At 67.5% G+C, this 87,304-nt stretch carries 84 protein-coding genes, 1 tRNA gene, 1 pseudogene and 1 riboswitch (1 of these 87 only partly in view); of the genes and pseudogenes, 54 read left to right on the forward strand and 32 right to left on the reverse strand.

The window, feature by feature from the left end:
* The 3 genes in view from nirD to cobA are tightly spaced (at most 10 nt apart) and all read left to right on the forward strand, a layout consistent with a single transcriptional unit that may run on beyond the window.
* Positions 1-6 carry the final stretch of a nitrite reductase small subunit NirD gene (gene nirD, locus BM397_RS20170; protein ID WP_092427660.1) on the forward strand. It extends 327 nt beyond the left edge of the window, so the window shows 6 of its 333 coding nt (coding positions 328-333); the start codon falls outside the window, past its left edge; the stop codon is at positions 4-6.
* On the forward strand, positions 6-2,657 hold the full coding sequence (locus BM397_RS20175) for a nitrate reductase (RefSeq protein WP_092427658.1): 2,652 nt from the start codon (positions 6-8) through the stop codon (positions 2,655-2,657). The genes nirD and BM397_RS20175 overlap by 1 nt, the downstream gene beginning before the upstream one ends.
* A 10-nt stretch (positions 2,658-2,667) precedes the next feature.
* A complete protein-coding gene (gene cobA / locus BM397_RS20180; RefSeq protein ID WP_092427656.1) occupies positions 2,668-3,471 on the forward strand; it encodes a uroporphyrinogen-III C-methyltransferase in 804 nt (267 codons plus the stop codon).
* Positions 3,472-3,537: 66 nt separating this feature from the next.
* On the opposite strand, the gene BM397_RS20185 is transcribed toward cobA, so the two are convergent.
* From BM397_RS20185 to BM397_RS20205, 5 genes are all read right to left on the reverse strand, one after another.
* Positions 3,538-4,176, reverse strand: a complete 639-nt coding sequence (locus tag BM397_RS20185; protein WP_092427654.1) for an aspartate/glutamate racemase family protein — start codon at positions 4,174-4,176, stop codon at positions 3,538-3,540.
* On the reverse strand, positions 4,176-5,015 hold the full coding sequence (locus tag BM397_RS20190; protein WP_092427652.1) for an ABC transporter permease: 840 nt from the start codon (positions 5,013-5,015) through the stop codon (positions 4,176-4,178). The genes BM397_RS20185 and BM397_RS20190 overlap by 1 nt, the downstream gene beginning before the upstream one ends.
* Positions 5,016-5,018: 3 nt before the next feature.
* Positions 5,019-5,882, reverse strand: a complete 864-nt coding sequence (locus tag BM397_RS20195) for an ABC transporter permease (RefSeq protein ID WP_092427650.1) — start codon at positions 5,880-5,882, stop codon at positions 5,019-5,021.
* Positions 5,883-6,003: 121 nt separating this feature from the next.
* Positions 6,004-7,269, reverse strand: a complete 1,266-nt coding sequence (locus BM397_RS20200) for an ABC transporter substrate-binding protein (protein ID WP_092427648.1) — start codon at positions 7,267-7,269, stop codon at positions 6,004-6,006.
* 67 nt (positions 7,270-7,336) lie between these two features.
* A complete protein-coding gene (locus BM397_RS20205; RefSeq protein WP_092427646.1) occupies positions 7,337-8,320 on the reverse strand; it encodes an ABC transporter ATP-binding protein in 984 nt (327 codons plus the stop codon).
* A 255-nt stretch (positions 8,321-8,575) separates the two neighbouring features.
* Here BM397_RS20205 and BM397_RS20210 point away from each other — a divergent pair, with 255 nt between their 5' ends.
* From BM397_RS20210 to BM397_RS20225, 4 genes are read left to right on the forward strand one after another with little or no spacing between them, the layout of a single operon-like run.
* Positions 8,576-9,295: a GntR family transcriptional regulator gene (locus tag BM397_RS20210; RefSeq protein WP_092427644.1), complete on the forward strand. Its 720-nt coding sequence runs from the start codon at positions 8,576-8,578 to the stop codon at positions 9,293-9,295.
* An 11-nt stretch (positions 9,296-9,306) separates the two neighbouring features.
* Entirely contained in the window at positions 9,307-10,119 is an 813-nt protein-coding gene (locus BM397_RS20215) for a GNAT family N-acetyltransferase (protein ID WP_245696144.1), read from the forward strand.
* A 42-nt stretch (positions 10,120-10,161) separates the two neighbouring features.
* Positions 10,162-10,839, forward strand: a complete 678-nt coding sequence (locus tag BM397_RS20220) for an SDR family NAD(P)-dependent oxidoreductase (protein WP_092427642.1) — start codon at positions 10,162-10,164, stop codon at positions 10,837-10,839.
* A complete protein-coding gene (locus BM397_RS20225; RefSeq protein ID WP_176806757.1) occupies positions 10,836-12,362 on the forward strand; it encodes a cryptochrome/photolyase family protein in 1,527 nt (508 codons plus the stop codon). The genes BM397_RS20220 and BM397_RS20225 overlap by 4 nt, the downstream gene beginning before the upstream one ends.
* A gap of 164 nt (positions 12,363-12,526) precedes the next feature.
* On the opposite strand, the gene BM397_RS20230 is transcribed toward BM397_RS20225, so the two are convergent.
* Positions 12,527-12,742 (reverse strand): hypervirulence associated TUDOR domain-containing protein, encoded by a 216-nt coding sequence (locus BM397_RS20230; protein WP_092427640.1) that lies wholly within the window; start codon positions 12,740-12,742, stop codon positions 12,527-12,529.
* A gap of 61 nt (positions 12,743-12,803) precedes the next feature.
* Entirely contained in the window at positions 12,804-14,324 is a 1,521-nt protein-coding gene (locus BM397_RS20235) for an MORN repeat-containing protein (RefSeq protein ID WP_092427638.1), read from the reverse strand.
* A gap of 191 nt (positions 14,325-14,515) precedes the next feature.
* On the opposite strand from BM397_RS20235, the gene BM397_RS20240 reads away from it, so the two are divergent.
* Positions 14,516-16,174 carry an NAD+ synthase gene (locus tag BM397_RS20240; RefSeq protein ID WP_092427636.1) on the forward strand — a complete coding sequence of 553 codons (1,659 nt, stop codon included), beginning with the start codon at positions 14,516-14,518 and terminating at the stop codon, positions 16,172-16,174.
* Between the two features lie 5 nt (positions 16,175-16,179).
* The gene (locus BM397_RS20245; RefSeq protein WP_092567413.1) at positions 16,180-17,223 is read left to right on the forward strand and encodes a glycosyltransferase family 4 protein; all 1,044 of its coding nucleotides are present in this window, start codon (positions 16,180-16,182) and stop codon (positions 17,221-17,223) included.
* A gap of 6 nt (positions 17,224-17,229) precedes the next feature.
* Here BM397_RS20245 and BM397_RS20250 read toward each other — a convergent pair whose 3' ends face one another.
* Positions 17,230-17,619, reverse strand: coding sequence for a metallopeptidase family protein (locus BM397_RS20250; protein ID WP_092427634.1), 390 nt, complete (start codon positions 17,617-17,619; stop codon positions 17,230-17,232).
* Between the two features lie 182 nt (positions 17,620-17,801).
* Here BM397_RS20250 and BM397_RS20255 point away from each other — a divergent pair, with 182 nt between their 5' ends.
* A complete protein-coding gene (locus BM397_RS20255; RefSeq protein ID WP_092427632.1) occupies positions 17,802-18,353 on the forward strand; it encodes a 2OG-Fe(II) oxygenase in 552 nt (183 codons plus the stop codon).
* A gap of 55 nt (positions 18,354-18,408) precedes the next feature.
* Here the strand turns inward: BM397_RS20255 and BM397_RS20260 are convergent, their stop codons facing one another.
* Positions 18,409-19,338, reverse strand: coding sequence for an MBL fold metallo-hydrolase (locus BM397_RS20260; protein ID WP_092427630.1), 930 nt, complete (start codon positions 19,336-19,338; stop codon positions 18,409-18,411).
* Between the two features lie 195 nt (positions 19,339-19,533).
* Between BM397_RS20260 and BM397_RS30085 the strand changes: the two genes are divergently transcribed.
* Positions 19,534-19,767: a DUF6976 family protein gene (locus BM397_RS30085; RefSeq protein WP_439895878.1), complete on the forward strand. Its 234-nt coding sequence runs from the start codon at positions 19,534-19,536 to the stop codon at positions 19,765-19,767.
* A gap of 28 nt (positions 19,768-19,795) precedes the next feature.
* Here BM397_RS30085 and BM397_RS20265 read toward each other — a convergent pair whose 3' ends face one another.
* A complete protein-coding gene (locus BM397_RS20265) occupies positions 19,796-20,749 on the reverse strand; it encodes a 1-phosphofructokinase family hexose kinase (protein WP_092427628.1) in 954 nt (317 codons plus the stop codon).
* 99 nt (positions 20,750-20,848) lie between these two features.
* Between BM397_RS20265 and gltX the strand changes: the two genes are divergently transcribed.
* Positions 20,849-22,183 carry a glutamate--tRNA ligase gene (gltX, locus tag BM397_RS20270; protein WP_092427626.1) on the forward strand — a complete coding sequence of 445 codons (1,335 nt, stop codon included), beginning with the start codon at positions 20,849-20,851 and terminating at the stop codon, positions 22,181-22,183.
* A gap of 101 nt (positions 22,184-22,284) precedes the next feature.
* On the opposite strand, the gene BM397_RS20275 is transcribed toward gltX, so the two are convergent.
* On the reverse strand, positions 22,285-23,514 hold the full coding sequence (locus BM397_RS20275) for a DUF2254 domain-containing protein (protein ID WP_092427624.1): 1,230 nt from the start codon (positions 23,512-23,514) through the stop codon (positions 22,285-22,287).
* The gene (locus tag BM397_RS20280) at positions 23,511-24,077 is read right to left on the reverse strand and encodes a gamma-glutamylcyclotransferase family protein (protein ID WP_092427622.1); all 567 of its coding nucleotides are present in this window, start codon (positions 24,075-24,077) and stop codon (positions 23,511-23,513) included. Before BM397_RS20280 ends, BM397_RS20275 begins: the two co-directional genes overlap by 4 nt.
* Before the next feature lie 98 nt (positions 24,078-24,175).
* On the opposite strand from BM397_RS20280, the gene BM397_RS20285 reads away from it, so the two are divergent.
* The 4 genes from BM397_RS20285 (at position 24,176) to gcvP (ending at position 29,394) form a co-directional block, all read left to right on the forward strand.
* Positions 24,176-24,664, forward strand: a complete 489-nt coding sequence (locus BM397_RS20285; protein WP_176806755.1) for an RrF2 family transcriptional regulator — start codon at positions 24,176-24,178, stop codon at positions 24,662-24,664.
* A 10-nt stretch (positions 24,665-24,674) separates the two neighbouring features.
* Positions 24,675-24,760, forward strand: a riboswitch (glycine riboswitch).
* Between the two features lie 152 nt (positions 24,761-24,912).
* Complete coding sequence (gene gcvT, locus BM397_RS20290) at positions 24,913-26,040, forward strand: glycine cleavage system aminomethyltransferase GcvT (RefSeq protein ID WP_092427620.1); 1,128 nt, start codon at positions 24,913-24,915, stop codon at positions 26,038-26,040.
* Between the two features lie 19 nt (positions 26,041-26,059).
* Positions 26,060-26,419 (forward strand): glycine cleavage system protein GcvH, encoded by a 360-nt coding sequence (gcvH, locus tag BM397_RS20295; protein WP_092427618.1) that lies wholly within the window; start codon positions 26,060-26,062, stop codon positions 26,417-26,419.
* A gap of 125 nt (positions 26,420-26,544) precedes the next feature.
* On the forward strand, positions 26,545-29,394 hold the full coding sequence (gene gcvP / locus BM397_RS20300; RefSeq protein WP_092427616.1) for an aminomethyl-transferring glycine dehydrogenase: 2,850 nt from the start codon (positions 26,545-26,547) through the stop codon (positions 29,392-29,394).
* Positions 29,395-29,559: 165 nt separating this feature from the next.
* Here gcvP and BM397_RS20305 read toward each other — a convergent pair whose 3' ends face one another.
* From BM397_RS20305 to BM397_RS20315, 3 genes are all read right to left on the reverse strand, one after another.
* Positions 29,560-30,441, reverse strand: a complete 882-nt coding sequence (locus BM397_RS20305) for an inositol monophosphatase family protein (protein ID WP_092427614.1) — start codon at positions 30,439-30,441, stop codon at positions 29,560-29,562.
* 71 nt (positions 30,442-30,512) lie between these two features.
* Entirely contained in the window at positions 30,513-33,038 is a 2,526-nt protein-coding gene (locus BM397_RS20310) for an ABC transporter permease (protein WP_092427612.1), read from the reverse strand.
* Positions 33,035-33,733: an ABC transporter ATP-binding protein gene (locus tag BM397_RS20315; protein WP_092427610.1), complete on the reverse strand. Its 699-nt coding sequence runs from the start codon at positions 33,731-33,733 to the stop codon at positions 33,035-33,037. The genes BM397_RS20310 and BM397_RS20315 overlap by 4 nt, the downstream gene beginning before the upstream one ends.
* A gap of 20 nt (positions 33,734-33,753) precedes the next feature.
* Between BM397_RS20315 and BM397_RS20320 the strand changes: the two genes are divergently transcribed.
* Positions 33,754-34,425 (forward strand): arylesterase, encoded by a 672-nt coding sequence (locus tag BM397_RS20320; RefSeq protein ID WP_092427608.1) that lies wholly within the window; start codon positions 33,754-33,756, stop codon positions 34,423-34,425.
* A 176-nt stretch (positions 34,426-34,601) separates the two neighbouring features.
* Here the strand turns inward: BM397_RS20320 and BM397_RS20325 are convergent, their stop codons facing one another.
* A complete protein-coding gene (locus BM397_RS20325) occupies positions 34,602-34,805 on the reverse strand; it encodes a hypothetical protein (protein WP_092427606.1) in 204 nt (67 codons plus the stop codon).
* 240 nt (positions 34,806-35,045) lie between these two features.
* Positions 35,046-35,606 (reverse strand): L,D-transpeptidase, encoded by a 561-nt coding sequence (locus BM397_RS20330; protein WP_092427604.1) that lies wholly within the window; start codon positions 35,604-35,606, stop codon positions 35,046-35,048.
* A gap of 139 nt (positions 35,607-35,745) precedes the next feature.
* Here BM397_RS20330 and trxC point away from each other — a divergent pair, with 139 nt between their 5' ends.
* Positions 35,746-36,180, forward strand: coding sequence for a thioredoxin TrxC (gene trxC / locus BM397_RS20335; RefSeq protein WP_092427602.1), 435 nt, complete (start codon positions 35,746-35,748; stop codon positions 36,178-36,180).
* 18 nt (positions 36,181-36,198) lie between these two features.
* Here trxC and BM397_RS20340 read toward each other — a convergent pair whose 3' ends face one another.
* From BM397_RS20340 to BM397_RS20350, 3 genes are read right to left on the reverse strand one after another with little or no spacing between them, the layout of a single operon-like run.
* Positions 36,199-36,816, reverse strand: coding sequence for a MotE family protein (locus BM397_RS20340; RefSeq protein WP_092427600.1), 618 nt, complete (start codon positions 36,814-36,816; stop codon positions 36,199-36,201).
* Positions 36,816-37,238, reverse strand: a complete 423-nt coding sequence (locus tag BM397_RS20345) for a hypothetical protein (RefSeq protein WP_092427598.1) — start codon at positions 37,236-37,238, stop codon at positions 36,816-36,818. Before BM397_RS20345 ends, BM397_RS20340 begins: the two co-directional genes overlap by 1 nt.
* 10 nt (positions 37,239-37,248) lie before the next feature.
* Positions 37,249-37,812: a flagellar basal body-associated FliL family protein gene (locus BM397_RS20350; protein WP_092427596.1), complete on the reverse strand. Its 564-nt coding sequence runs from the start codon at positions 37,810-37,812 to the stop codon at positions 37,249-37,251.
* Between the two features lie 208 nt (positions 37,813-38,020).
* Between BM397_RS20350 and fliF the strand changes: the two genes are divergently transcribed.
* From fliF to fliP, 4 genes are all read left to right on the forward strand, one after another.
* Complete coding sequence (gene fliF / locus BM397_RS20355; protein ID WP_092427594.1) at positions 38,021-39,625, forward strand: flagellar basal-body MS-ring/collar protein FliF; 1,605 nt, start codon at positions 38,021-38,023, stop codon at positions 39,623-39,625.
* Positions 39,622-40,227, forward strand: a complete 606-nt coding sequence (locus BM397_RS20360; RefSeq protein WP_092427592.1) for a FliH/SctL family protein — start codon at positions 39,622-39,624, stop codon at positions 40,225-40,227. The genes fliF and BM397_RS20360 overlap by 4 nt, the downstream gene beginning before the upstream one ends.
* 5 nt (positions 40,228-40,232) lie before the next feature.
* Entirely contained in the window at positions 40,233-40,538 is a 306-nt protein-coding gene (locus BM397_RS20365) for a FliM/FliN family flagellar motor switch protein (protein WP_092427983.1), read from the forward strand.
* 110 nt (positions 40,539-40,648) lie between these two features.
* Positions 40,649-41,320, forward strand: a complete 672-nt coding sequence (gene fliP / locus BM397_RS20370; RefSeq protein ID WP_245696154.1) for a flagellar type III secretion system pore protein FliP — start codon at positions 40,649-40,651, stop codon at positions 41,318-41,320.
* 259 nt (positions 41,321-41,579) lie between these two features.
* Here fliP and trhO read toward each other — a convergent pair whose 3' ends face one another.
* Positions 41,580-42,503 carry an oxygen-dependent tRNA uridine(34) hydroxylase TrhO gene (trhO, locus tag BM397_RS20375; protein ID WP_092427588.1) on the reverse strand — a complete coding sequence of 308 codons (924 nt, stop codon included), beginning with the start codon at positions 42,501-42,503 and terminating at the stop codon, positions 41,580-41,582.
* A 114-nt stretch (positions 42,504-42,617) separates the two neighbouring features.
* Here trhO and pncA point away from each other — a divergent pair, with 114 nt between their 5' ends.
* The 6 genes from pncA (at position 42,618) to BM397_RS20405 (ending at position 48,425) form a co-directional block, all read left to right on the forward strand.
* The gene (gene pncA, locus BM397_RS20380; RefSeq protein WP_092427586.1) at positions 42,618-43,220 is read left to right on the forward strand and encodes a bifunctional nicotinamidase/pyrazinamidase; all 603 of its coding nucleotides are present in this window, start codon (positions 42,618-42,620) and stop codon (positions 43,218-43,220) included.
* Positions 43,221-43,338: 118 nt separating this feature from the next.
* Positions 43,339-44,628: a nicotinate phosphoribosyltransferase gene (pncB, locus tag BM397_RS20385; protein ID WP_092427584.1), complete on the forward strand. Its 1,290-nt coding sequence runs from the start codon at positions 43,339-43,341 to the stop codon at positions 44,626-44,628.
* Between the two features lie 111 nt (positions 44,629-44,739).
* Positions 44,740-45,825, forward strand: a complete 1,086-nt coding sequence (gene hisC, locus BM397_RS20390; protein WP_092427582.1) for a histidinol-phosphate transaminase — start codon at positions 44,740-44,742, stop codon at positions 45,823-45,825.
* Positions 45,822-46,751: a prephenate/arogenate dehydrogenase family protein gene (locus BM397_RS20395; protein ID WP_092427580.1), complete on the forward strand. Its 930-nt coding sequence runs from the start codon at positions 45,822-45,824 to the stop codon at positions 46,749-46,751. The genes hisC and BM397_RS20395 overlap by 4 nt, the downstream gene beginning before the upstream one ends.
* On the forward strand, positions 46,748-47,665 hold the full coding sequence (locus BM397_RS20400; RefSeq protein ID WP_092427578.1) for an extensin-like domain-containing protein: 918 nt from the start codon (positions 46,748-46,750) through the stop codon (positions 47,663-47,665). Before BM397_RS20395 ends, BM397_RS20400 begins: the two co-directional genes overlap by 4 nt.
* A gap of 217 nt (positions 47,666-47,882) precedes the next feature.
* The gene (locus BM397_RS20405; protein ID WP_092427576.1) at positions 47,883-48,425 is read left to right on the forward strand and encodes a hypothetical protein; all 543 of its coding nucleotides are present in this window, start codon (positions 47,883-47,885) and stop codon (positions 48,423-48,425) included.
* Positions 48,426-48,616: 191 nt separating this feature from the next.
* Here the strand turns inward: BM397_RS20405 and BM397_RS20410 are convergent, their stop codons facing one another.
* Positions 48,617-49,177 (reverse strand): TlpA family protein disulfide reductase, encoded by a 561-nt coding sequence (locus tag BM397_RS20410; RefSeq protein WP_092427574.1) that lies wholly within the window; start codon positions 49,175-49,177, stop codon positions 48,617-48,619.
* 22 nt (positions 49,178-49,199) lie between these two features.
* Here BM397_RS20410 and argH point away from each other — a divergent pair, with 22 nt between their 5' ends.
* From argH to BM397_RS20440, 6 genes are all read left to right on the forward strand, one after another.
* The gene (argH, locus tag BM397_RS20415) at positions 49,200-50,591 is read left to right on the forward strand and encodes an argininosuccinate lyase (RefSeq protein WP_092427572.1); all 1,392 of its coding nucleotides are present in this window, start codon (positions 49,200-49,202) and stop codon (positions 50,589-50,591) included.
* A complete protein-coding gene (locus tag BM397_RS20420) occupies positions 50,588-50,767 on the forward strand; it encodes a hypothetical protein (RefSeq protein WP_092427570.1) in 180 nt (59 codons plus the stop codon). The genes argH and BM397_RS20420 overlap by 4 nt, the downstream gene beginning before the upstream one ends.
* Positions 50,768-50,844: 77 nt before the next feature.
* On the forward strand, positions 50,845-51,000 hold the full coding sequence (locus BM397_RS20425) for an argininosuccinate lyase (RefSeq protein WP_092427568.1): 156 nt from the start codon (positions 50,845-50,847) through the stop codon (positions 50,998-51,000).
* Positions 50,997-51,308: a DUF2834 domain-containing protein gene (locus tag BM397_RS20430; protein ID WP_092427566.1), complete on the forward strand. Its 312-nt coding sequence runs from the start codon at positions 50,997-50,999 to the stop codon at positions 51,306-51,308. Before BM397_RS20425 ends, BM397_RS20430 begins: the two co-directional genes overlap by 4 nt.
* A gap of 121 nt (positions 51,309-51,429) precedes the next feature.
* Positions 51,430-52,695, forward strand: a complete 1,266-nt coding sequence (gene lysA / locus BM397_RS20435) for a diaminopimelate decarboxylase (RefSeq protein WP_092427564.1) — start codon at positions 51,430-51,432, stop codon at positions 52,693-52,695.
* A 63-nt stretch (positions 52,696-52,758) separates the two neighbouring features.
* Complete coding sequence (locus tag BM397_RS20440; protein WP_092427562.1) at positions 52,759-55,359, forward strand: TIGR02302 family protein; 2,601 nt, start codon at positions 52,759-52,761, stop codon at positions 55,357-55,359.
* 76 nt (positions 55,360-55,435) lie between these two features.
* Here the strand turns inward: BM397_RS20440 and BM397_RS20445 are convergent, their stop codons facing one another.
* Both BM397_RS20445 and BM397_RS20450 read right to left on the reverse strand, forming a co-directional pair.
* Positions 55,436-56,557 carry a CaiB/BaiF CoA transferase family protein gene (locus BM397_RS20445; RefSeq protein ID WP_092427560.1) on the reverse strand — a complete coding sequence of 374 codons (1,122 nt, stop codon included), beginning with the start codon at positions 56,555-56,557 and terminating at the stop codon, positions 55,436-55,438.
* Positions 56,557-57,777, reverse strand: coding sequence for an acyl-CoA dehydrogenase (locus BM397_RS20450; RefSeq protein ID WP_092427558.1), 1,221 nt, complete (start codon positions 57,775-57,777; stop codon positions 56,557-56,559). The genes BM397_RS20445 and BM397_RS20450 overlap by 1 nt, the downstream gene beginning before the upstream one ends.
* 128 nt (positions 57,778-57,905) lie before the next feature.
* On the opposite strand from BM397_RS20450, the gene BM397_RS20455 reads away from it, so the two are divergent.
* From BM397_RS20455 to BM397_RS20465, 3 genes are all read left to right on the forward strand, one after another.
* The gene (locus BM397_RS20455; protein ID WP_092427556.1) at positions 57,906-58,796 is read left to right on the forward strand and encodes a LysR substrate-binding domain-containing protein; all 891 of its coding nucleotides are present in this window, start codon (positions 57,906-57,908) and stop codon (positions 58,794-58,796) included.
* Positions 58,797-58,945: 149 nt separating this feature from the next.
* The gene (locus tag BM397_RS20460) at positions 58,946-60,175 is read left to right on the forward strand and encodes a diaminopropionate ammonia-lyase (RefSeq protein WP_092427554.1); all 1,230 of its coding nucleotides are present in this window, start codon (positions 58,946-58,948) and stop codon (positions 60,173-60,175) included.
* A 13-nt stretch (positions 60,176-60,188) separates the two neighbouring features.
* Positions 60,189-61,118: an N-carbamoyl-D-amino-acid hydrolase gene (locus BM397_RS20465; RefSeq protein WP_092427552.1), complete on the forward strand. Its 930-nt coding sequence runs from the start codon at positions 60,189-60,191 to the stop codon at positions 61,116-61,118.
* A gap of 143 nt (positions 61,119-61,261) precedes the next feature.
* Here BM397_RS20465 and BM397_RS20470 read toward each other — a convergent pair whose 3' ends face one another.
* A complete protein-coding gene (locus tag BM397_RS20470; RefSeq protein ID WP_092427550.1) occupies positions 61,262-61,555 on the reverse strand; it encodes a YggT family protein in 294 nt (97 codons plus the stop codon).
* Between the two features lie 130 nt (positions 61,556-61,685).
* On the opposite strand from BM397_RS20470, the gene BM397_RS20475 reads away from it, so the two are divergent.
* The 8 genes from BM397_RS20475 (at position 61,686) to yaaA (ending at position 70,312) form a co-directional block, all read left to right on the forward strand.
* Positions 61,686-62,288 (forward strand): acyl-CoA thioesterase, encoded by a 603-nt coding sequence (locus tag BM397_RS20475; protein ID WP_092427548.1) that lies wholly within the window; start codon positions 61,686-61,688, stop codon positions 62,286-62,288.
* Between the two features lie 97 nt (positions 62,289-62,385).
* The gene (locus BM397_RS20480; RefSeq protein ID WP_092427546.1) at positions 62,386-63,723 is read left to right on the forward strand and encodes an MFS transporter; all 1,338 of its coding nucleotides are present in this window, start codon (positions 62,386-62,388) and stop codon (positions 63,721-63,723) included.
* Complete coding sequence (mepA, locus tag BM397_RS20485; protein WP_092427544.1) at positions 63,720-64,652, forward strand: penicillin-insensitive murein endopeptidase; 933 nt, start codon at positions 63,720-63,722, stop codon at positions 64,650-64,652. Before BM397_RS20480 ends, mepA begins: the two co-directional genes overlap by 4 nt.
* Positions 64,625-65,563, forward strand: coding sequence for an esterase-like activity of phytase family protein (locus tag BM397_RS20490; RefSeq protein WP_092427542.1), 939 nt, complete (start codon positions 64,625-64,627; stop codon positions 65,561-65,563). The genes mepA and BM397_RS20490 overlap by 28 nt, the downstream gene beginning before the upstream one ends.
* A 65-nt stretch (positions 65,564-65,628) precedes the next feature.
* Complete coding sequence (locus BM397_RS20495; RefSeq protein WP_092427540.1) at positions 65,629-66,270, forward strand: queuosine precursor transporter; 642 nt, start codon at positions 65,629-65,631, stop codon at positions 66,268-66,270.
* 382 nt (positions 66,271-66,652) lie between these two features.
* Entirely contained in the window at positions 66,653-67,072 is a 420-nt protein-coding gene (arfB, locus tag BM397_RS20500; protein WP_092427538.1) for an alternative ribosome rescue aminoacyl-tRNA hydrolase ArfB, read from the forward strand.
* Positions 67,073-67,436: 364 nt separating this feature from the next.
* On the forward strand, positions 67,437-69,494 hold the full coding sequence (recQ, locus tag BM397_RS20505; protein WP_092427536.1) for a DNA helicase RecQ: 2,058 nt from the start codon (positions 67,437-67,439) through the stop codon (positions 69,492-69,494).
* Positions 69,495-69,535: 41 nt separating this feature from the next.
* Positions 69,536-70,312 carry a peroxide stress protein YaaA gene (gene yaaA, locus BM397_RS20510; RefSeq protein ID WP_092427534.1) on the forward strand — a complete coding sequence of 259 codons (777 nt, stop codon included), beginning with the start codon at positions 69,536-69,538 and terminating at the stop codon, positions 70,310-70,312.
* Here yaaA and BM397_RS20515 read toward each other — a convergent pair.
* The gene (locus BM397_RS20515; RefSeq protein WP_092427532.1) at positions 70,294-72,456 is read right to left on the reverse strand and encodes a hybrid sensor histidine kinase/response regulator; all 2,163 of its coding nucleotides are present in this window, start codon (positions 72,454-72,456) and stop codon (positions 70,294-70,296) included. The genes yaaA and BM397_RS20515 overlap by 19 nt on opposite strands.
* A 261-nt stretch (positions 72,457-72,717) precedes the next feature.
* Between BM397_RS20515 and BM397_RS20520 the strand changes: the two genes are divergently transcribed.
* Complete coding sequence (locus BM397_RS20520; protein ID WP_092427530.1) at positions 72,718-73,272, forward strand: putative glycolipid-binding domain-containing protein; 555 nt, start codon at positions 72,718-72,720, stop codon at positions 73,270-73,272.
* Between the two features lie 156 nt (positions 73,273-73,428).
* Positions 73,429-74,349: a PLP-dependent cysteine synthase family protein gene (locus tag BM397_RS20525; RefSeq protein ID WP_092427528.1), complete on the forward strand. Its 921-nt coding sequence runs from the start codon at positions 73,429-73,431 to the stop codon at positions 74,347-74,349.
* A gap of 179 nt (positions 74,350-74,528) precedes the next feature.
* Here BM397_RS20525 and BM397_RS20530 read toward each other — a convergent pair whose 3' ends face one another.
* A complete protein-coding gene (locus BM397_RS20530) occupies positions 74,529-75,719 on the reverse strand; it encodes an acetyl-CoA C-acyltransferase family protein (RefSeq protein WP_092427526.1) in 1,191 nt (396 codons plus the stop codon).
* Positions 75,720-75,783: 64 nt separating this feature from the next.
* A complete protein-coding gene (locus BM397_RS20535) occupies positions 75,784-77,163 on the reverse strand; it encodes a mechanosensitive ion channel family protein (RefSeq protein WP_092427524.1) in 1,380 nt (459 codons plus the stop codon).
* 503 nt (positions 77,164-77,666) lie between these two features.
* On the opposite strand from BM397_RS20535, the gene leuC reads away from it, so the two are divergent.
* Both leuC and leuD read left to right on the forward strand, forming a co-directional pair.
* A complete protein-coding gene (gene leuC / locus BM397_RS20540) occupies positions 77,667-79,088 on the forward strand; it encodes a 3-isopropylmalate dehydratase large subunit (RefSeq protein ID WP_092427522.1) in 1,422 nt (473 codons plus the stop codon).
* Positions 79,089-79,216: 128 nt separating this feature from the next.
* Positions 79,217-79,822 carry a 3-isopropylmalate dehydratase small subunit gene (leuD, locus tag BM397_RS20545; protein WP_092427520.1) on the forward strand — a complete coding sequence of 202 codons (606 nt, stop codon included), beginning with the start codon at positions 79,217-79,219 and terminating at the stop codon, positions 79,820-79,822.
* A 274-nt stretch (positions 79,823-80,096) separates the two neighbouring features.
* On the opposite strand, the gene BM397_RS20550 is transcribed toward leuD, so the two are convergent.
* Entirely contained in the window at positions 80,097-80,780 is a 684-nt protein-coding gene (locus BM397_RS20550; protein ID WP_281241965.1) for a 3-oxoacid CoA-transferase subunit B, read from the reverse strand.
* Positions 80,777-81,430: a CoA transferase subunit A gene (locus BM397_RS20555; RefSeq protein WP_092427518.1), complete on the reverse strand. Its 654-nt coding sequence runs from the start codon at positions 81,428-81,430 to the stop codon at positions 80,777-80,779. Before BM397_RS20555 ends, BM397_RS20550 begins: the two co-directional genes overlap by 4 nt.
* Positions 81,431-81,953: 523 nt before the next feature.
* Between BM397_RS20555 and BM397_RS20560 the strand changes: the two genes are divergently transcribed.
* The 5 genes from BM397_RS20560 (at position 81,954) to BM397_RS20580 (ending at position 86,173) form a co-directional block, all read left to right on the forward strand.
* A complete protein-coding gene (locus BM397_RS20560; RefSeq protein WP_245696143.1) occupies positions 81,954-82,787 on the forward strand; it encodes a hypothetical protein in 834 nt (277 codons plus the stop codon).
* Positions 82,788-82,870: 83 nt separating this feature from the next.
* On the forward strand, positions 82,871-83,752 hold the full coding sequence (locus tag BM397_RS20565) for an endonuclease/exonuclease/phosphatase family protein (protein WP_218124902.1): 882 nt from the start codon (positions 82,871-82,873) through the stop codon (positions 83,750-83,752).
* Positions 83,753-83,835: 83 nt separating this feature from the next.
* A complete protein-coding gene (gene leuB / locus BM397_RS20570; protein ID WP_092427516.1) occupies positions 83,836-84,939 on the forward strand; it encodes a 3-isopropylmalate dehydrogenase in 1,104 nt (367 codons plus the stop codon).
* Positions 84,940-85,086: 147 nt separating this feature from the next.
* On the forward strand, positions 85,087-86,076 hold the full coding sequence (locus BM397_RS20575) for a DMT family transporter (RefSeq protein ID WP_092427514.1): 990 nt from the start codon (positions 85,087-85,089) through the stop codon (positions 86,074-86,076).
* A 20-nt stretch (positions 86,077-86,096) separates the two neighbouring features.
* Positions 86,097-86,173, forward strand: a tRNA-Pro gene (locus BM397_RS20580).
* A 510-nt stretch (positions 86,174-86,683) separates the two neighbouring features.
* Here BM397_RS20580 and BM397_RS20585 read toward each other — a convergent pair.
* Both BM397_RS20585 and BM397_RS20590 read right to left on the reverse strand, forming a co-directional pair.
* Complete coding sequence (locus BM397_RS20585; RefSeq protein WP_092427512.1) at positions 86,684-86,995, reverse strand: head-tail connector protein; 312 nt, start codon at positions 86,993-86,995, stop codon at positions 86,684-86,686.
* A pseudogene (locus BM397_RS20590) lies at positions 86,982-87,304 on the reverse strand (IS3 family transposase); the annotation flags it as partial. The pseudogene BM397_RS20590 and the gene BM397_RS20585, both read right to left, overlap by 14 nt.

The raw sequence follows: 87,304 nt of genomic DNA on the forward strand, positions 1-87,304 counted from the left end.
GCGTGATGGACGGGTCGGGCCTGCCTGAGATTCGCTCGACCTGCGCCTATTGCGGCGTTGGCTGCGGCGTACTGCTGCGCCCCGACGGGGCGGGCGGGCTCGATGTGCGCGGCGACCCCGCGCACCCTGCAAACAAGGGGCGTCTCTGCTCCAAGGGCTCGCAGCTGGGCGAGACGCTGGGGCTGGCGGGTCGCCTGCTGGCCCCGCGGGTCAACGGGATCGAGACGGGTTGGGACGCCGCGCTCGATCTCGTTGCCCTGCGCTTCCGCGAGACCATCGCCGAGCACGGGCCGGACAGCGTGGCCTTCTACGTCTCGGGCCAGATGCTGACTGAGGATTACTACGTCGCCAACAAGCTGATGAAGGGCTTCATCGGCTCGGCCAATATCGACACCAATTCGCGGCTTTGCATGGCCTCGACCGTGGCGGGCCACAAGCGCGCCTTCGGCACCGACACCGTGCCCGGCACCTACGAGGACCTCGAAGAGGCCGACCTCGTGGTGCTGGTGGGCAGCAACCTCGCCTGGTGCCACCCGGTGCTGTTCCAGCGCGTCGTTGCCGCCAAGAAAGCCCGCCCGAACCTAAAGGTCGTGGTCGTTGATCCGCGCCGTACCGCCACCTGCGACGCCGCCGACCTGCACCTGCCGCTGAAGGCCGGAACCGATGTGGCGCTGTTCAACGGGCTGCTGACCGAGATCGCCGTGCAGGGCGCGGCGGACGAGGCGTTCATGGCGCATGTCGAAGGGTTCGACGCGACGCTGGAGTCCGCTTCCGACGACGATCCGGCCCGCACCGGGCTCGACGCCGCCACGCTGCAGCAGTTCTACGACCTCTTCGTGCGGACCGAGAAGGTGGTCACGGTCTTCAGCCAAGGCGTCAACCAATCCTCCTCGGGCACCGATAAGGTCAATTCGATCCTCAACTGCCACCTCGCCACGGGCCGTATCGGCAAGCCGGGCATGGGTCCGCTCTCGGTCACCGGCCAGCCCAATGCCATGGGCGGGCGCGAGGTCGGCGGTCTGGCCAACATGCTGGCCTGCCATCTCGATATCGAGAATATTTCCCATCGGTCAGCGGTCCGCGAGTTCTGGTCCTCGCCGACGATCCCCGACAAGCCCGGTCTGAAGGCGGTGGACCTCTTCCAGGCGGTGGGCGAAGGCCGGATCAAGGCGCTCTGGGTGATCCACACCAACCCCGCCGTGACCATGCCCGACGCCGACTGCGTGCGTGACGCGATCAAGGACTGCCCCTTCGTCGTGGTCAGCGACATCACAGCGGCCACCGACACCGCCCGGCTCGCCCACGTGCTGCTGCCCGCCACCGCCTGGGGCGAGAAGGAGGGCACCGTCACCAACTCAGACCGCACCATCTCGCGCCAGCGCGCCGCGCTGCCCGCGCCGGGCGCGGCGAAACCGGACTGGGAAATCCTCTCGGAAGTGGGAAGGCGCATGGGCTGGCCCTCGGCTTTCGACTACGCCTCCCCCGCCGAGATCTTCCGCGAATACGCCGCGCTCTCGGGCATCGCGGGCGGCTTCGGCAAGGATTTCGACATCTCGGGACACGCGGGTCTTACCGATGGCGAATATGGCGCGCTCGCGCCCTTCCGCTGGCCCTATGCCGGGGCACGCAAGGGCGGGCGGTTCTTCGGCGACGGAGCCTTCTACACCGAGAGCGGCCGCGCCCGCATGGTGCCGGTGAAGTGGAAGGACTTCGCCAACAAGACCGCGCCGCGCTTCCCCTTCCGCTTCAACACCGGCCGCATCCGCGACCAGTGGCACACGATGACCCGCACCGCACGTTCGCCGCGGCTCTCGGCCCACCTCGCCGAGCCTTTCGTCGAGATCCACCCTGCGGACGCCGCAGAGCTGGCCATTGCGCCTGCGAGCCTCGTGCGGGTCTCTTCGAACCGCGGCAGCGCCCTGCTCCGGGCCCTGATCACCGACAAGGTGCAGCCGGGCGAGGTCTTTGCCCCCATGCATTGGACCGGCGAGACCGCGCCCGCGGCCCGGGTGGACGCGCTTGTGCCCCCCGTCACAGACCCGATCTCCGGCCAGCCCGAGAGCAAGGGCGCAGTGGTCGCGCTCGCGCCCTTCGAGGCCAAGTGGTACGGCTTTGCCGTCTCCTGCACCGAGATGGCCCCGGAAAGCGACTACTGGGCCGTCGCCCGCACCCATAGCGGCTGGCAGGTGGAAATGGCGGGCAGCACCGCCCCCGCCGATTGGGAAGCCGAGGCGCGCCGCCTGTTCGATCTGCCCCGCGCCGAGGCGCAGGTGGTTCACGATCCGCGCCGGGGCAGCGTCCGCATCGCCTTCCATGCCGAGGGCCGGCTGCTCGCCGCGCTCTTCGTCTCGCCTGAGCCGGTCGTGGTCATGCGCAGCCATGTCGCGACGCTGCCCGGCGATGAGGCCCCGCACGTGCTCACCGGCCGCGCGCCCGCCGACCAGCCCGATCCGGGCCCGGTGGTCTGCGCCTGCTTTAATGTCGGTGTGAACACCATTCTCGATGGGATCGAGACGCAGGGGCTGATGAGCGTCGACGCCATTGGCGCGGCGCTTCAGGCCGGCACCAACTGCGGCTCCTGCCGCCCCGAACTGGCCGCCCTGCTGGCCCGCGCGAAGGCACCCTCCCCCGAAGTCTCTCCCGAAGCCGCAGAATGAGGACCCCGAGATGAGCGTTCTTCCCAGCTTTCCCATCGCCGCGCCGGACGAGATGCCGGCCAAGGGAACCATTGCCCTCGTCGGTGCCGGTCCGGGCGCGGCGGATCTGCTGACCCTGCGCGCGGTTTCGCGGCTGCAATCGGCGGACGTGATCTTCTACGATCGGCTCGTCGACCCCGAGGTACTGGCGCTGGCCGGGCCACGGGCCGAGCTGGTCTTCGTCGGCAAGGAGGTCGGGGCGCATTCCTGGCCGCAGGAGCAGATCAACGCGGTGATCGTCGCCGCCGCCCTGCAGGGCCGCAATGTCGTGCGCCTGAAGTCCGGCGATCCCGGCATCTTCGGCCGCGCCGCCGAGGAGCTCGAGGCCGCGCGGATGCATGGCATCGAGACCGAGATCGTGCCCGGGGTGACCGCCGCCATGGCCGCCGCCGCCCGCGCCGGCATCCCGCTGACCACCCGCGGCGAGACCGATGCACTGGTGCTGGCCACCGGACACGCCCGCGCCGGCGACCCCATGCCCGATTGCGCCCGCCACGCCCGTCCCGGTGTCGCGCTGGCGCTCTACATGGCGGTGAGCCAGTCGGAGCGGATCACCCGTTCCCTGCTGGAGACGGGCATGCCCGAGGACGCGCCGCTGACCATCGCGGTGGAGGTCTCGAAACCCGGCGAGCGGATCATCACCGGGCGTCTGGCGGAGCTGCCGGAGCTGCTGGCGCGGCACGAGGTGACCGGCTGCGCGGCGATCATCGCGAGTTGGCCGAAGATGGCAAAAGCCGGGGTGGCGCTGGACGCGGCGGCGAAAGCCCTCGCTTGAGGCACCCCGGCTGACAGTGGCCGGGCAAATGAGCCCTTTTCCGAAACGTCGAAGTATCTGGGGCTGTCAGAGCGCCGTGATCAGCCGCGCCGCGCTTTCCACGCCGTCGATCACCGGCTTGTCGAACCGCGCCCGCAGATGCGCCGTCAGCTTCGCCATGCCGGCGCAGCCGAGGATCACGCAATCCACCCCGTCGCCAGCCATGGCGCGGGCGGTCTCGGCGGCCACCGCCTCGGTCGCCGCCTCGGGGTCCTCCTCGAGGGCCAGCACCGGCACGTCGGAGGCGCGCACCTTGCCCAGCAGGTGCTCGAAACCGTAGCGGATGATGTTCTCCTCGAGGATCGGCACCGAGATGGGCAGCGTCGTCACCACGGAAAAGCTCCAGCCGCGCAGCGCCGCCGCGTGATAGGCCGCCTGTCCGATGCCGATCACCGGTACCGCCGCACGCGCCTGCGCCTGCTCCAGCGCGGTATCGTCGAAACAGGCAATGATGATGCCCTCGAACCCCTCGGCACCGGCCTTGTCGATCAGCTCCAGCAGCGGCGGCGCGGCTTTCAGCCCGTCCGCGTGGCCCTGGATGGCGGGAGGACCGCCTGCGCTGGTCCAGCCCTCCAGCGTCACGCCGGGCACGGCGGCCCGCGCCACCTCCAGCATCGCCTCGGTCATCGCGGCGGTGCTGTTGGGATTGATGATGAGATAGGCCATCAGACCATACCCTTGCCCGCGTCAGAGCCCTGCTTCGCCCGACGCTTGTTCATCGACCAGACCGTCAGCAGGAACACCCCGATGATCACCAGCGAGAAGGCGGTGGTCAGCGTGCCGAGCGCGAAGATCACCGGCGTGGTGACATTGGTGGTCATGCCGTAGATCTCCAGCGGCAGCGTGTTGTAGCTGCCCGCGGTCAGCAGGGTGCGGGCGAACTCGTCGTAGCTGAGGGTGAAGCCGAAGAGCGCGACGCCGATGAGCGAGGGCGCGATGATCGGCAGCACCACGTGGCGCAGCGCCTGCCAGTTGCTCGCGCCCTGGTCGCGGGCGGCCTCCTCGAAGGATTTGTCGAAGCGGTTGAAAACGGCGAACATGATCAGCAGGCCGAAGGGCAGCGTCCATGTGAGCTGCGAGCCAAAGCCCGAGCTGGCCCAGTGGATCGGCAATCCGGCCTGGCTGAAGATCAGGCCGACGCCCAGTGAGACGAGGATCGAGGGGATCACCAGCGCGGTGATCACCAGGTAGAACAGCACCGCGTTGCCGGCGAAGCGCTTGCGGAACGCCAGACCGCCCATCACCGAGACGACGACGGTGGTGACCATGACCATCAGCCCCAGCGCGAAACTGCGGCGGAAGCTGCCCCAGATGTCGCCCACTGCCTGCTCCTGGAAGAGGTCAAAGAACCAGTGCAGCGACACGCCGCGCATCGGGAAGGTGAGCCCGCCCTGCGGCCCCTGGAAGCTGAGGATCGCGATGGTGAAGGTGGGGCCGTAGAGAAAAAGCAGGAACAGCACGAAGAAAGCGCCGAGCACGTAGAAGGAGCGGGAGCGGGTTGCCATGGATCAGAGCTCCTTGCGGATGTCGACGAAGCGAAGAAGGATGCCGATGACCATCAGCACGGTGATCAACAGCACCACCGCCGTGGCCGAGGCCGACGGATATTGCAGCAGCGCGATGTCGTTCTGGATGAGGCGGCCGACGTTGGCCGATTGCGAGCCTGACATGAAGCGTACCGTAACGAAATCGCCCATCACCAATGTGACAACGAAGATCGTGCCGATCATGATGCCCGGCTTGCACAGCGGGATGATCACGTTGGTCAGCGTCTGGAAGCCCGAGGCGCCGCCGTCATAGGCCGCCTCGATCAGCGATTTATCGATGCGCATCATGGTATTGAAGATCGGCACCACCATGAACAGCGTGTAAAGATGCACGAAGGCGAGGATCACCGAGAAATCGGAATAGAGCAGCCATTCCACCGGCTCGTCGACGATGCCCGCCGAGATCAGCGCCGAGTTGGCCAGCCCGTTGCGCCCGAGAAAGGGAATCCACGAAATCATCCGGATGATGTTCGAGGTCCAGAACGGGATGGTGCAGAGCAGGAACAGCGCGATCTGCCAGGTCTGGGTGCGCACGTGGAAGGCGAGGAAATAGGCCACGGTGAAGCCGATCCCCAGCGTGAAGGCCCAGACGATCAGCGCGTATTTGATGGTGTTGCCGAACACCCGGTAGGTCACCGGCGAGCCGAAGAGGAAATCGTAGTTCTCCCAGCTGAAGGCCGGGATGATCGAGAATTCCGTCGCCTGCCAGAAGCTGACGACGACGATCATCGCGATGGGCAGCACCAGGAAGAGGATCAGGACCAGCGTCAGGGGCGAGGCCAGCAGCCAGCCGGAGAGATGTCGGTTCGTTTCGCCAGCGCGCATGGGGCCTCCGGAAGATGGGTCTCGTGATGCAGGCAGGGCCCGCATGGGTGCCGCGCCCCGGGCACATCCGGGGCGCGGCGATCTCGGTCAGGACCAAGGTGACAAGGTCAGACCCGAGGGATCAGGCGGCGATGAACTCGTTCCACTTGCGGACCATGTACTGGTTCTCGTCCATGACGGCGTTCCAGCAGGCGACGGAGCCCATGCGCTCCTCGAAGGAGCCGCCGTCGCGCACTTCACCGGCCTGCGCCATGGCGTCGCCGAACGGGTTGGTGATGACGTCGGTGGCTTCCTTGCCCTCGAACCAGTAGCCCCACTCGTTCTCGGACATGTAGTTCTTCGAGGTTTCCGGAACCGCCGAGTAGTAGCCCTGGCGCATCAGGAAGCCGCCGACCCAGCCGTCGAGGTACCAGTTGATGTACTCGTAGGCCGCATCCAGCTCGAGCCCCGAGAGGTTCTTCGACAGGCCGATGCCGCCGCCCCAGGAGCGGTAGCCCTCTTTCAGCGGCTGGTAGACGCAGTCGATGCCGCGCGATTTCACCGCGGTGATGGCCGGCGACCACATCGACTGGATCACCACCTCGCCCGAGGCCATCAGGTTGACGCTCTCGTCGAAGGTCTTCCAGAAGGCGCGGAACTGGCCGGCTTTCTTGGCCTCGGTGAAGATCGCCATGGTCTTGTCGATCTCTTCGCGGGTCATGTTGCCCTTGTCGCCATAGGCGATCTCGCCCATCGCTTCGCAGACCATCGCGGCGTCCATGATGCCGATCGACGAGATGTCGAGGATCGAGGCCTTGCCCTTGAACTCGGGGTTCAGCAGCTCGGCCCACGTCTCGATCGGACGGCCGATGAGGTCGGGGCGGATGCCCAGCGTGTCGGCGTTGTAGATCGTCGGGATGAGGGTCATCCAGTTGGTCTGTTCCGAGGCGAAGGTGGTGCCGTCGGGACCATCGGTGAAGCCCACGGTGTGCGGCGCGGTGCCCTGCGCGATGGTCGATTCGGGGGTCAGCTTGCCGTCTTTGAAGATGCCGACGATCTTGTCGTAGTTCTTGATCTTGCTGACATCCATGGCCTGCAGGTTGCCGGTCGGCCAGACCTTCTTGCAGATCCAGTATTCGATGTCGGCAATGTCGAAGCTGCCCGGCTGGGTGGCGGCGCGCTGCGTGACGGCGTCGGAGTCGAGCGCGGTCATCTCGAGCGTGAAGCCGAGGTCTTCCTTCACCTTCTGCGCCACCTCGTTGAGGTTCGACACCCCGGTGCCGAACTGGCGCAGGGTGACATCCTTGATGTTCTGGGCCCAGATCATCGGTGCCGGGAAGGCACTTGCGGCCCCCGCGGCGGCGGCGCCCTTGAGCAGGCCCCGGCGGCTGAGTTTCTTCGTCGTCATGTCCTAACTCCCTGTGTTGGACTTGTCTTGACCGGACCTTTGCGGCCCTTGACCCTTTCGGCCCCGTTCAGGCCGAAAGCGGATGCAGCGCCTGGTCGTCCCAGACCAGGCCCACCCCGTCGCCGGGGGATTTCGGATCGGAGAAGAATTGCTCCTCGGGCACCCAGGCGGTGACGTCCTGATCGCCGGCGGCGACCACCGTCACGGCCACATGCGTTCCCTGGAACTCGACCGAGGTGACCTTGCCATCCAGCTTGGCGCCGGATTCGGTGGCGATGCGCGTCAGGTCGTTGCGGATGGCAAAACGGCCCTGCGGCAGCGCCAGCACGTTGTGCCCGCCCATGAAGCGGGCGACGAATTCGGTCTTCGGCGCGTTGAACACATCGCGCGCGCTGCCGGCCTGCTCGATCACCGCGTTGTTCATCACGACGATCTCGTCGGCCAGCGCCAGCGCCTCGTCCTGGCCGTGGGTCACGTGCACGAAGGTGATGCCGAGCTCGCGCTGCAGACGCTTCAGCTCGGAGCGCATGCGGATGCGCAGGAACGGGTCGAGCGCCGAGAGCGGCTCGTCGAGCAGCAGGATCTGCGGCTCGGTGATCAGCGCGCGGGCCAGCGCGACGCGTTGCTGCTGGCCACCCGAGAGCTGCGAGGGCAGGCGCCCCTCGTATTGCGTCATGTCGACGAGGGAGAGCATCTCCATCGCCTTCTTGCGGCGCGTCGCAGAATCGACGCCCTTCATCTTGAGGGAAAAGGCGACGTTGTCGGCCACCGACAGGTGCGGGAAGAGCGCGTAGCTCTGGAACATCATCGCCGTGCCGCGCTTGGCCGGCGGCAGGTAGGAAATGTCGGAGCCGCCCAGCACGATCGAGCCATCGCTGACCGTCTCGTGGCCCGCGATCATCCGCAGTGTCGAGGATTTGCCACAACCCGAGGGGCCAAGCAGGCAGGCATAGACGCCCGAGCCGAAATGGTGATTGATCGCGTCGACGGCCACGGTATCCCCGTAACGCTTTGTCAGGCCGACGAGTTCGAGATCGAGTCCTTGGCGCATGTGTCCCCCGGTGGTCTGGCCTCAGGTCCGCCGCAGCGGTTGCTTCCCGATCCTGTCCCCGGCACCCGCGAAAAACGAAGCACGGCGGACCTGGGGGCAGCGCAGATTCTGACATCCGCCCAAATTTTCACCAATGTTTCTAGTTTGTGTGCGCTTTTTGAGTTCAGATTGTACACGATCTGGAAAATCATCTCATGCGATCCCTTCCTTCCTTGTGCGCGGCGCCGGGCTCGGGGACACTTGCAGGAAAGGGAGATGCGCGTGAGCTCAGCGGCGGACAAATCGGCAAAAGAGACGGACCGGAGCAAGGGATCGAAGGCACGCGCCGTGGCCGATGCGCTCACTCTGGCGGTTCACGAACACCGGCTTGCCCCGGGCCTGAAGCTGAACGAAGACGAGGTCGGAGAGATCTTCGGCGTGGGACGCACCATCGTGCGCTCGGCGCTGCAGATGCTGGCGCACGACCAACTTGTGACCATCGAGCCAAACCGCGGGGCTTTCGTCGCCGAGCCGTCGATCCGCGAGGCGCGCGAGGTCTTCGAGGCCCGCGCCCTGCTGGAGCCGCGCACCGCCCGCTCGGCCGCCGAGCGCATTACCCCGGAGGGAATCGCCCGGCTGCGCGCCCACAACAAGGCCGAGCACGCGGCGCTCGACCGCGGCGATTTCGGCACCGCGCTGCGGCTCTCGGGCGAGTTCCACATCGAGATCGCGCACATCGCCGACCAGTCCACCATCGCCGAGTTCATCACCCAGCTGATCGCAAGATCTTCTCTGGTCATCGCTCTTTACTGGCGCAGACCCAAGGCAATGTGCGAAACTCATGCGCACGAGGCGCTGCTCAACGCCCTGGAACGGGGCGACGGCGCCACGGCGGAGGAGATGATGAAAGGCCACTTGCTCGACCTGCTGTCGTCGCTCGATCTGCGCGAGGCGCCGCCGCCGCCGCAGACCCTGCGCGACGCCCTGCGGCCATGATGCTGCGGACCATGACCCGGGCCGACCTGGACCGGGCGCTCGACTGGGCAGCCGAGGAAGGCTGGAACCCGGGATTGGAAGACCTCGACGTTTTCTACGACACCGACCCCGAGGGCTTCTTCTGCGCCGAACTGGGCGGCAACATGGCGGCGGCCATCTCGGTGGTGAACCACACCGACAGCCTCGCCTTTCTCGGACTTTACCTCTGCGCCCCGGCCTATCGCGGACAGGGCATCGCCCATGCGCTCTGGCTGCACGCGCTGAAACACGCGGGCGAGCGCACCGTCGGACTCGACGGGGTGCCGGCGCAGCAGGAGAACTACCGCAAGTCGGGCTTCGTGCTGGCCGGGCAGACCAAGCGCTATGCGGGCGCGCTGCGCGCCGGCCATGGCAAGGGCGTGACCTCGGCCTCGGCGGCGGATCACCCGCTGCTGATCGAGATGGAACGCCGCTCCTGCGGCTATGCCAAGCCCGCCTTCTGCGCTGCCTGGCTGGAACCGGAACAGACCCGATATACGCTGGTGCACCGCAGCAACGGCGCGGCGGACGGCTTCCTTACCCTGCGCCGCTGCCGAGATGGATGGAAAATCGGCCCGCTCTGCGCACCCGATCTGGACGTCGCCCGGGCCTTGCTCGAGGCCGCTGCGCAGCACAGCGGCGATGAGCAGGTGATGATCGACCTTCCGTCCGGCTCCGCCGCGCTGGCCGAGCATTGCCTCGACATGGGCCTGGAGCCAATGTTCCACACCGCCCGCATGTATCGCGGCCCTGCCCCACTTCCCGGCCCGGGCCTGCATGCGGTGGCGACGCTGGAGCTGGGCTGAGCCGCGCTTGCCGCCCCGCCAAGCCCCGCTATCTCGGCAGACATGACGGCAGACGGATCACGCGCACTTCTCATCGGATCGAGCGGCGGCATCGGCAGCGCGCTGCGGGATGCTCTGGCCGCCCGCGGCACCGAGGTCGTCGGCCTGTCGCGGCGCGACCACGGGCTCGACGTGACCGACGAGGCGTCGCTGGCCAAGCACCTTGGCGCATTGGAGGGCAGCTTCGAGCTGATCTTCGTCGCCACCGGCGCGCTGGCCCTGCCCGGCTCGGAGCCGGAAAAGACCCTGAAGGCGCTGGATCCCGAGCAGTTCCTGCAGCAGATGGCGCTCAACGCGCTCGGCCCTGCGCTGGTGCTGAAACACGCCCGCCGCCTGCTGCCCCGCGACCGCCCCGCAATCTTCGCCGCGCTCTCGGCCCGGGTCGGCTCGATCGGCGACAACCGGCTCGGAGGCTGGTATTCCTACCGCGCCTCCAAGGCGGCGCTGAACCAGATGATCCGCAGCGCCTCGGTGGAGATGGCGCGCACCCATCGCCAGCTCGTCTGCGTCGCGCTGCACCCCGGCACCGTGGCCACGCCCTTCACCGCCGACTACCTCGGCCGCCATCCCGCGGTGCCGCCGGAAGAGGCCGCGCGAAACCTGCTCAAAGTGCTGGATGGGCTCGGGCCGGAGCACACGGGGCGTTTCTTCGACTGGGCGGGCAAGGAGGTGCCCTGGTGAGCCGCCTCGTGCTGGTGCTGGGCGACCAGCTGTCCGAAGAGCTGATCGCGCTGCGCAAGGCCGACAGGGCGAGCGACGTGGTGGTCATGGCCGAGGTCGCCGCCGAAACCGACTACGCCCCGCATCACCCCAAGAAGATCGCGCTGATCTTCGCCGCCATGCGCAAGTTCGCGGTGCGCCTGCGCGAGGACGGCTGGCAGGTGCGCTACAGCCAGCTCGACGACACCGAGAATGCCGGCTCGATCCCCGGCGAGCTGCTGCGCCGCGCCGAGGAGACCGGCTTTGACAAGGTGCTGGCGACCGAGCCCGGCGAATGGCGGCTGATCGAGGCGCTGCGGGAGACGCCGTTCGACGTCACCTTGCTGGAGGACGACCGGTTTCTCGCCTCCCACGCCGAGTTTCAGGACTGGGCGAAGGGCCGCAAGGCGCTGCGGATGGAGTATTTCTATCGCGAGATGCGCCGCAAGACCGGGCTGCTGATGGACGGCGGCAAGCCCGAGGGCGGCGAGTGGAACTACGATTCGGAGAACCGCAAGCCGCCGCCCGACGGCATCTCCCACGGCGGCCCTATGAACTTCACTGCGGACGAGACGGTCGAGGAGGTGCTCGATCTCGTCGAGGCGCGTTTCGCGAAGAACTTCGGCACCCTGCGTCCCTTCACCTTTGCCACCGACCGGGGGCAGGCGCGGCGGGCGCTGGCGCATTTCATCCGTCACGCGCTGCCCGACTTCGGCGCGTACCAAGATGCCATGCTCGACGGCCACAGGTTCCTCAACCACGCGCTGCTCTCGCCCTACATCAACCTCGGACTGCTCTCGCCGCTGGAGGTCTGCGAGGCCGCCGCCGAGGCCTACCGCAAGGGCGACGCGCCGCTGAACTCGGTCGAGGGCTTCATCCGCCAGATCATCGGCTGGCGCGAATACGTGCGCGGCATCTATTTCCTCGAAGGTCCGGACTACCCGCGCCGCAACCGGCTGAACCAGCAGCGCAAGCTGCCGCCGCTCTACTGGGGGGCGGAGACCAAGATGCGCTGCCTGTCGAAAGCGGTCGAACAAACTGCGGCCGAGGCCTATGCCCACCACATCCAACGGCTGATGGTGACCGGCAACTTCGCCCTGATCGCCGGCGTCGACCCGGCCGAGGTGCACGAGTGGTACCTGTCGGTCTACGCCGATGCCTATGAATGGGTCGAGGCGCCCAACACCGTGGGCATGAGCCAGTTCGCCGACGGCGGGGTGATCGCTTCCAAGCCCTATGTCTCCTCGGGGGCCTACATTGACCGCATGTCGGACCACTGCAAGCACTGCGCCTATGACGTGAAGCAGAAGACCGGCGATGGGGCCTGCCCGTTCAATCTGCTCTACTGGCACTTCCTGATGCGCCACCGCGAGCGGTTCGAGAACAACCCGCGCATGGGCAACATGTACCGAACCTGGGACCGGATGGACGAGGCGAAGCGCAAGACCGTGCTGGCCGAGGCCGAAGATTTCCTTGCCCGCATGTCTAGGGGCGAAACGGTCTGAGCATGCGGCTTGGCGAGCACGCGAGGATTTCCCCTAAGGTCATCCTGTCTGAGGCAGGTGACTGATCTCCCGGATCAATTCGCGACGCTGCGCGGGCGGAGAGGGCAGGATCTGCGTATTTGGAAAGAGAAGAAGCGGGCGGGGAGACTGGCGGGCGCGATGGGTCAGGTCTTTTCCAGCTCGCTCTCGAGCTTCAGGACGCGGCCGCCGTCGTCCTGTTCGATCAGGAAGGCGGGCGTGCCACCGGAGCCGTTGCGGGTGATTTCATCGCCCTTGATTTCGCGCGTGACCCGGCGCTCGAACCGTCCTGCGATCTTGCCGCGGGCGGTGCCCGCGCCCCAGTTCCACTGGACGATTTCACCGATCTGAAACTTGCTCATACTCGTTCTCCCAATTGGCTTACCTGGGGGAAAACACGAGCAGGGACGGGATGTTCCGAGCTTATTCGGTGGCGGGCGCCTCATCCGGCGAACCGGGCTCGGCGGGCAACTGCTCATCGGCGGGTGCCTCCGCGCCTTCTGCTGCGGCATCCTCTGGCCGCTCGCTGTCCTGCACCGGGGTATCGGTGGTCAGCACGCCATTGACCCATTCGCCGGTGCTCTGCTCGCCGGTGGCATAGCGCATGGTGCCCTCGCCCTGGCGCTTGCCGTCGGCGAAATGGCCCTCGTAGACGTCGCCGTTGGCATAGGTGGCCACGCCCTCGCCCTCGATCTCGCCGTTCGCCCAGTCGCCTTCATAGCGGAAGCCGTCGGGCATGGTGATCGTGCCCTGTCCATGGCGCTGGCCGTCGCGGAAGGCACCGGTGTAGACCGTGCCGTCGGGATAGGTGGCCACGCCTTCGCCATGGCGCTGGCCGTCCTGCCAGTCGCCCTCGTAGCGGTAGCCGTCGGGGTAGGTCATCACGCCCTGGCCGTCATTGCGGGCATTCTTGAAGTCGCCCTCGTAGACGAGACCGTTGGCATAGCGGGCCACGCCGCGGCCCTCGATCACCCCGTCGACCCAGTCGCCCTCGTAGGTGGAGCTGTCGGGATAGGTGATCTTGCCGGTGCCATTGGCCAGGTCACCGAGGAAGGCCCCCTCGTAGACCGAACCGTCGGGATAGGTGACCTTGCCCTGCCCCTCGATCTGGCCGGAGACCCAGTCACCGTCGTAGCGGTAGCCGTCCTCACCGATGAAGGCGCCGGTGCCCTGGCGCTGGTCGTTGTCGAACTGGCCCTCGTAGATGTCACCATTGGCATAGGTGACCTTGCCCTGCCCCTCGCGGCGACCGTCGACCAGCTCGCCCTCATAGACGTCGCCGTTGGGCTGCGTGAGCGTGCCGACACCGTCGATCTGCCCCTCGCGCCAGGTGCCCTCGTAGACCAGCCCGTCGGGCATGGTGAGCTTGCCCTGGCCGTCGCGCAGGCCGTTGGCGACGCGGCCCTCGAAGACCGACCCGTCGGGATAGGCGATCTCGGCGTTGCCCTGCTTGACGCCGTTCACCCAGTCACCCTCGTAGCGATAGCCGTTGGGGCCTGTCATCACGCCGCGCCCGTGGTGCAGCGCGTTGCGGAAGGCACCCTCGTAGCGCATGCCGTTGGCGTATTGCATCACACCTTTGCCGGTGATCTTGCCGTCGAGCCACGACCCTTCGTAGGTGCCGCCGTCGGCAAAGACGATGCGGCCCACACCCTCGGGCTTGCCCTTGGCGAACTGGCCCTCGTAGACCGAGCCGTTGGGAAAGCGCGCGACGCCTGTCCCGCGAATCTCGCCCTCGGCCCAATCGCCGGTGTACTCGTAGCCATTGGGCAGCCGGTAGGTGCCGGTGCCGTGCTGCAGACCATTCTGGAAGGTGCCCTCGTAGACCCCGCCGTCATCGTATTGCTTGGTCTGGACCTCGCCGCCCTCGACCTGCGCCAAGGCGGGATAGGTCAGCGCCGCAACCGCCGCCGCTGTGAGGATGGTTCTGCCTGAGAGCTTCATGCGCCTTCCCTGCCGGCCGCTTGCCGGATGCCTGTTGTTTTGCCCCGAGAATAGGCCTGAAATCGGCCCTGCTGCCGTCGCGAAACTAAACAACACCCCCTTGGCTGACAATCTCTTTTGCCGCCAGCTTCTTCCCCTCCGGCGTGGTTCTGCTATGTGGGCACGCGGATGTGACCAAAAGGATGTGGCTCATGGCCGACAGTTTCCGCCTGACCATCGCGCAGCTCAACCCGACCGTGGGCGATCTTGCCGGCAATGCCGCCAAGGCGAAGGACGCCTGGGAGAAGGGCCGCGAGGCCGGTGCCCAGCTTGTCGCCCTGCCCGAGATGTTCATCGCCGGCTACAACGCGCAGGACCTGCCGATGAAGCACGCCTTCACGCTGGACTGCATGGAGGTGGCGCGGAAGCTGGCGGAGGACTGTGCCGATGGTCCGGCGCTGGCGATCGGCTGCCCGTGGATCGAGGGCACCGAGCTCTACAACGCCTACCTGATCTGCCGCGACGGGCGGATCGTCACCCATGTCTTCAAGCATCACCTGCCCAACTACGGCGTCTTCGACGAGGTGCGGGTCTTCGACAGCGGCGCAATCGGCGGCCCCTATGCGGTGGGCAACGTGCGCATCGGCTCGCCGATCTGCGAGGACGCCTGGTACGAGGACGTGGCCGAGACCCACGCCGAGACCGGCGCCGAGTTCCTGCTGGTGCCCAACGGCTCACCCTACCGTCGCAACAAGCACGAGACCCGGCTCAACAAGATGGTGGCGCGGGTCGTCGAGACCGGCCTGCCACTGATCTACCTCAACATGGTGGGCGGGCAGGACGACCAGATCTTCGACGGTGGCTCCTTCGTGCTGAACCCCGGCGGACAGGCGGCGCTGCAGCTGCCGGTCTTCGAGGAGGACATCGCGCATGTGGACCTCGTGCGCACCGCTGACGGCTGGCGCGCCGAGGATGGCGAGTTTGTCCAGCACCCCAGCGAGATGGAGCAGGACTACCACGCCATGGTGCTGGCCCTGCGCGACTATTGCCGCAAGACCGGCTTCGGCAAGGTGCTGCTGGGCATGTCGGGCGGCATCGACTCGGCGCTGGTGGCGACCATCGCCACCGATGCTCTGGGAGCCGAGAACGTGCGCTGCGTGATGCTGCCGTCGGAATACACCTCCGAGCATTCGCTCGAGGACGCCAAGGCCTGCGCCACCAACCTCGGCTGTCACTACGACTTCGTGCCGATCGCCGAGGGCCGCGCCGCGATCACCAACACTCTGGCGCCGCTCTTCGAGGGGCGGCCCGCCGACCTCACCGAGGAAAACATCCAGTCGCGCCTGCGCGGTCTGCTGCTGATGGCGCTGTCGAACAAGTTCGGGGAGATGCTGCTGACCACCGGGAACAAATCCGAGGTCTCGGTCGGCTACGCCACGATCTACGGCGACATGGCGGGCGGCTACAATCCGATCAAGGATCTCTACAAGACCCGCGTCTTCGCCATCTGCCGCTGGCGCAACGAGAACCAGCGCCCCTGGATGATGGGCCCCGGTGGCGAGGTGATCCCCGAGAGGATCATCACCAAGCCGCCTTCGGCCGAGCTGCGCGAGGACCAGAAGGACAGCGACAGCCTGCCCGACTACCCGGTGCTGGACGGCATCCTCGAAATTCTCGTGGACCGCGACGGCTCGATCGCCGATTGCATCGCCGCGGGCTATGACCGGGCCGACGCCAAGAAGGTCGAGCACCTGCTCTACATCTCCGAATACAAGCGCTTCCAGTCCGCCCCCGGGGCGCGGCTGTCGCAAAAGGCCTTCTGGCTCGACCGGCGCTATCCCATCGCCAACCGCTGGCGCGACGAAGGGTGAGCGCGGTGCGGCCCCGGGTCCTCTTTGTCGTTCAGAGGTTTCATACGAACCTCTGGGAAGCCACGCGGGCACTGAACGACGCCGAGATCGATGTGGCGGTCTGGGGCGGCGGTCGGGGCAATACCGAGGATCACAGCGTCGTCGCGCCGCGGCTCTTTCCGAATGACGTCGATCCGGCCGAGCTGGGCGCCGCCTGGGAGGCTCTGAAACCCGACCTGGTGATCCTGCGCAATGTCGCGCAGCACCGCCGCGCCGTGGCCCGGCTGGCCCGGCGCAATGGTGTCCCGGCGTGGTTCTACGACCTCAACCCCTACCATTGGCGCGAGCCGCTGAAGCGCCGGCTCACCCGCCGGTTCCAGGGCTTGCCGATGCGCCGGGTGACGCCCGTACTTGGGCTCGACACTGCGGTACGTCCCGACAAGGGCGCACGCTACATCCCCTGGCCCGTCGTGGCCGCCCCCGACCTTCCGGAGCGGCAGGGCGAAGGCCCGGTGACCGTGCTCTGCGTCGCCAAGCTCTACAACCCGCGCAAGAACCACGGCATGGTGATCGACGCGCTGCGGGCGCAGGGCCGGGCGGGCAAGGTGCGGCTCTTGCTGGCAGGCACCACGGGCGATCCCAAGGAAAATGCCGCACAGATCGCCGCGCTGGAAGCGGTGGTCGCCGCAGAGCCGTGGCTCGATCTGCACGCCAACGTACCCTTCAAGCAGATGTCCGAGCTCTACCGTCAGGCCGATATCTGCATCCTGCCCTCGGTACGCGAACCGCTCGGTTTCGCGCCGGTGGAATCCATGGCCTACGGCTGCGTGCCGGTGATCTCGACCGACGCCGGCTCGGCCGGCTACGTGCAGCACCGCGAGAACGGGCTGCAGGTGGACGTGGCGCGGGCAGGCGCGGTGGAAGAGGCGCTGACCACGCTCATCGACGATCCCGCTCTGCGCCAGCGACTCGGGGCCGCTGCGAAGCGGACCGCAGAGGGCGAACTGGGCGCCGAGCGCTTTGTCGAACGAATGCGCGCCCTGCTGCGGGAGAGCGGCGTCACCGTCTAGACCACCTCACTCCCACCAGCGATCAATGCTGGCGATGTCATCGTCGGACCAGCCGAAGTGATGGGCGAATTCGTGCACCGTGACGTGGGTAACCAGCTCTTCGAGCGTCACGTCGTCCCGCTCGCGCCATTCCTGCAGGATTGGCTCGCGGAACAGCCACACGGTATCGGGATAGGGCGAGGGCCAGCTCGAGGACTTCTCGGTCATCGGAATGCCCTCGTAGAGACCCGTGAGATCGAGCGGGTCGTCGATCTCCATTTCGTCGAGAATCTCATCCGGCGGCCAGTCTTCGACGCGCAGCACCACCTCGGCGGCGGCCGCATGGAAGGGCGCGGGAAGGGCGTCGACCGCGGCGCGGGCCATGGTCTCGAAGGCGGCGAGATCTGGAGCTGTCATGCAGGAGATATGGCCCGTCCGGCAGCGCTGCAAAAGGGGTAAGCACGCGCCTTGCGGAACGGACCAATGCCGCCTCCGACATTGCCGCAAAGACAGGTCGTTTTTCGAACTTCATGTCGCAAACGGCGCAGATTTTCCCCCGCCCCGCCCTTAGCTGCGCGCTCCGCTTCCAGGAGAGTCGCATGATCACCGTCCACAGCATCCCCCAGGCCTTTTCCGAGACCGACTGCACGCGGCTCATCGAGATCGCGCGCAATGCCGAGGCCTCGGACGCGCGTCTCGTGGGCCAGCAGCGCGCGCACAACCTGCGCCGTGCCGATCTGGTGTGGCTGGATGACGTGGAAGATACAGGCTGGGTCATGGACCGGATCATCGAGCTGGTGCGCGACGCCAACCGCAGCGCCTACGACTTCGCGCTCGACGCCTTCGACGAGAGCGCCCAGGTGGCCCGCTACGGAGCCGAGCGCGAGGGGCATTTCGACTGGCATTCGGACATCGGCGAGGGCCGTCTCGCCTCGCGCCGCAAGCTGACCATGGTCGTACAGCTTTCCGACGAGGACGCCTACGAGGGCGGCGCGCTGGAGCTCATGCCGTCGAACCATATCGTCACTGCAAGAAAAGAGCGCGGCACCGCCACGCTCTTTCCGTCGTACATGCTGCATCGGGTGACCCCGGTCACCGATGGCGAGCGCCACTCGCTGACCATCTGGGCGCACGGGCCCGCCTTCCGCTGAAATCTCTTCCGTCGAGACCTGCGCGCCAAGATCGCGCAGGCCAAGGCCATCACGGTCAGCTCATCAGAAGCTGATAGCTGTGCGGCATGTAGCGGAAGCCGTCGCCATCCGCCTCGACATAGCCCAGTGCCGGGAAGGGCATGTGGTAACCGATGAAGGGGATCTTCTCCTCGGCCAGCGTGCCGAGGATCTTGCGGCGCGACGAGGCGGCGAGCTGTTTGTCCATATCGAAGCGCACTTCCCAGTCGGGCTTGCCCACGGACCAGACGTAGTGATTGGCAAGATCGGCGGTCAGCATCAGCTTCTGCCCGCCGCTCTCGAGCATGAAGCACATGTGGCCCGGCGTGTGCCCCGGTGCCAGAACTGCGCTGATCCCCGGCGCCACCTGCCCGCCGTTGGTGAGGAAGCTGAAGCTCTCCTCCAGCGGCCGCACCTTGCCCTCGAAGGTTTCGTTGCCCGCGGCGGACCAGTGATCCCATTCCTCCTGCCCGGTCAGCAGCTCTGCATTGGCAAAGGTCGGCGTGCCGCCGTCCGAGAGCCCGCCGATATGGTCGCCGTGCATGTGGGTGATCACCACGTGGCTCACGTCCTCTGCCGCGTAGCCCGCCGCCTCGACCGCGGCCACGATGCCCGCCGGGTCGAGCCCGGTGTCGAACAGGATGAGCGCGCTGCCGGTATTCACCAGCGTCGGGGTGAAGAAGAACTGCGCCTTGTCGGTGGGGATATTGGCCGCCTCGGAGACCTCGGCAAAGTCTTCGTCGCTGGCGTTGATCCCGAAGGTGCCATGCGGGTCCGGCACGGTGCGGGTGCCGGCCATCATCGCGGTGACCTCGAAGTCACCCAGCGGCACGCGGTAGACACGGGGCACCTGCGGCCCCAGCGCTTCCTGCGCCCGGGCCGGGGCAACCCCGCCGAGACCGGCGGCAATCGGAAGCGCCGCGGCGCAGGTCAGCGCCGTGCGGCGCGTGATCTTGTCCTTTTCCATTGTCGTCTTCCTCTCCTGATGTGGTGTGCGAAAGCATAGCCCCGCCGTTCCATCCGGCCAGTTCAGGCGGCCCCTCGCACAGTCACATCCGCGTATTTGCACATCGTTAAGAGGAGTGGCCGCAGCCCCGTCCGCAGCCCCCGCGAATACGCCAGCGTCTTTGCTTAACGCGCGCAGGGCGACGCGGCGCTGGAGCTGTCGTGCAACTGCATCCTCAACTTTCCCTACGACCCGCTGGAGACGAAGCGCACCGGCGACTTCACCGACCCTGTCACTTTTGGCGAGATCGCCTATATCCTATTGAACCAGACCATGGTGCGGCTGCAGCTGCATCGTCTGAAACACGCCGCGGTCGCCGGACCGCCTCTCTCCGCCCCGGCCATTTCTCTCAGGTCGGGGGTCAGGGAGCGCAGGCGATCGAGGCGATGACCCGCGCGTCAGACAATCGTCTGCGCGGTCATGTCCGGATCTCGCTCGCCCCGCATTCGCCGAGCAGCCGCTGCACCATGGCCCGGGTGCAGAGCGTGGTGCCGGGCGTGGTCACCGTGGCACTGGCGGCCGCCGCACCGAGTGCCAGCGACTCGGGCGCGCTCAACCCCGCAGAGATCCCGAAGGCATAGGCGCCGACGAAGCTGTCGCCCGCCCCCACAGCCGAGAGCACCGAGACCTTCGCCGCGCTGACCTGCCAGAGCCCGTCCGGCCCCGCCATGACCGAGCCATCGGCCCCGCGTGCGAGGATCACCCGCTCCGCCGCCCCGCGCGCCACCAGTTCCGCGGCGAAGCGGGCCGAGTCGAGGCGGGTCATCAGCGGTCGGCCAGCAAGCTCCTCGGCCTCGAGACTGTCCATGCGCAGCACCGCCGGCGCGGGATCGGTGCCCCGTGCCAGCAGCTCGAGCACCGGCCCCGAGGTGTCGACGATCAGCTCCGCGCCCCTGCCTTGCAGCGCCTTGGCCAGTTCCACCGGGAAATCGTCGGGAACCCCCGGCGGCTGGCTGCCGCTCAGCACCACGATACCACCCGCGTGCACGGTGCTGGCGATGGAGGTGAGCGCATCCATGACATCGCCCTCGCTCCACGCTGGGCCGGGCATGACGAAGCGGTATTGCTCGCCACTGTGCCGGTCATGCACCGCAAGGCTCTCGCGGGTCTCTCCGGGCGCGCGCATCCGCACCATCGGCAGGCCCAGCTCGGCCAGCGCCGCCTCGAGCCGCATGCCCGTCGGCCCACCCAGCGCAAGGAAGGCGCGCGCCGGGCCGCCAAGCTCAGCTGCCACGCGCGCGACGTTGATGCCGCCGCCACCCGGATCGACGCCGGGCGTGTCGCAACGCAGCTTCGGACCGGCGACCACGCGGTCGGCGGTGGTCGACAGATCGAGCGCGGGGTTGAGCGTGACGGTCAGAATGTCTCTCATAAGGCGGAGAATACACGGGTTCGGCACCTCGCCAAGGGCCGCGAACTGGACAAACCGCCGCGCTTGTGAAATTGCCACCCGCGTATGCAGGAGGCTAGCATGACCACCACCCGTTTCGCACCGTCGCCCACCGGTCACATCCATGTGGGCAACCTCCGCACCGCGCTGTTCAACTACCTGATCGCGCGCAAGGCCGGCGGCACCTTCATCCTGCGCATCGATGACACCGATGCCGAGCGCAGCAAGGAAGAATACGTCGACGGCATCAAGCGCGACCTCGAATGGCTCGGTCTGCACTGGGACAAGACGGAGCGACAGAGCGCGCGGCTCGACCGCTACCATGCCGCCGCCGATGAACTGCGCGCCATGGGCCGCTTCTACGAGGCCTTCGAGACGCCGACCGAGCTCGACCTCAAGCGCAAGAAGCTGCTCAACATGGGCAAGCCGCCGGTCTACGACCGCGCCGCGCTGGAGCTTTCCGAGGCCGAGAAGGACGCCCTGCGCGCAGAGCGCGGCAATGGCGTCTGGCGCTTCAAGCTCGACCAGCAGCGCATCGACTGGACCGACGGCATCCTCGGCCCGATCTCGATCGACGCCGCCTCGGTCTCGGACCCGGTGCTGATCCGCGGCGACGGGCAGATCCTCTACACGCTGGCCTCGGTGGTCGACGACATGGACATGGGCGTGACGAACATCGTGCGCGGCTCGGACCACGTGACCAACACCGCGACGCAGATCCAGATCATCGAGGCACTCGGCGGCACCGCGCCGGGCTTTGCGCACCACTCGCTGCTCACCGGACCGCAGGGCGAGTCGCTGTCGAAGCGCCTCGGCGTGCTGTCGATCCGCGACCTGCGCGAGGCGGGTGTCGAGCCCGAGGCGCTGCTGTCGCTGATGGCCCGACTGGGCTCCAGCCAGCCGGTGGAACTGCGCCTGTCGCTGGACGAGATCGCCGACGGCTTCGAGCTGAGCCAGTTCGGCTCGGCCCCGACGAAGTTCGACGAGCAGGACCTCTACCCGCTGACCGCGCGCAAGCTGCACCAGCTGCCGCTGGCCGCCGTGGCCGAGGAACTGACCGCCATCGGCGTGCCCGAGGGCAAGCAGGAAGCCTTCTGGAACGTGGCGCGCGAGAACATCGTGACCCGCAAGGAGATCGCCGGCTGGTGGCACCTGTTCCGTGACGGTGCCGAGCCGCTGATCGCCGACGAGGACCGCGAGTTCATCGCCGAGGCGATGGCGCTGCTGCCCGAGGCTCCCTATACGCAGGAGACCTGGGGCGAGTGGACCAAGGCCGTGAAGGAGGCCACGGGCCGCAAGGGCAAGGGGCTCTTCATGCCGCTGCGCAAGGCGCTCACCGGGCTCGAGCGCGGGCCGGAGATGGCCGACGTGCTGCCGTTGCTGGAGAAGATCCCGGCGAAAGAACTGGCGAAGTAAGCGCCGCTCCATCGGATTGCGAAAGGCGGGCCATTCAGGCCCGCCTTTTTCATTCTTGCTTCATCGCGCAAGCCCGCTCCCGTTGCACGCTCAAGAGCGGGTCAGCCCTCCTCCCGTTTCGCCTCCAGCCAGCGCCGGTCGGCCTCGACCTCCAGCGCCGCCTCGGCGTGGGCAAAGGTGTAGTCCCGCGTGACCTCCGCCGCCTCGGCCAGCGCGGGCCACTCCGCCCGCCTCAGCACCTTCATCGCCGAGAGCACGCAAGAGATCACCTCCGGACGCGCCGCGCCGTCGCGGATCAGCGGATAGAAGCCGTCCTCCAGCAGATGCGCCGGATTGAGCGGCGCCATCTGCACATGCGGGAAGTCTGGTGGCGCCTCTTCGGGACAGCCGAGCCCCATCAGCATCCGCTCCAGCCGCTGCACCACGTCGATCGCCGTGCCCGGATCGTTGACCGCCGGTGAAAGAGCACGGATGGCGACCTCGTTCATCACCATGACCCCGTAGCGGGCGTCCTGCTCCATGGTGCGCGCCGCACCGAGGGTGAAGCATTCGGCGATGTCTTCGGGGGGCACGTGGCCTCCAGCGACCAGCCCCAGCGGCATCCCCGGCACGAGATGCGCGCCGGGATGGGCGATCACGCGAAACACCGCCTCGGAGGCTGCCAGCTTTTCCTCCAGCGCCTCGAGGTTGATGTATTGCACATAGCCCGCGGTGGTCGCCGGCACCTCGATCGCGTCCGACGGCAGCGCATGTTCGGGCCGTGCCGCGCCGAGCGAGGGTTTGGCCATCGCCCGCTCCAGTGGCGGCAGCGCGCTTTCCACGACCCGCTCCAGCGTGTGGTCCATGCTGCCCATGACGCTCAGATGCCCGATCCAGCGCAGCATGGCCGCGATCACCGCGACGATGCTGGCGATGGTCAGGAAGAAGATCACCACCGCCGATTCCTCGGAATAGAGACCGGCGTTGAACAGAACGAGGGCCGTCAGCGAGAAAAGAAAGGTGCCGGTAAAGGCCGCCAGCGCGGTCTGAGCGGTGCTGTCCTCGAGGTGCAGCCGGTAGGCGCGCGGCGTCGCCTGGCTCGCTGCCGACTGAAAGGCCTGCACCATGACCGAGAGCGAAAAGGTGGTGACCGTCAGCATGGTCGTGGCGAGGATCGACAGGATCGGCGTGACCGCGTCCGCGCCGAAGCGGTCCTTCATCCAGTCGGGGATCAGCGGCTGGAACAGCGGAGCCAGCGCCACGGCGAGCAGCGCCATGATCGCCCCCATCAGCACCCGCACCCCGAGCCGCTTCGAGATGCGGTAGAGCAGCAGGAGCCAGCGCGGCGTCATCCCGCGAGGATCCTTGCACCCAGGTCGGAGAGGGCGGCGTCGACAAAGGCGCGTTCGGCGTCGGTCAGGCTCTGGTCGCGGGGATATTGCGGCGCAGCGCGGTCGTTCAGGATCGGCGCATCCCAATTTGCGGTGGTGGCGATGAAGCGCTCCGCTCCCTCCTTGCCGAACTCGCCGAGATAGCCCTGCAGCACCACGTCGAGATAGCTCAGCAGCACCGGGTGTTCCGCGTCCGGCGACAGGCGATCGGCCTCGGGCACCACGTAGATCGCCAGTTCATCCACCGTCTCGGCGGGATGGCGCACGTCGCGCAGCGCATCGGTGCGATCGTAGCAGGCCTCGCGCAGGTCGAGCGCCGCCCAGCCGTCGGCGTCCACCGGGGCGATCAGCCCGTCGATCTCGCAGGAGGCATCTCGCACCACCGTCAGCAGCGACACCGGCCGCCCGGGCACCTGCGCCCAGACCCGGCGCCAGCCCGAGGCCGAGGCCCGATGCGCCGGCGCGAACCCATGCGTCCGGCGGTTGACGAGAGACCCATAACCGAAGAAATAAGATGTGCTCATTTCGCGCTTTTTCTTTCACCCGATTGATATGTGTCAAACCAGCCTTTGACCGAACCCTGTATTTAACCCGGCAATCATTCAAAGCGAGGACATTTCCCGTGCGCGTGACCAAGAGAACGAATATCGCGATCCGCGTCCTAATGCATTGCGCGGCAAACACCGGTCGTCTGGTGACCAAAGCCGAAATCGCCAAATGCTGCAACGCCTCGGAAAACCATCTGGCGCAGGTCATCAACCAATTGGCGCAGCTGGGTTTCCTCAGCACCCATCGCGGTCGCAACGGCGGGCTGGAACTGGCGCGCCCGGCCGACCAGATCCAGATCGGCGAGGTCTTCCGGACGCTCGAATCCCCGGTGCCGCTGGCCGAATGCTTCGCCGATGCCGACAACACCTGCCCGCTCACCGAGGCCTGTCGACTGCGACTCGCCCTGACCGAGGCCGCCAACGCCTTCTATGCCTCGCTCGACCCGATCACCCTCGATGCGCTGGTTTGCGACAATGCCCCGCTGATCGACATCCTGGTCCCGGGCAAGGCCTGTTCCATCCCTCGCCGCCCGAGCGATCTTGCGGCGGTCGCGCAAGTATAATAGTTTCACCCCCATCGCGATGGGAGAACCGGCCTTGCCGGTGCCGAAGGAGCAACCGCCCCGGAAACTCTCAGGCCACAGGACCTTCGCGGCACGAAAAACTCTGGAGAGAGGCGCGGTAAGCGCCCGCCGAAGGGATAACGATCTCAGGCGAAAGGACAGAGGGGGCATTTCGGGCGCGGAGGGGATCCGCGTAGGAAATGTCCGGGGGCTCTGCGCCATTCCGGGCCGAGAGGATCGGGGAGCGCATGGACGAGCTGAAACGCACGCCACTACATGATCTGCACATCGAGCTGGGCGCCAAGATGGTGCCCTTCGCCGGCTACGAGATGCCGGTGCAATACAAGCTCGGGGTGCTCAAGGAACACCTCCACACCCGCGAGAAGGCCGGGCTCTTCGACGTCAGCCACATGGGGCAGGTCATCCTGTCCGGCGAGAGCGTGGAGAGCATCGCGCTGGCGCTTGAATCGCTGGTGCCGGTGAACATCGCCGGGCTGGCCGAGAACCGCCAGCGCTACGGCTTTTTCACCAATGACGCCGGTGGCATCGAGGACGACCTGATGATTGCCAACCGCGGCGATCACCTGTTTGTCGTGGTCAACGCCGCCTGCAAGACCGAGGACATGGCGCTGATGCGCGCCGGGCTGGAGCCGAAGGGCGTGACGCCCCGGCTGCTCGGCGACCGCGCGCTTCTGGCGCTGCAGGGGCCGGCGGCCGAGGACGTTCTGGCCGGGCTCAACCCCGCGGTGCGCGAGATGCGCTTCATGGATGTGGCCACGGTCGAGCTTGCCGGTGCAGAGTGCTGGGTCTCGCGCTCGGGCTACACCGGTGAGGACGGCTTCGAGATCTCGGTGCCCGAAGAGCAGGCGGTCGATCTGGCCCGCGCGCTGCTGGCGCATGACGATGTGGAACCCATCGGCCTTGGCGCCCGCGACTCGCTGCGGCTCGAGGCCGGGCTCTGCCTCTACGGCCACGACATCGACACCACCACCACGCCGGTCGAGGCGGCGCTGACCTGGGCGATCCAGAAGATCCGCCGCAATGGCGGGGCGCGCGAGGGCGGCTTCCCCGGTGCCGAGAAGATCCTCGCCGAGTTCGACACTGGCGCGTCCCGAGCGCGCGTCGGCCTGCGCCCCGAAGGCCGGGCGCCGATGCGCGAAGGCGTGGAGATCTTCGCCAAGGCCGAGGGCGGCGCGCCGATCGGCCGTGTCACCTCGGGCGGTTTCGGCCCGACCACCGGCACGCCGGTCGCCATGGGCTTCGTCGATATTGACCACGCCGCGCCGGGCACCAAGCTATTCGGCGAGGTGCGCGGCAAGCGCCTCGCCGTCGAAGTGGCCGAGATGCCCTTCGTGACCCAGACCTACAAACGCTGAGACAGACAGGGACAGCACGATGAAATTTACCGAAGAGCACGAATGGCTCCGCGTCGAGGGCGACGTCGTCGTCGTCGGCATCACCACCCATGCAGCCGAACAGCTGGGCGACGTGGTGTTCGTGGAACTGCCCGAAGAGGGCACCACGGTCAGCAAGGATGATGAGGTCGTGGTGATCGAGTCGGTCAAGGCCGCCTCCGACATCCTCGCCCCGCTCGACGGCGAGATCGTCGAGGTGAACAGCCCGCTCGCCGACGAGCCGTCCAAGGTCAACGACGACCCCGAGGGCGAGGCCTGGTTCTTCAAGATGAAGATCGAGGACCTCTCGGCGCTCGACGATTACATGGACGAAGCCGCCTACAAGAACTTCATCGGCTGATCCCCTGCCCGGCGCCGCCATTGCGGCGCTGCCGGGCCGGTGAGTATTTGAAGAAAGATGAAAGGGGCAGGGCCGCGCCTTGCCCCCTCTCTCCTGCTGAACCTGCTGTTTCGGGACGGAACCACATGGCCTTCACCCCCACCGACTACCTGCCGTATGACTTTGCCAACCGCCGCCACATCGGGCCCTCGCCCAAGGAGATGGCGGATATGTTCGAGGTGCTGGGGGTCAAGGACCTCGACGCGCTGATCAAGCAGACCGTGCCCGCCGGCATCCGCCAGGCGGCCGCGCTGGAGCTGGGCAAGCCCATGTCCGAGCGCGAGATGCTCTGGCACATGCGCGAGGTCGCCAAGAAGAACAAGGTTCTGACCTCGCTGATCGGCCAGGGCTACCACGGCACGGTGACGCCGCCCGCGATCCAGCGCAATATTTTCGAGAATCCTGCCTGGTACACGGCCTATACGCCCTACCAGCCCGAGATCTCGCAGGGCCGTCTCGAGGCGCTGCTGAACTACCAGACCATGGTGTCGGACCTGACCGGTCTCGAGATCGCCAACGCCTCGCTGCTCGACGAGGCCACCGCCTGCGCCGAGGCGATGACCATGGCGCAGCGCGTGGCGAAGTCGAAGGCAACCGCCTTCTTCGTCGACGAGAACTGCCACCCGCAGAACATCGCGGTGATGAAGACCCGCGCCGCGCCGCTGAACATCGAGATCATCGTCGCCAGCCCCGACGCCCTCGAGGCCGACAAGGTCTTCGGCGCGATCTTCCAGTACCCCGGCACCCATGGCCACGTGCGTGACCTCACCGCCGAGATGGAGGCGCTGCACGCCGCCAAGGCGATCGGCATCGTCGCCGCCGACCCGATGGCGCTCTGCCTGCTGAAGGAGCCGGGCGCGATGGGCGCCGACATCGCCGTGGGCTCGACCCAGCGCTTCGGCGTGCCGCTCGGCTACGGCGGCCCGCACGCCGCCTATATGGCCACCAAGGACGCCTACAAGCGCAACATGCCGGGCCGCATCGTCGGGGTGTCGATCGACAGCCACGGCAACCGCGCCTACAGGCTCGCGCTGCAGACCCGCGAGCAGCACATCCGCCGCGAGAAGGCGACCTCGAACGTCTGCACCGCGCAGGCGCTGCTGGCGGTGATGGCGGGCTTCTACGCGGTCTTCCACGGCCCCGAGGGGCTGAAGGCGATCGCGCAGCGCATCCACCGCAAGACCGAACGTCTGGCGCGCGGGCTGGAGGAGGCGGGCTTCAAGATCGAGCCCGAGACCTTCTTCGACACGATCACCGTCGATGTCGGCCTGCTGCAACAGGGCGTGCTGCGCGCCGCCGTGAAGGAAGGCGTCAACCTGCGCAAGGTCGGCGAGACCCGCGTCGGCATCACCCTTGACGAGACCACCCGCCCGGCCACCATCGAGGCGGTCTGGCGTGCCTTCGGCCTGCTGCGCAAGGACGAAGATTTCGCTCCGCGCTACCGTCTGCCCGAGAGCGCGCTGCGGAGCAGCAGCTACCTGACGCACGAAGTGTTTCACATGAATCGCGCCGAGACCGAGATGATGCGCTACATGCGCCGCCTCGCGGACCGCGACCTGGCGCTCGACCGGGCAATGATCCCGCTCGGCTCCTGCACCATGAAGCTCAACGCCGCCGCCGAGATGATGCCGGTGAGCTGGCCCGAGTTCGCCGGGCTGCACCCCTACGTCCCCGAGGACCAGGCGCTCGGCTACAAGCAGATGATCGACGACCTGTCGGACAAGCTCTGCCAGGTCACCGGCTATGACGCCTTCACCATGCAGCCGAACTCCGGCGCGCAGGGCGAATACGCGGGCCTGCTGACCATCGCGTCGTGGCAGCGCGAGCGCGGCGAGGGCCAGCGCAACGTCTGCCTGATCCCGGTCAACGCGCATGGCACCAACCCCGCCTCGGCGCAGATGGTCGGCTGGAAGGTCGTACCGGTGAAATGCGACGAGAAGGGCTCGATCGACCTCGTGGACTTCCGCGCCAAGGCCGAACAGTACAGCGACACGCTGGCCGCCTGCATGATCACCTACCCGTCGACCCACGGCGTCTTCGAGGAGACGGTACGCGACGTCTGCGCGATCACCCATGAGCACGGCGGCCAGGTCTATATCGACGGCGCCAACATGAACGCCATGGTGGGTCTCTCGCGCCCCGGCGATCTCGGCGGCGACGTCAGCCACCTCAACCTGCACAAGACCTTCTGCATCCCGCATGGCGGCGGCGGCCCCGGCATGGGCCCGATCGGCGTCAAGGAGCACCTGGTGCCGCACCTGCCCGCGCATCCGCTCGAGGACGGCATCGCCGGGCCGGTGTCGGCCGCGCCCTACGGCTCGCCCTCGCTGCTGCCGATCTCCTGGGGCTACATCCAGATGATGGGCGGCGCCGGGCTCACGCAGGCGACCCGCGTGGCGATCCTGAACGCCAACTACATCGCGACCCGCCTCACCGGGGCTTATGAGGTGCTCTACACCGGCCATGAGGGCCGCGTCGCGCATGAGTGCATCATCGACATCCGGCCCTTCGGCGACAGCGCCGGGGTGACCGTTGACGACGTGGCCAAGCGGCTGATCGACTGCGGCTTCCACGCGCCGACCATGAGCTTCCCGGTCGCGGGCACGCTGATGATCGAACCGACGGAATCCGAGACCAAGGCCGAGCTCGACCGCTTCTGCGACGCCATGCTGGCGATCCGCGAGGAGATCCGCGCGATCGAAGAGGGCGAGACGGATGCCGAGAACAATCCGCTGAAGCACGCGCCGCACACGATGGAAGACCTCGTGCGCGACTGGGACCGGCCCTACACCCGCGAGCAGGGCTGCTTCCCCCCGGGTGCCTTCCGGGTCGACAAGTACTGGCCGCCGGTCAACCGCGTCGACAACGTCTGGGGCGACCGCAACCTGACCTGCACCTGCCCGCCGATGAGCGACTACGCCGAGGCGGCGGAGTAGCAAGCGAGAGGCCAGCCCCTCGCGCTCCCCGGAGTATTTATGTCTAGACGAAGGACAGACGTTCTCCTTCGTCTAGATGAAAACTCCCCGCCGGAAGCAAGCCGAAGGCTTTCAACGCAAAAGGGCGGGACATCAGTCCCGCCCTTTCCGCTTCTGACGCCCACGTCAGCCCTCGGCGGGCGGCTCCAGAAGGAAGGCAAAGGCGTCTCGGATGCGCTCCCAGGTTTCCTTGTTCGAGGCACAGAGCAGCACGCCATCGCGCAGCTTGGCGTTATACTCCGACCCGTCGAGCATCGCCACGTGGCCGCCGGCACACTTGGCGATCAGCGCGCCTGCGGCGTGGTCCCAGGGCGTCAGCCGGGCGGAGAAATGGAAATCCACCGAGCCCTGCGCGAAGAGGCGAAATTCATGTGCCGAGCAGCGCAGCGTGTGGCTGCGCTCGAAGAGCGGCAGCGCCGCGCCGACCTCGGAGCGTTTCTCCTCGGGCAGCAGGTAGAAGGGAATGAAGCCCTGCAGCTCCGAGAGCTGTCCGCCCGGCGAGACGCCGAGGCGGCGGGTGAGCCGGCGCTTGGGCAGGAACATCTCGGCGGGGCCGCCGGTCTCGGCGATCACCACGTCGTCCATGATCGGATCGTAGATCATCCCGAAGACCGGCACGCCGAAGCGCGTCGCCGAGAGGATGATGCCAAAGGTGGCGAGCCCATGCGCGTAGTTCCAGGTGCCGTCCACCGGGTCGATGGTGAAGGCCAGCTCCGCATCGCCGATCTTGTCCCGTATCTCCGGATGCTCGGCCACCGCCTCCTCGCCGACGATCAGCGCATGCGGATACATGCGCTGCAGCCCGCGGGCGATCATCGCCTCTGCGCCCTTGTCGGCGGCGGTCACCAGGTCCTGCCGCCCGGTCTTTTCCGAGATCTCCGAAGGGTCGAGCGCACGGAAGCGGGGCAGGATCTCGGCCCGGGCGGCGCGGCGCAGCAGGTTGAGAATGCTGGTCCGCTGCGCCGGGGTGATCGGGGCCGAGATCGGCATCGGCAGGGAATCGGTCATGGGGGAGGTCCGTCCTTTGCAGCCAGGGGTCAGGTCAGACCTGCCAGCCCCTGACGCAAGGATCAAGACGACTATTCGCGCGCGCGCAAAACCCGGGCGGGTCTTGCCGACAGCGGCCGCCAGGCAAAGCCGAGCCCGGCCAGCAATGTCGCCAGCGCCCCGCCGAAGATGATCCCGAGGGCGGAGCCCCACATCACGTCGAACTCGGTCTCCATGAGGAAGTGGCTCACCGCCCAGCCCGCGAGAATCCCCGCAACCAGCGCCACCACGCCCGCCGCCGCGCCCAGCAGCGCCGAGCGCAGGGCGAAGCTCTGCAGGATGCGCGCGCGCGAGGCACCGAGGGTCTTCAGCACCGCCGCCTCGTAGCTGCGCGCCGCCTCGCCGGCCGAGGCCGCGCCGATAAGCACCAGGAAGCCGGTGAGCAGCGTCGCCGCTGCGCCCCAGCGGATCGCGCCCGCCACGCCTTCGAGCAGTTCCGAGACCCGGTCGATGGCGTCGCGCACGCGGATCGCCGTGATGTTGGGATAGGCGTTCGCGAGGTCGCGCAGGATTGCCGCCTCGGCCTGCGGCTCGGCATAGACCGTGGAGATCCAGGTGTGCGGCGCCCCGGCAAGAGCCGTGGGGTTCAGCGACATGACGAAGCCGATCCCGGCGGTGGAGAAATCCACCTCGCGGAAGCTGGTGATCGTCGCGGCAATGTCGCGGCCGAGGATATTGAGGGTGATCTCGTCGCCGAGCTTCAGGCCAATTTCCTCGGCCTCCTCGGCGGCAAAGCTGACCTGCGGCGGGCCGGAATAGTCCTCGGGCCACCATTCGCCGGCGGTCACCTTGGTCCGCTCGTCCGGCTGCGCCGCATAGGTGATGCCGCGATCGCCGCGCACGACCCAGTGCCCGCCCGCCACCTCACGCGCGTCGCGCCCGTTGATCAGGGTGAGCACGCCGCGCAGCATCGGGGCGGTGTCGACGCGGCTGACGGCGGGATCGCCCGCGAGCCGCGCCCTGAAGCCGTCGATCTGATCCGGCTGGATGTCGACGAAGAAATACGAAGGCGCCACTTCGGGCAGGTCACGCGAGATCGAGGCGCGCAGGTTGCCGTCGATCTGGCCGATGGCGGCCAGCACCGTCAGCCCCAGTCCCAGCGACAGCACCACCGAGGCCGCGGTCTCCCGCGGGCCGCCAATGGCCGAGAGCGCCCACCGCAGCGCCGGGCGCCCGCGCGAGAGCGGCGCGGCGCGCTGTGCCAGCCAGCGGATGCCGGTGGCGGCGAAGGTCAGGATGATCAGCGCGCCAATGAGCCCCGCCGCGGTCCAGAGGGTGATCTTGCGGTCCCCCGAGAACAGCGTCGCCGCCCCCACCAGCATCAGCAGCAGCGCCAGCGTGGCGAAGACGTAGCGTTTGGCCGGCAGGCCGCGCGCGCTGTCGAGCGCGTCGCGGAACAGCGTGGCGGCGCGCACCTCCTCGGTGCGGGCGAGCGGCCAGAGGGTGAAGAGCAACGCAGTCAGCACACCGTAGAGCGCTGCCTCGGCCAGAGGGGCCGGGTAGAGCGTGATGTTGATCGGCACCGGCAAGGCGCTGGCGATCAGCGGGCCGAAGAGCAGCGGAATGCCCGCGCCAAGCACCAGTCCGAGCGCGATGCCGACCAGCGACAGCGCGCCGATCTGCAGGAAATATGTGAGGAAGATCGTGTTGCGCGACGCCCCAAGCGTGCGCAGCGTGGCGATGACCGAGGTCTTGCGCGCGAGGTAGGCGCGCACGGCGGCCGAGACGCCGATGCCACCCACCGCCAGCCCCGACAAGCCGACGAGCACGAGGAACCGCCCCAGCCGCTCGACGAAGCGGGCGATGCCCGGCGCGCCGTTGCGCGAGTCGCGCCAGCGGATGCCGCCCTCGCGGTAGCGCTCCGCCGCCTCGGTTTTCAGCGCATCGAGATCGCTGCCGGGCGGCAGCAGCAGGCGGTACTCGCTCTCGTAGAGCGAGCCGGGGGCGAGCAGGCCGCTGCCCTCCAGATCGGCGGTGCGCACCAGCGTGCGCGGACCAAGGCCGAAACCGTCACCCGCGTCATCGGGCTCGCGCAGGATCACCGCCGACAGGGTGAACTCCTGCGTCCCCAGCCTGAATTTGTCGCCCGGCGCGAGCCCCAGACGGTCGGCGAGCACGGGGGCCATGACGGCCCCCGGAAGTTCGCCCCCGTCCAGCGCCTGCGAGAGCGGCATCGGCGGATCCAGCACCATCTCGCCCAGCAGCGGGTAGGCATCGTCCACCGACTTCACCTGCGTCAGGCCCCGCTCGGTCTCGCCGTCGCGGCTGACCGTCGCCATGGAGCGGAAATCGGTGACCGCCGAGACCTCTGTCGAGATGCCCTCGAGCCAGGCAAGCTCCTCTTCGGTGGCGAAGCGGTAAGTGAACTCCGCCTGCGCATCGCCTCCGAGCAAGACGGCGCCCTGGTCGGTCAGCCCGGCCTCGATAGCGGTGCGCACCGAGCCGACCCCGGCAATGGCGGCGACCCCGAGCGCCAGACAGGCGATGAAGATGCGGAAGCCGTGCACGCCGCCGCGCAGCTCGCGGCGGGCGAAACGGGCAGCGGTGGCAAAGCTCATTCAGCCGCCCTCGCCCGCAGCCCGGCGGGATCGACGCGCCCGTCGGTCAACCGCACAACGCGGTCGCAGCGCTCGGCCAGCCGGTTGGAATGGGTGACCAGAACCAGCGTCGCGCCATGCTCATCGCGCAGGCCAAAGAGCAGGTCCATGATCGCCTGCCCGGTGCTGCCGTCGAGATTGCCCGTCGGCTCGTCGGCCAGCAGGATCTGCGGTCTTGGTGCCGAGGCGCGGGCCAGCGCCACGCGTTGCTGCTCGCCGCCCGACATCTGCGACGGGTAGTGCCCGGCGCGGTGCCCGAGGTTTACCCGCTCCAGTTCCGCCTCGGCGCGGGCGAAGGCGTCCTTGTGCCCGGCCAGTTCCAGCGGCGTGGCGACATTCTCCAGTGCGGTCATCGTGGGAATCAGGTTGAACGACTGGAACACCACGCCCATGTGGTCGCGGCGGAAGCGCGCCATGCGGTCCTCATCCATGCCGGTGAAATCCTGTCCCAGCACCGAAACCCGGCCCGTGCTGGCGCCTTCCAGCCCGCCCATGACCATCAACAGCGAGCTTTTTCCCGACCCGGACGGGCCGATCAGCCCCAGCGTCTCGCCCCGCGCGACCTCCATCGAGATTCCGTGAAGGATTTCGACCGGTCCGGCATTGCCCCTGAGGCTGAGGGTGACATCATCTAGGGCAATCACGGGATCGGGCATCGAAAGGGCCTTTCTGGAAAATGGCACGTTCACTGACATATGGGGACTTTGGCCCACTCAGCAAGGCCGCGGCCTGCCTCGCGTTTCTGGCTGCGCCGCTGCCCGCATCGGCGCTCGACATCCTCGCGCTTGGCGATAGCCTGACTCAGGGCTACGGCCTGCCCGCCCCGGACGGGCTGGTGCCGCAGCTGCAGGGCTGGCTGCAGGAGCACGGCCATGATGTGACCATCGTGAATGGAGGCGTGTCGGGCGACACCACGGCGGGCGGCCTGTCGCGCGTCGCCTGGTCTCTGACGCCCGAGATCGACGCGATGATCGTGACGCTGGGGGGCAATGACATGATGCGCGGCATCGACCCGGCCACGTCGCGCGGCAATCTCGACGGCATCCTGAGAGAGGCGCAGGCCCGCGATTTGCCCGTTCTGCTGGTCGGCATGAGCGCGCCGGGCAATTTCGGCCCCGACTACAAGACGCAGTTCGATGCGATCTACCCGGAGCTCGCCGATGAGTATGGCACGCTTCTGTTCGCGGACTTCTTTGCCGGCCTGCGGGACGAAGAGGACGATCCGGCGAGTCTCGGGAAATTCATGCAGGCGGACGGCATTCACCCCAACGCCGAGGGTGTGAAACGGATCGTCGCCACAGTGGGACCGAGCGTCGAGGCGCTCATCGCGAAGGCCGAGAGCAACTAGCCTGCTCCGCAGCCAGCACATTCGCAGAGAAACTTGGGCAAGATATTGGCGAATCGACGAAGACCGGGGTCGGTCCGAAGGGCGGCAAAACCGCGCGAACGATCAGATTTTCGCCGCATGCCAACCGCCGAGATGCGGCGCCTTCCGGCGTCGCGGCTGCCTTGCCCGTGTCGAAATCAGGAACGGACGACCACTGCCGAGGCGTCGCCAGCGTCGCTTCCACGCAGGGCCGCGAAGAGGATCGGAAGCAGGCCGGACACGAGACTTACCGTGAAATAAAGGCCAAACGCGTTCAGCGCGGAAGTGTCGAGGACAAGCCAGGAGAAGAGACCGCAGAACGCACCGAAGATGCTGCCGGCCATGAGCGCCACAATCGCCATAATCGTACCCTTCGCATTTTTTTCAGGCGTCCGAGGGTCGGAGCCTCCCTTTTCTAGCCCCTTTTCTGGGCGCGAATCTGGGCTCGAATGTGGCAGGCGCCGTCACAAAATAGGGCAATTTGCCGGTGTTTTCCTGTTTCCGCCACGGCAAACGGCGGCCCCTTTCGAAGCCGCCGCCAGTCTTTTCGCCGATGAAGCGCACCCGTGAAAGAGGCCGGTAGCACGCGCCAGGGCACTGGATCAGATCACCGTCACCTTGGTGCCCAGCGGGACCCGCTGATAGAGGTCGATGACGTGTTCGTTGATCATCCGGATGCAGCCGTTCGACACCGAGCGCCCGATGGTTCCTGGCTGGGTGGTGCCATGGATGCGGAAGAAGGTGTCGCGGCCGTTCTGGAACAGGTAGAGCGCGCGCGCGCCCAGCGGGTTGCCGGGGCCGCCGGGCTCCACATAGTCATTGTCCCGGAACTTCGCGTAGGTCTGCGGCTCGCGCTCGATCATCTCGTTGGTCGGGCGCCAGGTGGGCCATTCCTTCTTCACCTGGATCACCGCCTCGCCGGTGAACTCCAACCCGGCCTTGCCGACACCCACGCCGTAGCGCAGCGCCTCGCCGGGGCCGGTAATGAAATAGAGGAAATGTGCACGCGGCATGATGAGGATCTGGCCCGGCTGCATGTCGCTGCGCATGCGCACGGGCTGCGGTGCAAATTTCGGATCGAGCGCATAGGCTGTGGCCGGCGCGGTGGCGGCCAGAAGTGCCCCGGCGCTGGCCGTGGCTACGAAGTTGCGACGGGTGATCATGGGCTACTCTCTGGTTTGGTCTCAGGGCATACGAATTCTGTGGCCGGGGCGTATAAAATCAATGGGGCTGGGCCAAGGGGATTGTCACAATTGCGCGCGGAACACATATCAGATGAAATGAATGTATGGAGATTCAGAAATGGTCAAGCTTGTCTGCCTCGATTGTGGCCAGACCAACCGCGTGCCGCAAGAGAGACTTTCCGCAGCGCCGAAATGCGGCACCTGCGGGGCGCCGCTGATGGATGGCAAGGCGCATGAGATCGACGCCGAAACTCTGGCCAAGGCGATTCGCACCGACGAGGCGCCGCTGGTCGTGGACTTCTGGGCGCCGTGGTGCGGCCCCTGCCGGATGATGGCCCCGGAGTATTCCAAGGCGGCCGGCGCGTTGAAGGGAAAGGCGCGGCTGGTCAAGCTGAACACAGAGCAGCATCAGAAGGCGGCGGCGCAGTTCGGCATCCGCGGCATCCCGACGCTCATCGCCTTCGGCAAGGGGCGCGAGGCGGCCCGTCAATCCGGTGCACTGCCCGCCGCACAGATCGAGGCTTTCGCTCTGCGCGCGCCTGCGGCCAAGTGATGTGGCGCGCGCCGAAGCCTAGTTCTTCGGCGCGTTGGCATTGCGTCCGGCAAGCATGACGCTGATCGTATAGGCCAGTTTCGGGTCCATGCCCGAGAGGATGGCGGCGGCGGCATCCGGGCGCATACGGCCAAGGAAGCCTGCGGCGAAATCCGGCTCCATCTGGGAAAACACCGCCGCCGCCTCGCGCGGTTTCATGTTGGCATAGACCTGGGTGAGTTGGGCGACATCTTCCTCGGCGGCGGTTTCCGCCATGGCGAGCGTGGCCCGCAGCCGCTGCTCGGTTTGCTCCATCGCGGCGAGCTTCTGATCGATCGCCGTCTCGGCCACCTGCAGAGCCTGTTGGCGGTTTCGGAGCTCGGTCTCGCGCTGCGTGACCTGCGCCTCCCGCGCCCGCAGCGCCTCCAGCGCGGGGGCAAGGTCCTCTTCTCCGACGCAGGTGCCTGGCGCCGCGCCCTCTGTGCCGGGATGGTCTGACATGGACGCCTGCTGGATGTTGTCCTCCGCGCTGGCCGGCAGGTTGTCCAGCGCCTGCGCAGCGCCGGAGCCGAGACGGACCAGCGCCGAGGCCAGCAACAGGGCGCTGATGATCGCCAGTACCCCCCTGCCCCGGCCAGGGTTCCCCCGTCCCGGCATCACGCCGCGCCGCTGCGCGAATGGCGCAGAAAGACCGGCTCGGCGCCATCCTCGGCGGCCGGGGAGCCTGCAAGGTCAGCCCTACCTTGCGCGGCCTTCCCTGTCGGAGCTCCTGCACCGGTCCCCGCGCCTTCCACCGCCGGCAGGTCGTGCATCGAGGCAATCAGGAGTTCCAGGCGCTGCGCGACCTGTTCGCCGCGGCCGGTGAGGTCCGCCAGCGTCTCGCCGGACTTGCCTGCCGCCTGCTGCGCCGCATCCAGCGAGCGGGTCAGGTCGTCGACCTGCGCAGAAAGCACCGCGACCGCGCCGCCGACGCCCTTTTCGAGGTCCGTGAAACGGGTCAGGCGCCGCGACAGCACCAGGCAGTAGAGCCCGGCGCCGAGCGCCCCGGCGACCAGCAGGATATCGGCGATGATGTCCATCAATACTCCCTCAATTCAAAACGAATTCGGTCACAAGGAGATCCCGGATCCGGTCTTCTCCGGCGACCATCTGGATGCGGCGCAGCATCTGCGCGCGCAGCCGGATGAGCGCGCCCTGCGCCTCGACATCGCGCGCCTCCAGTGCCCGCAGGTAGGTGTTCAGCACATCGAGGATGCGCGGCATCAGGTCCTCGACGACGGCGCGATGCTCCGGTGCGACCTCCAGCTGCGCGGTGAACCGCAGGTGGTGCAGCGCCGTGACCGGGCCGAGCGAGGCGATGAGCTGCGGCAGCTCGATGAAGGCCGTTGCCTGCGATGTCCCGCCATGGCCATCAGCCTGCCCGTGCCCCGTATCCCCGTGCCCCGTGTCCGCATGACCGTCACCAGACACATTGCCGTGCGCGTCCGCGGTGGCAGAGCTGCCGCCGAAAGGCAGCAGTCCGGAAAAGGCCACGAAGAACCCACCGGCGCCGCCGGCAAGCGCGAGCAGCAGGCCAATCAGCAGCGGAAGCTTCGATCTTTTCTTGCGCGGCGCGTCGTCTTCGCCGGCCGCGTCGGCGGTGGCGTCGGTCATGGGGCACCTCTCTTCTGGCACGCTGCTTATACGCGCTGAGAGGCTAACTGATTGTTAAGTCGGATCCGCCAAACATGCCCCCGTCGGCGCCACTGTCAGCACCGCTCCGGCGGCCGCATCCGCCCCCCCTGCCGGTCCGGCAACCTTTCGCGGGTGCACGCCTTGCGACAAGTCTGGTGGCGAACCCGGCGACGAAACGGAGGTTTTCTTGCAGCAGCTCGCGACAGTCTGGAATGCACTCACCCCGCGACGCCGGGCGGTGGTGATCGGGGCCACGCTGGCGATGATCCTCGCCGTCCTCGGGCTGGCCCGCGTGGCCGGCTCGCCGCCGATGTCACTGCTCTATGCCGGGCTCGAGAATGGCGCCGCGGGCGAGGTGGTCGAGGCGCTCGAATCGCGTGGCATCCCCTTCGAGGTGCGCGGCGGCGCGATCTTCGTGCCGGACAGCCAGCGCGACGCGCTGCGCATGACCCTTGCCAGCGAGGGGCTGCCGGCGAACAGCACGCAGGGCTACGAGCTTCTCGATACACTGTCGGGGTTCGGCACCACGTCGCAGATGTTCGACGCCGCCTACTGGCGCGCCAAGGAAGGCGAATTGGCGCGCACCATCGTCGCCAGTCCGCAGGTCTCCTCGGCCCGGGTCCATATCGCGAATTCCAGCGCGAACCCGTTCCAGCGCGATGTCACGCCCTCCGCCTCGGTCTCGGTCACGTCCAGCGGTGCAGCGATCACGCCGGTGCAGGCGCGTGCGTTGAGGTTCCTCGTGGCGTCCGCCGTGCCCGGGCTGGTGCCAGAAGAGGTTGCGGTGATCGACAGTGTCGCCGGCCTGATCGGCAGCGAGGAAGACGCCGGCAGCGGCCCCAGCGCCGAGGACCGGGCGCTGGCGTTGCGCGACCGGGTCCAGCGGCTGATGGAGGCCCGCGTCGGCGCCGGAAACGCCGTGGTCGAGGTCAGCGTCGACACGGTGACCGAAAGCGAATCGATCCGCGAGCGCCGCTTCGACCCGGAAGGGCGCGTCGCCATCTCCACGGACACCGAGGAAGAAACCAGCAGCAACCAGAACAGCGGCAGCCCCGACGTGACCGTCGCCTCGAACTTGCCGGACGGCCAGGCGGCGGGCGGCGATCAGAGCTCCTCGAGCCAGAGCAGCGATTCGCGCGAGCGGGTGAACTACGAGGTCTCGGAGACAACGCGGGAGGTCACCCGCGTGCCCGGTGCCGTACGCCGGCTGACCGTGGCGGTGCTGGTGAATGGCAGCTTCGAGACCGCCGCCGACGGCACCCAGACCTTCATCCCGCTGCCCGACGCCGAACTTGCCGACCTGCGCGAGCTCGTTGCCTCGGCGGTCGGTTTCGACGAGGCACGCGGCGACCAGATCACCCTGCGCTCGCTGCCATTCGAGCGCCCCGAGGGACTGGGCACCGGACCGATCGAACTCGGCTGGTTCGCGATGCCGCTCGATCCGATGACGCTGATCCAGCTTGGCGTACTTTCAGCGGTGGCGCTGATCCTCGGCCTCTTCGTCGTCCGCCCGATCCTCGCCGGAAAGGCTGCGGGCCCGGCCCCGCTGTCGCTGCCGGGCATGGACGCCGGGGGCACCGCGCTGAGCGGCGAAATCGAGGAGGACGACAGCTTCGCCGCCCTGCCATCGCTCGGAAGCGGGCCGGATTTCGGCGGGCTCGGCATGGTCGACTTCGACACGCCCGCCGAAGAGGACCCGGTGGACCGACTGCGGGCGCTCATCGAAGAGCGCAAGACCGAGACGGTGGAAATCCTGCGCAGCTGGCTCGATGAGAAGGAGGAGGCCAAGTGAGCGATCTGCATGATTTCCTTGAGGATTTTGCAGCGCGCCCCTCCGGAACTGCGGCTCCCGCACCGGAGTTTGGCGAAGCCGAGGTGGAGGCCGGGAAGCTCGAATCCTTTGACACCGGCTACCGCGCCGGCTGGGATGACGCAATCAAGGCGCAGGCCGAGGAAACGCACCGTATCGCCAGCGACTTCGCGCAGAACCTCCAGGACCTGTCCTTCACCTACAACGAGGCCTACAGGCAGGTCCTGGACGGTGTTTCCCCGCTGTTGGAGGGCATCTTGCAAGCGCTGTTGCCGACGCTGCTGCACGAGACCCTCGGCCTGCACCTGCACGAGCAACTGGCCGGCATGGCGCAGGAAATCGCCCGGCGCGAGGTCCTGATCGCGGTCGCGCCGGAAAGTGCGGCGCAGGTCACACCCCTGCTCGAGCAGGATTTCGGCTTCCCCCTCCGCCTGGAGGAAGACCCGACGCTCGCCGAGGGACAGGCCGACCTGCGCTTCGGCGAGACCGAGAAACAGATCGACCTGAGCGGCCTTCTCGACGAGGTGACCCGCGCGGTCGAAGGCTTCGCCCATGACAATCGGAGGAACGCGGCGCATGGATGACTTTCATGGATGACATCGCGGACGAGAGCGCAGCGCAGGACGCCCCCCGCCCGCGCGGCGCGGCGCCCTTCACCACTGTTCCGATCGAGATCACCGTCTCGGTCGGCCGCGCCCGCCCGCTCGTGCGCGACCTTCTAAAGCTCGGCGAAGGCTCGGTGCTGACGCTGGACCGGCGGCTGGAGGATCCGGTCGAGCTCTACGTCGGCGACAAGCTGATCGGCACCGGCGCGCTGGAAGTCACCGGGGAGGGCGAGAACGCGCAGCTGGCCGTGCGGCTGCTGGAAGTGATGGACATCCAGAGCCCGGGCTGAGGATGCGCCGGCGTACCCCCGCACGGGCCGGCGCGCCCTTCCAGCGGCTGCCCGTTCCGGCGGCTCCTGTATTGCTCGTCCTGCTGCTCGTCTTGCTGCCCGGCCCCGCGATGGCGCAGCAGATCTCGGTCGACCTTGGCCAGGGCGGCTCGGTCACCGCCGTCAGCCTGCAGCTGATCGCCCTGATCACCCTGCTCAGCCTGGCACCCGGCATCGCGATCATGGTGACCTGCTTTCCCTTCATCGTCACCGTGCTGGCGATCCTGCGGCAGGCGCTGGGGCTGCAGCAGTCGCCGCCCAACATGCTGATCGTCAGCCTAGCGCTGTTCCTGACCTTCTTCGTGATGGAGCCGACCTTCACCGAAGCCTGGCAGCGGGGCATCGAACCGCTGCTCGACGAGCGCATCGAGCTGGTCGAGGCGACGGAACGCACCCTGCAGCCGTTCCGGAGTTTCATGGCCGCGCGCTGCGATCCCGCAACCTTCGAGACCATGGCCGAGCTGAGGCCGGGCACCGAAGGCCTCGCGCTTGCCCCCGAGGCGCCGCTGTCGCTGCTGGTGCCGAGCTTCATGCTGTCGGAGATCGCCCGCGCCTTTCAGGTCGGCTTCCTGATCTTCCTGCCGTTCCTGATCATCGACCTGGTGGTCGCCGCGGTGCTGATGTCGATGGGCATGATGATGGTGCCGCCCGCCATCGTCTCGCTGCCGTTCAAGCTGGCCTTCTTCGTTATCGCCGACGGCTGGTCGCTGCTCTCGGGTGCGCTGGTACGGAGCTATTTCTAAGGGCGCGGCGATCGTCCGGACAGGACGACGCACAGGCCGCTGCGCGACAAAGGGCTGCCGCGGGACCAATTCCGGCGGCCCGCCCGAGGCGCGTGGCGCTATGAGTTGGCACCACCGATGCGCGCGAGCAGACCCCGACCCGACCACCGGGCCCGCTCCAGGGCCGGATCAGCCAAACCCCTGTAGCGCTGGCCGCGGGGCTGATTGTACCCAAAGAGCATCCGGGGAAAGTGACCCACGGCAGAGGACGGGAGGGACCCTACAGCCCCTCGCCCGGCGTGTCCGCGTGCAGGTGGCGCTCGCCCCGCGCCTTGGCGAGCGCGATCTGCTTCTGCCGCTCGCGGAAGCGCGCCTTGTCCTCCTCGGAGGTCTCGGCGACGCAATGATGGCAGGAGACGCCCTCTTCGTAGTCGGGGCGCGCGCGGTCCTCGGGCAGGATCGGGCGGCGGCAGGCGTGGCAGAGCTCGTGCGGCCCCTCGCGCAGCCCGTGCTCGACCGAGACGCGCCCGTCGAAGACAAAGCAGCTGCCCTGCCAGCTGCTGTCCTCCTCGGGCACCTCCTCGAGGTACTTCAGGATGCCGCCCTTGAGGTGGTAGACGTCCTCGACCCCCTGGCTCAGCAGGTAGTTGGTGGACTTCTCGCATCGGATACCGCCGGTGCAGAACATGGCGATGCGCTTGTTGTGGAAGCGCTCCTTGTTCTGCTCCCACCATTCGGGGAATTCGCGGAACGAGGCCGTCTGCGGATCGACCGCGCCCTCGAAGGTGCCGATGGCGATCTCGTAGTCGTTGCGCGTGTCGATCACCGCCACGTCGGGCGAGCGGATCAGCTCGTTCCAGTCGGCAGGCGCGACGTAGTGGCCGACGCTGGCGCGCGGATCGACACCGGGCTGGCCCATGGTGACGATCTCCTTCTTCAGCCGCACCTTCATGCGGGCGAAGGGGCGTTCGGCGGCCTCGGAAAACTTCCACTCCAGATCGGCGCAACCGGGCAGCGCCCGGATATGTGCGAGCACCGCGTCGATCCCGGCGCGCGGGCCAGCGATGGTGCCGTTGATCCCCTCGCCGGCGAGCAGCAGCGTGCCGGTGACGGCATTGCCGAGGCACAGGTCCAGAAGCGGACCGCGCAGGGCCGCGGGATCGTCGAAACGGGTGAAGTGATAGAGTGCGCAGACTGTGAACATGCGGGCGCATTTACGCCCAAGGGTCGAGTCGGGCAAGCGACCGGATTGCCGCAGCATTGACGCGCGCGCGGCGCGGCGCGTAAGCCTTTGGGAAAACCCCGGAGGCCCAAAGACATGCACGCGCTCATCGTCATCGACGTCCAGAACGATTTCTGCCCCGGCGGCGCGCTTGCCGTGCCCGGCGGCGACGAGATCGTCGCCCCGATCAATGCGCTGATGGCGGAGGTCGATGCGGTGGTGCTGACGCAGGACTGGCATCCGGCGGGACATTCCTCGTTCGCAAGCTCCCATGACGGCAAGGCACCCTATGACATGGTCGAGATGCCCTATGGTCCGCAGGTGCTCTGGCCCGACCATTGCGTGATCGGCAGCGCGGGCGCGGCCTTTCACCCCGATTTGGACACCGAGCGCGCCGACCTGATCCTCCGCAAGGGCTACACCCCCTCGATCGACAGCTACTCGGCCTTCTTCGAGAACGACCGCCGCACGCCCACCGGGCTCGAGGGCTACCTGCGCACTCGCGGCATCGAGCGGCTGACGCTGGTCGGCCTCGCCACGGATTTCTGCGTCAACTACTCGGCGCTGGACGCAGCGAAGCTCGATTTCAGCGTGACCGTGCGCGAGGATCTCTGCCGCGCCATCGACCTCGACGGCTCGCTCTCTGCGGCGCGCGCGGGCATGCAGGGCGCCGGTGTGAAGCTCGTGCGCCCCGCCTGAGGGCGACCTCCGGAACCATCCGCGCCCGCAAGCCGTTGCCCGTAGGGCAGAAAGCGCTTGGCCCTTCCTGTCACATTCGCGTAACAGGGGCCCCGACTGCCCGTGAGGAGTGTGCGCCGTGGAAATCGCGACCCGAGTCTGGAACCACCGCTGGAAGATCGACCCGATCGTCCGGTCGCTGATCGATACCGATTTCTACAAGCTGTTGATGTGCCAGTCGGTCTATCACAACCGGCGCGACACGCAGGTCACCTTCAGCCTGATCAACCGTTCCAGCAACGTGCCTCTGGCCAAGCTGATCGACGAAGGCGAGCTGCGCGAACAGCTCGACCACATCCGCTCGCTCAGCCTGACCCGCGGTGAGAGCACCTGGCTGCGCGGCAACACCTTCTACGGCAAGCGCCAGATGTTCCGCCCCGACTTCATGGAGTGGTTCGAGAACCTGCGCCTGCCGCCCTATTTCCTCGAACGCGTCGGCGACCAGTACGAGCTGACCTTCGAAGGCAGCTGGCCCGAGGTCATGCTGTGGGAGATTCCGGCGCTCGCAGTGCTGATGGAGCTGCGGGGCCGCGCCGTGCTCAACCACATGGGCAAGTTCGAACTGCAGGTGCTCTACGCCCGCGCCGCCACCAAGCTCTGGGAGAAGATCGAGCGCCTGCGCGGCCAGCCCGGACTGAAGATCGCCGATTTCGGCACACGGCGCCGCCACAGCTTCCTCTGGCAGGACTGGTGCGTGCAGGCGATGGTCGAGGGGCTGGGCGACGGCTTTACCGGCACCTCCAACTGCCTGATCGCAAAGAACCGCGATCTCGAGGCCATCGGCACCAACGCCCACGAGCTGCCCATGGTCTACGCCGCGCTGGCCGAGGATGACGAGGCGCTCGCCCGCGCGCCCTACGACGTTCTGGCCGACTGGCACCGCGAGCACGAGGGCAACCTGCGGATGATCCTGCCCGACACCTACGGCACCGAAGGATTCCTCAGGAACGCCCCCGACTGGCTGGCGGGCTGGACCGGCATCCGCATCGACAGCGGCGATCCCGAGACCGGCGCCGAGATCGCCATCCGCTGGTGGCAGGAACGCGGCGAGGACCCGCGCGAGAAGCTGGTGATCTTCTCGGACGGCCTCGACGAGGAGAAGATCCTCGAGCTTTACCACAAGTTCGCGGGCCGGGTGCGGGTGTCCTTCGGCTGGGGCACGCTGCTGACCAACGATTTCCGCGGCCTCACGCCCGACGACCGGCTGGCCCCGTTCAGCCTCGTCTGCAAGGCGATCAGCGCCAACGGGCGTCCCACGGTGAAGCTCTCGGACAACCCCAACAAGGCGATGGGCCCCGCCGAGGAGATCGCCCGCTACAAGCGCGTCTTCGAGGTCGGCGAGCAGGAGCGCCACGAGGTCGTCGTCTGAGGCGGTCGTCTGGGGTCGTCGTCTGGGGCCCTCCGCCCTTTCCGAGACTGGCATGTGCCGCGGCGTCGCGCTATGCAGGCGCGGCACTCTTAGTCTGAGGAAAGACCGCATATGGCTGGCATCGAACCGCAACCCGGCATCATGGACATCGAGCTCTACGTGGGCGGCGCGTCGCATGTGGCGGGTGTCTCGAACGTCATCAAGCTCAGTTCCAACGAGAACCCCTTCGGCCCCTCCCCGGCGGCGCAGGAGGCGGTGCGGCGCGTGGTGCATGAAATGCACCGCTATCCTTCCTCGGATCACGGCGCGCTGCGCGAGGCCATCGGCGAGACCTGGGAACTTGATCCGCAGCGCATCATCTGCGGCGCGGGCTCGGACGAGATCATCGCCTTCCTCTGCCAGGCCTATGCCGGGCCGGGCACCGAGGTGATTCACACCGAGCACGGCTTTGCCATGCACAAGATCTCGGCCATGGCCGCCGGCGCGACCCCTGTCGAGGTGGCCGAGCAGGACCGCGTGGTCAGCGTCGACAACATCCTCGCTGCCTGCACCGAGCGCACCCGGCTGGTGTTTGTCGCCAACCCCGCCAATCCCACCGGCACGATGATCGGGCTGGCGGAACTGGAGCGGCTGGCGAACGGCATCCCCGAGACCGCGATGCTGGTGATCGACAGCGCCTACGCGGAATACGTCGAGGGCTACGACGGCGGCGCCAAGCTCGCCACCGAGCGGCCCAACGTCTTCATGACCCGCACCTTCTCGAAGCTCTACGGGCTGGGTGGCATGCGTATCGGCTGGGGCTACGGCCCGCAGGAGATCATCGACGTGCTGAACCGCATCCGCGGCCCGTTCAACGTCGCCGCCCTGACGCTGGCCGCCGCCGAGGCCTCGATCCGCGACACCGTCTACGTCGAGAAGTGCCGCACCGAGAACGCCCGCATGCGTGCCTGGCTGGGCGAGGCGCTGGCCGAGCACGGCGTGTCCTCGGATGCCTCGACCGCGAACTTCATCCTCGCCCGCTTCGGCTCGCAGGCCGAGGCCGAGGCCTGCGACACCTACCTGCAGTCGCAGGGCGTGCTGGTGCGCCGCACCACCGGCTACGGCCTGCCGAACGCGCTGCGCATCACCGTGGGGGACGAGGCGTCCTGCCGCCGGGTGGCGCATCTGGTGGGGCAGTTCAAGGCCGGCGCGCGATGAGCGAGACGCAGCCCCAGAACTACGGCCGCGTTGCGCTGATCGGCCTCGGCCTCATCGCCTCGTCGATCTTCTGGGCGATGAAGCGCGCTGGCATGGAGAGCCATGTCACCGGCTACGCGCGCTCGGCCGAGACGCGCGAGACCGCGAAGCGCCTCGGCCTCTGCCACGAGATCGTGGATAGCGCCGAGGAAGCGGTGAAGGACGCGGACCTCGTGATCCTCGCGGTGCCGGTCGGCGCCATGGGGCCGATCGCCGAGGCCATTGCGCCGCACCTCAAGCCCGGCTGCACCGTCAGCGACGTCGGCTCGGTGAAGCAGGAGGTCATCGATGCGGTGCGCCCGCACCTTCCCGAGGGCGTGAACTTCGTGCCGACCCACCCGATGGCGGGCACCGAGCATTCCGGTCCCGACGCCGGGTTTGCCTCGCTCTACGACAACCGCTGGTGCCTTATCGTACCCGACGGCGCTCCCGAGGAGGCCACGGCCAAGCTCGAAGCCTTCTGGCAGGCACTCGGCGCAAGGACCGAACAGATGGAGGTCGAGCACCACGACCTCGTCTGCGCGGTGGTGAGCCACGTGCCGCACCTCATCGCCTACACGATGGTGGGGGTCGCCGACGATCTGCGCCGGGTGTCGGACCAGGAGGTGATCAAGTTCTCCGCCGCCGGTTTCCGCGATTTCACCCGCATCGCGGCCTCCGACCCGACCATGTGGCGCGACGTCTTCATGAACAACAAGCAGGCGACGCTGGAGATCCTCGGGCGCTTCACCGAGGAGCTGTTTGCGCTGCAACGCGCCATCCGCACGGGCGACGGGCAGTTGCTCTTTGACTACTTCACCCGGACGCGGGAAATTCGCCGCGGCATCCTGCAGGCCGGTCAGGACACGGATGCCCCGGATTTCGGACGGGTGAAGGTGGAAAAATGATCTCTCGGGCGACGGCACTGGCGGCACTGATGCTCTTGGCATCGCCGCTCGCTGCCGCGCCCGAAACCGCCCCTGACGCCTCGCTGCGCCCGGTCGCGCGTGCCCTTGTCGAAGCGCCGGAACCCACTCCCGTCATTGCCACCGAAACCGGCGCGCTGGATCGCCCCAAGGCGCGGCCCGAAACGCTTAATGCCGCGCTCGGCGATCCCGAGGCGACCGATCCCCCCGCAGGCGTGCCCGACTTCGTGCCCGAACAGGCCGCCCGCGACATCGCCCTGCGGCTCGCCTTTGCCGCGCGCTCGCCGCTGGCCATCCCGATGTCGCTGCGCCCCAGCCCGCGCAGCCGCGCCATCGTGGAAAAGGCCCTGGCGCTCCGCCGCGAACGGGCGCGCGGCGCGGTATGCGGCGATCCCGACCTGCAAGGCAGCGTCGTCGGCCCGGTCGCCGGGCGCATCTCCGGCTGTGGCATCGACGATGCGATCAAGCTGCGTTCGGTCTCCGGCCTGAAGCTCAGCACCCGCGCGACGATCGACTGCACCACCGCCCGGGCGCTCAAAGCCTGGGTCGAGACTTCGGTGAAACCCGCGGTCGGCTCCACCGGGGGCGGCGTGGCGGGCCTGCGTGTCGCAGCCAGCTACGCCTGCCGCTCGCGCAACAACCAGCCCGGCGCCAAGATCAGCGAGCACGCCAAGGGTCGCGCCATCGACATCGCCGCCATCCGCCTGAACGACGGCAGCGAGATCTCGGTGCTGGATGATTGGGACAAGGGCTCCGATGGGCGCATCCTGCGCAGGCTGCACCGGGATGCATGCGGCCCCTTCGGCACCGTGCTCGGACCCGAGTCCGACCGCTTCCATCAGGACCACTTCCATTTCGACACCGCTCGCTATCGGGCTGGAAGCTACTGCCGCTGAGCGCGGAACCTGGCTTTTTCAGGGCAGCCAGCTGCGGACTCCAGATCCGATTCTCTTTCATTTGTCGCCAATATCAGGACGGTTCGACGCAGCATCGCGGGACTGTCGCTGCAGACAGCGCGAATTCCGGCGGTTCTTGGGCAAATATTTGATTAAATCAAGTTTACTCCTCACCCTCGATCCATGGCCGGGGGGCCACTAGGAGGAGCGCACTGCCATGCGCCTGTTGATCACTGCCACTCTGGCGGCCTTGCTGTCGCCGCCGCTTCACGCCGATATCTCGATGGAGGCGGCGCGTTTCGCACCGGGCTCCCTGCTCGTCATGCAGGACGAAGACGGCAACGTTGTCAGCCATCTGGCGCGCGGCGAGGTCCAGGGGATCTACCGCTTCGATCTCTACGATGGCGCCACCGATGACGCGCTCTACGCCGGACGCTACTACACCGATGCCCGCGGCGAGGTACTGCTGAGCGTCACGGCGCAGGGCGCTGTCACCCGTTTCGAGCCCTACAGCTGCGCCCGCACGCTGGGCGAATGCACCTACGAGATCGTCCATGCCGATGGCCGCCGCGAGCCGCGGGTCCGCGAGACCCTCCAGACCGAGCTTGGCCTGAGCTGGACGGAATGGGGCCGCGAGGGGCCCATCGCCACCGGCGGCACGACACTCGACGAGATCGGTGCCCCAAATGAGAGCTGGCGGCGCGACCTGCGCAACGGCGACCGCTCACGGGTGCACCGGCTTTCTCTCGCGCTTCAATAATGGATTAACCAGTTTCTACGAATTTTAGCCCATTCAGGGTCGCCGATGATTAAACAGAAAGGATTTTCTGCGCGACATCAGGTGGTAGCGAGTACCACGGGTGGCAGTCGTGAGCATTGGTAACGAGTGACACAGGGCGGGGTTTTCCCGCCCTGTTTTTTTCAGACCTGTTTTTTGCCAGACCTGTCTCTTCAGCCTTCGCCACCGATCGCCGCCGACAGCACCGCCCTGGCATTCTCGGACGCCCAGTCCACGTCACCGGTGATCCGCGCCACCTCCTGCCCTTCGGGGTTGATCAGCACCGTGACCGGCAGACCCAGCACCGCCATCTCGCGCGCCAGCGCCGATTTCGGGTCGCGGTAGAGCGGCAGGTTGTCGACGCCGATCTCCTCGAAGAAGCTGGTCATGGCGGGCGGTGGGTTGCGGCCCGTGGCGATGGTCACCACCTCGAAGCTCTCACCCCCGAGCTCGGATTGCAGCGCCGAGAGCGCCGGCATCTCCTCGCGGCAGGGGGCGCACCAGGTGGCCCAGAAGTTCACCAGCGCCCATTTGCCCTGCAGGTCCGTCAGTGCCTTGGGGTTGCCCTCGAAGTCGATGAAGCCCGAGGTGCCCACGGGCTTCGGCGCCGCGTGGAAGACCAGCTTCTTCATTTCCCCTTCCCGAAGGGCACTCGCCGCCTCGACATCGGCCAGCGCCGGATTTGCAAGCGCAACACCGGCGGTATAGAGGATCGCCAAGGCCAGTTTTTTCATCTTCCCTCCGGAAAGGCAGCACATGTCGGACAAGACCTCGAACCAGATGTGGGGCGGCCGTTTCGCCGCTGGACCCGATGCCATCATGGAGGCGATCAACGCCTCGATCGGCTTCGACAAGCGGCTGGCGGCGCAGGATATTGCCGGCTCGAGGGCCCATGCGGCCATGCTCGCCGCCACAGGCATCGTGGACAGTAGCGATGCCGAAGCCATCCGGGAAGGTCTGCTCACGGTCTTGTCAGAGATCGAAGCCGGTGACTTCGCGTTCTCGACCGCGCTCGAAGACATCCACATGAACGTCGAGGCGCGCCTCAAGGAAACCATCGGCGAACCGGCGGGCCGCCTGCACACCGCGCGCTCGCGCAACGATCAGGTGGCGACCGACTTCCGCCTCTGGGTGCGCGACCAGTGCGACGCCGCCGAGGGCGGCATCCTCGCGCTGATGAAGGCGCTTCTGGGCCAGGCCGAGGCGGGCGCCGACTGGGTGATGCCGGGCTTCACCCACCTGCAGACCGCACAGCCGGTGACCTGGGGCCACCACATGATGGCCTATGTCGAGATGTTCTCCCGCGACCTGTCGCGGATGCGCGACGCACGCAAGCGGATGAACGAATCGCCGCTCGGCGCTGCCGCGCTGGCCGGCACCGGCTTCCCGATCGACCGCCAGATGACCGCCGAGGCGCTTGGTTTCGACCGGCCCATGGCCAACTCGCTCGACGCCGTCTCCGACCGCGACTTCGCGCTGGAGTTCCTCGCCGCCGCCTCGATCTGCGCCATGCACCTGTCGCGCTTCGCCGAAGAGCTGGTGATCTGGTCCTCGGCGCAGTTCCGCTTCGTGACCCTGTCGGACCGTTTCTCCACCGGTTCGTCGATCATGCCGCAGAAGAAAAACCCCGACGCCGCCGAGCTGATCCGCGCCAAGATCGGCCGCATCTTCGGCGCCAATGTCGCGCTGCTGATGGTGATGAAGGGTCTGCCGCTGGCCTATTCCAAGGACATGCAGGAAGACAAGGAACAGGTCTTCGACGCCGCCGACAACCTGATGCTGGCGCTGGCCGCGATGGAAGGCATGGTCAAGGACATGACCGCCAATGTCGCCAACCTCGAGGCCGCCGCCGCCTCGGGCTTCTCCACTGCCACCGACCTTGCCGACTGGCTGGTGCGCGAGACCGGCCTGCCGTTCCGCGATGCCCACCACGTCACCGGCGCGCTGGTCGCCATGGCCGAAAAAAAGGGCTGCGACCTGAGCGATCTTTCGCTTGAGGAGATGCAATCGGTCAACGGCACAATCTCCGAGGGTATCTTCGACGTGCTCGGCGTGCATAATTCGGTGGCAAGCCGAACGAGCTATGGTGGAACCGCCCCCGCCCGCGTGCGCGAGCAGGTGGCCCGATGGAAGGAAATCCTCGGATGAAACGACTCGCCGGACTGACCCTGATCGCCGTGACCATGTTGCTCGCCGCCTGCGAGGATCCCAACACGCGCGGACCAAGGGTCAACACCGGCGTTTCGATCGGCCCCGGCGGCGTGCACCCCCACGTGGGCGTCTCCGCCGGACGCGGGCCGGTTCGGGTCGGCGTCGGCACCTGACTTGCCGACAGACCTTTCCTGAGCGAAACTCCCGCCGCCCGGCACATCCGGGCAAAGAAAGACCGCGAGGAACACCCATGATCATCCGCAGCGCATTGGCCCTTGGCCTCGTCGCAATGCTTGCCGCCTGCGGCGCCGACGGTCCGCCCACGCGGCCGGAGCCAAAGGATACGACTCCCGAACCGGGCATCAGCATCCATGGCTCCGTGGAGATGGGCGTCGCCTCTTCATGAGCCTGCGCCACCTGTGGCTGGCGCTTGCGCTCTGGGGCACGGTCCATCCCATGACCCACATGCTCGGCTGGCTGTCGCAGAACGGCTGGTCGCTGAGGGGCCTTGTCGCCGCTTGGCAGGCCAATGGGGCAGTCACCGGCCTCAGCTGGGATCTCGTCATCACCGCCGTCACCCTGACGCTCTGGATTGTTGCCGAGGTGGCGGTGCGCCGCAACTGGGTGGCACTGCTGGCGATCCCCGCCACGTTCCTCGTCGGCGTAAGCTGCGGCCTGCCGCTCTACCTGTGGTTCCGGTCGCGCCCGATCTGAGGCACCGGCGCAAGGGCCCGGCGCTGCCTCCGGGCGATGCAACGCCCTGTTCCCTTCCCACGGGTTATCCTTTATCCCCGCGCTGAAGCCCTTAGGCGGCAGCAGTTATCCGGGGACGAACATGGACCATTTCCTCTATCGCAACGGCATCCTCCACGCCGAGGATGTGCCCCTGCCCGAGATCATCTCGCAGGTCGGCAGCCCGGTCTACGTCTACTCCACCGCCACGCTGCTGCGACACTTCCTGCTGTTTGACGAGGCGCTGAGCTGGGGTCCGCACCTCGTCTGCTACGCGATGAAGGCCGCCTCCAACCAGGCGATCCTCAAGACGCTCGCCAAGGCCGGCGCGGGCATGGACGTGGTCTCGGGCGGCGAATACGCCCGCGCCAAGGCCGCCGGCGTGCCGGGTGACCGCATCGTCTTTTCCGGCGTCGGCAAGACCCGCGCCGAGATCCGCACCGCGCTCGAGGGCGGCATCCGCCAGTTCAACATCGAGAGCGAGCCCGAGATGGAGGTGATCTCGGAGGTCGCCGTCACCCTCGGCGTCACCGCCCCGGTGACCATCCGCGTGAACCCCGACGTGGATGCCAAGACCCACGCAAAGATCGCAACCGGCAAGTCCGAGAACAAGTTCGGCATTCCCATCGCCCGTGCCCGCGAGGTCTATGCCCGCGCCGCCGAGCTGCCGGGGCTGAAGGTGATCGGCATCGACGTGCACATCGGCTCGCAGCTGACCGATCTCGAACCCTTCCGCCTTGCCTATCGCAAGGTCGCCGAGCTGACCCACGCACTGCGCGTCGACGGCCACACCATCGAGCGCCTCGACCTCGGCGGCGGCCTCGGCATCCCCTATACCCGCAGCAACGAGGCGCCGCCGCTGCCCACCGACTACGGCCAGATGATCCGCGAGGAACTGGGCGATCTGGGCTGCGAGATCGAGATCGAGCCGGGCCGGCTGATCGCCGGCAACGCCGGTATCCTCGTGTCGCAGGTGATCTACCTCAAGCACGGCGAGGGGCGGGATTTCCTGATCCTCGACGCGGCGATGAACGACCTGATCCGCCCGGCCATGTACGACGCGCATCACGACATCGTCCCGGTGATCGAGCCCGTCCCGGGCGGAGAGCAGCGCACCTATGACATCGTCGGCCCGGTCTGCGAAAGCGGCGACACATTTGCCAAGGGCCGTACCATGCCGCAGGTCAACCCGTCCGAGCTGGTCGCCTTCCGCTCGGCCGGCGCTTACGGCGCGGTCATGTCCTCGGAGTATAATACGCGGGCACTTGTCCCCGAAGTTCTGGTGAATGGCGATCAATTCGCTGTCATTCGCCGGAGACCGAGCTTTGAGGAAATCATAAACCGCGATACGCTTCCCGAGTGGCTGTAAGTCCCCGTCCCTGACGGGCTCCCTGCGGCCACCGGACCGCAGGAGAGACCTCAGGAGACACCGATGGCCTCAAGGGACCGCGCGCCCGCAGACATCCTGAAGCCGGTAAGATGGCAGATCCGCCTGACCCTCTGGGGCATGGCGGTTGAACGGCTCGTGCGCGCCTTCTGGCCACTGTGGTCGGTGATCTTCGTGGTGCTGGCCGCGCTGATGCTCGGCCTTCAGGATCTGGTGGACGTCGAATGGGTCTGGGCCGCCGGGGTGCTGGCGCTTGGCGGCACCGGCTGGGCGCTCTGGCGCGGTGTCCGCCGCATGCGCTGGCCGCACCGCGAGGAAGCGATGCTGCGCCTCGATGGCACCCTGCGCGGCAGCCCGATCCTCGCCGCTCTCGACAGCCCGGCCATCGGTGCAACCGACCCCGGCTCGCAGGCCCTTTGGAAAGCCCATCAGGAGCGGATGCGCGCCCGCATGCTCGAGGCCCGCGCGGTGCAGCCCGACCTGCGTGTCGCCCGCGCCGACCCCTTCGCCCTGCGCTACGTGGCGCTGCTGGCGCTTTCCGTGGCGCTGATCTTCGGCTCGGTGCTGCAAATGCGCTCGGTCACCGGCATGGGGCCGTCAGGCGAGAGCCTTGCCTCCGGGCCGACATGGGAAGGCTGGATGGAGCCCCCCGCCTACACGCGCCTTCCCTCCGTCTACCTCAACGACATCACCGCTGCCTCTCTCGACGTGCCGGAGGGCGCACGCATCACTCTGCGGCTCTACGGCGAGGTCGGCGCGCTCGACGTGACCGAGACCGTCTCGGGCCGCGCGCCCGACCCGGCGGAAGACCCCGAAGCCCCGGCCGAGACCGCGCAGGACTTCGAGGTCACCCAATCCGGCACGCTGGCCATCGATGGCCCCGGCGGCCGGTCCTGGGAGCTTGCCGTCATCCCCGACACCCGCCCCACCGTAGCGCAGGAGGGCGAGATCGAATCGAGCTACGAGGGCGACGCGCAGATCCCCTTTGCCGCCACCGATGACTACGGCGTGGTCTCGGGCACCGCCCGCATCGAACTGGCGCTGGACGAGGTCGACCGCCGCTACGGGCTGACCGCCGAGCCCGAGCCGCGCGCGGTGATCGAACTGCCGCTGCCGATGCCCATTGCCGGCAGCCGCACCGAGTTCACCGAGACGCTGATCGAGAATTTCTCGACCCATCCCTGGGCCAACCTGCCGGTGCGCATCTCCTTCGAGGTCGCCGACGAGGCGGGCCAGACCGGGGCCGCCGAACCGCAGGTCATCCCCCTGCCCGGCCGCCGCTTCTTCGACCCGCTCGCCGCCGCGCTGATCGAGCAGCGCCGCGCTCTGCTCTGGTCCCGCGACAATTCCCGCGACGTGACGCAGATCCTGCGCGCCGTCAGCTACAAGCCCGACGACATCTTCCGCTCGGCGGTGCCCTACCTGCGCCTGCGCACCATCCAGCGACGGCTCGAAGGGTTCACCACCGAGGGCATGACCGCCGAGCAGCAGGACGAGATCGCGGGCGCGCTTTGGGACCTGGCGCTGCTGCTGGAAGAGGGCGATCTGTCGAGCGCGCTGGAGCGGCTGCAACGCGCGCAGGACCGGCTGAACGAGGCGATGAAGAACGGTGCCTCTGATCAGGAAATCGCCGAGCTGATGCAGGAGCTGCGCGAGGCCACCGACGACTACCTCCGCCAGCTCTCGCGACAGGCGCAGCAGAACCCGGACCAGAACCAGCAGCAGATGGCCCAGGATCAGAACACCATCGAGATGAGCCAGAACGACCTGCAGCGGATGATGGACCGCATCCAGGAGCTGATGGAGCAGGGCCGCATGGCCGAAGCGCAGGAAGCGCTGCGCCAGCTGCAGCAGATGATGGAGAACATGCAGGTCACCCAGGGCCAGCCCGGCCAGGGCCAGACCCCGGGCGAACAGGCGATGGAGGGGCTGGGCGAGACGCTGCGCAACCAGCAGGGGCTGTCGGACGAGGCCTTCCGCCAGCTCCAGGACCAGTTCAACCCCGGTCAGCAGGGGCAACAGGGGCAGCAGGGCCAGCAGGGTCAGCAGCAGGGCCAGAACGGCCAGGGCCAGCCCGGTGAGCAACCCGGCCAGGGCCAGGGTCAGGCGCAGGGCCAGGGCGGCGGCCAGCAGGGCGACGGCGGCACGCTGGAAGAGAACCTCGCCGACCGTCAGCAGGCGCTGCGCGACGAGCTGAACCGACAGCGCCAGAACCTGCCCGGCGCGGGCACCGAATCCGGTGAGGCCGCGCGCGACGCCCTGCGCCGCGCAGATGATGCCATGGATGGTGCCGAAGAGGCGCTTCGGCAGGATGATTTCGCCGAGGCGCTGGACCAGCAGTCGCAGGCCATGGAAGCTCTGCGCGAGGGTATGCGCAACCTCGGCGAGGCTCTGGCGCAGCAACAGCAGCAGGGTCAGGGCCAGCAGGGCATGGCACAGGGCGGCGACCCCGGCCAGCAGCGCGATCCTCTGGGCCGGAACTCCGGCAGCAATGGCCAGCTCGGCACCGACGAGACCATGCTGCAGGGCGAAGACGTCTACCGCCGTGCTCGCGAGCTGCTCGACGAAATTCGCCGCCGCACCGGCGAGGGCGAACGTCCGCAGGAAGAACTCGACTATCTCGAAAGGCTGCTGGAGCGGTTCTGATCCGCTCCGGCCCTGCCGCGGCCATGGCCCGTGACCCGGGCAGTGAATGGCGGCGGCAGGGGTGGATCAGATCGCCTCAGCCCTGTCCGAGCTTGGGCGAGGGTCGCGCTGACGCCAGCGGGGTCTGTGACAGGCGGATGGGCGTGCGGATGCCCGGCACGCCGTCGGCCTCCACCTTCATCCCCCGCGCGATCACCTGCGGGTTCTCGAACACCTGATCGACCGAGTTGATCGGCCCGGCGGGCACGGTGGCCTTCTCGAGCGCTGCCAGCAGTTCGGCCCGATCCCATGTCGCCAACGCCTCGACCAGTGCCGGGCGCAGCAGCTCGCGATGCGCCACCCGCGCCTCGTTGGTGGCAAAGCGCGCGTCCTCGGCCAGCGTCAGCCCCAGCACGTCGCAGAGCCGGGCGAACTGCCCGTCATTGCCCACGGCGAGGATCAGGTCCCCCGAGCCAGTCGGCAGCACCTCGTAGGGCGCGATATTGGGATGCGCATTGCCCAGCCGCCGGGGGGCCTTGCCGGTTGCAAGGTAATTCATCCCCTGGTTGGCCAGCACCCCCACGGCGCAATCGAGCAGAGCCATATCGACCAGTTGCCCCTGCCCGGTGCGCTCGCGCGCCGCCAGCGCCGCCTGGATGCCGATCACCGAGTAGAGCCCGGTGAAGATGTCGGCAAAGGCCACGCCCACCTTCTGCGGCTCGCCCTCGGGGCTGCCGGTCAGGTCCATCCAGCCCGCCATGCCCTGGATCAGGAAATCATACCCTGCCCGTTCGGCATACGGCCCGTCCTGCCCGAAGCCGGTGATCGAGCAATAGACCAGCCGTGGATTGATCTCGCGCAGGCTCTCGTAGTCGAGGCCGTATTTCTTCAACCCGCCGAGCTTGAAATTCTCGATGACCACGTCGGCATCCGCCACCAGCTCGCGCACCAGCGCCTGCCCCTCGGCGGTGCGGAAGTCTGCGACCACCGAGCGCTTGCCCCGGTTGGTGGCGTGGAAATAGGCGGCCGAGCGGTCGCCCTCTCGCTCGATGAACGGCGGGCCCCAGCGGCGGGTGTCGTCGCCCTCGGGCGCCTCGACCTTGATCACCTCGGCCCCGAGGTCGGCCAGCACCTGGCCAGCCCAGGGCCCGGCGAGGATGCGCGCGAGCTCGATCACACGCACCCCGTGCATCGGAGGCAACTGGGGTGGCAGTTGCATCAGAAGAACGCCTGGATGCCGGTCTGCGCCCGCCCGAGGATCAGCGCGTGCACGTCATGGGTGCCCTCGTAGGTGTTCACCGTCTCGAGGTTCGCCGCGTGGCGCATCACGCCGTATTCGATCTGGATGCCGTTGCCGCCGTGCATGTCGCGGGCCATCCGTGCGATATCCAGCGCCTTGCCGCAGTTGTTGCGCTTGATCAGCGAGACCATTTCGGGCGCGGCCCGGCCCTCATCCATCAGCCGCCCGGTGCGCAGGCAGACCTGAAGGCCCAATGCGATCTCGGTCTGCATATCGGCGAGCTTCTTCTGGAACAGTTGCGTGCCGGCCAGCGGCTTGCCGAACTGCTTGCGGTCGAGGCCGTATTGGCGCGCCTGGTGCCAGCAGAACTCTGCGGCACCCATGACGCCCCAGGCGATGCCGTAGCGCGCGCGGTTGAGGCAGCCGAACGGCCCCTTGAGGCCCTCGACGTTGGGCAGCAGCGCGTCCTCGCCAACCTCGACGTCATCCATGACGATCTCGCCGGTGATGCTGGCCCGCAGGCTGAGCTTGCCGCCGATCTTCGGTGCGCTGAGACCCTTCATGCCCTTCTCCAGCACGAAGCCGCGGATCTTGCCGCCATGCGCCTCGGACTTGGCCCAGACCACGAAGACATCGGCGATCGGCGCGTTCGAGATCCACATTTTCGAGCCCTTGAGCACGTAGCCGCCCTCGGTCTTCACCGCGCGCGTCTTCATGCCCGCCGGGTCGGAGCCCGCATCGGGTTCGGTCAGACCGAAGCAGCCGATCCACTCGCCGCTGGCGAGCTTCGGCAGGTACTTCATGCGCTGCTCTTCCGAACCGTAGGCATAGATCGGATACATCACGAGCGAGGATTGCACCGACATCATCGACCGGTAGCCGCTGTCCACCCGCTCCACCTCGCGCGCAACGAGGCCGTAGGCGACGTAGCCCGCGCCGATGCCGCCATAGGCCTCGGGGATGGTCGAGCCCAGCAGGCCCAACTCGCCCATCTCGCGGAAAATTTCCGGGTCGGTCTGCTCTTCGAGATAGGCATGCTCGACGCGCGGCAGCAGCTTTTCCTGCGCAAAGGCATGCGCGGTGTCGCTGATCATCCGCTCTTCCTCGGTCAGCTGCTCGCGGAACAGGAACGGGTCCTCCCAGTTGAACGAGGCAAGCGCGGGCTGCTCCTTGGGCTTGAGATGGGACAGGTCGGTCATCGGGAGGCTCCTCCGGAAGGATCATGCGTTTGGCGCAGAGACTAGCGCCGCCGCGCGCCTCTGGAAAACGATTTGATTTGCTCAAGTCATGACGAAAACTCATAATCTGCGAATCCAAGGAGACCCGGATGCGCAAACCCTACATGCCCAGCGTCGGCGAGCTTGAAGCCTTCGTCGCCTGCGCCCGGCGCGGCACCACGACCATGGCGGCCGAGAGCCTGAACCTCACCCAGAGCGCGATCTCGCGCTCGCTCGCGGCGCTGGAGGATCGGCTCGGCGTCGCGCTCTTCCTGCGCGTGCGGCAGAGGCTCGTGCTGTCCCCGGCCGGACAGGTCTTTCTGCTACAGGCCGAGAAGGTGTTGGGAGAACTCGACGGTGCGGCGATGGGAGTCATGGCCTTCGGCGGGCAATCCACCGTGCTGCGCCTCGCGGTGCTTCCCAGCTTCGCCCGCACCTGGCTGATCCCGCGCCTGCCGAGCTTTGCCCACGCCGCCCCCGGCATCACCCTCGACCTCACGGCGCGACTGCAGCCGGTGGAGTTCGCCCGCGACCCCTTCGATCTCGCACTTATGCGCAGCCAGCATGAAACCCCCGGCACGAGTGCCGAGACCGTCGCCCGCGAGGAGATGGTGGTGGTCGCCGCTCCGACCCTGCTCGCGGGCCGCGCCGAACTCGCCGACGCCGAACTTCTGGACCTGCCGCTGCTGCAGCAATCCACCCGTCCGACACTCTGGCTCGACTGGTTCCGCGGCAGCGACACCGACGCCCGCCGCATCCTGCGCGGCGCGCGTTTCGACCATTTCGACATGATCCTCGATGCGGCCACCGCCGGGCTCGGCGTCGGCATCGTCCCAGAGATCATCGCCCGCCCGGCCCTCACCAGCGGCCAGCTCGCCCTCGCCGCCCAGCGCCGCTTCGACACCGGCGAGAGCTACGCGCTGATCCTGCCGGAGCGCAGCGCCAGCAGCGCCGAGGTCGGTGCCTTCCGGGACTGGCTTCTGAGCGAAATCGCCGCCTGAGACCACCCGGCACGGCCGGAACCGGAAACACCCGCTTGAGCTGCCCGAATATTCAGCACAGGCTTGCCCTGAGGCAGCCGGCACCGCCGCATACCTTTGCAAAAGTCCGAACCTTCTTCTTCAGTACCGCAGACCCCCGGAAGGACATCATGGCCGAAGAGCTCACCCGCAACGCAGGCACCAACGATGCCTTCACCCTCGTCCTGAACGCCCAGGCGGTCCCTGGCTCGCAATGGACAGAAGGCCAGAACGCCATTCTCAGCGACGCGGGCTTCGCCGTGGCCTCGGAGACGATCCGTGGCTGGCCCGGCTACGCCGAGACGCCGCTCGTCGCCCTGCCGGCGCTGGCGGCGGAGACCGGCGTCGCTGCGCTGCACTACAAGGACGAGAGCACCCGCTTCGGCCTCGGCAGCTTCAAGGCGCTCGGCGGCGCATATGCCGTGGCGCGGCTGCTGCAGAAGGAGCTGTCGGCCCGGCTGGGCCGCGATGTGAGCATGGAAGAGATCACCGCCCGCGCGGTCCCCGAGGCGGCGCAGATCACCGTCTGCTGCGCCACCGACGGCAACCACGGCCGCTCGGTCGCCTGGGGCGCGCAGAGCTTTGGCTGCGCCTGCGTGATCTTCATCCACGCGACCGTCTCCGAAGGCCGCAAGACCGCCATCGAAGCCTTCGGTGCCGAGGTCCGCCGCACACCGGGCAACTACGACGACTCGGTGCGGGAGGCGCAGGAGGTGGCAAGCGCGGAAGGCTGGTTCGTGGTCTCCGACACCTCCTATCCCGGCTACATGGACGTGCCGCGCGACGTGATGCAGGGCTACGAGATCATGGCCGCCGAGGCGCTCGACGCGCTCGATCAGCCGCCCACCCACATCTTCCTGCAGACCGGAGTCGGCGGCATGGCCGCGGCGGTCACCGCGCAGGCCGTGCGTCGCTACGGCACCGACCGCCCGAAGATCGTGCTCTGCGACCCGGATCAGGCTGCCTGCTTCCTCGCCTCCTACCGCACCGGCGCCCGCACAGCGGTGCATGGCGATCTCGACACGCTGATGGCGGGGCTCGCCTGTGGCGAGGTCTCGGCGCTGGCCTGGGAGATCCTTCAGGACCACGGCGACGCAGTCATGGCCCTCACCGATGCCACCGCCATCGCTGCCATGCGTCGTCTCGCCTTCCCCCAGGGTGGCGATCGCGCGCTGGTCGCCGGCGAGTCGGCCGTCGCCGGCATCGCCGGGCTGCGCCTGGCCATGGCCGACCCCGAGGCTCGCGAAAAGCTCGGCCTCGACGCCAGCTCCCGCATTCTCACCTTCGGCACCGAGGGCGACACCGACCCCGAGCTCTACGAAGAGCTCATCGGCGCCCCCGCCTCGCAGATACGCGCCTAGGAAAGGACCCCCCATGAGCCGCAAGTTCACCGTCGCCGCCGCCCAGCTCGGCCCCATCGCCAGGGACGAGCCGCGCAGCTCCGCCGTCGCCCGCCTGTGCGCGATGATGAAGGACGCCAAGGCGCGCGGCGCCAGCCTCGTGGTCTTCCCCGAGCTTGCGCTCACCACCTTCTTCCCGCGCTGGTTCATCGAGGCCGGCCCCGAGCTCGACCGGTGGTTCGAGACCGAAATGCCGAACGACGCCACCGCGCCGCTTTTCGACCTCGCCAGGGAGCTGCAGATCGGCTTCCACCTCGGTTACGCCGAGCTGACCCCGGACGGGCATCACTACAACACCGCGATCCTCGTCGGCCCAGACGGCGAGATCGTCGGCAAGTACCGCAAGATCCACCTCCCCGGCCACTGGGAGAACGAAGAGTGGCGCCCCTTCCAGCACCTCGAGAAACGCTACTTCGAGAAGGGCGATCTGGGCTGGCCGGTCTTCGACATGCTCGGCGGCAAGCTTGGCATGTGCATCTGCAACGACCGCCGCTGGCCCGAGACCTGGCGGGTGCTCGGCCTCGGCGGTGCCGAGCTGGTCTGCCTCGGCTACAACACTCCGATCCATTTCGCCCCGGCGCCCGAACACGACCATCTGCAATACTTCCACAACGAGCTGTCGGTGATGGCGGGCTGCTACCAGAACGGCACCTGGGGTGTGGCGGTGGCCAAGGCCGGGCTGGAGGAAGGCTCGGTGCTGATCGGCGGCAGCCTCATCGTCGCGCCCACCGGCGAGATCGTCGCCAGGGCCAGCACCTCCGGCGACGAGGTGATCTGCGCCGAGGTCGACCTCGACCGGTGCGCCGAGATCCGTGCCAATGTCTTCAACTTCGAAGAGCACCGCGAGCCGCAGGACTACCTGCCGATCACCGCGCCCAAGACCAAGCGCCGCGCCGCCGAGTAACGCGGCCCCAAAGAGCGTATTTGAAAAGAGAAGAAGCGGAGGACGCGCTGCCCTCCGCTTCTTCGTCTAGAGGAAGGTATCCCGGGGGAGGCGCGCAGCGCGGCGGGGGCAGAGCCCCATCCGGGCCGGGCGCGCCGCCAGGCTCAGTAGCCGTAGAAGAAGCCGGCGTTGTTGGCGAGGATGATGCGGATTGCGTAGATCGCGATCAGCGTCACCAGCGGCGCGAGGTCGAGCCCGCCCATCGGCGGCAGCACCCGGCGGATGGTGGAATAGATCGGCTCGAGCAGCCGGTTCAGCCCGTCCCAGATCTGCGCGACCAGCGGCTGGCGCAGGTTCAGCACCTGGAAGTTGATTAGCCAGCTCATGATCACGTGGGCGATGATGATGAACCAGATCACGTCGAGGATCAGCATCAGGATCTGGAACAGCGATTGCATGCGGGTGCGCCCTTTATCAGTAAAACCGACCCAAGACCTAGGCAGCCTCGGGGCAAAGCTCAAGAGTGCCGCAAGGTCGCGGTTGACCTTCACGTCACCCTGCGACCCCTTTGCCCCGAAAGGAGCGCCCATGTACCCGTTTCTGCGCCTCGCAAAGGAAATGTTCCTGGTCCGCAAGTCCCCGCCGCTCGCGACCGGCGAACTCAGCGTCACCCGCCATATCTGCTGGCCCTGGGATCTCGACATGTTCGCCGAGCTCAACAACGGCCGCGTGTTGACGCTCTACGACCTCGGCCGGATGCCCATCGCCAGGCGGAGCGGCCTGCTGGCGCTGCTGAAGCGCGAGCGCTGGGGTTTCGCCGTTGCCGGGGCGACGGTGCGCTATCGCAAGCGGGTGAAGCTTTTCGACCGCATCGAGATGCGCAGCCGGGTGATCGGCTGGGACGCGCGCTTCATCTACGTCGAGCAGAGCATGTGGAAATCCGATGGCGACTGCGCCAGCCATGCGGTGTTCCGCACCGCGGTGACCTCCGGCGCCGGGATGATCGCGCCCGAGCGGGTGATGGCATTGCTCGGCAGCGAGACCACCTCGCCCGCGCTGCCGGCCTGGGTTGCGGCCTGGAGCGAGTCCGAGTCGCAGCGCCCATGGCCGCCGATGCAGGAGCCGGTGCCCGCGCCGCTGCACATCGCCGGCATGGACGAAGTGGAAGCGACCGGGGAAGACGCCGCCTGATCCCCTGCCGCGCCGGGTTGTTTGCCTTGCCTTGCCCCGCCCTGCCCTGTTCTATCGCCGCGAGGGCAATCACAGGGCAAATCGGGGCAGGACGAGCATGAAGACGGACGCGGCGCTGCGCAGGCGCATCTGGGGCTGGTTCTTCTTCGACTGGGCCAGCCAGCCCTACAACACGCTGCTGATCACCTTCATCTTTGCCCCCTATGTCAAAGAGCTGATGGGCGACGGCAGCGCGGCGCAGGCGGCCTGGGGTTTCGGCATCGGCGCGGCCGGGCTGGTCATCGCGCTGCTCGCCCCGGTGCTCGGTGCCGTGGCCGACAGCGGCGGCCACCGGCTGCGCTGGATCTGGCTGTTCTCGGCGCTCTACGTTGTGGGCGCCGCGATGCTCTGGTTCGCCGCCCCGGGGCAGTTCAACCTCGCCGCCACGCTGTTCTTCTTCGCGCTGGGGCTGGTGGGCATGGAGTTCGCCACGATCTTCACCAACGCCATGCTGCCGGACCTCGGCCCGCGCGAGCAGATCGGCCGGATCTCGGGCAACGGCTGGGCCTTCGGCTACCTCGGAGGCCTGATCGCCCTGGCGCTGATGCTGGCGCTCTTTGCCGAGAGCGCGGCGACCGGCAAGACCTTCCTCGGGCTCGACCCGGTGCTCGGCCTCGATGCGGCGCAGCGCGAGGGCACCCGCGCCGTCGGCCCGCTCACCGCGCTCTGGTATGCGGTCTTCATGATCCCCTTCTTCCTGTGGGTGAGGGAGCCCAAAGCCACCGCCTCGAAAGGCGCGGTGCGGCACGGCCTTGCGCAGCTCAAGAACACGCTGCGCCGCCTGCCCCGCCGCCCCTCGCTGCTGGCCTATCTCACCTCGTCGATGTTCTACCGCGACGCGCTCAACGGCATGTATGCCTTCGGCGGCATCTACGCGGCGGGGGTGCTGGGCTGGTCTGTGGTCGATACGGGCGTCTTCGGCATTCTCGCCATTGTCTCCGGCGCATTCTTCGCCTGGCTCGGCGGCCATGCCGACACGCGCTTCGGCCCGAAGCCGGTGATCACCGCGATGATCGTGCTGCTGACGCTGGTGGCCCTGGCCATCGTGCTGGTCGACCGCACCAGCGTCTTCGGCCTGCCGGTGGCCGAGGGCTCGAAGTTGCCCGACCTCGCCTTCTACCTCTTCGGCGTGCTGATCGGCGCGGGCGGCGGTGTGCTGCAGTCGGCCTCGCGCAGCATGATGGTGCGACAGGCGGATCCGGCGCGCATGACCGAGGCCTTTGGCCTTTACGCGCTGTCGGGCAAGGCCACCTCCTTCCTCGCGCCACTGATGATCGGCATCGTCACCGCGCTGAGCGGCTCGCAGCGGATCGGCGTCACACCGCTGATCTTCCTTTTCGCAATCGGCCTCGGTCTGTTACTCTGGGTGAAACCAGACGGAGATCGAGCAGAATGATCCGCACCCTGACCCGCCTTACCCTGGCCTCCACCCTTGCCCTCGCGCTGGCGTCCTGCAGCGACGACCGGCCCGCGCCCCGAGCGACCAGCACCGACGAGCTGCCCAAGGTCACCGGCGTGATCTCATCCAAGAGCGCGAAACAGCTCTTCGGCGCGCAGAATGTCTCGGCCCGGCTGACGCCCGCCGCCTTCGGCTCCTATTCCAAGGGCTGCGTCGCCGGTGCCCAGCAGCTGCCCGAGACCGGGCCGACCTGGCAGGCCATGCGCCTGTCGCGCAACCGCAACTGGGGCCACCCCGAATTGATCGGCTTCCTCGAGGACCTGTCGCGCAAGGCCGCGGCCCTGCCGGGCTGGAACGGCCTCTACGTCGGCGACATGAGCCAGCCACGCGGCGGGCCGATGACCTCGGGCCACGCCAGCCACCAGATGGGGCTCGACGCCGACATCTGGATGCGCCCGACCGACAGCCTCCATCTCAGCCGCCAGCAGCGCGAGGACATCTCGTCGATCTCGATGCGCCGCGCCGCCGGCGCCTATGTGAACGACAAGTGGACGCCGCAGCACCACGCGTTGCTGAAGGCTGCGGCGCAGGACCCGCGGGTCGCCCGCATCTTCGTCTTCCCCGGTGCCAAGGTGCAGATGTGCAACGACGAGACCGGCGACCGCGCCTGGCTGCGCAAGATCCGCCCCTGGTACGGGCATCACTACCATTTCCACGTCCGGCTCGCCTGCCCGCGCGGCGACAGCTCTTGCGTCAACCAGGCCCCACCGCCGCCGGGCGACGGCTGTGCCGATGCGCAGGCCTGGGTGAACAACATCCTCAACCCTCCGCCCCCTGATCCCGACGCGCCGGCGCCCAAGCCCAAGCGTGACCTCGTGATGGGAGATCTTCCGGCACAATGCGCCTCCGTTCTCGCCGCGCGCTGACCGCGGTCCGCGCAGCCTGCGTGGTGAGTCTTCTGGCGGTCTCGGCCTGCGCCGGGACCCCGGATGGCAAGCCGCCCGCGCGCTACATCGGCACCTATACCTGGCACAACACCCATGACCGCTTCGGCGGCTTCTCCGGGCTCGAGGTCAGCGACGACGGGCACGCGTTCACCGCGATCAGCGACCGCGGCAGCATCGTCATGGGCACCTTCCGGCGCGAGGACGGGCGCATCACCGGGCTCGAGGCCACACCGGTGGAAAAGCTGCTCGACGAGACCGGCACCCGGATGCACCCCGATATCGACGATGCCGAAGGCCTGGCCATCGGCCCGGACGAGCGTCTCCACGTCTCCTTCGAAGGACCGCCGCGCATCCATGCCTCCGAGCGTTACGACCTGCCCGCCACGGTCCTGCCGGAGGGGCCTTTCTATGCCAACCTGCAGCCCAATTCCGGGATGGAGGCGCTCGCCATAGACGCCGAGGGCCGCCTGCTGACCCTGCCCGAGCGCTCGGGCCTGCTCACCCGTCCCTTCCCGGTCTGGCGGCTGGAAGATGGCCGCTGGAGCCATGCTTTCGATCTGCCCCGCCGCGGCGGCTTCCTGGCGGTGGGAGCCGACATCGGCCCGGATGGGCGCTTCTACCTGCTCGAGCGGGAATTCACCGGCTACGCCTTCCGCAGCCGCGTGCGCCGCTTCGACATCGAGGACGACGAGGTCCGCAACGAGACCACGCTGTTCGAGAGCGCCCCGCTCGAGCATGACAACCTCGAGGGGCTGGCGGTCTGGAGCCCGGCACCGGGACGGATCCGGCTGACGATGATCTCGGATGACAACTTCAAGTTCTTCCAGAAGACGCAGATCGTCGAGTACGATCTGCCGGAATCTCTTGATCCGCGCGAGATGAGCCAGTAAAGACCCGCCCGTCCGCCGGGCAGGCGGGCCGAGTTCCCCGCCACCTTGTAAAACGGGTCACCCACATGACACGCTCCTTCCTTCCCGGCATCCTTGCCATGGCCGCCACCGTGCTGGCCTCGAATATCCTCGTGCAGATCCTCTTCGGCCAATGGCTGACCTGGGGTGCCTTCACCTATCCGATCGCCTTTCTCGTCACCGATCTGATGAACCGCCTTTACGGCGTGCACGCGGCGCGCAAGGTGGTGCTGGCCGGCTTCGTGACCGGGGTGATTTGCTCGCTGATCGGCACGCAGGTGATGCTGCAGGGCGACGGCTATACCTACCCCGCCGTGACGCTGCGCGTCGCCATCGGCTCAGGGGCCGCCTTCCTCGCGGCGCAGCTGATGGACGTGACCATTTTCGACAAGCTCCGGGAGGGCGCCTGGTGGCGCGCGCCGCTGGCCTCGACGCTGGTCGGCAGTTCGCTCGACACGGCGATCTTCTTCACCGTGGCCTTCGCGGGCTCGCTGAGCTTCCTCGAGCCGGGCAACGACGTGTCCTGGGCCAACGAGGCACTGCCGCTTCTGGGCGCGGGACCGGTGGTGCCGCTCTGGGTCTCGCTGGGGCTCGCCGACTGGATGGTGAAGCTGTCGCTGGCGATCCTTGCCCTCGTGCCCTTCCGGATGATCGTTTCGAAGGCACTTTCGAGTCGTTCCCTCGCGTGAGCTGTTAAAAATGCTTTGCGGAGTCCACATTCCGTGGCACGCTGAACTTGCGTTTTTCAAACAGCTGAAAGGAGGTGATCCAGTGTCTAGAGTCACATTGGAGAAAGGTGTCGGAACAGTTCGGAGGGCAGTGCGCTAGGGCAACCCCTGGCGTGAAGGAACCCGAATTGGCGCGACCTAACCGGCCCGCCTCCTTGACGTCTCGAATGGGTCACCCCACAGGCAGGGTGACCCATTTCCCTTTCAGAAACGGCCCGCGCCCCCTCCGGCGCGGGCCGTTTGGCATTCGTACTGTCTCTTCGTACTGATACGCAGCGCCGCTGCATGCGCGCGATGTGGCAAGCGGCTTGCGCCGCCCCCGCACCGCGCTAATGTCCGCCCCATGCTGCGCATCACCGACACCATAAGCATCGAGGACTGGGAGCTCACCGAGCAGTTCATCCGCTCCTCCGGCCCCGGCGGACAGAACGTCAACAAGGTCTCGACTGCCGTAGAGCTGCGCTTCGAGGCCGACCGCTCGCCGAACCTGCCCGGCCCGGTCAAGGCGCGGCTGAAGCGCCTTGCCGGGCGGCGCTGGACCAAGGACGGCGCGCTGATCCTGCAGGTCGAAGACACCCGCAGCCAGGCCCGCAACCGCGAGATCGCCCGCGAGCGCCTTGCCGAACTGATCCGCAAGGCGCTGGAAAAACCCCGCCGCCGCATCCCCACAAAGCCGACGCTCGGCTCGAAGAACCGCCGGATCAAGGCCAAGAAGGAACGCGGCGAGGTCAAGGCCATGCGCGGCAAGATCGATCCCGACTGAGCAGCCGCCGCGGAAGGCCAAGGGCCCGGGGAACGGTCCCTGCGGCCAAGCGCCCCGCGGCCTGTCGGCCTGGCGGCACGAACTCGCGCACATCCCCGGCCGCGTGACCAGCGCCGAGACCCGACAAGAGGGGGCTCTGCCCCCGCCGCGCTGCGCGCGCCTCCCCCGGGATATTTGCACCATGTGGAAGCGAGGGACGGCACCTCTCCCCGGGGGTCACCCCGACTTCTTCTCTTTCCAAATACGCAAACCCGCCGCCCACCAGGGCGAACCACGCGTCGGAAGGGGCGCGGGGCCTTGTTCACCGAATCTTAGTGTGAGAGTCTGCGTTGTAGAGCAGTCACACATAATCAGGCCCCAGCCCATGCCACGCGACACCGCGCCCGCCGAGGCGCTGCTGAAGGATATTTTCGGCTATGACGCCTTCCGCCCGGGACAGGGCGAGATCGTCGGGGCCGTGGCGGCGGGGCACAACGTTCTGGCGATCATGCCCACCGGGGGTGGTAAGTCGCTCTGCTATCAGCTGCCGGCGCTGCTGCGCGGCGGGCTGACGGTGGTGATCTCGCCGCTGATCGCGCTGATGCGTGACCAGGTGCGCGGGTTGCGCGAGGCTGGCGTGGCCGCCGGCGCGCTGACCTCGGGCAACACCCAGGAAGAGACCGATGCCGTCTGGCAGGGGCTCGAGGACGGCTCGCTGCGGCTGCTCTACCTCGCGCCGGAACGGCTGGCCTCCACCGGCACGCAGCGGATGCTGGCGCAGGCCGGGGTCGGGCTGATCGCGGTCGACGAGGCGCATTGCGTCAGCCAGTGGGGGCATGATTTCCGCCCCGACTACCTGCGGATCGGCGAGCTCCGGCGCGCGCTGAACGTGCCCATCGCCGCCTTCACCGCCACCGCCGACCAGGAAACCCAGGCCGAGATCGTCACGCGCCTGTTCGACGGACAGCAGCCCGAGACCTTCCTGCGCGGCTTCGACCGGCCCAACATCCATCTCGCCTTCGCGCCCAAGGACAGCCCCCGCGCGCAGATCCTGCGCTTCGCCGCCGCCCGTCGGGGCCGCTCGGGCATCGTCTACTGCGGCACCCGCGCCAAGACCGAAGCGCTGTCGAAGGCGCTCGGCGATGAGGGGCACCCCACCTGCTTCTACCACGGCGGCATGGAGGCCGAGGCCCGGCGCGCCGTCGAGGAACGCTTCGCCACCGAAGACGGGCTGATCGTCTGCGCCACGGTCGCCTTCGGCATGGGGGTCGACAAGCCCGACATCCGCTGGGTCGCCCATGCCGACCTGCCGAAGAGCATCGAGGCCTATTACCAGGAGATCGGTCGCGCCGGGCGCGATGGTGCGCCTGCCGAGACGCTGACACTCTATGGCGCCGACGACATCCGCCTGCGACGCGCGCAGATCGACGAGGGCATGGCGCCACCCGAGCGCCGCGCCGCCGACCACGGTCGGCTCAACGCGCTTCTGGGGCTGGCCGAGGCGCTGGGATGCCGCCGCCGGACCCTGCTCGGCTATTTTGGCGAGGCGGCGGAGCCCTGCGGCAACTGCGATCTCTGCGACAGCCCGCCGGAGGTCTTTGACGGCACCGAGGCAGTGCGTAAGGCCCTCTCGGCGGCGTTGCGGACCGGAGAGAATTTCGGCGCCGGCCACCTGATCGACATCCTTCTGGGCAATGAGACCGACAAGGTACGCCAGCGCGGCCACGACGGGCTGCCGACCTTCGGCGTCGGCAAGGACCTGAAGAAAGGCCAATGGCAGGTGGTGTTCCGGCAGATGATGGGGCGAGACCTCGTGCGCCCAGATCCCGAGCGCCACGGCGCGCTGGTGATGACCGAGGCCGCGCGCCCGATCCTGCGCGGAGAGGAAAGTATCGAGCTGCGCCGCGACGTGATCGACAAGGCCGCCGAGCGCCGCCCGCAGGTCAAGACGCTGGTGTCGGAAGAGGACGCGCCGCTGATGTCGGCGCTGAAGGCCAAGCGCCGCGCGCTGGCCGAGGCGGCCTCGCTGCCCGCCTACATGATCTTCCCCGACCGCACGCTGATCGAGATGGCCGAGCGCCGCCCCGAGACGCTGGACCAGATGGGCGCGATCAGCGGCGTCGGTGCCAAGAAGCTGGAGCGCTACGGTGCCGAGTTCCTCTCGGTGATCACCGGCGGTGCGCCGGAAGAGACGCACCCGCTGCGCATGCGCGCCGCGGCGCGCGGCACAGGCGATCTCTACGACCGGCTGATGAGCGCCCAGGCCGAGCTGATCCGCGGCGAGGACGGAACCGAGAAGCCGCTCTCCTGCTCCGCCTCGCTGCTCGCCAAGATCGCCGGGCTACGCGATCCCGCGCCCGAGGATCTGGAGCGGATTCTCGGGGAGCGACGTTTTGACCGCTTCGGTCCGGCCTTTATGGACCTTCTCGCTGAAGCTGGTTAGAACCATTCCAAGTTCTGGATCTGTTCAAGGAGTGACCGCGTATGCTCGTGGTGATTTCGCCCGCGAAGAAACTGGATTGGGCGCCCCGTGATACCGAGATGACGACGCCGGATTTCGGCGAGGATGCGCTGCGCCTGGTCGAGACTGCGCGCGGCCTGACGCCGGGTGACCTGAAGAAGCTCATGCACCTGTCGGACAGTCTCGCAAATCTCAACCACGAGCGCTTCCGCGACTATGCAGAAGAGCCCGAGATCGAAGCGCTGCGGCCCGCGGCCCTGGCATTCGCCGGCGACACCTACCAGGGGCTCGACGCCAGCTCGCTCGACCCCGAGGAGATGGACTACGCGCAGGACCACCTGCGGATCCTGTCGGGCCTCTACGGCGTGCTGCGCCCGCGCGATGCGATCCAGCCCTACCGGCTGGAGATGGGCTCGCGGCTGAAGACCGAGCGCGGCAAATCGCTCTACGACTATTGGGGCGATCAGCTGTCGCAGGCGCTGAACGCGCAGGGCGAGACCACCGGCGCCGAGGTTCTGGTGAACTGCGCCAGCCAGGAGTATTTCGGTGCCGTCGCCCCCAAGGCACTGAAACTGCGGGTGATCACGCCGCAGTTCCTCGAGGACAAGGACGGCGCGCCCAAGGTTGTCAGCTTCTACGCCAAGCGCGCCCGCGGCGCGATGGCGCGCTTCATCGTCACCCGCCGGATCACCGACCCCGAGGCGCTGCGCGACTTCGATCTCGGCGGCTACGCCTATGACGAGGAACGCTCGACCGAGGATCAGCCGGTCTTCGTCCGGCCCTACTCCAACGCCGCCTGATCGGCCCGCGCAACGGGCGCGTCCGCAGGGGCACGCTCCGGTGCGCCCCAGAGCTCGATCAGCCGCGCGAGCTCTGCCTTTCGAAGGGGCTTGGTGAGGTAGTCATCAAGCCCCGCCGCGAGCAGCGCCTCGCGGTCGCCGCTCATGGCGTGGGCGGTCACCGCGATGATCGGCACGCGCGGCCCCTCGCCCTCGATCTCGCGAATGCGCTGCGTCGCCTCCTTGCCGTCCATTCCCGGCATCGAGATGTCCATGAACACCAGGTCCGGACGCCGTGCCTCGAAAGCGCCGACCGCCTCGGCCCCGTCGCAGGCGAAACGCAGCGCCAGGTCGCGTCCCAGCGCCTCGGCCATCTTGCGAAACACCAGCTGGTTGGTGCGGTTGTCCTCGGCCAGCAGCACGTCGAGCGGCGGCAGCGCCGGCGCCTGATCCTGCGCCGCGGTCTCCCGCGCCCCGCCCTCGCCGCCCAGCGGCAACCTAAGGCGCAGCCCGAAGACCGCGCCCTCGCCAAGTTCGGAGCAGACCCAGATCTCGCCGCCCATCATCTCCACCAGCCGCCGGCTGATGGCGAGGCCGAGCCCCGTCCCCTCGAAGGCGCGGTTGCGGGCGTCGTCGACCTGGTTGAATTCGCCGAAGATGTGCTCGAGCTTGTCCGGCGCGATGCCGATACCGGTGTCTTCAACGGCGATTTCCAGCCGTGCGGAGGGGCCCTCGACCTCGGCCGTGACGCGGATCCTCACGTGGCCCTCGGCGGTGAACTTCACCGCGTTGCCCGCGAGGTTGGTGAGGATCTGGCGGATCCGCCCGGCATCGCCGATGAAATCCCTTGGCAGCTCCGGTGCGTAGTCCACCAGAAGCGCCACGCCCTTTTCCTGCGCCGCGGGCTGCAGCAACCGCGCCACCTCGTCGATCGCCCGGCCGAGATCGAAGGGCTCGGCGGCGATGACCAGCCGCCCCGCCTCGATCTTCGAGTAATCGAGGATGTCGTTGATGATCAGCAGCAGCGCCTCGCCCGAGCTGCGGATGGTCTCGGCATAGACCCTCTGCTCCTCGCCGAGCGGGCCGTCCATCAGCAGCTCGGCCATGCCCACCACCCCGTTCATCGGCGTGCGGATCTCGTGGCTCATGTTCGCGAGGAAGGTCGACTTGGCATGGCTGGCGATCTCTGCCCGCTGCCGCGCCTCCTCCAGCTCCTGCTCGATGCGCTTGGCCTCGGAGATGTCGATGCGCAGGCCGACGCGGCCGCCATCCGACAGCGGTCTCTCGTAGACCCGCAGCCAGCGCCCGTCGCCGAGCTGCTGCTCGAGCGCGCGCTCGGCGCCCCGGTGCGCCGCCAACCGATCCTCGAGCCAGGCCTCCTCGCGTCCCTCGGCTTCGAGGTACTGCCCCTGCTCGAGCCCGTAGCGCAGGATGTCCTCGAAGCTGGCGCCGGGAAAGATCGCCGGGGCGCTGGCGGCGTAGATCTCGCGGTAGGTCTCGTTGCACATGAGCAGCCGGTCCTCGGCATCGTAGAGCACGAAGCCGTCAGGCAGTTCCTCCAGCGCCGACCACATGCGCATCAGCTCGGTGATGTCGAAGCTGAGCGTGACCACCCCGCCGTCCGGCAGGTGCCGGTCCTGCAGCTGCAGGAACTGGCCGGTATAGATGCGGATGGTCTCGGTGGGGATCGGGTCGGCCTCCCAGCGGGCGGCCATCCGCGCGCGCCAGGCGTCGCCGCGCTCGCCCTGAAGGTCGACGATTCCCTCCTCGACCATCATGTCGAGCACATGGGCATAGCCCGCACCCGGGCGGATCGTGTCGAGCCCGTCGAAGAGCTGCAGCCAGGACGGGTTCGCGAGCTCCATCCGGCGCTCGGCGTTGAAGGTGGCCAGACCGTCGCGCATGCAGGCCAGCGCGGTCCAGAGCTGCCCCTCGACCAGCTCGATCTTCTGATGTGCCGCGCCGAGCTGGGTCTTCACCCGCAGATTCTCGTCCCGGACGATGGCCACCTCGGCCCGGGTCTCGGTGATCTCGTGGCTGAGTTGGCGCGCATGGCTGCCGAGCTTGCGGTTCGCGGCAAAAAGCTCCGCCTGCTTCAGCTCCAGCAGGCGTTCCGCCGCGAGGCGCGCGCGCCGTTCCTCGGCCAGCCGTGCCGCGACATCCATGCCTTAAGCCTCATCCTCCAAGATGCTCCGGAAGTTACCCCAAAAGACGCTCCAAGCCCGTTGCGCCCCCAGCAGGATGGCCGCCACAAGGTGAAGATCGCCTTAAGAAAACTGATGCAAAACGCGCGCTTGCCTTTACGCATGGGCAGGGGCACCATGGTACAGCCGATTTTGGGAGGAGTTGGATATGCCCCTTTTCGGACCCGGACATACCCGAAGCGACACATCCAGGCGCGACACATCCAGGCGCGGCACCCGCGCATGAGCGAGACGCTTGCCACGATCCACTGGCGCGCGCTCGACCGCGACGGCGAGGACAAGTGCCGGCTCGCCCGGCACGAGGATGGCTACATGCTGGTCGGCCACGCGCGTTTTCGCGATGGCACCGGCTGGGCGGCGCTGGATTACGTGGTGCGCTGCGGGCCGGACTGGCTTACCCGCAGCGCCGACGTCACCGGCACCGCCGGCGGCGAGGAGGTGCGCGCCCGGCTGACGCGCGAGAACGGAGCGTGGCTGCTGAACGGCACGAAACGGCCCGAACTTGCCGCGTGCACCGATATCGATTTCGCCTTCACCCCGGCCACCAACCTGATGCCGCTGCGCCGCCTGCCCGAGGTCGGTCGGTTGAGCGTCTGCGCCGCCTGGCTGCGGCTGCCCGGACCACGGCTCGACCCGCTCAACCAGAGCTATACCCGCGAACGCGGCGGGCTGATCGGCTACGAGGCCGCCCAGACCGGCCATATCGCGCAGATCAGCGTGGACCCGCAGGGGTTTCCCACGCTCTATCCCGGGCTCTGGCAACGGGTCGAGCTCTGAGAACGCCCTGCTCCGGAACCGGCCCCGATGCAGCGCACTGCGGCGATCACACACGGGCCGTCGACACCTGACTGCAAAATCTCCCTGCAAAGGTCCTTGGCCCGCGGCCGCAGGTCGGATTAGCTCTGGAGGCCGTGGTTACAGACAGGTGCCCTCATGATCTCCTCAACGCTCGACCTGATCGGGAAGACGCCGCTCATCGCCCTGACCCGGGTGCATGACGGGCCCGGGCGGATCGTCGCCAAGGCCGAGTTCCTGCAGCCCGGCGGCAGCGTCAAGGATCGCGCGGCGCGGGCGATCCTGCTGGCGGCGCGCGCCGATGGCCGGCTGACCCCGGGCATGCCGGTGGTCGAGATGACCAGCGGCAACATGGGGGCCGGGCTGGCCGTGGTCTGCGCCGCGCTCGGACATCCCTTCATCGCGACCATGTCCGCCGGCAACAGCCCGGCGCGCGCCAAGATGATGGAAGGCCTCGGCGCAAGGGTCGTTCTGGTGCCGCAGGTGGATGGCAGCGAGGGGCAGGTGACCGGCGCCGACGTGGCCGCCGCCGCGGCAGAGGCTGCCCGCATCGCCCGCGACGAGCGCGGCTTCTACGTGGACCAGTTCAACGCCGTCGAGGGCATCGGCGCGCATGAAGCCACCGGCGCGGAGATCCTTGCGCAGCATGGCGGCCCGGTGGATGGCTGGGTCGCGGCGGTGGGCACGGGCTGCACCTTCATGGGCGTCGCCCGAGCGCTGAAGGCCGCCAGCCCGGCCACGCTCTGCGCCGCCGTCGAGCCGCAGGGCAGTGAACCGCTGGCCGGCAAGCCGGTGTCAAAGCCGCGGCACATCCTGCAGGGCACCGGCTACGGGCTGGTGCCGCCGCATTGGGATCCGGCGCTGATGGACCTCGGCCTGAGCGTGAGCGACGCCGAGGTCGCCGACTGGCAGCGCCGTCTCGCCACGATGGAAGGTCTCTACGTCGGCTATTCCGCCGCGGCCAACGTCTGCGCCGCGGCAAAGCTGCTGGCCTCGGGACGGCTGGCTGCGGAGGCCACCGTCGCCACGGTGCTCTGCGACACCGGCCTCAAGTACTGATCCGGGCGAAAGCTCGAGATCCCGCTCGCCCCTTCTTCTCTTTCCAAATACGCCGGGGAGCGCGAGGGGCGGCGCCCCTCGCCTTTTCCCAAAGCCGCGCCTACGGCGCGAGGGGCAGCGCCCCTCGCTCTTTTCCAGATGCCGCGTCTGCGGCAGGCGCAGCGCCGCGGGCGCCTTGCTCAGATCCGCTCGATGGCCAGCGCGATGCCCTGCCCGCCGCCGATGCACATGGTGATCAGCGCCTTGCGGCCACCGGTGCGCTCCAGCTCGTAGAGCGCCTTGACCGCGAGGATCGCACCTGTGGCGCCAATCGGGTGGCCGAGCGCGATGGCGCCGCCGTTCGGGTTGACCTTCGCCGGCTCCAGCCCCAGCCCCTTGTTCACCGCCAGCGCCTGCGCGGCAAAGGCCTCGTTGCTCTCGATCACGTCGAAATCGGCAAGCGACAGGCCGGTGCGCACCAGCAGGTTCTCCACCGCCGGGACCGGGCCGATGCCCATGACCTCGGGGCGCACCCCGGCGTGGGCGTAGCCCAGCACGCGGGCGCGCGGCGTCAGCCCCGAGGCCGTTGCGGCCTCGCCGCGCGCCAGCACCAGCGCCGCCGCGCCGTCGTTCAGCCCCGAGGCGTTGCCCGCGGTGACCGAGCCTTCGCGGTCGAAGGCCGGGCGCAGACCCGCCAGCTTGTCGAGCGAGGTCGCCTTGGGGTGCTCGTCGGTGTCGAAGACCACCGTGTCGCGCCGCGAGGCGATCTCCACCGGCACGATCTGCTCCTTGAAGAAGCCCGCCTCGATGGCCTTGGCGGCACGCTGCTGGCTCTCCAGCGCGAAGGCGTCCTGCGCCTCGCGGCTGATGTCGTGCTCCTTGGCGACGTTTTCCGCGGTGATCCCCATGTGGCCGGTGCCGAAGGGGCAGCTCAGCGCGCCCAGCATCATGTCGACGGTGCGGATGTCGCCCATCTTCTGACCCCAGCGCTGGTCGGGGATGATGTAGGGCGCGCGGCTCATGCTTTCGGCCCCGCCGACCAGCGCGAAGTTCGCATCGCCCAGCATCAGCGCCTGCACGCCCGACACGATGGCCTGCGCGCCCGACCCGCAGAGCCGGTTGACGTTCATCGCCGGGGTGGTGTCGGGAATGCCCGCCTGCATCGCGGCGACGCGGGAAAGATACATGTCGCGCGGCTCGGTGTTCAGCACGTGGCCGAATACGACCTGACCGATCTGCCCGCCCTCGACGCCGGCGCGCTCCAATGCCGCCTTGGCCGCCACGGTGCCGAGCTCGATCGGCGGCACGGACTTCAGCGCGCCGCCGAAGGTGCCGATGGCGGTGCGTGCGCCGCCGAGGATGACGATTTCTTCAGAAGGATCGAAGGACATTACGGCTCTCCCTTTCCGCTGCGTCTGGCTTTCGCGCGGACCATGCCGCAGCGCGGCAGGAGAGTCAGCCGGGACGTTCCGTCACCTCTTTGCCCGGCTGCGGCTCCGGACCATCCGCGCCGCCGCCCAGCATCCGCACCTCGCGCTGCGGGAAGGGGATCGAGATGCCGTTCTCCTTGAAGGCGTCCCAAAGCGCGAGGAACACATTGCCCCGGATGTTGGTCAGCCCCTGCGACGGGTCGATGATCCAGAACCGCAGGATGTAGTCCACCGAGCTGTCGCCGAAGCCGGTGATGTGGCACACCGGGGGCTTGCTGCTCAGCACCCGCTTCACGCTCTGCGCGGCATCTATGGCCACCTTGCGCACCAGATGCGGATCGTCGCCGTAGGCGGTGCCGAAATGGATGTCGACGCGCACCAGCTCGTTGGAATGCGACCAGTTGACCACCTGCCCGGTGATCATGTCCTCGTTGGGAATGAGGTATTCCTTGCCGTCGCGGGTGGTGATCGACACGTAGCGCGCGCCCAGCGCGTTGATCCAGCCGAAGGTCTCACCGATGGAGATCACGTCGCCCGGCTTGATCGACTTGTCGAGCAGGATGATGATCCCCGACACCAGGTTTGACACCACTTTCTGCAAACCGAAGCCGAGGCCCACGCCAATGGCCCCCGAGAGCACGGCCAGTCCCGTGAGGTCCACCCCCGCCAGCTTCAGCGCCATGAAAAAGGCCGCACCGTAGAGCGCCACCTGCAGGAACTTCACCGCCAGAACCTGCATCGAGGGGCTGATACCCTCGTTGCGCCGGATGCTCGCCGCCCCCGCCGTGGTCAGGAAGCGCGCCAGCGCCACCAGGGCGATGAGGATGACCACCGCCTGCAGGATCAGCCACAGCGAGAGCTTGGACTCGCCGAAGCTGACGGCCGCGCTTTCCATCAACGCCTGCGCCTCGTCGGTCAGCCCGAGGATCCAGATGGTGACGTAGCCCCAGGCGCCGTAGCGCACCAGCGAGCGCAGCGCCGGGTTGCCGATCAGCCGGGTGATCAGCGCGATCACCAGCCAGGCGCTCGACAGCTGCGCAATGATTTCCAAAAGGTAGGTGCGCGATGGCCAGGTGATCTGGTGCATGAAACCGATCACGTGCCAGATCAGCGTGACGAAGATGATCATCCGCAGCCGCCGGTGCAGCACAATGAAGATGCGCATGCGCCACTTCGGCCAGCCCTCGCGGGTGCGCATCCAGTCGTGCAGCTTGGGTCCCAGCCAGGCCCGCAGCAGATGCGCCACGGCGAAAAGGCCCAAGGCGATCCCCAGCTGGTAGAACATCCAGGGCCGCAGCACGATGGCAAGGAAGGTGTCGACCTGGCCCAGAAGGGTCAGCCCGGTCTGTTGCAGCGCCTCGAAGGGCGTCGGGTCGGTGGCCGGCAGATCGGTTTCTGGGTTCATGCGTTCGCGGGTCTCCTCGCCGCGACAGCGTGGCACCCCTGTGTTTTTCGCTCAAGGCTTTGTGTGTCAAAGCCTTGTGTGCCCAGCGCTCGGATCAGCGCTTCGGCAGGTTCAGGCTGACCTCCTGCGCCTCGGCCTGCGGCAGGCTCATCACCAGCCCCCAGAGCAGCGTGGCGATCAGGATCAGGTGCATGGCGTTCATCAAGGACATGACGTCTCCTCCAATGCGGTAACAAAACTACGCGCAGCCACGCGGAAAGTTCCGATCGTTGCAGCGGAGCGCGCGATGGGTTGATCGGGGCGCGCCAAAGGAGTATCCCCGCCGCATGACTCGGCTTCTTGACCTCGGCGACCGCGTGCGTCTGCGCGAACGGTTCCACGGCGCGAACTTCACGGTTCTGGCGCGCCTATAAGGCTGTCTTTAGCCCGCCCCGGCGCGGGGGCCTTCGACCTGCGCCAAGCCCAAGCCAAATTCCCAAGACATATATCCCGAGAGGACCCCCATGTCCGGCAAGACGCTCTACGACAAGATCTGGGATGCCCACGTCGTCCAGCAGGACGAAGACGGCACCTGCCTTCTCTACATCGACCGCCACCTCGTGCACGAGGTGACCTCGCCGCAGGCTTTCGAAGGTCTGCGCATGACCGGCCGCAAGGTCCGCGCGCCGCAGCGCACCATCGCCGTGCCCGACCACAACGTGCCGACGACCCTCGACCGTGAAAACGGCATCGAGAACGAAGAGAGCCGCATCCAGGTCGAGGCGCTCGACAAGAACGCCCGCGACTTCGGCGTGAACTACTACCCGGTCAGCGACGTCCGCCAGGGCATCGTGCACATCGTCGGCCCCGAACAGGGCTGGACGCTTCCGGGCATGACCGTGGTCTGCGGCGATTCGCACACCGCCACCCACGGCGCCTTCGGCGCGCTGGCGCATGGCATCGGCACCTCCGAGGTCGAGCACGTGCTCGCCACCCAGACGCTGATCCAGTCCAAGTCGAAGAACATGAAGGTCGAGATCACCGGCCAGCTGCGCCCGGGCGTCACCGCCAAGGACATCACGCTCTCGGTCATCGGTCACACCGGCACCGGCGGCGGCACCGGCTATGTCATCGAGTATTGCGGCGAAGCGATCCGCTCGCTGTCGATGGAAGGCCGGATGACCGTCTGCAACATGGCCATCGAAGGCGGCGCCCGCGCCGGCCTGATCGCGCCTGACGAGACCACCTTCGAATATGTGAAGGGCCGCCCGCATGCGCCGAAGGGCGCACAGTTCGAGGCCGCGCTCGCTTGGTGGAAGACGCTCTATTCCGATGACGACGCGCATTGGGACAAGGTCGTCACCATCAAGGGCGAGGACATCGCCCCGGTCGTCACCTGGGGCACCTCGCCCGAGGACGTGCTGGCGATCACCGATGTGGTACCCGCGCCCGAGAGCTTCACCGGCGGCAAGGTCGAGGCAGCCAAGCGCGCGCTCACCTACATGGGTCTCGAGGCCGGCCAGAAGCTGACCGACATCAAGATCGACACGGTGTTCATCGGCTCCTGTACCAACGGCCGGATCGAGGACCTTCGCGCCGCGGCCGAGATCCTCAAGGGCAAGAAGATCAAGGACGGCATGCGCGCGATGGTCGTGCCCGGCTCCGGCCTCGTCCGCGCCCAGGCCGAAGAAGAAGGCCTTGCGCAGATCTTCATCGACGCGGGCTTCGAGTGGCGGCTTGCCGGCTGCTCCATGTGCCTGGCGATGAACCCCGACCAGCTCGCCCCGGGCGAGCGCTGCGCGGCCACCTCGAACCGCAACTTCGAGGGCCGTCAGGGCAAGGGCGGGCGCACCCACCTCATGTCCCCGGCTATGGCGGCAGCGGCGGCGGTCACCGGCCACCTCACCGACGTGCGCGACCTCATGGCCGCGCCGGCCGAGGCGTAAGCGATCCCGGGGTCCCCGCGCGGGACCCCTTCCCCAATTCCGGCGGCTCCGGCCGGGCAGCTGTGCCGATGCACCCGATGTGCAGCGGTTGTGCCCCCGGGGTCCGCCCCATCCCCAAGGAGGGACAGATGGAAAAATTCGAGAAGCTGACCGGGATCGCGGCGCCCATGCCGCTGGTGAACATCGACACCGACATGATCATCCCCAAGCAGTTCCTGAAGACGATCAAGCGCTCCGGCCTCGGCGTGCATGCCTTCGACGAGATGCGCTACCTCGACGATGGCTCGGAAAACCCCGAGTTCGTGCTGAACCAGCCCGCCTACCGCGAGGCTTCGGTGATTGTCGCCGGGGACAACTTCGGCTGCGGCTCGTCGCGCGAACACGCCCCCTGGGCGCTCGCCGACTTCGGCATCAAGGTGGTGATCTCCACCTCCTTCGCTGACATCTTCTACAACAACTGCTTCAAGAACGGCATGCTGCCGATCGTCATGCCGCAAGAGGCGGTCGACGTGCTGATGAAGGACGCCGAAAAAGGCGCCAACGCCCGCATGACGGTGGATCTGGAAAACCAGGTGGTCACCACCTCGGACGGGGAAGAGTTCGGCTTCGAGATCGACCCCTTCCGCAAGCATTGCCTGATCGAGGGCCTCGACGATATCGGCCTGACCATGGAGAAGGCCGGCGCCATCGACACCTTCGAAAGCGCCGCCGCCCAGTCCCGCCCCTGGGTCTGAGCCGCCAGTTCCGCGAAGATCGAAGGGCTGTCCCCGCGGGGACAGCCCTTTTTCCATCTGCACGCCCTCTTCTGATGCCTTCTGATGCGACGCGCCGACCCGGCGCCCGGCCTGCCTCCGGCGGGAATATCTGGGTCTAGGCGAAGGAGGCGTCCCTGCCTTCGTCTAGATAACAATATCCCGGGGGAGACGCGCGCAGTACGGCGGGGGCAGCGCCCCCCTCCCTTTTGACCTGCGCGACTGTGTCGCGCGGGGGCAGCGCCCCCTTCTGCCCTCAACACGAGCGTGAGAGATCCATCTCCGGCACGTCGCCCCGCACGATGAGGTCTGCCGCGGTGGCGGCCCGCACCTCCGCCACGGTCACCCCCGGCGCGGTCTCGATCAGATGCAGCCCGTCGTCCTCGGGGCGGATCACCGCCATCTCGGTGACGATGAGATCGACCCGTCGTTCGGCGGTCAGCGGCAACGAGCATTCCGGCACGATTTTCGGCTGGCCGCCCTTGGCGCTGTGGATCATCGCCACGATCACCCGTTTTGCTCCGGTGACCAGATCCATCGCGCCACCCATGCCGGGCACGTAGACGCCGGGAATCATCCAGTTGGCGAGGTAGCCGCGCTGGTCCACCTGCAGACCGCCCAGCACCGTCAGGTCGAGGTGCCCGCCGCGGATCAACCCGAAGGAAAAGGCGCTGTCGATGGTCGAGGCCCCCGGCACCGCCGAGACGAAGCTGCCGCCGGCATCGGTGAGATGGCGGTCCGACATGCCCTCGGGCGGGCGCCGGCCCATGCCGACCACGCCGTTCTCGGCCTGGAAGAACACGCCCATGCCCTCATCGAGGTGGTCCGAGACCAGAGTCGGGATGCCGATGCCGAGGTTGACCAGCGTATGCGGCTTCACCTCGGCGGCGCAGCGGCGGGCAATGAGTTCCTTGGGGTCCATTTTCTCGGTCTCCGTCATGCCACCCTCCGGATCACGTGATTGACCAGCGCGCCCGGGGTCTTCACCGCGTCGGGCGGGATCATCCCCACCGGCACGATCTCCTCGGGCTCGGCAATCACCACCCGCCCGGCAAGCGCCATGATCGGATTGAAGTTCGTCGCGGTCAGCATGTAGGTCAGGTTGCCCACGTAATCGCAGCTGCGCGCCGCGATCAGCGCGAAATCGGCGCCGAGCGGCGGCTCCAGCAGGTAGGGCTTTCCCTCGACCTCGATCACCTGCTTGCCCTCGGCCACCTTGGTGCCGAGCCCGGTCGGCGTCAGCACGCCGCCAAGCCCCACACCCGCCGCCCGGATGCGTTCCACTAGCGTACCCTGCGGCACCAGCTCGACCTCGAGCGTGCCCTCCCGCATCTGCTCCTGCACATCGGGATTGAGCCCGATATGGCTGCCGATGAACTTGCGCAGGCAGCGCGCCGCGACCAGCGGGCCGACACCGCGGTCCGGGCGCGCCGCGTCGTTCACGATGACCGTCAGGTCTTTCTTGCCCGCGTCGGCTAGCGCCCGGACCATACGGTCCGGCGTGCCCACTCCCATGAAGCCCGAGAGCATCACGCTCGCCCCGTCGGGGATCAGTTCCACCGCTTCATCCACTGTCAGTGCCTGGTACATCACCGCTCCCTCCGGGTGTCGCCTCAGTGCCTTCAGACCACGGAAACTCTGCGTTCGACGTTGCGTCAGGTCAAATGTCTTGGAAATCCGGTGTAGGATGCTCAGGGACAGGAGGCGGTGCCTGCCGCATTTGCGCGCAACCGCCGGAAGTTGCGCTTCTGGCCCGCCGCAACCTGAGAATATGGCTGTGCGCTGGTGGGTCTCGTTGTCTCGCAACGCATTGAAGAGAAGGTGACCGCCCCTTGGATGGCCCGAAAGCCGGGCCTTTGCGCAACAATCTTCCCCTCGCCGAACCGGAGGCTGATGCAATTTCGCACCTTTTGCTCCATGAAACCGCCAGATTTGGCCGATCCCCTTCGGTCACGCTTGCCGTGCAGTCAAAAGGTAGGCAAAATTTGGGCAATAATGAGGCAATCCGTCAGCGCGACGGGGTCAGTGAACAACAAGGGCGCAAAACAGCGTCCGGCGGGTGGCAAGGGGGCAGCAAGCCCTCGGCCCGGCACGACCAAAAAGGGCAGAAGTGGTGATCACGCGCTTTCTCAAAGCCGGTCTTCGTGCCGTTGCGGTGGCTCTGCTCATCGCGATGCCTGCCGTGGTGCTGCCCGGCGGCTCCGACATGGCGCAGATCACGGCGCTGCTGGCGTTGGTCGCGGCGCTGCTGACCTTCGTCGAATACGTGGGCGACTACCCTTCGATCATCGAGTTCCGCGACGCTCCACCGTTCAACCGCCTGCGCTTTGTCGCGCTGTTCGCGACGGTGCTGTGCCTGACGCTGATCTGCCGGGGCGAGGTCGCCCCGACGCCGCTGTCGGGTGTCCTCGAGCGGATCGGCGCAACGGTCGGGCATTGGCTCGACTTTCCGTTCTCGCCGGTGCGGCTCATGGTGCTGCTCGCCACCGACGACATGAGCGCGCAGGATGTTGCCCGCATCCGAAGCCATGCGGGGATCGCCTACGGTGCGGCCCTGCTCAGCATGCTGGCTTTCGTGCTGGTGGTGCGGCTGCTGAACTGGCCGATCCGGCATGGTGCGTTCAACTTCTGGATCAACCTGCCGCTTTTCGATCCCACGGTCGGCAAGGACGTGCTGCTGCGTCTCAACCGCGACGGCAATATTAACGTTGCCTTAGGGTTTCTCCTGCCATTCCTGATCCCGGCGGTGATGAAGCTGGCGTCGCACACCATCGACCTCGTGTCGCTGGCCGAGCCGCAGACCCTGATCTGGACGATGAGCGTATGGGCCTTTCTTCCCGCGAGCCTGGTGATGCGCGGCGTGGCCCTGATGCGCATCGCCGCGCTGATCGAGGAAAAGCGCCGCCGCGCCTACGCGCGGGCGGAAGCCGAGGTGCAGACCATCTGACCCGCCTCGCGGCAGCCGCGGTTCTGGTTCTGCTCAGCGCCTTTCCAACCCCAGCCGAAGACATCACCCTCGCGACCTGGCACGTGGACCTCAGCCGAAAAGGGCCCGGTCTTCTGCTGCGCGATCTCGCCGAGGAGCGCGAGCCGCTTCCGGCAATTCTGGACGAACTTGCCGCGGTCGACGCCGACCTGCTGCTGCTCACCGACCTGGACTTCGATCATGACAGGGTCGCGCTTGCGGAACTGGCGGATCGTCTGGCGTCGCGCGGTGCGGCCTACCCGCATCTCTTTGCGCTGCGGCCCAACTCGGGACTGGCCAGCGGGGCCGACCTCGACGGCGACGGGCGACTCGGCGGGCCGCGCGATGCGCAGGGCTACGGCGAATTCACCGGCCAACACGGCATGGCGCTGCTGTCCCGCTACCCGCTGACTCTGTCCCGCGACCTCTCAGCGCTGCTGTGGCGCGACCTGCCGGACAGCCGGATGACGCCGAACGACCCTGCGGCGGATGTGCAACGGCTGTCCTCGACGGGGCATTGGATCGTGCGGGTCGAGACCGGAGCGGGACTGCTCTTGCTGCTCTGCTTTGCCGCAACGCCGCCTGTCTTCGACGGCCCAGAGGACCGCAACGGCCGCCGCAACGCCGACGAGATCGCGCTCTGGTCACGGCTTCTGGACGGTGCGCTCGGCCCGCCGCCCGCCTCACCTTACCTGTTGATCGGAAACGCCAATCTCGACCCGAAGCAGGGCGAGGGCCTGCACGGGCAGATGCAGGAGCTGCTCGCCGATCCGCGTTTTCAGGACCCGCTGCCCGGCCTGCCCACCGCGCATTGGGCCAGCACCGGGCCCATGCGGGTCAGCTACATCCTGCCCTCTGCCGGGCTGAAGGTCCAAGACGCCGCGGCCCGCACCGCGCACGAGGGCCAGGCCCACCGTCTGGTTTCAGTCACGCTGACGTTTCCCTGAAATTGCCAAACGCCCCTGATTTCTTGACCATTCCGCCCCTCTCGGCTAGGCGATTGCGCAACATTCCGAGGAGAAACTTTCCCATGAGCAACCCTTCGCTTCTCATCCTGCCCGGCGACGGCATCGGCCCCGAGGTGATGGCAGAGGTCCGCCGCGTCATCGACTGGTTCGGCGACAAGCGCGGCCTCAAGTTCGATGTCAGCGAAGACCTCGTGGGCGGCAGCGCCTATGACGCGCATGGCACGCCGCTGACCGACGAGACCATGGCCAAGGCGCAGGAGGTGGACGCCGTTCTGCTCGGTGCCGTGGGCGGCCCGAAATACGACGTGCTGGACTTCTCGGTGAAGCCCGAGCGCGGCCTGCTGCGCCTGCGCAAGGAGATGGACCTCTACGCCAACCTGCGCCCGGCGCAGTGCTTCGACGCGCTGGCCGACTTCTCGTCGCTGAAGAAGGACGTGGTGGCCGGCCTCGACATCGTCATCGTGCGCGAGCTGACCTCGGGCATCTACTTCGGTGAGCCGCGCGGCATCATCGAGGAAGGCAACGAGCGCGTCGGCATCAACACCCAGCGCTACACCGAGTCCGAGATCGACCGGGTGGCCCGCAGCGCGTTTGAACTGGCGATGCGCCGGGGCAAGAAGCTCTGCTCGATGGAAAAGGCCAACGTGATGGAGTCGGGCATCCTGTGGCGCGAAGTCGTCACCGAGGTGGGCAAGGAGTACCCCGAGGTCGAGCTGAGCCACATGTACGCCGACGCCGGTGCCATGCAGCTCTGCCGCTGGCCCAAGCAGTTCGACGTGATCGTCACCGACAACCTCTTTGGCGATCTGCTGTCGGATGCCGCCGCGATGCTCACCGGCTCGCTCGGCATGCTGCCCTCCGCCTCGCTCGGCGCGCCGATGGCCAACGGCCGTCCCAAGGCGCTCTACGAGCCGGTGCACGGCTCCGCGCCCGACATCGCCGGCCAGGGCAAGGCCAACCCCATCGCCTGCATCCTCAGCTTCGCCATGGCGCTGCGCTACAGCTTCGACAAGGGCGACGAGGCGACCCGCCTCGAACAGGCGATCGAGAATGTTCTCGCCAAGGGCTACCGCACCGCGGACCTGCTGGGCGAGGAAGGCAAGCAGCCGGTCTCGACCTCGGAAATGGGCACCGCGATCCTCGAGGCGCTCGACGAGAGCCTCTGAGCCGCACCATAGGCGAAAGCCAGCGGTGAATGATTGAGCGGGGCGGCCTTGGGCCGCCCTGTTTTCATTTTCCGCGCGGTCGTTCGTTGAATTCCCACCATTTGGCGCTAACCCTTGTTCCCGAGGCGGAACAGACGGACCAGCACCATGGGATCAAACGCAAAAGGCGCGCTAATCGCGCTGATTACCTTTGGCATCTACTCGACTCACGACGTGATCGTGAAGTTCCTGGGGGCCGATTACAGCCCGGTGCAGATCGTCTTCTTCTCGGTCCTGCTGAGCTTCCCGCTGGTCAGCCTCATGCTGATCCGCGACACCACCGCCGGCAACCTGCGGCCGATCCACCCATGGTGGACCGCGACACGCACCATCTCTGCGGTGATCACCGGACTCTGCGCCTTCTACGCCTTTTCGGTGCTGCCGCTGGCGCAGACCTACGCGATCATCTTCGCGCAGCCGCTGCTGATCACCGTGCTGGCGATTCCCATCCTCGGCGAGCAGGTACGGCTGCGGCGCTGGATGGCGGTTCTGGTCGGTCTTGTGGGGGTCATCGTCGTGCTGCGCCCGGGCGCCACCGAGCTGACGCTGGGCCATGCCGCGGCGCTGGTGGCGGCGGTCTTCGGCAGCCTGTCGTCCATCGTGGTGCGCAAGATCGGCCACGAGGAGCGCTCGGTGGTGCTGCTGCTCTACCCGATGATGGCCAACTTCGTGCTCATGGCCTGCGCCCTGCCCTTCGTCTATCGTCCGATGCCGATCGAGCACTTGGGCGGCGTCGGGCTGATGGCGATCCTCGCGCTGGCCGGCGGCGCGCTGCTGATCTCGGCCTATCGCGCCGGCGAGGCGGTGATCGTCGCCCCGATGCAGTACTCGCAACTGCTCTGGGCGGTGCTCTACGGGGCGATCTTCTTCGACGAGTATCCCGATTCGATCACCATGCTGGGGGCGGCGCTGATCATCGGCAGCGGCGTTTACATCGTGCTGCGCGAGGGCCGGGCGAAATCCTCCGAGAACACCCCGGTGCTGCGCACCCGAACCCGCATCGAGTTCGGTACCTCGCTGCGCATCGGGCCTTTGCTGCGCGCGATGAAAAGGCGTGAAAAAGGGATGAATAGGCCCTTGCCAAAGACCGGAGCCTAGGGTACTCCGCGCGGCACGGTCGGAGTGTAGCTCAGCCTGGTAGAGCACTGTCTTCGGGAGGCAGGGGCCGGAGGTTCGAATCCTCTCACTCCGACCAATGAAACAAGGCGTCCTTCGGGACGTCTTTTTCGTTTGGGACAGGGAGCGCAGGTTCAGTGAACCTTCGGATTGCATCTCAATGCGCCAGCTCGCCGATAGAGGCAGAATAGGAGCCCCTGTTAGCGCGGCGACCCAAGGCATCCCCATTCCGATTCGCACCCCTCCTAGGACTTCGAGGTGTCAGGCGGTGAAGGATCTGCAACTCCGGCTTTCGGCAACGCTTCGGGACAAAGAGTCCGGCGAAACTGCGTGCGTTGCTCGTAGGGCGACTAGTTGCGGTCCTACCACGGCGATGAAAGCCTCTAACTGCTTCCAAGGCCGCCACAGGTCCATCGTGACCCATTTCTAACCCCATTCCTACCGACTACGGAATGCAGTCAGATGCACGGCCAAAGTTGCCGAAACCCTCGATACAGGCAACGACCCAATCCAAGGTCACCTCGGCTCCGCGACGCCGTCTTTGCGCCTGTTCCAGGTCAACCGCGACCTGATACAGCTCCATCTCCATCTACGCATAGTTCAAGTCGCTCTGAACCACCGACAGTTCATCAAGCGTGAACCGGCTCCATTGAAGTGGTCCACGCGCCGCTTCGCATACTTCATACCAATACGAAGCGAGCGTCAGCACTGCTTGCTTGGAGGCGGCGGGACAGGGATTCGGAATGGGTGCGCCGGTGAAGCCTGTTACATAGGCTTCGGCGGCGTCGATCTTGAACGCTAGAAGCGCGACGTCCGGGTCGTGATCAAGGTTCAGCTGCGTCTTCAGCTCTTCAACAGAAACGGCACTCTGAGTGGCCCCGAGTTTCTTAGACGCCCTCATGTCTCAGTTTCTGCTGCTGCTCGAAGTCGACGGGCGACAGCATTCCGTTGCGCGCGTGCTTGCGCTTTGGATTGTAGAACATCTCGATGTAGTCAAACACGTCCCGCCGCGCGTCTTGGCGGGTCCGGTAGGTCCGGCGCCTGATCCTCTCGCGCTTGAGGAGGTTGAAGAAGCTCTCGGGCGAGACCTTGTCCGCCATTGGTCCCAGGACAATGGTCGAGCGCGTTGTCGTGGCAACTGCCGCATCGGCTCATGGAATGCTCGAGGTCGTGGGCTTTCAGGAGTGAGCGGGTGAGCGCCACAGGTCCG

Origin of the sequence: Alloyangia pacifica, from assembly GCF_900116195.1 — a bacterium.
Taxonomy (GTDB): Bacteria; Pseudomonadota; Alphaproteobacteria; order Rhodobacterales; family Rhodobacteraceae; genus Salipiger; species Salipiger pacificus.

Bases quoted from the DNA above. Each gene is read 5' to 3' on its own strand.
- BM397_RS20175 (WP_092427658.1), top strand. From the start codon at position 6: ATGGACGGGTCGGGCCTGCCTGAGATTCGCTCGACCTGCGCCTATTGC.
- cobA (WP_092427656.1), top strand. From the start codon at position 2,668: ATGAGCGTTCTTCCCAGCTTTCCCATCGCCGCGCCGGACGAGATGCCG.
- BM397_RS20185 (WP_092427654.1), bottom strand. From the start codon at position 4,176: ATGGCCTATCTCATCATCAATCCCAACAGCACCGCCGCGATGACCGAG.
- BM397_RS20190 (WP_092427652.1), bottom strand. From the start codon at position 5,015: ATGGCAACCCGCTCCCGCTCCTTCTACGTGCTCGGCGCTTTCTTCGTG.
- BM397_RS20195 (WP_092427650.1), bottom strand. From the start codon at position 5,882: ATGCGCGCTGGCGAAACGAACCGACATCTCTCCGGCTGGCTGCTGGCC.
- BM397_RS20200 (WP_092427648.1), bottom strand. From the start codon at position 7,269: ATGACGACGAAGAAACTCAGCCGCCGGGGCCTGCTCAAGGGCGCCGCC.
- BM397_RS20205 (WP_092427646.1), bottom strand. From the start codon at position 8,320: ATGCGCCAAGGACTCGATCTCGAACTCGTCGGCCTGACAAAGCGTTAC.
- BM397_RS20210 (WP_092427644.1), top strand. From the start codon at position 8,576: ATGCGCGTGAGCTCAGCGGCGGACAAATCGGCAAAAGAGACGGACCGG.
- BM397_RS20215 (WP_245696144.1), top strand. From the start codon at position 9,307: ATGACCCGGGCCGACCTGGACCGGGCGCTCGACTGGGCAGCCGAGGAA.
- BM397_RS20220 (WP_092427642.1), top strand. From the start codon at position 10,162: ATGACGGCAGACGGATCACGCGCACTTCTCATCGGATCGAGCGGCGGC.
- BM397_RS20230 (WP_092427640.1), bottom strand. From the start codon at position 12,742: ATGAGCAAGTTTCAGATCGGTGAAATCGTCCAGTGGAACTGGGGCGCG.
- BM397_RS20235 (WP_092427638.1), bottom strand. From the start codon at position 14,324: ATGAAGCTCTCAGGCAGAACCATCCTCACAGCGGCGGCGGTTGCGGCG.
- BM397_RS20240 (WP_092427636.1), top strand. From the start codon at position 14,516: ATGGCCGACAGTTTCCGCCTGACCATCGCGCAGCTCAACCCGACCGTG.
- BM397_RS20250 (WP_092427634.1), bottom strand. From the start codon at position 17,619: ATGACAGCTCCAGATCTCGCCGCCTTCGAGACCATGGCCCGCGCCGCG.
- BM397_RS20255 (WP_092427632.1), top strand. From the start codon at position 17,802: ATGATCACCGTCCACAGCATCCCCCAGGCCTTTTCCGAGACCGACTGC.
- BM397_RS20260 (WP_092427630.1), bottom strand. From the start codon at position 19,338: ATGGAAAAGGACAAGATCACGCGCCGCACGGCGCTGACCTGCGCCGCG.
- BM397_RS20265 (WP_092427628.1), bottom strand. From the start codon at position 20,749: ATGAGAGACATTCTGACCGTCACGCTCAACCCCGCGCTCGATCTGTCG.
- gltX (WP_092427626.1), top strand. From the start codon at position 20,849: ATGACCACCACCCGTTTCGCACCGTCGCCCACCGGTCACATCCATGTG.
- BM397_RS20275 (WP_092427624.1), bottom strand. From the start codon at position 23,514: ATGACGCCGCGCTGGCTCCTGCTGCTCTACCGCATCTCGAAGCGGCTC.
- BM397_RS20280 (WP_092427622.1), bottom strand. From the start codon at position 24,077: ATGAGCACATCTTATTTCTTCGGTTATGGGTCTCTCGTCAACCGCCGG.
- gcvT (WP_092427620.1), top strand. From the start codon at position 24,913: ATGGACGAGCTGAAACGCACGCCACTACATGATCTGCACATCGAGCTG.
- gcvH (WP_092427618.1), top strand. From the start codon at position 26,060: ATGAAATTTACCGAAGAGCACGAATGGCTCCGCGTCGAGGGCGACGTC.
- gcvP (WP_092427616.1), top strand. From the start codon at position 26,545: ATGGCCTTCACCCCCACCGACTACCTGCCGTATGACTTTGCCAACCGC.
- BM397_RS20305 (WP_092427614.1), bottom strand. From the start codon at position 30,441: ATGACCGATTCCCTGCCGATGCCGATCTCGGCCCCGATCACCCCGGCG.
- BM397_RS20310 (WP_092427612.1), bottom strand. From the start codon at position 33,038: ATGAGCTTTGCCACCGCTGCCCGTTTCGCCCGCCGCGAGCTGCGCGGC.
- BM397_RS20315 (WP_092427610.1), bottom strand. From the start codon at position 33,733: ATGCCCGATCCCGTGATTGCCCTAGATGATGTCACCCTCAGCCTCAGG.
- BM397_RS20320 (WP_092427608.1), top strand. From the start codon at position 33,754: ATGGCACGTTCACTGACATATGGGGACTTTGGCCCACTCAGCAAGGCC.
- BM397_RS20325 (WP_092427606.1), bottom strand. From the start codon at position 34,805: ATGGCGATTGTGGCGCTCATGGCCGGCAGCATCTTCGGTGCGTTCTGC.
- BM397_RS20330 (WP_092427604.1), bottom strand. From the start codon at position 35,606: ATGATCACCCGTCGCAACTTCGTAGCCACGGCCAGCGCCGGGGCACTT.
- trxC (WP_092427602.1), top strand. From the start codon at position 35,746: ATGGTCAAGCTTGTCTGCCTCGATTGTGGCCAGACCAACCGCGTGCCG.
- BM397_RS20340 (WP_092427600.1), bottom strand. From the start codon at position 36,816: ATGCCGGGACGGGGGAACCCTGGCCGGGGCAGGGGGGTACTGGCGATC.
- BM397_RS20345 (WP_092427598.1), bottom strand. From the start codon at position 37,238: ATGGACATCATCGCCGATATCCTGCTGGTCGCCGGGGCGCTCGGCGCC.
- BM397_RS20350 (WP_092427596.1), bottom strand. From the start codon at position 37,812: ATGACCGACGCCACCGCCGACGCGGCCGGCGAAGACGACGCGCCGCGC.
- BM397_RS20365 (WP_092427983.1), top strand. From the start codon at position 40,233: ATGGATGACATCGCGGACGAGAGCGCAGCGCAGGACGCCCCCCGCCCG.
- fliP (WP_245696154.1), top strand. From the start codon at position 40,649: ATGGCGCAGCAGATCTCGGTCGACCTTGGCCAGGGCGGCTCGGTCACC.
- trhO (WP_092427588.1), bottom strand. From the start codon at position 42,503: ATGTTCACAGTCTGCGCACTCTATCACTTCACCCGTTTCGACGATCCC.
- pncA (WP_092427586.1), top strand. From the start codon at position 42,618: ATGCACGCGCTCATCGTCATCGACGTCCAGAACGATTTCTGCCCCGGC.
- hisC (WP_092427582.1), top strand. From the start codon at position 44,740: ATGGCTGGCATCGAACCGCAACCCGGCATCATGGACATCGAGCTCTAC.
- BM397_RS20395 (WP_092427580.1), top strand. From the start codon at position 45,822: ATGAGCGAGACGCAGCCCCAGAACTACGGCCGCGTTGCGCTGATCGGC.
- BM397_RS20400 (WP_092427578.1), top strand. From the start codon at position 46,748: ATGATCTCTCGGGCGACGGCACTGGCGGCACTGATGCTCTTGGCATCG.
- BM397_RS20405 (WP_092427576.1), top strand. From the start codon at position 47,883: ATGCGCCTGTTGATCACTGCCACTCTGGCGGCCTTGCTGTCGCCGCCG.
- BM397_RS20410 (WP_092427574.1), bottom strand. From the start codon at position 49,177: ATGAAAAAACTGGCCTTGGCGATCCTCTATACCGCCGGTGTTGCGCTT.
- argH (WP_092427572.1), top strand. From the start codon at position 49,200: ATGTCGGACAAGACCTCGAACCAGATGTGGGGCGGCCGTTTCGCCGCT.
- BM397_RS20420 (WP_092427570.1), top strand. From the start codon at position 50,588: ATGAAACGACTCGCCGGACTGACCCTGATCGCCGTGACCATGTTGCTC.
- BM397_RS20425 (WP_092427568.1), top strand. From the start codon at position 50,845: ATGATCATCCGCAGCGCATTGGCCCTTGGCCTCGTCGCAATGCTTGCC.
- BM397_RS20430 (WP_092427566.1), top strand. From the start codon at position 50,997: ATGAGCCTGCGCCACCTGTGGCTGGCGCTTGCGCTCTGGGGCACGGTC.
- lysA (WP_092427564.1), top strand. From the start codon at position 51,430: ATGGACCATTTCCTCTATCGCAACGGCATCCTCCACGCCGAGGATGTG.
- BM397_RS20440 (WP_092427562.1), top strand. From the start codon at position 52,759: ATGGCCTCAAGGGACCGCGCGCCCGCAGACATCCTGAAGCCGGTAAGA.
- BM397_RS20445 (WP_092427560.1), bottom strand. From the start codon at position 56,557: ATGCAACTGCCACCCCAGTTGCCTCCGATGCACGGGGTGCGTGTGATC.
- BM397_RS20450 (WP_092427558.1), bottom strand. From the start codon at position 57,777: ATGACCGACCTGTCCCATCTCAAGCCCAAGGAGCAGCCCGCGCTTGCC.
- BM397_RS20455 (WP_092427556.1), top strand. From the start codon at position 57,906: ATGCGCAAACCCTACATGCCCAGCGTCGGCGAGCTTGAAGCCTTCGTC.
- BM397_RS20460 (WP_092427554.1), top strand. From the start codon at position 58,946: ATGGCCGAAGAGCTCACCCGCAACGCAGGCACCAACGATGCCTTCACC.
- BM397_RS20465 (WP_092427552.1), top strand. From the start codon at position 60,189: ATGAGCCGCAAGTTCACCGTCGCCGCCGCCCAGCTCGGCCCCATCGCC.
- BM397_RS20470 (WP_092427550.1), bottom strand. From the start codon at position 61,555: ATGCAATCGCTGTTCCAGATCCTGATGCTGATCCTCGACGTGATCTGG.
- BM397_RS20475 (WP_092427548.1), top strand. From the start codon at position 61,686: ATGTACCCGTTTCTGCGCCTCGCAAAGGAAATGTTCCTGGTCCGCAAG.
- BM397_RS20480 (WP_092427546.1), top strand. From the start codon at position 62,386: ATGAAGACGGACGCGGCGCTGCGCAGGCGCATCTGGGGCTGGTTCTTC.
- mepA (WP_092427544.1), top strand. From the start codon at position 63,720: ATGATCCGCACCCTGACCCGCCTTACCCTGGCCTCCACCCTTGCCCTC.
- BM397_RS20490 (WP_092427542.1), top strand. From the start codon at position 64,625: ATGCGCCTCCGTTCTCGCCGCGCGCTGACCGCGGTCCGCGCAGCCTGC.
- BM397_RS20495 (WP_092427540.1), top strand. From the start codon at position 65,629: ATGACACGCTCCTTCCTTCCCGGCATCCTTGCCATGGCCGCCACCGTG.
- arfB (WP_092427538.1), top strand. From the start codon at position 66,653: ATGCTGCGCATCACCGACACCATAAGCATCGAGGACTGGGAGCTCACC.
- recQ (WP_092427536.1), top strand. From the start codon at position 67,437: ATGCCACGCGACACCGCGCCCGCCGAGGCGCTGCTGAAGGATATTTTC.
- yaaA (WP_092427534.1), top strand. From the start codon at position 69,536: ATGCTCGTGGTGATTTCGCCCGCGAAGAAACTGGATTGGGCGCCCCGT.
- BM397_RS20515 (WP_092427532.1), bottom strand. From the start codon at position 72,456: ATGGATGTCGCGGCACGGCTGGCCGAGGAACGGCGCGCGCGCCTCGCG.
- BM397_RS20520 (WP_092427530.1), top strand. From the start codon at position 72,718: ATGAGCGAGACGCTTGCCACGATCCACTGGCGCGCGCTCGACCGCGAC.
- BM397_RS20525 (WP_092427528.1), top strand. From the start codon at position 73,429: ATGATCTCCTCAACGCTCGACCTGATCGGGAAGACGCCGCTCATCGCC.
- BM397_RS20530 (WP_092427526.1), bottom strand. From the start codon at position 75,719: ATGTCCTTCGATCCTTCTGAAGAAATCGTCATCCTCGGCGGCGCACGC.
- BM397_RS20535 (WP_092427524.1), bottom strand. From the start codon at position 77,163: ATGAACCCAGAAACCGATCTGCCGGCCACCGACCCGACGCCCTTCGAG.
- leuC (WP_092427522.1), top strand. From the start codon at position 77,667: ATGTCCGGCAAGACGCTCTACGACAAGATCTGGGATGCCCACGTCGTC.
- leuD (WP_092427520.1), top strand. From the start codon at position 79,217: ATGGAAAAATTCGAGAAGCTGACCGGGATCGCGGCGCCCATGCCGCTG.
- BM397_RS20550 (WP_281241965.1), bottom strand. From the start codon at position 80,780: ATGACGGAGACCGAGAAAATGGACCCCAAGGAACTCATTGCCCGCCGC.
- BM397_RS20555 (WP_092427518.1), bottom strand. From the start codon at position 81,430: ATGTACCAGGCACTGACAGTGGATGAAGCGGTGGAACTGATCCCCGAC.
- leuB (WP_092427516.1), top strand. From the start codon at position 83,836: ATGAGCAACCCTTCGCTTCTCATCCTGCCCGGCGACGGCATCGGCCCC.
- BM397_RS20575 (WP_092427514.1), top strand. From the start codon at position 85,087: ATGGGATCAAACGCAAAAGGCGCGCTAATCGCGCTGATTACCTTTGGC.
- BM397_RS20585 (WP_092427512.1), bottom strand. From the start codon at position 86,995: ATGAGGGCGTCTAAGAAACTCGGGGCCACTCAGAGTGCCGTTTCTGTT.